Origin of the sequence: Rossellomorea sp. NPDC071047 (assembly GCF_050270195.1) — a bacterium.
Classification (GTDB): Bacteria; Bacillota; Bacilli; order Bacillales; family Bacillaceae_B; genus Rossellomorea.
This window is the reverse complement of record NZ_JBNNJT010000001.1, coordinates 516096-630498: the sequence shown is the minus strand read 5'-3', so window position 1 is coordinate 630498 and position 114403 is coordinate 516096. Positions and strand designations below refer to the sequence as shown.

At 40.1% G+C, this 114403-nt stretch carries 129 protein-coding genes, 1 other RNA gene and 1 riboswitch (2 of these 131 only partly in view); of the genes, 28 read left to right on the top strand and 102 right to left on the bottom strand.

Annotation, left to right across the window (positions count from 1 at the left end):
- Positions 1-478: the 3' end of a hypothetical protein gene (locus tag ACQKFO_RS03280; RefSeq protein ID WP_427596862.1), read on the top strand. 689 nt of this gene lie to the left of the window's left edge; only the last 478 of its 1167 coding nucleotides appear in the window; its start codon lies beyond the left edge, outside the window; the stop codon is at positions 476-478.
- A gap of 51 nt (positions 479-529) precedes the next feature.
- Here the strand turns inward: ACQKFO_RS03280 and ACQKFO_RS03275 are convergent, their stop codons facing one another.
- Both ACQKFO_RS03275 and ACQKFO_RS03270 read right to left on the bottom strand, forming a co-directional pair.
- Entirely contained in the window at positions 530-1198 is a 669-nt protein-coding gene (locus ACQKFO_RS03275) for a phosphatase PAP2 family protein (protein WP_427596861.1), read from the bottom strand.
- 33 nt (positions 1199-1231) lie between these two features.
- On the bottom strand, positions 1232-2062 hold the full coding sequence (locus tag ACQKFO_RS03270) for a Ku protein (protein ID WP_148994084.1): 831 nt from the start codon (positions 2060-2062) through the stop codon (positions 1232-1234).
- Between the two features lie 137 nt (positions 2063-2199).
- On the opposite strand from ACQKFO_RS03270, the gene ACQKFO_RS03265 reads away from it, so the two are divergent.
- Positions 2200-4062, top strand: coding sequence for a DNA ligase D (locus ACQKFO_RS03265; RefSeq protein ID WP_427596860.1), 1863 nt, complete (start codon positions 2200-2202; stop codon positions 4060-4062).
- Positions 4063-4114: 52 nt separating this feature from the next.
- Here the strand turns inward: ACQKFO_RS03265 and dapF are convergent, their stop codons facing one another.
- Complete coding sequence (dapF, locus tag ACQKFO_RS03260) at positions 4115-5110, bottom strand: diaminopimelate epimerase (protein WP_427596859.1); 996 nt, start codon at positions 5108-5110, stop codon at positions 4115-4117.
- Between the two features lie 184 nt (positions 5111-5294).
- On the opposite strand from dapF, the gene ACQKFO_RS03255 reads away from it, so the two are divergent.
- Positions 5295-5591 carry a hypothetical protein gene (locus ACQKFO_RS03255; protein ID WP_427596857.1) on the top strand — a complete coding sequence of 99 codons (297 nt, stop codon included), beginning with the start codon at positions 5295-5297 and terminating at the stop codon, positions 5589-5591.
- Here ACQKFO_RS03255 and ACQKFO_RS03250 read toward each other — a convergent pair whose 3' ends face one another.
- From ACQKFO_RS03250 to ACQKFO_RS03180, 15 genes are all read right to left on the bottom strand, one after another.
- Entirely contained in the window at positions 5592-6839 is a 1248-nt protein-coding gene (locus tag ACQKFO_RS03250) for an EAL and HDOD domain-containing protein (RefSeq protein WP_427596855.1), read from the bottom strand.
- Between the two features lie 202 nt (positions 6840-7041).
- On the bottom strand, positions 7042-8331 hold the full coding sequence (locus ACQKFO_RS03245; RefSeq protein ID WP_427596854.1) for an NCS2 family permease: 1290 nt from the start codon (positions 8329-8331) through the stop codon (positions 7042-7044).
- 353 nt (positions 8332-8684) lie between these two features.
- Entirely contained in the window at positions 8685-9155 is a 471-nt protein-coding gene (gene ribH, locus ACQKFO_RS03240; RefSeq protein WP_427596853.1) for a 6,7-dimethyl-8-ribityllumazine synthase, read from the bottom strand.
- Positions 9156-9167: 12 nt separating this feature from the next.
- On the bottom strand, positions 9168-10361 hold the full coding sequence (locus tag ACQKFO_RS03235; RefSeq protein WP_427596852.1) for a bifunctional 3,4-dihydroxy-2-butanone-4-phosphate synthase/GTP cyclohydrolase II: 1194 nt from the start codon (positions 10359-10361) through the stop codon (positions 9168-9170).
- 17 nt (positions 10362-10378) lie between these two features.
- Complete coding sequence (gene ribE / locus ACQKFO_RS03230) at positions 10379-11035, bottom strand: riboflavin synthase (RefSeq protein WP_427596851.1); 657 nt, start codon at positions 11033-11035, stop codon at positions 10379-10381.
- Positions 11036-11059: 24 nt separating this feature from the next.
- On the bottom strand, positions 11060-12145 hold the full coding sequence (gene ribD, locus ACQKFO_RS03225; protein ID WP_427596850.1) for a bifunctional diaminohydroxyphosphoribosylaminopyrimidine deaminase/5-amino-6-(5-phosphoribosylamino)uracil reductase RibD: 1086 nt from the start codon (positions 12143-12145) through the stop codon (positions 11060-11062).
- Positions 12146-12317: 172 nt separating this feature from the next.
- A riboswitch (FMN riboswitch) is annotated at positions 12318-12461 on the bottom strand.
- A gap of 189 nt (positions 12462-12650) precedes the next feature.
- Positions 12651-12974, bottom strand: a complete 324-nt coding sequence (locus ACQKFO_RS03220) for a four-helix bundle copper-binding protein (RefSeq protein WP_427596849.1) — start codon at positions 12972-12974, stop codon at positions 12651-12653.
- A 53-nt stretch (positions 12975-13027) separates the two neighbouring features.
- Positions 13028-13723 carry a hypothetical protein gene (locus ACQKFO_RS03215; RefSeq protein ID WP_427596847.1) on the bottom strand — a complete coding sequence of 232 codons (696 nt, stop codon included), beginning with the start codon at positions 13721-13723 and terminating at the stop codon, positions 13028-13030.
- Between the two features lie 142 nt (positions 13724-13865).
- Positions 13866-14741: a patatin-like phospholipase family protein gene (locus ACQKFO_RS03210; protein WP_427596845.1), complete on the bottom strand. Its 876-nt coding sequence runs from the start codon at positions 14739-14741 to the stop codon at positions 13866-13868.
- A 153-nt stretch (positions 14742-14894) separates the two neighbouring features.
- On the bottom strand, positions 14895-15773 hold the full coding sequence (locus tag ACQKFO_RS03205; protein WP_427596844.1) for a GNAT family N-acetyltransferase: 879 nt from the start codon (positions 15771-15773) through the stop codon (positions 14895-14897).
- 96 nt (positions 15774-15869) lie between these two features.
- Positions 15870-16646 carry an ABC transporter permease gene (locus ACQKFO_RS03200; protein ID WP_427596843.1) on the bottom strand — a complete coding sequence of 259 codons (777 nt, stop codon included), beginning with the start codon at positions 16644-16646 and terminating at the stop codon, positions 15870-15872.
- Entirely contained in the window at positions 16643-17545 is a 903-nt protein-coding gene (locus tag ACQKFO_RS03195; RefSeq protein ID WP_427596842.1) for an ATP-binding cassette domain-containing protein, read from the bottom strand. The genes ACQKFO_RS03200 and ACQKFO_RS03195 overlap by 4 nt, the downstream gene beginning before the upstream one ends.
- On the bottom strand, positions 17542-17757 hold the full coding sequence (locus ACQKFO_RS03190) for a PLD nuclease N-terminal domain-containing protein (RefSeq protein ID WP_427596841.1): 216 nt from the start codon (positions 17755-17757) through the stop codon (positions 17542-17544). The genes ACQKFO_RS03195 and ACQKFO_RS03190 overlap by 4 nt, the downstream gene beginning before the upstream one ends.
- A 126-nt stretch (positions 17758-17883) precedes the next feature.
- Entirely contained in the window at positions 17884-18876 is a 993-nt protein-coding gene (locus ACQKFO_RS03185; protein WP_427596839.1) for a helix-turn-helix transcriptional regulator, read from the bottom strand.
- A gap of 159 nt (positions 18877-19035) precedes the next feature.
- The gene (locus ACQKFO_RS03180) at positions 19036-19359 is read right to left on the bottom strand and encodes a DUF4870 domain-containing protein (protein WP_148969340.1); all 324 of its coding nucleotides are present in this window, start codon (positions 19357-19359) and stop codon (positions 19036-19038) included.
- 242 nt (positions 19360-19601) lie between these two features.
- Here ACQKFO_RS03180 and ACQKFO_RS03175 point away from each other — a divergent pair, with 242 nt between their 5' ends.
- The 4 genes from ACQKFO_RS03175 to ACQKFO_RS03160 all read left to right on the top strand — a co-directional run bounded on the left by ACQKFO_RS03175 (position 19602) and on the right by ACQKFO_RS03160 (position 23025).
- Complete coding sequence (locus ACQKFO_RS03175; protein WP_427596838.1) at positions 19602-20381, top strand: undecaprenyl-diphosphate phosphatase; 780 nt, start codon at positions 19602-19604, stop codon at positions 20379-20381.
- Between the two features lie 10 nt (positions 20382-20391).
- The gene (locus ACQKFO_RS03170) at positions 20392-20991 is read left to right on the top strand and encodes a DedA family protein (RefSeq protein WP_427596837.1); all 600 of its coding nucleotides are present in this window, start codon (positions 20392-20394) and stop codon (positions 20989-20991) included.
- 63 nt (positions 20992-21054) lie between these two features.
- Positions 21055-22185, top strand: coding sequence for an amidohydrolase (locus ACQKFO_RS03165; protein WP_427596836.1), 1131 nt, complete (start codon positions 21055-21057; stop codon positions 22183-22185).
- Positions 22186-22467: 282 nt separating this feature from the next.
- Positions 22468-23025, top strand: coding sequence for a GNAT family N-acetyltransferase (locus ACQKFO_RS03160; RefSeq protein WP_148969344.1), 558 nt, complete (start codon positions 22468-22470; stop codon positions 23023-23025).
- Positions 23026-23107: 82 nt separating this feature from the next.
- On the opposite strand, the gene ACQKFO_RS03155 is transcribed toward ACQKFO_RS03160, so the two are convergent.
- The 6 genes from ACQKFO_RS03155 to ACQKFO_RS03130 all read right to left on the bottom strand — a co-directional run bounded on the left by ACQKFO_RS03155 (position 23108) and on the right by ACQKFO_RS03130 (position 28631).
- On the bottom strand, positions 23108-23257 hold the full coding sequence (locus ACQKFO_RS03155) for a DUF2639 domain-containing protein (RefSeq protein WP_148969345.1): 150 nt from the start codon (positions 23255-23257) through the stop codon (positions 23108-23110).
- 60 nt (positions 23258-23317) lie between these two features.
- On the bottom strand, positions 23318-24388 hold the full coding sequence (locus ACQKFO_RS03150; protein WP_427596834.1) for an undecaprenyldiphospho-muramoylpentapeptide beta-N-acetylglucosaminyltransferase: 1071 nt from the start codon (positions 24386-24388) through the stop codon (positions 23318-23320).
- A gap of 185 nt (positions 24389-24573) precedes the next feature.
- Entirely contained in the window at positions 24574-26049 is a 1476-nt protein-coding gene (locus ACQKFO_RS03145; protein ID WP_427596833.1) for a phytoene desaturase family protein, read from the bottom strand.
- Positions 26046-27140 carry a glycosyltransferase gene (locus ACQKFO_RS03140; protein WP_427596832.1) on the bottom strand — a complete coding sequence of 365 codons (1095 nt, stop codon included), beginning with the start codon at positions 27138-27140 and terminating at the stop codon, positions 26046-26048. Before ACQKFO_RS03140 ends, ACQKFO_RS03145 begins: the two co-directional genes overlap by 4 nt.
- A gap of 7 nt (positions 27141-27147) precedes the next feature.
- On the bottom strand, positions 27148-27867 hold the full coding sequence (locus ACQKFO_RS03135) for a lysophospholipid acyltransferase family protein (protein WP_427596831.1): 720 nt from the start codon (positions 27865-27867) through the stop codon (positions 27148-27150).
- Complete coding sequence (locus ACQKFO_RS03130) at positions 27864-28631, bottom strand: carotenoid biosynthesis protein (protein ID WP_427596830.1); 768 nt, start codon at positions 28629-28631, stop codon at positions 27864-27866. The genes ACQKFO_RS03135 and ACQKFO_RS03130 overlap by 4 nt, the downstream gene beginning before the upstream one ends.
- A gap of 153 nt (positions 28632-28784) precedes the next feature.
- Here ACQKFO_RS03130 and ACQKFO_RS03125 point away from each other — a divergent pair, with 153 nt between their 5' ends.
- Positions 28785-30152 carry an MATE family efflux transporter gene (locus ACQKFO_RS03125; protein WP_427596829.1) on the top strand — a complete coding sequence of 456 codons (1368 nt, stop codon included), beginning with the start codon at positions 28785-28787 and terminating at the stop codon, positions 30150-30152.
- Positions 30153-30213: 61 nt separating this feature from the next.
- On the opposite strand, the gene ACQKFO_RS03120 is transcribed toward ACQKFO_RS03125, so the two are convergent.
- From ACQKFO_RS03120 to ACQKFO_RS03105, 4 genes are all read right to left on the bottom strand, one after another.
- A complete protein-coding gene (locus ACQKFO_RS03120) occupies positions 30214-30987 on the bottom strand; it encodes an SDR family oxidoreductase (RefSeq protein WP_427596828.1) in 774 nt (257 codons plus the stop codon).
- A gap of 222 nt (positions 30988-31209) precedes the next feature.
- Positions 31210-32016 carry a CAP domain-containing protein gene (locus ACQKFO_RS03115; RefSeq protein WP_427596827.1) on the bottom strand — a complete coding sequence of 269 codons (807 nt, stop codon included), beginning with the start codon at positions 32014-32016 and terminating at the stop codon, positions 31210-31212.
- Between the two features lie 320 nt (positions 32017-32336).
- Positions 32337-32696: a hypothetical protein gene (locus ACQKFO_RS03110; RefSeq protein ID WP_427596826.1), complete on the bottom strand. Its 360-nt coding sequence runs from the start codon at positions 32694-32696 to the stop codon at positions 32337-32339.
- A 166-nt stretch (positions 32697-32862) separates the two neighbouring features.
- Positions 32863-33144 (bottom strand): hypothetical protein, encoded by a 282-nt coding sequence (locus ACQKFO_RS03105; RefSeq protein ID WP_427596825.1) that lies wholly within the window; start codon positions 33142-33144, stop codon positions 32863-32865.
- 72 nt (positions 33145-33216) lie between these two features.
- Between ACQKFO_RS03105 and ACQKFO_RS03100 the strand changes: the two genes are divergently transcribed.
- On the top strand, positions 33217-33462 hold the full coding sequence (locus ACQKFO_RS03100; RefSeq protein ID WP_113970969.1) for a DNA alkylation repair protein: 246 nt from the start codon (positions 33217-33219) through the stop codon (positions 33460-33462).
- Between the two features lie 89 nt (positions 33463-33551).
- Here the strand turns inward: ACQKFO_RS03100 and ACQKFO_RS03095 are convergent, their stop codons facing one another.
- From ACQKFO_RS03095 to ACQKFO_RS03075, 5 genes are all read right to left on the bottom strand, one after another.
- The gene (locus ACQKFO_RS03095) at positions 33552-35171 is read right to left on the bottom strand and encodes an MDR family MFS transporter (RefSeq protein ID WP_427596823.1); all 1620 of its coding nucleotides are present in this window, start codon (positions 35169-35171) and stop codon (positions 33552-33554) included.
- Positions 35172-35285: 114 nt separating this feature from the next.
- A complete protein-coding gene (locus ACQKFO_RS03090; protein ID WP_427596822.1) occupies positions 35286-35696 on the bottom strand; it encodes a MarR family winged helix-turn-helix transcriptional regulator in 411 nt (136 codons plus the stop codon).
- Between the two features lie 104 nt (positions 35697-35800).
- On the bottom strand, positions 35801-36163 hold the full coding sequence (locus ACQKFO_RS03085) for a DUF2085 domain-containing protein (RefSeq protein ID WP_427596821.1): 363 nt from the start codon (positions 36161-36163) through the stop codon (positions 35801-35803).
- 11 nt (positions 36164-36174) lie between these two features.
- On the bottom strand, positions 36175-36468 hold the full coding sequence (locus tag ACQKFO_RS03080; RefSeq protein ID WP_427596819.1) for a hypothetical protein: 294 nt from the start codon (positions 36466-36468) through the stop codon (positions 36175-36177).
- A 23-nt stretch (positions 36469-36491) separates the two neighbouring features.
- Entirely contained in the window at positions 36492-37412 is a 921-nt protein-coding gene (locus ACQKFO_RS03075; RefSeq protein ID WP_427596818.1) for a CobW family GTP-binding protein, read from the bottom strand.
- A gap of 589 nt (positions 37413-38001) precedes the next feature.
- Between ACQKFO_RS03075 and ACQKFO_RS03070 the strand changes: the two genes are divergently transcribed.
- The gene (locus tag ACQKFO_RS03070; RefSeq protein ID WP_427596817.1) at positions 38002-38727 is read left to right on the top strand and encodes an AlbA family DNA-binding domain-containing protein; all 726 of its coding nucleotides are present in this window, start codon (positions 38002-38004) and stop codon (positions 38725-38727) included.
- 1 nt (position 38728) lies between these two features.
- Here ACQKFO_RS03070 and ACQKFO_RS03065 read toward each other — a convergent pair whose 3' ends face one another.
- The 5 genes from ACQKFO_RS03065 to deoD all read right to left on the bottom strand — a co-directional run bounded on the left by ACQKFO_RS03065 (position 38729) and on the right by deoD (position 43815).
- Positions 38729-39664: an LCP family protein gene (locus tag ACQKFO_RS03065; RefSeq protein ID WP_427596816.1), complete on the bottom strand. Its 936-nt coding sequence runs from the start codon at positions 39662-39664 to the stop codon at positions 38729-38731.
- A gap of 115 nt (positions 39665-39779) precedes the next feature.
- Positions 39780-41240, bottom strand: a complete 1461-nt coding sequence (locus ACQKFO_RS03060; protein WP_427596815.1) for a S41 family peptidase — start codon at positions 41238-41240, stop codon at positions 39780-39782.
- Positions 41241-41359: 119 nt separating this feature from the next.
- A complete protein-coding gene (locus tag ACQKFO_RS03055) occupies positions 41360-41947 on the bottom strand; it encodes a YitT family protein (protein ID WP_427596814.1) in 588 nt (195 codons plus the stop codon).
- A gap of 169 nt (positions 41948-42116) precedes the next feature.
- A complete protein-coding gene (locus ACQKFO_RS03050) occupies positions 42117-42962 on the bottom strand; it encodes a M15 family metallopeptidase (protein WP_427596813.1) in 846 nt (281 codons plus the stop codon).
- Positions 42963-43110: 148 nt separating this feature from the next.
- Positions 43111-43815, bottom strand: coding sequence for a purine-nucleoside phosphorylase (gene deoD / locus ACQKFO_RS03045; RefSeq protein WP_427596812.1), 705 nt, complete (start codon positions 43813-43815; stop codon positions 43111-43113).
- Between the two features lie 130 nt (positions 43816-43945).
- Between deoD and ACQKFO_RS03040 the strand changes: the two genes are divergently transcribed.
- Positions 43946-44068 (top strand): hypothetical protein, encoded by a 123-nt coding sequence (locus ACQKFO_RS03040; RefSeq protein ID WP_262371772.1) that lies wholly within the window; start codon positions 43946-43948, stop codon positions 44066-44068.
- A gap of 17 nt (positions 44069-44085) precedes the next feature.
- Complete coding sequence (locus ACQKFO_RS03035) at positions 44086-44229, top strand: hypothetical protein (RefSeq protein ID WP_427596810.1); 144 nt, start codon at positions 44086-44088, stop codon at positions 44227-44229.
- 73 nt (positions 44230-44302) lie between these two features.
- Here ACQKFO_RS03035 and ACQKFO_RS03030 read toward each other — a convergent pair whose 3' ends face one another.
- The 3 genes from ACQKFO_RS03030 to ACQKFO_RS03020 all read right to left on the bottom strand — a co-directional run bounded on the left by ACQKFO_RS03030 (position 44303) and on the right by ACQKFO_RS03020 (position 46310).
- Positions 44303-44623 (bottom strand): YodL domain-containing protein, encoded by a 321-nt coding sequence (locus ACQKFO_RS03030; protein ID WP_427596809.1) that lies wholly within the window; start codon positions 44621-44623, stop codon positions 44303-44305.
- 95 nt (positions 44624-44718) lie between these two features.
- The gene (locus tag ACQKFO_RS03025) at positions 44719-45489 is read right to left on the bottom strand and encodes a sporulation protein (RefSeq protein WP_427596808.1); all 771 of its coding nucleotides are present in this window, start codon (positions 45487-45489) and stop codon (positions 44719-44721) included.
- A gap of 17 nt (positions 45490-45506) precedes the next feature.
- Positions 45507-46310: a serine/threonine protein kinase gene (locus tag ACQKFO_RS03020; RefSeq protein WP_427596807.1), complete on the bottom strand. Its 804-nt coding sequence runs from the start codon at positions 46308-46310 to the stop codon at positions 45507-45509.
- Between the two features lie 291 nt (positions 46311-46601).
- Here ACQKFO_RS03020 and ACQKFO_RS03015 point away from each other — a divergent pair, with 291 nt between their 5' ends.
- Positions 46602-47693 carry a DUF2515 family protein gene (locus ACQKFO_RS03015; RefSeq protein ID WP_427596806.1) on the top strand — a complete coding sequence of 364 codons (1092 nt, stop codon included), beginning with the start codon at positions 46602-46604 and terminating at the stop codon, positions 47691-47693.
- 127 nt (positions 47694-47820) lie between these two features.
- On the opposite strand, the gene ACQKFO_RS03010 is transcribed toward ACQKFO_RS03015, so the two are convergent.
- The gene (locus tag ACQKFO_RS03010) at positions 47821-47997 is read right to left on the bottom strand and encodes a YozD family protein (protein ID WP_148969368.1); all 177 of its coding nucleotides are present in this window, start codon (positions 47995-47997) and stop codon (positions 47821-47823) included.
- A 123-nt stretch (positions 47998-48120) separates the two neighbouring features.
- Here ACQKFO_RS03010 and ACQKFO_RS03005 point away from each other — a divergent pair, with 123 nt between their 5' ends.
- Positions 48121-48291 (top strand): hypothetical protein, encoded by a 171-nt coding sequence (locus ACQKFO_RS03005; RefSeq protein WP_427596805.1) that lies wholly within the window; start codon positions 48121-48123, stop codon positions 48289-48291.
- Here ACQKFO_RS03005 and ACQKFO_RS03000 read toward each other — a convergent pair.
- The 9 genes from ACQKFO_RS03000 to ACQKFO_RS02960 form a co-directional block, all read right to left on the bottom strand.
- Positions 48275-48934: a hypothetical protein gene (locus tag ACQKFO_RS03000; RefSeq protein WP_427596804.1), complete on the bottom strand. Its 660-nt coding sequence runs from the start codon at positions 48932-48934 to the stop codon at positions 48275-48277. The two genes, ACQKFO_RS03005 and ACQKFO_RS03000, sit on opposite strands and share 17 nt — an antisense overlap.
- A gap of 137 nt (positions 48935-49071) precedes the next feature.
- Positions 49072-49296: a YozE family protein gene (locus ACQKFO_RS02995; protein ID WP_148969370.1), complete on the bottom strand. Its 225-nt coding sequence runs from the start codon at positions 49294-49296 to the stop codon at positions 49072-49074.
- 105 nt (positions 49297-49401) lie between these two features.
- Positions 49402-49692, bottom strand: coding sequence for a YokU family protein (locus ACQKFO_RS02990; protein ID WP_427596803.1), 291 nt, complete (start codon positions 49690-49692; stop codon positions 49402-49404).
- Positions 49685-51112 carry a lysine 2,3-aminomutase gene (ablA, locus tag ACQKFO_RS02985; protein ID WP_427596802.1) on the bottom strand — a complete coding sequence of 476 codons (1428 nt, stop codon included), beginning with the start codon at positions 51110-51112 and terminating at the stop codon, positions 49685-49687. Before ablA ends, ACQKFO_RS02990 begins: the two co-directional genes overlap by 8 nt.
- A 92-nt stretch (positions 51113-51204) precedes the next feature.
- The gene (gene ablB / locus ACQKFO_RS02980) at positions 51205-52038 is read right to left on the bottom strand and encodes a putative beta-lysine N-acetyltransferase (RefSeq protein WP_427596801.1); all 834 of its coding nucleotides are present in this window, start codon (positions 52036-52038) and stop codon (positions 51205-51207) included.
- A 202-nt stretch (positions 52039-52240) separates the two neighbouring features.
- Positions 52241-53506 (bottom strand): peptidase, encoded by a 1266-nt coding sequence (locus tag ACQKFO_RS02975; RefSeq protein ID WP_427596800.1) that lies wholly within the window; start codon positions 53504-53506, stop codon positions 52241-52243.
- An 11-nt stretch (positions 53507-53517) separates the two neighbouring features.
- Complete coding sequence (locus ACQKFO_RS02970) at positions 53518-54180, bottom strand: 3-oxoacid CoA-transferase subunit B (RefSeq protein ID WP_427596799.1); 663 nt, start codon at positions 54178-54180, stop codon at positions 53518-53520.
- Entirely contained in the window at positions 54159-54857 is a 699-nt protein-coding gene (locus tag ACQKFO_RS02965) for a 3-oxoacid CoA-transferase subunit A (protein ID WP_427596798.1), read from the bottom strand. The genes ACQKFO_RS02970 and ACQKFO_RS02965 overlap by 22 nt, the downstream gene beginning before the upstream one ends.
- A gap of 2 nt (positions 54858-54859) precedes the next feature.
- On the bottom strand, positions 54860-56167 hold the full coding sequence (locus ACQKFO_RS02960) for an aspartate aminotransferase family protein (protein WP_427596797.1): 1308 nt from the start codon (positions 56165-56167) through the stop codon (positions 54860-54862).
- An 872-nt stretch (positions 56168-57039) separates the two neighbouring features.
- On the opposite strand from ACQKFO_RS02960, the gene ACQKFO_RS02955 reads away from it, so the two are divergent.
- Positions 57040-58836, top strand: coding sequence for a methyl-accepting chemotaxis protein (locus tag ACQKFO_RS02955; RefSeq protein ID WP_427596796.1), 1797 nt, complete (start codon positions 57040-57042; stop codon positions 58834-58836).
- Between the two features lie 64 nt (positions 58837-58900).
- Here ACQKFO_RS02955 and ACQKFO_RS02950 read toward each other — a convergent pair whose 3' ends face one another.
- Positions 58901-59041, bottom strand: a complete 141-nt coding sequence (locus ACQKFO_RS02950; protein WP_113970745.1) for a YjcZ family sporulation protein — start codon at positions 59039-59041, stop codon at positions 58901-58903.
- A gap of 164 nt (positions 59042-59205) precedes the next feature.
- On the opposite strand from ACQKFO_RS02950, the gene ACQKFO_RS02945 reads away from it, so the two are divergent.
- A complete protein-coding gene (locus ACQKFO_RS02945) occupies positions 59206-59787 on the top strand; it encodes a DUF502 domain-containing protein (protein WP_427596794.1) in 582 nt (193 codons plus the stop codon).
- A 151-nt stretch (positions 59788-59938) separates the two neighbouring features.
- On the opposite strand, the gene ACQKFO_RS02940 is transcribed toward ACQKFO_RS02945, so the two are convergent.
- The 4 genes from ACQKFO_RS02940 to rsgA all read right to left on the bottom strand — a co-directional run bounded on the left by ACQKFO_RS02940 (position 59939) and on the right by rsgA (position 62694).
- A complete protein-coding gene (locus ACQKFO_RS02940) occupies positions 59939-60439 on the bottom strand; it encodes a PTS sugar transporter subunit IIA (protein ID WP_427596793.1) in 501 nt (166 codons plus the stop codon).
- 108 nt (positions 60440-60547) lie between these two features.
- On the bottom strand, positions 60548-60970 hold the full coding sequence (msrB, locus tag ACQKFO_RS02935; protein WP_427596792.1) for a peptide-methionine (R)-S-oxide reductase MsrB: 423 nt from the start codon (positions 60968-60970) through the stop codon (positions 60548-60550).
- Positions 60967-61509, bottom strand: coding sequence for a peptide-methionine (S)-S-oxide reductase MsrA (gene msrA / locus ACQKFO_RS02930; protein ID WP_427596791.1), 543 nt, complete (start codon positions 61507-61509; stop codon positions 60967-60969). Before msrA ends, msrB begins: the two co-directional genes overlap by 4 nt.
- Positions 61510-61668: 159 nt before the next feature.
- The gene (gene rsgA, locus ACQKFO_RS02925) at positions 61669-62694 is read right to left on the bottom strand and encodes a ribosome small subunit-dependent GTPase A (protein WP_427596790.1); all 1026 of its coding nucleotides are present in this window, start codon (positions 62692-62694) and stop codon (positions 61669-61671) included.
- Between the two features lie 331 nt (positions 62695-63025).
- On the opposite strand from rsgA, the gene ACQKFO_RS02920 reads away from it, so the two are divergent.
- Complete coding sequence (locus ACQKFO_RS02920) at positions 63026-63766, top strand: DUF4397 domain-containing protein (protein ID WP_427596789.1); 741 nt, start codon at positions 63026-63028, stop codon at positions 63764-63766.
- 77 nt (positions 63767-63843) lie between these two features.
- On the opposite strand, the gene ACQKFO_RS02915 is transcribed toward ACQKFO_RS02920, so the two are convergent.
- The 3 genes from ACQKFO_RS02915 to ACQKFO_RS02905 all read right to left on the bottom strand — a co-directional run bounded on the left by ACQKFO_RS02915 (position 63844) and on the right by ACQKFO_RS02905 (position 66344).
- Complete coding sequence (locus ACQKFO_RS02915; RefSeq protein ID WP_427596788.1) at positions 63844-64431, bottom strand: YpmS family protein; 588 nt, start codon at positions 64429-64431, stop codon at positions 63844-63846.
- Positions 64428-65258 carry an SGNH/GDSL hydrolase family protein gene (locus ACQKFO_RS02910; RefSeq protein ID WP_427596786.1) on the bottom strand — a complete coding sequence of 277 codons (831 nt, stop codon included), beginning with the start codon at positions 65256-65258 and terminating at the stop codon, positions 64428-64430. The genes ACQKFO_RS02915 and ACQKFO_RS02910 overlap by 4 nt, the downstream gene beginning before the upstream one ends.
- 108 nt (positions 65259-65366) lie before the next feature.
- Positions 65367-66344 carry a nucleoside hydrolase gene (locus ACQKFO_RS02905; RefSeq protein WP_427596785.1) on the bottom strand — a complete coding sequence of 326 codons (978 nt, stop codon included), beginning with the start codon at positions 66342-66344 and terminating at the stop codon, positions 65367-65369.
- A gap of 221 nt (positions 66345-66565) precedes the next feature.
- Here ACQKFO_RS02905 and ACQKFO_RS02900 point away from each other — a divergent pair, with 221 nt between their 5' ends.
- Positions 66566-67051, top strand: coding sequence for a PCYCGC motif-containing (lipo)protein (locus tag ACQKFO_RS02900; protein ID WP_427596784.1), 486 nt, complete (start codon positions 66566-66568; stop codon positions 67049-67051).
- Positions 67052-67132: 81 nt separating this feature from the next.
- Here ACQKFO_RS02900 and ACQKFO_RS02895 read toward each other — a convergent pair whose 3' ends face one another.
- The 3 genes from ACQKFO_RS02895 to ACQKFO_RS02885 form a co-directional block, all read right to left on the bottom strand.
- Positions 67133-67975: a DegV family protein gene (locus ACQKFO_RS02895; protein WP_427596783.1), complete on the bottom strand. Its 843-nt coding sequence runs from the start codon at positions 67973-67975 to the stop codon at positions 67133-67135.
- Positions 67976-68168: 193 nt separating this feature from the next.
- Positions 68169-68441, bottom strand: coding sequence for a DUF2535 family protein (locus tag ACQKFO_RS02890; RefSeq protein WP_427596782.1), 273 nt, complete (start codon positions 68439-68441; stop codon positions 68169-68171).
- An 85-nt stretch (positions 68442-68526) separates the two neighbouring features.
- Entirely contained in the window at positions 68527-69180 is a 654-nt protein-coding gene (locus tag ACQKFO_RS02885) for an SOS response-associated peptidase (protein WP_427596781.1), read from the bottom strand.
- A 193-nt stretch (positions 69181-69373) separates the two neighbouring features.
- Between ACQKFO_RS02885 and trhA the strand changes: the two genes are divergently transcribed.
- The gene (gene trhA, locus ACQKFO_RS02880; RefSeq protein WP_427596780.1) at positions 69374-70012 is read left to right on the top strand and encodes a PAQR family membrane homeostasis protein TrhA; all 639 of its coding nucleotides are present in this window, start codon (positions 69374-69376) and stop codon (positions 70010-70012) included.
- A 73-nt stretch (positions 70013-70085) separates the two neighbouring features.
- Here trhA and ACQKFO_RS02875 read toward each other — a convergent pair whose 3' ends face one another.
- From ACQKFO_RS02875 to ACQKFO_RS02865, 3 genes are read right to left on the bottom strand one after another with little or no spacing between them, the layout of a single operon-like run.
- A complete protein-coding gene (locus ACQKFO_RS02875) occupies positions 70086-70571 on the bottom strand; it encodes a dihydrofolate reductase (RefSeq protein WP_427596779.1) in 486 nt (161 codons plus the stop codon).
- Complete coding sequence (locus ACQKFO_RS02870) at positions 70568-71362, bottom strand: thymidylate synthase (protein WP_427596778.1); 795 nt, start codon at positions 71360-71362, stop codon at positions 70568-70570. The genes ACQKFO_RS02875 and ACQKFO_RS02870 overlap by 4 nt, the downstream gene beginning before the upstream one ends.
- A gap of 22 nt (positions 71363-71384) precedes the next feature.
- Complete coding sequence (locus ACQKFO_RS02865) at positions 71385-72074, bottom strand: anthrax toxin lethal factor-related metalloendopeptidase (protein WP_427596777.1); 690 nt, start codon at positions 72072-72074, stop codon at positions 71385-71387.
- Between the two features lie 575 nt (positions 72075-72649).
- Here ACQKFO_RS02865 and ACQKFO_RS02860 point away from each other — a divergent pair.
- Complete coding sequence (locus tag ACQKFO_RS02860) at positions 72650-73321, top strand: permease (RefSeq protein ID WP_427596776.1); 672 nt, start codon at positions 72650-72652, stop codon at positions 73319-73321.
- A gap of 216 nt (positions 73322-73537) precedes the next feature.
- On the opposite strand, the gene ACQKFO_RS02855 is transcribed toward ACQKFO_RS02860, so the two are convergent.
- The 10 genes from ACQKFO_RS02855 to ACQKFO_RS02810 form a co-directional block, all read right to left on the bottom strand.
- Positions 73538-74128, bottom strand: coding sequence for a YpjP family protein (locus tag ACQKFO_RS02855; protein WP_427596775.1), 591 nt, complete (start codon positions 74126-74128; stop codon positions 73538-73540).
- A gap of 287 nt (positions 74129-74415) precedes the next feature.
- Positions 74416-75201, bottom strand: a complete 786-nt coding sequence (locus ACQKFO_RS02850) for a class I SAM-dependent methyltransferase (RefSeq protein ID WP_427596774.1) — start codon at positions 75199-75201, stop codon at positions 74416-74418.
- 101 nt (positions 75202-75302) lie between these two features.
- Positions 75303-75737, bottom strand: a complete 435-nt coding sequence (locus ACQKFO_RS02845) for a BrxA/BrxB family bacilliredoxin (protein ID WP_427596773.1) — start codon at positions 75735-75737, stop codon at positions 75303-75305.
- Positions 75738-75760: 23 nt separating this feature from the next.
- Complete coding sequence (locus tag ACQKFO_RS02840) at positions 75761-76888, bottom strand: conserved virulence factor C family protein (protein ID WP_427596772.1); 1128 nt, start codon at positions 76886-76888, stop codon at positions 75761-75763.
- 78 nt (positions 76889-76966) lie between these two features.
- A complete protein-coding gene (locus ACQKFO_RS02835; RefSeq protein ID WP_427596770.1) occupies positions 76967-78853 on the bottom strand; it encodes an ABC-F family ATP-binding cassette domain-containing protein in 1887 nt (628 codons plus the stop codon).
- Positions 78850-79494 carry an HD domain-containing protein gene (locus ACQKFO_RS02830; RefSeq protein ID WP_427596769.1) on the bottom strand — a complete coding sequence of 215 codons (645 nt, stop codon included), beginning with the start codon at positions 79492-79494 and terminating at the stop codon, positions 78850-78852. Before ACQKFO_RS02830 ends, ACQKFO_RS02835 begins: the two co-directional genes overlap by 4 nt.
- A gap of 91 nt (positions 79495-79585) precedes the next feature.
- The gene (locus ACQKFO_RS02825; protein ID WP_427596767.1) at positions 79586-80449 is read right to left on the bottom strand and encodes a DegV family protein; all 864 of its coding nucleotides are present in this window, start codon (positions 80447-80449) and stop codon (positions 79586-79588) included.
- A 184-nt stretch (positions 80450-80633) separates the two neighbouring features.
- Complete coding sequence (locus ACQKFO_RS02820) at positions 80634-80987, bottom strand: hypothetical protein (protein WP_427597820.1); 354 nt, start codon at positions 80985-80987, stop codon at positions 80634-80636.
- A 28-nt stretch (positions 80988-81015) separates the two neighbouring features.
- The gene (locus ACQKFO_RS02815) at positions 81016-82707 is read right to left on the bottom strand and encodes a formate--tetrahydrofolate ligase (RefSeq protein WP_427596766.1); all 1692 of its coding nucleotides are present in this window, start codon (positions 82705-82707) and stop codon (positions 81016-81018) included.
- Positions 82708-83484: 777 nt separating this feature from the next.
- Positions 83485-84159: a class I SAM-dependent methyltransferase gene (locus ACQKFO_RS02810; RefSeq protein WP_427596765.1), complete on the bottom strand. Its 675-nt coding sequence runs from the start codon at positions 84157-84159 to the stop codon at positions 83485-83487.
- A 210-nt stretch (positions 84160-84369) separates the two neighbouring features.
- Here ACQKFO_RS02810 and ACQKFO_RS02805 point away from each other — a divergent pair, with 210 nt between their 5' ends.
- Complete coding sequence (locus tag ACQKFO_RS02805) at positions 84370-84588, top strand: DUF3892 domain-containing protein (RefSeq protein ID WP_427596764.1); 219 nt, start codon at positions 84370-84372, stop codon at positions 84586-84588.
- 117 nt (positions 84589-84705) lie between these two features.
- On the opposite strand, the gene mntR is transcribed toward ACQKFO_RS02805, so the two are convergent.
- From mntR to ACQKFO_RS02780, 5 genes are all read right to left on the bottom strand, one after another.
- Positions 84706-85122 (bottom strand): transcriptional regulator MntR, encoded by a 417-nt coding sequence (gene mntR / locus ACQKFO_RS02800; RefSeq protein ID WP_427596763.1) that lies wholly within the window; start codon positions 85120-85122, stop codon positions 84706-84708.
- 82 nt (positions 85123-85204) lie between these two features.
- Positions 85205-86077, bottom strand: a complete 873-nt coding sequence (locus ACQKFO_RS02795; protein ID WP_427596762.1) for a metal ABC transporter permease — start codon at positions 86075-86077, stop codon at positions 85205-85207.
- Positions 86067-87365, bottom strand: a complete 1299-nt coding sequence (locus ACQKFO_RS02790) for a metal ABC transporter permease (RefSeq protein ID WP_427596760.1) — start codon at positions 87363-87365, stop codon at positions 86067-86069. The genes ACQKFO_RS02795 and ACQKFO_RS02790 overlap by 11 nt, the downstream gene beginning before the upstream one ends.
- A 15-nt stretch (positions 87366-87380) precedes the next feature.
- Positions 87381-88127, bottom strand: coding sequence for a metal ABC transporter ATP-binding protein (locus tag ACQKFO_RS02785; RefSeq protein WP_427596759.1), 747 nt, complete (start codon positions 88125-88127; stop codon positions 87381-87383).
- Positions 88128-88145: 18 nt separating this feature from the next.
- Positions 88146-89081 carry a metal ABC transporter solute-binding protein, Zn/Mn family gene (locus ACQKFO_RS02780; protein ID WP_427596758.1) on the bottom strand — a complete coding sequence of 312 codons (936 nt, stop codon included), beginning with the start codon at positions 89079-89081 and terminating at the stop codon, positions 88146-88148.
- Between the two features lie 381 nt (positions 89082-89462).
- On the opposite strand from ACQKFO_RS02780, the gene cspD reads away from it, so the two are divergent.
- Positions 89463-89663 (top strand): cold-shock protein CspD, encoded by a 201-nt coding sequence (cspD, locus tag ACQKFO_RS02775; RefSeq protein WP_034758543.1) that lies wholly within the window; start codon positions 89463-89465, stop codon positions 89661-89663.
- 72 nt (positions 89664-89735) lie between these two features.
- Here cspD and ACQKFO_RS02770 read toward each other — a convergent pair whose 3' ends face one another.
- Positions 89736-89912 carry a zinc-finger domain-containing protein gene (locus ACQKFO_RS02770; protein WP_113970772.1) on the bottom strand — a complete coding sequence of 59 codons (177 nt, stop codon included), beginning with the start codon at positions 89910-89912 and terminating at the stop codon, positions 89736-89738.
- Between the two features lie 72 nt (positions 89913-89984).
- Positions 89985-90641, bottom strand: a complete 657-nt coding sequence (locus ACQKFO_RS02765) for a reverse transcriptase-like protein (protein ID WP_427596757.1) — start codon at positions 90639-90641, stop codon at positions 89985-89987.
- 100 nt (positions 90642-90741) lie between these two features.
- On the opposite strand from ACQKFO_RS02765, the gene ACQKFO_RS02760 reads away from it, so the two are divergent.
- Together ACQKFO_RS02760 and ACQKFO_RS02755 are read left to right on the top strand one after the other, a co-directional pair.
- On the top strand, positions 90742-91419 hold the full coding sequence (locus ACQKFO_RS02760) for a queuosine precursor transporter (protein ID WP_427596756.1): 678 nt from the start codon (positions 90742-90744) through the stop codon (positions 91417-91419).
- Between the two features lie 138 nt (positions 91420-91557).
- Positions 91558-91944, top strand: a complete 387-nt coding sequence (locus tag ACQKFO_RS02755; RefSeq protein ID WP_427596755.1) for a reverse transcriptase-like protein — start codon at positions 91558-91560, stop codon at positions 91942-91944.
- Between the two features lie 273 nt (positions 91945-92217).
- On the opposite strand, the gene ACQKFO_RS02750 is transcribed toward ACQKFO_RS02755, so the two are convergent.
- Together ACQKFO_RS02750 and ACQKFO_RS02745 are read right to left on the bottom strand one after the other, a co-directional pair.
- The gene (locus ACQKFO_RS02750) at positions 92218-92484 is read right to left on the bottom strand and encodes a DUF6123 family protein (protein WP_427596754.1); all 267 of its coding nucleotides are present in this window, start codon (positions 92482-92484) and stop codon (positions 92218-92220) included.
- A 34-nt stretch (positions 92485-92518) separates the two neighbouring features.
- Complete coding sequence (locus tag ACQKFO_RS02745) at positions 92519-93007, bottom strand: divergent PAP2 family protein (protein ID WP_427596753.1); 489 nt, start codon at positions 93005-93007, stop codon at positions 92519-92521.
- Between the two features lie 107 nt (positions 93008-93114).
- Between ACQKFO_RS02745 and sspL the strand changes: the two genes are divergently transcribed.
- Entirely contained in the window at positions 93115-93252 is a 138-nt protein-coding gene (sspL, locus tag ACQKFO_RS02740) for a small, acid-soluble spore protein L (protein WP_427596752.1), read from the top strand.
- A 61-nt stretch (positions 93253-93313) separates the two neighbouring features.
- On the opposite strand, the gene ACQKFO_RS02735 is transcribed toward sspL, so the two are convergent.
- The 6 genes from ACQKFO_RS02735 to ACQKFO_RS02710 form a co-directional block, all read right to left on the bottom strand.
- Complete coding sequence (locus tag ACQKFO_RS02735) at positions 93314-94213, bottom strand: 5'-3' exonuclease (protein ID WP_427596751.1); 900 nt, start codon at positions 94211-94213, stop codon at positions 93314-93316.
- A gap of 114 nt (positions 94214-94327) precedes the next feature.
- Positions 94328-95158 carry a sulfurtransferase gene (locus tag ACQKFO_RS02730; RefSeq protein WP_427596750.1) on the bottom strand — a complete coding sequence of 277 codons (831 nt, stop codon included), beginning with the start codon at positions 95156-95158 and terminating at the stop codon, positions 94328-94330.
- 199 nt (positions 95159-95357) lie between these two features.
- Complete coding sequence (locus ACQKFO_RS02725; protein ID WP_427596748.1) at positions 95358-98975, bottom strand: dynamin family protein; 3618 nt, start codon at positions 98973-98975, stop codon at positions 95358-95360.
- Positions 98976-99156: 181 nt separating this feature from the next.
- Complete coding sequence (locus tag ACQKFO_RS02720; protein WP_427596747.1) at positions 99157-99327, bottom strand: hypothetical protein; 171 nt, start codon at positions 99325-99327, stop codon at positions 99157-99159.
- A 95-nt stretch (positions 99328-99422) separates the two neighbouring features.
- On the bottom strand, positions 99423-99989 hold the full coding sequence (locus ACQKFO_RS02715) for an isoprenylcysteine carboxyl methyltransferase family protein (protein ID WP_427596746.1): 567 nt from the start codon (positions 99987-99989) through the stop codon (positions 99423-99425).
- Positions 99989-101059, bottom strand: a complete 1071-nt coding sequence (locus tag ACQKFO_RS02710) for a type III polyketide synthase (protein WP_427596745.1) — start codon at positions 101057-101059, stop codon at positions 99989-99991. Before ACQKFO_RS02710 ends, ACQKFO_RS02715 begins: the two co-directional genes overlap by 1 nt.
- A gap of 202 nt (positions 101060-101261) precedes the next feature.
- On the opposite strand from ACQKFO_RS02710, the gene ACQKFO_RS02705 reads away from it, so the two are divergent.
- Complete coding sequence (locus ACQKFO_RS02705; protein ID WP_427596744.1) at positions 101262-101711, top strand: chemotaxis protein CheX; 450 nt, start codon at positions 101262-101264, stop codon at positions 101709-101711.
- A 56-nt stretch (positions 101712-101767) separates the two neighbouring features.
- Here ACQKFO_RS02705 and ACQKFO_RS02700 read toward each other — a convergent pair whose 3' ends face one another.
- Both ACQKFO_RS02700 and ACQKFO_RS02695 read right to left on the bottom strand, forming a co-directional pair.
- Complete coding sequence (locus ACQKFO_RS02700; protein WP_427596743.1) at positions 101768-102538, bottom strand: SDR family NAD(P)-dependent oxidoreductase; 771 nt, start codon at positions 102536-102538, stop codon at positions 101768-101770.
- Between the two features lie 67 nt (positions 102539-102605).
- Positions 102606-102740, bottom strand: a complete 135-nt coding sequence (locus ACQKFO_RS02695) for a hypothetical protein (protein ID WP_427596741.1) — start codon at positions 102738-102740, stop codon at positions 102606-102608.
- Between the two features lie 380 nt (positions 102741-103120).
- Here ACQKFO_RS02695 and ACQKFO_RS02690 point away from each other — a divergent pair, with 380 nt between their 5' ends.
- Complete coding sequence (locus ACQKFO_RS02690) at positions 103121-103597, top strand: cytochrome c oxidase subunit II (RefSeq protein WP_427596740.1); 477 nt, start codon at positions 103121-103123, stop codon at positions 103595-103597.
- Position 103598: 1 nt separating this feature from the next.
- A complete protein-coding gene (locus ACQKFO_RS02685; protein ID WP_427596738.1) occupies positions 103599-105245 on the top strand; it encodes a b(o/a)3-type cytochrome-c oxidase subunit 1 in 1647 nt (548 codons plus the stop codon).
- A gap of 32 nt (positions 105246-105277) precedes the next feature.
- Here the strand turns inward: ACQKFO_RS02685 and ACQKFO_RS02680 are convergent, their stop codons facing one another.
- From ACQKFO_RS02680 to ACQKFO_RS02635, 10 genes are all read right to left on the bottom strand, one after another.
- Entirely contained in the window at positions 105278-105745 is a 468-nt protein-coding gene (locus ACQKFO_RS02680) for a GyrI-like domain-containing protein (RefSeq protein WP_427596737.1), read from the bottom strand.
- A gap of 22 nt (positions 105746-105767) precedes the next feature.
- Complete coding sequence (locus ACQKFO_RS02675) at positions 105768-107282, bottom strand: carboxypeptidase M32 (RefSeq protein WP_427596736.1); 1515 nt, start codon at positions 107280-107282, stop codon at positions 105768-105770.
- A gap of 171 nt (positions 107283-107453) precedes the next feature.
- Complete coding sequence (locus ACQKFO_RS02670; protein WP_427596735.1) at positions 107454-109379, bottom strand: ATP-dependent DNA helicase; 1926 nt, start codon at positions 109377-109379, stop codon at positions 107454-107456.
- A gap of 701 nt (positions 109380-110080) precedes the next feature.
- Positions 110081-110254, bottom strand: coding sequence for a hypothetical protein (locus ACQKFO_RS02665; protein WP_187443267.1), 174 nt, complete (start codon positions 110252-110254; stop codon positions 110081-110083).
- Positions 110255-110350: 96 nt separating this feature from the next.
- Positions 110351-111490, bottom strand: coding sequence for a THUMP domain-containing class I SAM-dependent RNA methyltransferase (locus ACQKFO_RS02660; RefSeq protein ID WP_149156889.1), 1140 nt, complete (start codon positions 111488-111490; stop codon positions 110351-110353).
- Positions 111491-111642: 152 nt separating this feature from the next.
- Positions 111643-112028: RNase P RNA component class B (gene rnpB / locus ACQKFO_RS02655), an RNA gene on the bottom strand.
- Positions 112029-112088: 60 nt separating this feature from the next.
- The gene (gene gpsB, locus ACQKFO_RS02650) at positions 112089-112397 is read right to left on the bottom strand and encodes a cell division regulator GpsB (RefSeq protein WP_427596733.1); all 309 of its coding nucleotides are present in this window, start codon (positions 112395-112397) and stop codon (positions 112089-112091) included.
- A gap of 117 nt (positions 112398-112514) precedes the next feature.
- Positions 112515-113072, bottom strand: a complete 558-nt coding sequence (locus tag ACQKFO_RS02645; protein ID WP_427596732.1) for a DUF1273 domain-containing protein — start codon at positions 113070-113072, stop codon at positions 112515-112517.
- Positions 113073-113329: 257 nt separating this feature from the next.
- The gene (locus ACQKFO_RS02640; RefSeq protein WP_427596731.1) at positions 113330-113659 is read right to left on the bottom strand and encodes a CotD family spore coat protein; all 330 of its coding nucleotides are present in this window, start codon (positions 113657-113659) and stop codon (positions 113330-113332) included.
- A gap of 335 nt (positions 113660-113994) precedes the next feature.
- Positions 113995-114403, bottom strand: the end of a protein-coding gene (locus ACQKFO_RS02635; RefSeq protein WP_427596730.1) for a ribonuclease H-like domain-containing protein. Its footprint extends 875 nt past the window's final position; only the last 409 of its 1284 coding nucleotides appear in the window; the start codon falls outside the window, past its right edge — the gene reads right to left on this strand; the stop codon is at positions 113995-113997.

Here is a 114403-nt window from a genome sequence, read left to right as displayed (position 1 = left end):
ACAGGATGCACAGGTTGTCGCCAGTAGCACAGAGTGGTCCAAACGAAGTGTCAAAGAAGCCGTTAACAATTCCATTCTAATGATATTCAGCAGCATAATCACGATTATGGTTTCATTTTATTGGGTACTTCCTTCCCTATTTCTCTTAATTCTGCTTTATATTTTCAAACCAAATATATTTGAGAAGGAAGAGATCAACTGGGTTGAATATGCCTCTATCATTATGTTTTTAGTAATGCCGATAACCTTCATCACTAAAGCCATGGGCGATTACTTCTACTTTGCTGCTCCGGAATACCTGATGTTTTCAGGAAGTGAATATATAGTATTACTCGTTATCAGTGCCATTACTTCACTTATATGGAAATTCGGCAGGGATCCTGACTGGGGTACTTTTGGTGGAGTATTTTATTTCATGGGTATATATATTCTTCTCTATGCCACTTCAATTGGACCGTATATTTTTAACTTATTTTAATCATAAATGGAATAAAGCGCCCGGAAGGATCTCCGGGCGCTTTATTTCCATTTAATTCTCTCTTTCTTTCCAATGTTTTCGTCTATGGAAGTAAGCATAAATGACGATACAGAGCGTCAACCATGCACCTCCCGCAGTGAACCCCCCAAGAATGTCACTTGGATAATGTACCCCTAAATACACTCTGCTAAGACCAATCAATAGCACCAGGAAGCTGACAGCAATGACACTTGCCCACTTATACCGTTTATGATCCAATGCCCGAAATAATATGAATGCAAGGGTCCCGTAGAATATAAAGGAACTCATGGAATGACCACTGGGAAAACTATAACCGCCTTGCTCGATCAGTGCTTCAATATCAGGTCTTTCACGTTTGAAAATCCATTTTAGCAGCCAATTAAATCCTGCTCCTGTTGTGATGGTAATTCCTACAAACAGAGCAAGTGGATACTTCTTGAGAAACAATAGTATGACCACAACACAAATTGCAAAGATTGTGATCCCTTCCACGCCACCCAAAAAGGTAATCGACGTCATAAAGGTCGTTAACCTCGGGGAAATGAACCCTCTTACAATCTCAGAAACACCATTGTCAAATTGTGCAATTTCATTTTCTTTCCACTCCTCGACTATCGTGACGAATCCCCATGTAAATGCTATTAGACAAATGACTGATAGGACAACAAATATTCCTTGTTTTATTTCTTTCTCCTCCAAAACTTGTCCCTCTCTTTATTTACGACTCATGTTTTATTGAGCTTTTTTCTTAGAAGTCGTTTTCTTTTTCGTTTGTTTTTTCGTCTTTTTAGGTTTGGATGAATCTATGGAGGCTTGAAGTGCCGCCATTAAATCTGTCACATTTTCTCTTGGCTCTTTTTCTTTCGTTGTGACTACCTTTTCCCCGGTTTGCTTCGATTCAATCAACTGACTCAAGCGTTCACGATACTGATCTTTATAGTTCTCCGGTTGAAATTCAGTTGTAAGCTGATCAATCAACATCGTTGCTGTTTCCAGCTCTTTGTCCGTTATTTCATCTTCTTCTGGAACATTCGGTACATCACCCGTGCCTCTTACCTCATCTGGATAATGAATGGTTTCCATTACAAGCGTATTCTCATATACCCGAACGATGGAGAGTTGTTCCTTCGAACGCATCGTGATCTTGGCAATCCCAACTTTCCCGGATTCTTGAAGAGCTTTTCGCAATAACGAATATGCTTTTTTTCCTCCATCATTAGGTGAAACGAAATAACTTCGATCAAAGAATATGGGGTCGATTTCCTCCATTTTGATAAAGTCTACTATTTCCACTGCTTTATCCCCGTTTGCTTCCTTCAATTCCTTCAATTCCTCTTCTTCAAGAACGACAAATTTCCCCTTGGTCACTTCATACCCCTTAACGATGTCATCATGTTCGATTTCTTTTTCACAAGCTGGGCATACTTTTTCATATTTAATCGGAGTATGACACTCTTTATGAAGTGAACGAAGCTTTATATCACGATCTTCTGTAGCAGAATGAAGCTTAATGGGGATGTTCACCAGTCCAAAACTGATAGAGCCTTTCCAAATCGTATGCATATATCAATACCCTCCTTCACATAAACTAATCCCTTATCATTATCATTTAGTTGACCGCTACTCTTCATTCCCTTAAACATTTGGAAATAATTAAACCCTCATTGGTCACACTAATACTAAAAATCAGGTGAATAGATATGAAACCGATGCTTCCTACCCTATATGATGAACTCCCTGAAAATGAGGACTGGCTTTATGAAGTGAAATATGATGGATTTCGTGCAGTTCTCCACATTCATTCTAAGAATCAGATAAGCCTTCAAAGTCGAAACGGGAAGGAATTGATTCCTCACTTCCCGGAAATTGAAGAACAGATTAAAACGTTACTCAATAAAAAAAACTTGACTGCACCTATCATTTTGGATGGGGAGATTGCCCTGTTACGTTCTCCCTGCAGCAGTGAATTTTTTGAATTGCAGGTAAGAGGAAGAATGCGCAATAAGCAGAAAATTAATCATGCTGCAGCCGGGAGACCCGTTAAATTTCTGGCTTTCGATTTACTCCAGTTTGGGAAGAAATCATTTGCCCCCGAACCTTACCTTAAAAGAAAAGAAAAATTGAAAGAGGTTTTTACCTTTCTTCAATTGCCGCTAGATCCGTCCCCTTCTCACCCATCTTCCCTTCAAATGGTCCCCTATTTCAAGGATCGGCAGGAAATATGGGAACTTGTAGAAAAAGAGGAAGGTGAGGGTGTTGTCGCCAAGAGGAAGCATAGTAAATGGGAAGCGGGAAAACGAAGTACGAGCTGGGTGAAAACCAAGAATTGGAAACACTGTCACTGTTTCATTACTGCGCTTGATGAAACAAACGATTACTTTCACATTGGCGTTTTCGATGACAAAAAGATTATTCCCATTGGCTTATTTCACTTTGGTCTTTCTCCTGAAGAGAAAAAAACATTAAAAGCAATGATTAAAAAGAATAGTACGAAGAATGAGCAATCCCTTCACTACATAGACCCGGCTATAACTGTGGACATTTCATATTTGAATTGGTATGAGGGTCAACTGAGAGAACCACATTTTCATCGATTTTTATTCTCCATTCCTCCAGAATCCTGCACAATGGAGCAATTCAAGCTGGACGAAGCATCCCTTCCTCCTGGGGTTGAGATCACTCATCCAGATAAGGAATTGTTCCAGAAAGTCTCAATGACTAAGCTTGATTACGTTCGGTATCTTCGGAAGATGTCCGTCGCTATTTTGCCTTTCCTGGAGGATAGGCCATTGACATGTATTCGTTTTCCACACGGGCTCTTTGGTGAATCATTTTATCAAAAAAACACGCCTGATTACGCCCCTTCATTTATTGAAACGTACAAGGAGGACAACATCGACTATACGGTATGCAATAACTTGGAGACATTGATTTGGCTTGGAAATCAGCTTGCATTGGAATTTCACATTCCTTTCCAGAGGACAAAGGATTCGTCTGTCACTGAAGTGGTCTTTGATTTAGATCCACCAGGCAGGGATCAATTCTCCCTGGCGGTTAAAGCTGCTTCCATTATGAAAGAACTATTCGATCGACTCAACCTACATAGTTTTGTGAAAACGTCGGGGAATAAGGGGCTGCAAGTGTATATTCCCATACCACCGGGATACACATGGAAGGACACCGGCTTGTTTACAGAATTCATCGCACATTACCTTGTTACCAATTATCCTGAGGATTTTACGATCGAGCGGTTAAAAAAGAACCGAAAAGGCAGGTTATACGTGGACTACATTCAGCATGGAGAAGGAAAAACCATCATTGCGCCATATTCCTTAAGGGGTAATGAAGATGCTTTAGTAGCGACTCCACTCTGGTGGTATGAAGTAAATGAGGACCTTCATCCAGAACATTTTACTATAGATGTTGTTCTGCAGAGGTTCCAGAAGATGGGATGTCCCTTTACTAAATTCGAATGGGTAAAAGACCTCCAGCCATTTGATAAGGTGATACAATTTTTGAAACAGCAATCCAACAACAAAAAAAAGAGTGTCCCAAAAGCTTAGCTCTTTTGGACACTCTCGTCTGAACTTGCACAAGCCCAGGTTTTTTATTCGTTTAGGCACTCATAAATACTTTACTATCGACAATGGATTTAGCATGATTTTGAAGCAGTTCGTACGTTCCTTCTTCAGTGAAATCCTGTCTGGAGATTTCTCGATAATCCTCAGGATGTGTGATAGACAATTCAAATTGTGCCTGGTAGAGATATGTTGCATTCCCGATCAGCTCCATATTGTATTGCCCTTCACCTAATCGGTTCACCACGACACGTACTTTTCCACCATTATTATATACGTCTATTTCCTTACCAAACTCATTCTGATCGAGTAAGCATGTCACAAGGCTGGAAGCAGACATAGCCGTCCCACAAGCATTTGTAAAGCCTACTCCTCTTTCGAAGGTACGAACATAAATCGCACCTTTCTCTAATGGATGAACAAAACTTACATTGACTCCATCAGGAAAGAGATTATTGGGACCATTTACTGTTTCAGCGATCGTCTTCTGCTCATTCGAAAGAATATGTTCTGTGCTTACAACACTAATCAGATGAGGATTTGGGACAGCCAGTGCAGTAAACGATAATCGATCTGAAATTTCAGGAATCATCTCGTCCACTAACTCCTCACGATCCATATTCATCGGCAATTTATCCAATTCAAATAATACAGGAGAAATTTCAACATTATACGTCGGTATATTTTCATAGATAGCCTCTTGAACTGAAACCCGCAGATCCGCTTTCATCGTCTGAATCACAATCGTCGTTTTGTCGAGAAGCTCACACACATAACGACCAACACAACGAAGTCCATTCCCGCACATGGATGCTTCAGATCCATCTGCATTGAATACTCTCATTTGTGCATCGCAATGTTCACTTGACAGCACAAAAAGGATTCCATCCGCTCCAATTCCCGATTTTCGATCACATAGTGCAAGGGCAAGATTTTGCCTTGCTTCTTCAGTGAATTCGTATCCATTCGTCATTTCATCAATCAGTAAAAAGTCATTACCTGAGCCATGACATTTAATTAGATTCAAGTTCATCGTGAATCCCTCCACGGTAATTTACTAGTAAACTATTCTTAATAGTCTTAGCTTGCCACAAACAAGCTCTTTTCGCAATCATCTCAACCTATATTATTTATGATAATCCTCATGCTGTGACTTGTAGAAAACTTAAAAGTTGAATTTCTTCGGCCATTTAGAGACAATGGGATGGGTGATGATCATGAAGGATGAGTATACATTTCGGTTTCAAGTTCAAGAGGTAGAAGAAGCATGTGACGAGTTCCATTCACGGGATGTGACTGTATTCGCTCACATTCTGAATGACAAAAAAGACCTTTTACATGAAGGTCTCTTTCGTGTGCGTTTCAATCAAATCGGTATTTATCCATTTCCTAAAGATGTAGCCCGACAAATATCTTCTAAGCACCTCCAGCGATTACTTCTAGTTGAATTGAAGAGATATATAAAGCCTCAAAAAAAATATCTGACTCCCGGGGAGTATAAACCTGTTTGGTAACTAACTGATCTCTGCTGTTTCATCTTGTAAGAGGTCTCGTGCCCATTTACACGATGTTTGATAGCATTCCATCACATCTCCTTTGTTTAACTTCAGTTCGTCCACTTTTGTATCGATTGCTGTCCAGTCAGCTTTTTCAAACAAAATAACCAGATCCAGAATGTCTTTGAACTCGTTTGAGGTACCCGTTAGTGCATCACAGATCTCGTCATTCAATGGTAATTCATTCAGGATTACTTCAATTGGCATAGATAATATCGTTTCCATCAATGAAAACATACCCGTAAGGAAATAGCTCGACTTCATTGAACTGCGATTGTGCTTCTCTGCCAGCAGCTCACACATTTTTGCCCTTGTTAAAGATAATGTAATAACTTCGTTTTCTAATTGCTTCCTTTTACCAACCTGCTCCCTAACCGCTAAAACATAAATCCACCGTTTAATTTCAAGAAGACCCAATAGAACAATAGCCTGTCGAATAGAATGAATTTTATGTTTAGGTCGGTAAGAAGGTGAATTGATTAATTTTAAAAGTTTATAGGACAAAGAAAGATCCTGTTCAATCAATCGACTAATCACATCAATGCTAGGTTCCGTCATTTCCAGACTTTGAATAATCGAATAATAGGAATGAAAATAGTTAGGTACGTCATGGGTAGAAATGATTTTCGGTTTACTAAAGAAATACCCTTGAAAGAAATGGTATCCGTTTTTCCTTGCTTCTTCATATTGGTCCACTGTCTCCACTTTTTCTGCCAGGAGCTTGTACCCCAGTAAATTAGCGAAAACTTCAATCGTTCCCCGGTTAGTGTCTGTGGTATGCAGAAAATCAACCTTCACATAATCCGCAATTTTCATCAATTTTAAGTAGTTAGGATCCGATTCATTAAAGACAAAATCGTCTAATGCTATTTTATAACCCAGCTCCTTTAACTCTAAGCAAACCTTCAGGATTTCAGGACTTGGAATCACATTTTCCAGAATCTCCACAACAATTTCCTTGGGATTGAAGTAGGTAGGGACTCTATCCCTTAAAAGATTTTCTGTGAAATTGATGAAGCATGGCTTCCCAGCGGACAAGCTTTCAAGACCAATATTTAAATAGCTGTTAATAATGACATCGGCCGTTGCCTGGTCTTCATCTATATTCGGAAACATATTCAATTCATTGTTTCGGTAAAGAAGCTCATAAGCTACAGTTTCTCCATTTCGATCAAAAATTGGCTGTCTCGCTACAAACACTTCCATTACACTCACCCCCTGCTGATTTCCTGATATATGCATAAAAATAGTTCAAAAGTTTCATTAATTACTATAATAATAACAAGAAATATGTGGAAAGTCCACGGAATTTGAAAGTAGCTGTAAGGACAAAAAAACTCAAGCAGACAGGTCACAACTACGATTTCAATCGTAATGATGAGCAAATCCACTTGAGTTCTTTACCGCTTTAATGAATCGAATGAACAAAAAAGTTCATAAGGAACAATGCAGCAATGATATATAGAGGAATGGATACTTCTCTTGCTTTACCTGTAGCCAATTTTAAAATAGGATACAGAATAAAACCGATGGCAATTCCATCTGCGATACTGTACGTAAATGGAATCATTGCAATGATAAAAATGGCTGGAAATGCCTCTGTTAAATCACGAAGATCCATATGTCGTATATTTTGAATCATCAAGCCGCCAATGATAATGAGGATTGGGGCGATAGCATGATCTGGAATCCACTTTAAATACGGAATAAACAACACAGATCCCAAGAATAATACTCCAGTAGTCAAACTCGTTAATCCCGTACGACCACCTGCTGTCATGGCTGCAGCACTTTCAACAGTAGAAACCGTCGGACTCGTTCCGAAGAATCCTGATGTAAAGGCAGAAAATGCATTCGCCTGGAACGCTTTAGAGTATTTTTGAGGTTGATCGATCATATCCGTATGTCCATGAACGAGACCGATATTTTCAAATACCAGCACCATCGTGACAGAAAAAACCGCAATCCAAAACGGAATCTCCAAAATGGCACTAAAGGATATTTGACCGAAAACCTGACTGTATTCACTTAATTGGAACGAACTGGACTGAATCGACGGTTCGATTCCAAAGATGAATCCCAGCATGGTTCCAAAAGCAATACTCCATAGAAATTGACCTTTTACATTTCGAACAAACAAAAATATCGTCACCAGGAAAGTCAGCACAGTGGCCAACACCTTTAATTCCCCAAAATCACCAATCATGATGATGGCACTCTCTCCTCTTTGGATGAGACCGCCTTTTTCAAGACCGATAAACATTAAAAACATCCCTAACCCTACAGTGATGGCTTCTTTTAATGTTTTGGGTATCGCTTCTGATAATACTTTTGAAAGCTTTGTAAATGCAATGATCATAAAGAGTATTCCTGAAATCACAACGACAGCTAAAGCTTCCTGCCACGTTAAGCCGGATGATTTTACGAGTGTAAACGTAAACATTGCATTAATTCCCATGCCTGGAACCAGAAGTATTGGTGCATTTGCCCAAAAGGCCATCACCAAACACCCAACGAAGGAGGCAAGAATGGTTGCCATAACCGCTCCTTCAAATGGAATTCCAGCTTCAGAAAGAATTAAAGCATTCACAGCGATGATGTACACGATCGTGAAATAACCGATTGCTCCAGCCATCATCTCCTGCTTCATCGTGGTACCGTGATTTTTTAACTGAAAAATACCTCCACGTGCTTTCATATAATAATCTTCCTATAAAACTGCCCTCTCCCTACCCGCTCCTCCCATAATAAGGGGAGCCACAAAATACTATTCTAGCAAAAGGTCTGACGTTTGCCAATATGTATTTTGTTGGGTACAGGCTGCGGGGTTTTTGTCTTTCCATCAGGAATCCGGCCGAAGAGTGAGAAAATCCAGCGGCTTTTGTGATAAATCCAGCCGTTTTCTGGAATTATCCAGCCGAAATCAACAGGAATCCAGCCGTTTTGGAGAATAATTAAGCCGTTTTACAAATTTATCCACACACCCCACAGATCCCTCACTCGAAAAAAGCCAAGCCTCCCTCCATGGAGACTTGGCTTGGTTGAAAATTTTTACTTATCTATCTCACGAATCAAATTGGCCATTTCGATGGCTGATACCGCTGCTTCCCATCCTTTGTTTCCTGCCTTTGTGCCTGCTCTTTCGATGGCCTGCTCGATTGTGTCTGTCGTTAAGACACCAAAGATGACGGGTACCTCTTCCTGCAGGCTTAGATTGGCCACTCCTTTTGCAACCTCTCCGCTTACGTATTCAAAATGAGCGGTTGCTCCGCGAATGACCGTTCCCAGGGTAACAACGGCATCATATTTCCCTGAACGAGCAAGTTTTTTGGCAATCATAGGGATTTCAAATGCACCTGGAACCCAAGTGACAGAAATATTTCCTTCTTCAACGCCGTGGCGCTTCAATGCATCTTCCGCCCCACCCAGAAGCTTTGATGTGATGAACTCATTGAATCGTGAAACGACAATTGCAACCTTTAATCCTGATCCGACTAAATTACCCTCATAAATTGTTTTCATTGTATTTTCCTCCTAAAATTTAAGTAAATGTCCCAGCTTAGCATGCTTCGTTTTTAAATACTTCTCATTTTCGAATTTCGCCGGCATTTGAATCGGCACTCGATCTGCAATTTCTAAACCGTACCCGTTGATTCCGGCAATTTTTCTTGGATTATTGGTCAGTAGACGCATCTTTGTTATGCCTAAATCCCTCAGTATCTGTGCTCCGATTCCATATTCCCTCAAATCCTCACCAAAGCCCAGTTTTTGATTAGCTTCAACGGTGTCATAGCCTTCTTCCTGGAGCTTATAGGCCTTCAATTTGTTGATTAATCCAATCCCACGACCTTCTTGCCTCATATAAAGCAGTACACCTTTTCCATGCTCTTCAATCTGGGTAAGCGCTGTGGCAAGCTGCGGTCCACAATCACAGCGATTTGAACCGAATACATCTCCCGTCAGGCATTCAGAGTGAACACGGACCAGTACATCTTCATCCTCTGACCACTCGCCTTTCACAAGTGCAATATGCTCTTTTCCTGTAAGGTTTTCTGTGTAAGCAACCGCCTTGAAGTTTCCGAATTCGGTTGGGAGTTCAATTTCCACTTCTCTCGTCACAAGCTTTTCTTTTTTACGTCTGTACCTGATCAGATCTTCAATGGAGATGATCTTAAGATCCCATTTATCAGCCAGTTTCATTAATTCAGGTACTCTTGCCATCGTGCCGTCTTCATTCATGATTTCACAAATGACGCCTGATGGTTGTGCCCCTGACAAAACAGCCAAATCGATGGCGGCTTCTGTGTGTCCTGCCCGTTTTAGTACTCCGCCTTTTTTGGCGACAAGGGGAAATACGTGACCGGGTCTTTTAAAGTCCTCGGGCATTGAGACCGGGTTCAATAATTCCTGTATGGTGGTCGATCTCTCAAATGCACTAATTCCAGTAGTTGAGGATTTATGATCGACAGAAATCGTAAAGGCCGTTCCATGTGGATCCGTATTTGACATCGTCATGGGTGCAAGCTTTAGTTTGTGTGCAATCTCCTCTGTTATCGGGGCACAAATCAACCCTCTTCCTTCTTTAGCCATAAAATTAATGACTTCTGGAGTCGCTTTATCTGCAAGTGCAATAAAGTCTCCCTCATTCTCACGGTTTTCATCATCTACTACGATGACGACTTTACCTGCCTGTAAATCTTCAAGAGCTTCTTCGATCTTATTAAACATGGGGCTACCCCTTCCTATTAGTCAGCGAAACCATTTTGACTTAAAAAATCATAGCTGATGCGGCTTGAATTACTCTTAGACTGTTCCTTTGCTTCATAGAAGCGATGAAAATATTTAGCCATTACATCACATTCAATATTGACACGATCCCCTACTTTTTTCTCGCCAAGAACCGTGTCCCCTCTCGTTTGCGGGATCAACGAAATCGTAATGGCATTACTTTTCACACCAAAAACAGTAAGGGAAGTGCCGTCTATTGCGACAGAGCCCTTCATGATAAACAAGTGGCTCTGATTTTCCGGAATGGAAATGTCCATATACCAAGCATTTTCAACTTTCTCTATTCTAACGATCGTTCCTACTCCATCGACATGCCCATTAACGAAATGCCCGCCGAAACGACCGTTAGCAGCCATCGCCCTCTCCAGGTTCACTTTAGAACCATGGGACAGGTTTCTGAGAGTTGTGCCTTCAAAGGTTTCAGGCATCACGTCCACTTGGAATTGCCTGGAAGTGAATGAAGTGACGGTTAAACAGACACCATTCACACTGATGCTATCTCCAATATGAACGTCTTCGAGAACGCGGCCTGCCGTTATCGTCAGTTCCATTGATGAGGAGGATTTTTTCATGCGTTCAATTGAGCCGATTTCTTCAATGATTCCAGTAAACATCATTTCTCCCCCTTTCAAAAAAGGTTAAATCCTAGGTAAAGCAACAATCTTAATGTCCTTTCCTACTCGCTCAAGACTCTTAATCTCCATTTCAAGACCTTCTGCAATGGTCGGGAAACCGTCCCCTCCAAAACTGGTGAAGGCATAGCTTCCGCCTACAAGCTTGGGAGACATGTATATAACCAATTCCTGAAAGGCTTTTTCCTTCATAAAGGAGGAATGAATGGTAGATCCACCTTCTACATAAAGGGATCCGATATTCCGGGCACCCAGTTCTTTTAATACTGTGAGAATTTCCACCCTTTCCTCAGGGAGGGTGATGATTTCACAGCCTGATTCCATATAGGGCTGCTTCTTTTCTTCATTGACAGAACTGCCTGTAAAGATGAGCGTCCTCATGTCCGAGTCTTCCACTACATGAGAGTGGAGAGGTGTTCGCAAGAAGGTATCTAATATGATTCGAATGGGGTTTTTTCCACCTTGGGGCAAACGGGTGGTAAGGTGTGGGTTATCTTGAATAACGGTATTGACTCCTACTAATATCGCGTCATGCCGGTGACGATCATAGTGGACATCTGTGCGTGAAGCTTCTGAGGTAATCCATTTACTATCTCCTGAAGCTGAAGCTGTCTTCCCATCTAATGTAACAGCTGTTTTAAGGGTTACATAAGGCGTGCTGTATTGAATGAAATGGAAAAAATGCTTGTTTAGTTCGAGTGCTTCTTCTCCAAGCTCTCCGACTATTACTTCTATGCCTGCATCCTTCAACTGTTGAATTCCTCTTCCCGCGACTAGGGGATTCGGATCCGTACTTGCAATATGGACCCGCCTCACTCCGCTGGAAATCAGCAGTTGTGAACAGGGAGGTGTTTTCCCATAATGAGAGCATGGTTCCAGCGTCACATAGACGTCACTCCCCTGCGCTTTGTCTCCAGCCATCTTTATGGCATGAACCTCTGCGTGACCTTCTCCTGCTTTGAGGTGAGCACCCATCCCAACGACTTCTCCATTTTTCACCACAACCGCTCCTACTGCAGGATTGGGTGATGTTTGACCTTGGGTGGTCTTGGCCATAGAGAGGGCAAGCTTCATATATTGTGAATCGTCCAATGGTTTTACCTCCCTTCTTTATCACTATTATTCTAAAATAAATAAACCCCAAGTAAGTTTTTACTTGGGGGAAGTTGGCATGACTGAATAAAGCATTTACATGATTACTTTTTTTGGAAAAACAATCCTCAAAAAAAGATAGACTTCTCGCGTCTGCATCAAGTAAATACTGCCGTTCCTTCTCCCATCCAGACTATCACTGTCGGCTTTGGAATTTCACCAAATCCACCGTCTAATTTTCATTAGCCGGGTCACGGACTAAGAGCATGCGCTCATCACCGCCGGTAGGGAATTTCACCCTGCCCCGAAGGAAACCTATTCGATTATCATTATTCTATCATAGTTTCATAAATGAAATCATGTAAGGAGCACTAAAAATTTATTTTTGTACTAATTTTTTGAATATATATTAGAAACCTCTCTCTATTTCTGATTGCAAGTACTAAGAAAATGCTACAAGAATAAAAAAGAATGCCTCTATTAAATAGAAGCACCTCTTCATTTATTATGCTAATAGCTTTCTGCATTCTTCCGCACATTCAAAACAGGCTTTTGCGCAGTCCTTACAATGTTGCTGGTCATGAGAATTACATTCTGTTCCACACGCATCACAGATTTCTTCGCAAAGGACCAGAATTTGTTGAACAAATTTACTGCTTCGCTGCATGGCATTAATGGCATAGGAACAAATATCCGCACATTCCCGGTCCAGCTCAATGCACATCATCATCGCTCTTTCTTCCTTAAGGGATGCATGATAGCATACATTACATGCTTCCAGACATCGTTGTAAAGCCTTTAAACATGGTTTGTAATCAGCATTCATCATCTCACCTCCACAAACGTTCCTTTTTAGCGTACCCAAATGACAAAAAAGGATAACTATGCGGTCAGAAAATAATCACTGTCTACATACCACAGGAAAATAAGAAGCCAATCCAGTTCATCGTTATATGTTTCATAAAAAGAAACATAACTATGGTGATAGTCAAAGAGCTTTTGAACACTTTGAGGAAGATATCCTTTTTGTAAGGATAAATAATTTTTTTGATTATAATTCAAGATCCATCGTTTGTTTCCTTTATAAATGATAATCGTGTCACCATCATCACTGCGCCATTCAATCGCAGTAGAACTCTGGTATTCCAAATGAAAAACCCTTCCTGTTCCTCCCTTATCGATTTTCATGGATCTGCTCCATCTCAAGAATGGCAGCGGGGGCTTATGTTTTCGGTGAAACATATAATGTTTTGGGTTATTGATCAAGGACGTCCTTTGAATAAAGTATTCTGACCATCCATTCGTTTTTAAGTAATAGGAACCTTCCTTCGTCTGAACCCCGACTAATGAATGCCGGGATACAGGTATTGTTTCATAAAATAATCGGTTCGCTTTCTTTAACTCCTTCTTCATAGTAAAACTGAGATATAGATTTGAACACGCAGGTAAAAAGATTAGCAGGGGAAAATAAAATAATTGTTGAGTCACAATCAGCATTCCTACACCTATGAGAAAATACATGATACTGCGATAAAGCAACGTATATTGTTCATTTTTGTAGATTTGATAGAGGTTCATGAAATGCTCGTCCTTTCAAGGAATCTCTATCATATGTATGTGAAAATCCCTTAAATAGACCATTAATATAGATAAAGCCAACGCTTGCAGAAACCTCAAAACAAGAGATGAGTAGACTTTCTGTCATTCGCTGGCTTATATGTTAGGAATGCACTGGAGCGGCTGTGCGATTCCATTCCATTATTTTTTTATCCTTTGCCTCTGCATCATGATAGCCTTGCCAGTACAATTCGTCCAGCTTTTGTGGATTTTTTTCAATACGGCTTACTTTTAGAGAATGTTGAGGTTGAATGATCAGGACATCCCCATTCTTTTCTCTCGTTTCTAATTCCTTGATTGTTTGATTGTAACGCAAGTAACGGTTCATCATCGTTTTATGTAATTCAGGATATTGAGGGTACTTTTTTTTCACAAGAAAAGAAAATCGTGAAGGCTTTTTATAATAGCCCCTGTTTCTAGTTAAAATGACTACATTTTTCTTAAACCCGTCCTGCTCAGCTTTTTCGATGGGAACAGGGTCACTTATTCCTCCATCTAGAAGATGACGGGATTCAAATTGAACGATTGGAGCGACAAATGGCAGGGAACTGGACGCACGAATAATCGTAAGGAGTTCCTCCCCATAGTCCCTTCTAGAGAAATACGACGGTTTCCCTGTATGACAATCTGTGGTGCCTACAATAAATTCCGTTGAATTAGAGTGAAAAGCTTCATAATCAAAAGGGACCAGCTTATTTGGAATTTCATCAAACACGTAATCCATTCCAAATAACTCTCCTGTTTTCCAATAATTTCGCCAAGATAAATATTTCGGATCACGAATAAAATCTACATTCACCTTCTTATTGCGTCCATTTTGCTTAGATAAATAGGATGCTGCATTACATGCACCCGCGGATACTCCGACAACATAAGGAAATTCAATGCCTCTTTCCAGGAAGTATTCCAATGCTCCCGCCGTGTATATCCCTCTCATTCCTCCACCTTCGAGAACGAGGCCAGTATTTTCAATCAACATCTTCTTGTCTACCTCCCTAATGATGCAAGAATTTTCGTCATCGGCATCGAATAAACGAGAATATTTTCCCTCAAAACAGTAAGAATGTGTACTAATTTGCTCACTGATCTAGCCACTTATTGATTTCATTCTTGATGATTCCGACTCGGTCTCTCATTCATCGTTCTCCACAGGAATAAGCTTAGCGCTACACTTTTTTTCATAGAATTCGATGGGTCCTGCTTCTTTTAATACGGCGTACATATATCCTTTCTCTGCCATGCACTGTAATGCATGATAAAGGAGTCCTTTTCCCACTCCTTTATGACGGGTGTGCGGAAGAACCCCCATCGGTCCGTAAATCCCTTTTTTATTTTTATACACATCAAATGCTGCAAATCCAATTAATTCATCTTTTTCTACCGCTTTGATAATCGGGATGAATTCTTCTGATGATTGAAAGGCCAGCAACAATGTTTTTGACCAGGATTCTCCAAAATGCTCCTCTACCCATAACAATAGTTCTTTTTCATCTTCAGCCTGTACAGGGCTAATTCGGAATTCAGGTTCCACTTCATATCTCCAATCCTTGTTCAATAAATAAACCGTCAAATCCCGGGCTGTAGTAACAGATCGGATAATCTTTTCATGAGGTATAGGATTAAGTTCTTTTTGTAGCTGAGGGTATTCTGGCAGATGGGCGTAAAACGCTTTGATAATATGACCTTCGTTTAAAAACGTTTGATTGTATCTTTTCATGACCTCAATCGACGTGTTCCATACCTTTCTTGCGTGCGTTGATAAAGGAATGGAAAAGCGATCAATTCTTTCTTTATCAGAAGGCTCAGTAGGAATGATAGTAGATATGTTTTCTAACTGTTTCATATAGGGTTCCATAAGGTGATACATCTCCCTTAGAGTACCTTCCTTTACGTGAGCTGCTCCTAAATATAGATCCATGCTTTGAATGCTTGTATGATGATTCCTTTCGGCAATCATATGAGCGTTTTGAATCAATTTGTTTACTTTATTTGTGTATTGAAGTTCTATCATGTTGCCCCTCCCCTCTATTACCATTATTCGACATACTACTCGGTAATCCTTTTACTTTTTATTGAGGTCCGTCCCTCAAAAAAGAAGCTGACCTGGTCAGATCAAATCTTTTTTCTTGTAGAGTGGTGGTGCTATGAGCAGGATGACCAGGCAAAGGATGGCAGTGAAGATAATGGTCCCTGTCAGATGATCCGGCCACGTGCTGTACAGGACGATTTCGTTTACATAGTTGGATAGCTGCCCTGGAGACCACTTTAAGGTTTTGGTCATGTATCCTGACACAAAGGTTAATAATACGGCGATACCGATTGTAAAGAACCCTGCCAGACCCGACGTTTTTACTAAACTACTAAAGAAGATGACCAATGTTAAAATAAAGGTAAGCCACAAGCCATACACGAGGAATCCCTGTATGAATGCTGTAAAATCAATCCCGTTAAATAATACATGAATATAATACCAGCTTGATATCATCCCAAGGCCATAAGAGACCCACACCAGAACAAATGCAGCCATCCATTTTGAATAAATATAAGCTGAATACGAGACGGGCTTCACCAATACCATAACAGCATTTCCGCTCTTTCTCTCTCCTGCAATTACACCCATGAATCCTAATACGATGATGAGGACGCCAAAGGTACTAAACTGGCTGATAGTCGATAATAACACTTCTTCAGATGATGGCGTTGGAATGCTGATGACCGTTCCTTCCGGCAGATCTCCTACTGAATTAATAATGTCGGGTAAATAAAATGCCGTCAATGGTTCCGTTAACCCAAATAAAATGAATACGATGGGCATCCAGATCATCTTATAATTTCGTGTTATTTCCAGCATTTCTTTTCTGAATAAAACCCAGACTGTTTTCATTTTCTAATCACCTCCATAAATAGGTCTTCCAGGCTTTGTTCACTTGTTTCAAATCTGGTCACTCCCCAATGGTTTTCTGAGATCAACGAAAAGATTCTCGCTCTATCCCTCTCCAGTTCACTTACTTCGAAAGAGAGTCGATTTCCGTCTGCTATCAGATGATGAACCCAATCTTTTTGCAGCAGATAAGATTCATATTTTTCAACTTCTTCGCTAAAATACATGTTCAATCTTGGTGTCTGGTGCCTTTTTTTCACTTCTACTAGTGGCCCTTCTTCAATCAGCACACCACCGTGCAAGAACAACACGTCCTCACAAACCTGTTCTGCATCATTCAAAATATGTGTAGAAAAAAGGATCGTGGTTTCATTTTTTAACTTTTTTAACAGCTCCAACACTTCTCTTCTTCCGAAAGGATCTAAGGCAGATACAGGTTCATCAAGGATTAAAAGCTTCGGCTGATGAATAAGAGCTTGAGCTATCCCTAATCGTTGTTTCATTCCACCCGAATACTGACCAATTCTTCGATTCTTTCCATCCAGTAAACCGACTAATTCTAAAAGTTCTTCTCCTCGATATTGAGATGTTTTCCTGGTTAATCCAGCGATTTCACCAGAAAAGGTGAGAAATTCTTTTCCTGACATCCATTCAAAAAAGGAAGGATATTGAGGCAGATAGCCTATCAAATGCCGTATATCTTTAGGAGAACCGCTTGTTGAAATTGATCCATTAGTAGGTGTAATTAACCCTGCAAGCATATTTAAAGTAGTCGTTTTCCCTGCTCCATTGGGACCCAGCAGAGCTGTACAGCGACCTTGCTTTAATTGAAAGGAAAGGTTCTTTACGGCAAGCTTTTCCCTATACTTCTTTTCTAAAGACGTTACTTCTAATACGTTCATCCATCTTGTCTCCTTCCAAAAACGAAATACACAACCGGCCCAATAATATTGATGAACAGGATAATGAGAACCCACAGCCATTTAGGTCCATTCGTTGATTTAATCCGGATCAAATCAATCACTGCAACCACCATGAGTATGAATTGAATAAGGATGACAGGTGCAATAATCCCCCAATTTATTGACTTAAATGCTTCTTGTAATTCGTTCATCTCCGATTCCTCCTTTTGTTTTCACATATAAGACGGAGGAGAATGAAAATCGTTCATTTTTCTTTTTAATAAGTTTCTGAAACAATAAAAAGCACTGAGCCCCATGCAATGAGGTTCAGTGCTTCATTATTGAAGATATAAGGAATACAGCTTAGTCACTTCCGTTTTCACGGTGTCCACCAGGGAAGGAGGAGATATGACTCTCGCCTGGCTGCCAAAATTCAGGATCCAGTTCACCAGTCCACTACTGACACGGGCTTTTGTGGTTAGAATAAAATGGTCTTCACCATCTCTTTGAATGTCTATATCCTTTCCGAACATATCTATGATCACATTGATGAGGTGGTTTTGAAACGAAACTTTGATCCATTCTTCATCACCTGCAAACATATGAAAGGTGGATTGTACATACTTAGATACATCAAAGGGTTCGTATGGAAAGGTTTCAGAAAGGGGTTCTACATTCCTTAATCGATCCACACGGTAGTGGCGGATTTCGTCTGCTTCAAAATAATAGGCAATGAGATAGTAGAAATCATTTGCCCATGCAAGGGCATAGGGCTTCACTTTATAAAGCTTTCCCTCGTGACTCAGGTTAAACTGTTTCTTCACGTCGTAACGACCATATTGGAAGGTAATCATTCTACGTTCTGCTATTGCTTCATGTATATCATGAATGGCTAGACGAATATAGGGACTTTCACTTTTAATGGAGGAATCGATTTGAATTTCATTATGCAGCTTTTTCCCTTGATGTAGACTTGTGAGCCTCTTTATTTTCCCAGTCAGCTGCCTCGTTTCCTTCTTTGATATAAATTTGGCCGAAACAACTGCATCAATGAGCATGCGAAGTTCATATAGCTCGAACAGGCGATATTGATGACTATAATATTTAGGCAGCCCTTCTTTTTCCTGGTTTATGGTTACATCGAAATTATTTCTGATGAGATGCTCTAGGTCATCTTTTAATGAATTCTTGTTCAATTTCACGTCAGGACCAAACATCTGCTTAAAACGCAGAATAATATCATCCAAACTCAACTCATGATCCTCATCGGTTTCTTCACTCAAAATACCCATCAGCCTAAGCACTCTTTCTTTATTATCCACCCTCGTCATTTTGAGATGCTCCTTTCGGGGACAGACCTATTTTTCTAAATGGAAAGACATTTTTATAAAACTATCAATATTCCGATATTTTTGTCAACACTTTAATTTTTAAAATGGTTTGAATGCCGCAGAAAAAAGAACCCATGGATGCTCATGGGTTCCCAGCTGCTATTTAAGTAATCGAAAGACCGTTGGAATTCTATAATGCTCACCCTCATAGGCTCTGATCGCTCCCAATATCGTAAAGATCAAGGCCAGGACACCCACGACAGGAGCCAGAACAAATCCAATCAGCACCACCATCAAAATGGTGCTTACCAAACCATAAACGGCATATGAAATAAGAAAGTTGAAGTATTCCTTTCCATGAAAATCCACAAACTCTGATTCATCCTTTTTGATTAGCCAGATGATCAATGGTCCAATGAATGCTGTGAAGAAGCTTAATATATAAATAAGAGCTGCCATCATTCTTTCATCTTTTGTCGGCATATTGAAATTCCTCCTTTTCACTGTTCACCTTAAATTAGAGTAAACAGACAGTTTGATTCTATCCTCCTCTATATTTACGTGCATTCAGCCCGAAAGTTTCATCCAATCACGTATTTTTTTGAGAACCTTTGAAGACAAATTCACCAAACTTCAGGACAGTCCTCATGAAACGTGAAAGGATGGAATATATGTTAAAAAGAGGAGTTTGTCCTTAGTGGACTTGCAGAAAGGTAGTGGTGGATTTGAATAAATTTGAAGCCTTTATTCTGGGAATCATTCAAGGTTTAACAGAGTTTCTTCCCATTTCAAGCACAGGTCATCTTTATCTTGGAAGGCTTAGCTTTGGCTTGGAGGAAGCTGGACTTTTCTTGGATACGATGCTTCATATCGGAACTTTGATCGCTGTTCTCGTTGTGTATCAAAAGGAACTTCTCTACATGCTGAGGCACCCCTTTAGTAAACTATCGTGGATTCTCATAATTGGGACGATCCCGGCTGTAATCGTTGGATTTTTGTTCGAAGATTTCTTCGACTCAATCTCAAAGTCGGGTTCAACCATAGGATGGGAGTTTCTTGCAACGGGATGTATTATGTATTTTGCAGATGGAGTGAAAAATGGCTATAAAAAACTGGATGATCTTTCTTATACAGATGCAGTGGTGATCGGGAGCTTTCAAGCAGCTGCCATATTCCCGGCATTATCAAGGTCAGGCTTAACCATTGCGGCAGGTTTATTCAGAAAACTGGACAGGGAAACCGCGGCATACTTTTCCTTTCTTCTCTCTACCCCTGCCATACTCGGAGGGATCGTGCTTCAAGGAAAGGAAATGATTGGAGGAACTGTTGAAGCCATCTCTTTTTCAAGTTTAGCCTTCGGAACAATAAGTGCCGCAGTATTCGGATACTTTGCTATCCTTACGATGGTTAATTTCTTGAAAAAGCACTCACTTAAAATTTTCTCCTACTATGTGTGGGCTCTGGGGCTCTTGATTCTCTTTCTTCAATACTCTGGGATTATGTAGGAGGAACACGATGAACCATGAAGCGATTATACAAATCCTTACACAATTAACTGATTTGGGTTATGCAGGAATCGCACTTGCACTCATGATAGAAGTGATTCCAAGCGAGCTTGTATTAAGCTATGCAGGATTTATGGTGAATGCCGGTAAACTCTCCTTCATTGGAGCGTTCCTTAGCGGTGTCATCGGGGGCACACTTGCACAACTATTTCTCTATTGGCTTGGGTACTATGGTGGCCGCCCTTTTTTTGAAAAATATGGAAAGTATCTACTTATTCAGCAAAAGCATTTGACGGCTGCTGAAACGTGGTTTGATAAGCATGGCACCATCGTCATTTTCACCGCTCGATTTATTCCGATTGTCCGTCACGCCATCAGTATTCCAGCTGGGATCACCCGGATGCCTCTTTCTACTTTTAGTCTTTATACCTTTGCAGCCATGCTTCCCTGGACATTATTGTTTATGGTCATCGGGATGGAGCTGGGCACTCACTGGGAGCACATAGAAGTAATCGGAGTACGCTATATTAAGCCTTTGAGTTTCATTGCAGTTGTTGGAACATTTCTCTATCTATTTTTTTCCTATTGGAGAACCAAAAGGAAGGATTAACTTCTTTTTTTCCTTGAAATTGTTTAAAATAAGAAGGAAATAAGACCTACGAAAGGATTACCTATGAATTCGATACTTTTAAAGAACGCAACCATATACCCCATCACATCAAAGCCCATACAAAACGGCTCTTTACTCATAAAAGACGGAAAAATCAAGCAGATATACTCACATAGCGTAGAACCATCCCGAGAGGATTCAGTGTATGATTGCCAGGGAAAATTTCTTTTCCCCGGTTTCATCGACTCTCATACCCACCTGGGGTTATACGACGAAGGCACTGGATGGGCAGGTAATGATGCCAATGAAACCATCGAGCCCATGACTCCTCATATCCGTGCATTCGATGGCGTTTATCCATTGGATCCCGGTTTTAAAGATGCCCTGAAGTACGGTGTCACAACGGTGAATGTCATGCCGGGGAGCGCAAATGTCATCGGAGGTACGACTTCTGTGATCAAAACCTATGGCTCAACGATTCGAACGATGCTCATTAAAGAAACCTCGGGATTGAAAATTGCCCTGGGGGAGAACCCGAAGCGCATTCACAGTACCGGCAACAATGATTCCATTACAAGAATGGGCATAATGGGTATGCTTAGAGAAGCATTTTTCTCTGCTAAATATTGCGATCAACCTGAAGATCTCAGGGTTGCACCTTTAGTATCTGCATTAAAACGTGAAATCCCGGTTCGGATACATGCTCACCGTGCAGATGATATCTTGTCTGCCGTCCGGTTTGCCGAGGAATTCAATTTGGATTTTCGTATTGAGCATTGTACAGAAGGACATCTCATTTCCGAGGAATTTCATGGTAAGAATATAAAGGTTTCTGTAGGGCCGACCTTTACGAGAAGATCGAAAGTAGAACTGAAAAACAAAAGCTGGATCACGTATCAAAAACTGACGGAAGCTGGTGTCGAAGTATCGATCACGACAGATCACCCGTACACTCCGATTCAGTACTTAAATATGTGTGCAGCTATCGCGGTTCGTGAAGGATTGCCGGAACAAAAAGCTCTTGAAGGCATCACCATCCTGCCCGCCAGAAACCTTGGTGTATCTGACCGGATCGGTAGTATCGAGGTGAACAAGGATGCCGATTTAGTCCTTTGGAGCCACCATCCATTTCATTTTATGGCAAAGCCCATCATAACGATGGTGAATGGAGAAATCGCTTATCAAAACGTGTAGAAATTTGTTAAAAATTTTCATCAAAATTTAGCATTTTACCTATTTCCTTTTTGTTATATTTCGTATATGATACAAATGGATAATATATTTCCGATTACATTGTTCTAACGAGTTTTATTTTTATATAGAGTGATTGTAATGAAGGGAAGGCAAAAGGTGCGCCACCAGTTTCTTGACTGGTCTTAGTGGGTTCGATTCCCACCCCGAAATTTTTTAGTTACCATTTAAAAATTTCGAGGGTGGAATCGTACGCAAGTAGACTGCCCTCAAGGAGGGTCTACTATGATCAAGAAACGTGAATTACATGAGTGTCATGAGCTCTATGACCTGATGGTGCACCCGGATGTCTTCCCTTTTGTGCGTCAAAAAGCTCAATCCTATGAGGAGCTCCTATTCTTAACGAAACAAACGATTGAAGCCGAGGAACGTGGAGAACTCATATCACGGACGATTCTGGACGAATGGGGCAACCCGATCGGAACGATAAACTTATTTGATATTCAAGAAAATGCGGGATTCCTGGGAACCTGGATCGGCAAGCCCTATCATGGAAAAGGATACAATCAGCCAGCCAAAGATGCATTCTTCGCAGAGCTATTCTTTGAATTGGGTATGGAAACCATCTTCATGAGAATCCGCAAAGTGAATACCCGCTCCCAAAAAGCAGCAGAAAAACTTCCATATGTTTTAAAAGCGAATGAAACAAGGAAATCCCTTTACGAACAATTAAATGCTCAAGAAGAAGTATATGATTTATATGAAATCCCTAAAGACTTATATACACTTTATCTATATCAGCATCAACAATCCCAAGACGAAGAGCAAGCGTTGGAAGCTTAGGATAAAAACCAATATATCATATACTATGATTTTCAGCCTACAAAAAATAGGAGCTGCTCAAATTTAACGGCAGCTCCTATTTTTATTTCTTTTTCGCTACTTTTTCGAAATACAAATTTCTAACGACAAAGGTTTTATAATTCTCCAATTTTCTTTTTTCCAGCGGATGATAATTGATTCCCGCCTTTTTAAGCTCTTGAAGGTACCACCCTTTGGAAAATTGATAAGCCATTTTACCTCTCCCCTTCAACCATTTATATACTATATGCTTAAAGGAGAGTACAATGACTTTTTATCGTGACATAGATGAAAGTTCCTTATACATGTCTTGTATAGTATAAGCTTTTTGACCTTTTTCCATGTTGTGGATATAGGTATCTCGATTTTCTTTTAACTCCTTGACTTTCACGAGAAAGCTCGTTTCGGTCAGCTCTTCTTCTTCCAGCTTTAATGCATATCCATTCTTTACGAAGCTGTTAGCGTTAAGGATCTGATCTCCCCGGCTCGCTTCCCTTGAAAGGGGAATCAGTAACATTGGTTTTTTCAACGCAAGAAATTCAAAGATCGAATTCGATCCCGCACGCGATATCACATAGTCTGTCATCGCTAAATAGTGAGGAAGCTCACCTTTTATAAATTCATATTGTCGATAGCCCTTTTGGGTATAAGTTTCATCGATATTCCCTTTCCCGCATATGTGTATGATTTGAAAATGGGATATCAGGTCATCCAGATTCCCTCTTACCGCTTCGTTAATTTTTCTGGCACCAAGACTCCCACCCATAATCATCAATACAGGCTTATCTTCATAATACCCGGTTAATCGTTTTCCTTCTCGTGCATCTCCTGTAAACAACTCTTCACGAATGATCGCTCCTGCACATAATGATTTATCACTTGGAAGTGATTGAACCGTCTCTGGAAAAGTGGTGAAGATTTTGGTGGCGAATGGAACCGCTAATTTGTTCGCGAGTCCAGGTGTTACATCTGATTCATGAATCGCTACTGGAATCTTCGCAATCTTGGCAGCCATGACGACTGGAACGGAAACAAATCCCCCTTTTGAAAAGATGATGTCTGGTTTCGTCTTTCGAATGACAGCTAATGCATCGAACACACCCTTCATCACCCGGAATGGATCCGAAAAGTTTTTCCATGAAAAATATCGTCTGAGCTTTCCGCTTGAAATACTTTCGTACGGAATATGAGGAAACTGTTCAGTTATGATTTCCTTTTCGATTCCGTCTTCAGATCCAATATACGTTATCTCCCAGCCTTCTTTTTCAAAGTGTGGGATCAGTGCCGTGTTTACCGTAACGTGACCTGCTGATCCACCACCTGTAAATAAAATACGTTTACTCATATGTATAAACTCCTAACTCGATTTTCTAATATCTTTCTCAATCATCATTATACACTTTACCAAAAATGCAGGTGGTATAGAACTACGAAAATTTGACAAAAGGAAAAGGTTCCTCCTGTCATGATCAATAGGAACCCTTTTGAATCTCTAGTGAAGCACCCATAGGAACTTGTCATGAAGGCTTCCTAAAACATTGCTTTATTATCTCGCTTCAGAATGTAGTTCGCTACATTTCTTCCGCTTATTGTGACCATCGGGGAGCCACCACCCGGATGAGTCGTACCTCCGACATAAAAGAGGTGCTCAATGTCCTTGCTGACGTTGGAAGGGCGAAGGAACGCTTCTGTCATCCGGTGGGAAGCAAGGCCATATAGAGAGCCTTTATAGGCGGAGAATTTTTGTTTGATCGTATCCGGGGTGAATACTCTCTCTACTTCCAATGATTCACGTATAGGTAGACCTTTAGCTTCCAGTTTCTGATAGATCTTCTCCTTATACGCATCTGCTTGCTCGTTGGACAGAGGAGCGGCTGGAGCATTCACAAGGATGAACAAATTGCTTCCCTTTGTAATACGGGAATCTGTGGCAGCTGAATGACTGATATAAATTGTAGGATCACTTGGCAGTTCTTTCTTCATGAAAATCTCCGAGAACTCCTTTTGATAATCTTCTGTGAAATATACTTGGTGATGATGAACGGAATCCTGATAGGTCCTTAACCCTGCCAGAATGACAAAGGCGGAAATGGAAGGTTCGTAGGTATCCAATTTCCTATCAGGATGGCTTGGTCTATCTTTCTCTTCAATAAGATTCTTCGTAGCCGTGATAAAATCTCCATTCACAATTACATCATGAGCAGATATCGTATCGCCGTCTTCCGTTACAACACCCACTGCTCTTTTGTCCTTGACCACGATCTCTTTAATTCTTTTTCCCAGGTGGACAGTCCCCCCCAGTTCTTTAAAGAATTGATAGAATCCCTTTGCTATCCTAGTGTTTCCACCATTCGTATAATACACCCCTTCTTTCATCTCAAGATGGCCGATCAACGAAAAGGTCGCAGGACACGCGTACGGTGATGATCCAATATATGTTGCATATCGATTGAACACCTTCAACACATCCTCATCCTGAAAGAACCTTCGATGAAAATGATCCATCTTTTCAAAGGGACGGACCTTCATAAAGCTATAAGATAGCTGAGGGGAGAGATAATCCCGCCATGAACTGAAAACCCGGTAGAAAAACCCCCGCTCGGCTAATGTATATAACTCTTCTACTTCCCTTAAGTACTCTTTGTAATGAGATGCCCCATACGGATCCAGCTTTTCAAGTTCCTCAATCATTTCCTCCGGATCCGCTGATTGATATAGAATTCTCCCATTGTGAAAGACATTTTTCGTATGTTTTACAAGTCTTTCAAACTGAAAATAATGAGAAGACTCTCCTCCGGCATCATTGATCACCGATTGAAATACTTCAGGCATGGTAATGGTATTAGGACCAAAATCAAAGGAATAGCCATCCAGTTCAACAGGCATCATCTTCCCTCCCGGATGAGGGTTCTCTTCTATGATCGTTACATTGTAGCCTTTGCTTTGAAGAGAAATTCCTGCGGACAATCCTCCTAATCCTCCTCCGATAATGACGATATCCTTCATGAATAGGTCCTCCCCTTCCAAGCGTATCCCTGTTTCTTCATCCCTCTCAGCATCGAAGCCCACATAATGATGATAAAGCTTATAGAAGCAACCGGCATGATAAGAAAATGCCATCTGGATTGATTGGAAGCAATATCAATCAAGAGGGTTTGTACCCATATCGCAACCAACGGAACACAATAGCTCCTTTCCCCTGCCACTAATCCATATAGGAACAGAGGAAGGGGCAATATGTAAAATATGAAGTAAAAAAGGGAAAGCAGTATAACGGAAATGGGATTTCTCCCTAATCCTATATAAATATTCTTCAAGAAACCTGCCCATACTTCCCTATTGGTATCATACATATGACATGTCACGTCATACGAATTGTTGACGATTGTTACCTTCCAACCCTTCTCTTTCACTTTCCTTGCAATATGCACATCTTCTATTAAAGATGATTTCACCGCTTCATGACCACCGCACTCTTCATACGCTTCCTTCTTAAAAAACATAAAGGCCCCGTGTGCAGCCGTAAATGCTTTATTCGTCGTATGATTGGCAACTGCAATAGGTAAATGAAAATATACCAGGAAATGTTGAAACGGAACCAGCATCTTACTGAGTAAAGTAGGAATGGGAAATTGCGGAAATCCCGTCACAAGCCCTGCATTGTAGTGGTTCATCTGGAACAATACTTTCTCAATAATCGATGGGGACACCCGTACATCAGCATCAAGGAAAAAATAATACGTTCCGCCTGCATGTCTGCTAAGCTCCTTGCATGCATGGACCTTTCCTACCCAGCCTTTTGGGAGAGGCTTCCCATTGACTACCTTGAAACGGGAATCCCCTGTCGTAAGTTGATTTAGGAGCTCTTTCGTACGATCCGTCGATCCATCATCTAAAATGATAAATTCAACATGTGAATGGGTAATCTTCTTAATATTTGCAATTAATCCCCTCACATTCCTTTCTTCATTTCTCATCGGCACCAGTATAGAAACAAGCTCATTAGAAGATAACTTACTGGATAGCTTCGGCAAAAAGAGGAGATTGATGAATGTGACCAGAACAAATATGAGTGTGATGAGGATATAATAATTCATTGTCTATTCACCTCTGATTCCTTCTTTTCCAGAAACTCAACCATTCACTATTCGTAGGGAATCCTTTGAGTAATAATTGAAAACTTGACAGGTCTTCCTGAATGATATCGGTTCTTAGTGAATCTAGCCTCATTTCCATAATCGTCCTTAAACTGTCTGTAAGCTCTTTTCTTGATTGATTTATATGATCTCCATTCTCTTCACAGATCCGGATAAATAGTTCAGGCCTTTGATCATGACGAAATGTGTAGTAGAACGTGACCATCGTAACCTTTATCCCCGGGTTACGTTCGATTAAAAAGCCAGGTCCACTCATAAATGAAAGTGGTCTCTTCTCAAGATGCTCTTCCTTCCCCTGTGGAAAGATCCAGACGGTTTTTTTTTGTTGCAGGCATTTTTCAGCAAACTTTAAAGAAGAGACTAGGTCTTTGGGTGAATCAGGGTTCACAGAGAATGCTCCGATTTTACGAAAAAAAGAATAGTCCTCCATCCCTTTCTGACTCATCATCGCATAGCTGTCTTCCTTTATAACATAATGATTTAAGTAAAAGACCATCAACCCGTCCCACCAGCTCGAGTGATTCGCGAGTATCAAGTGTCCGGAAGATGATTTCCCTCCCTCCCTCTGGTCATCGATCCATACACGATAAAAATGTTTTTTCAGCTGAAAAGTAAGGTAGTTGGCCAAGATGCGTTGAAATCCCGGACTTTTCTTCGGTTCAATCATGCTACCTTCTCCAATCGTTTTCTAAGTAAGAGAGACACACCGTAAAATGCCAACGTAACCCAAACAGCCAGCCACAGGCCTTCTACGATCGCTGTCACGATAAACATAAAAATCACGAGGAAATACAACCATCTCATCCGCGAGCTCCAATGTGAAGAAACTCCCTCGTGTTTTATCCAATAGTAAAGAAAAAATTGTATGAAGAAAGAAACAAAAAACCAGCCTAAGAAATTTTGAGTTGGAATGTCATAATATATCCCATCCTCATCCCATACCCAATACTCCCGGCCTTTAAAAGCAACCGGATCAATAATCAGGTCCATCGTCACCGCTAAAATGGACGTGATTGTGCTATAGATAAACGCTCCCATTACAGTCTTTCTTTGGTATAACAGAAATTCATAGTGTGCCATACTCGTGAAGATCACCATGACCCAGGCAAAGCCTATGGTGATGGGTACACCAACCAGTTGAAATCCAAAGTCTTTTTCATAATGATAAGAACCAAATATCAGACCATAATGAACGCCTAAAGACTCCGCGAAAATCGTAAGCAGCATAATACCCAACGCGATGATGGCCCCGATTTGTCCCCCGAATTTCTTCATTGCATAAAGAATAGCCAAAAAACCGGCCAAATATAAGAAAACGGCATTCGCCCATTGAAGGGAGGGAGGAAGCCAATCAAGAGAAACGAGGATGATCCCCACTCCGTACCATATAATAAACACAAACCAAATCCAGTCCTGCCATTGTTTAGTCATTCTCTGCCTCCCTGACAACTTAATCTTTCAACGCCCATAATAAGAGTGATCCGATAAAATGCATATTTGACTCTCTATCACTTGAAAATATGATACAGTATGATAGTGAATTTATCATATTTTCAAGTGATATTTAGTAAAGGAGTCCATTCCATGAGAGAAACACACACTCTTAAAGATAAAATAAAACAATTTTCCTTTATTCTCATTCCCATTCTGGTCACCCAGCTTGGTATGTTTGCGATGAATTTCTTTGACACCATCATGTCAGGAAAGTATTCTCCCATCGACTTGGCAGGTGTCGCCATAGGTTCCTCACTTTGGGTACCGGTTTTTACAGGGTTAAGTGGCATCCTTCTCGCGGTTACCCCAATCGTCGCTCAATTAATAGGAGGAGGAAATAAGAAAGATGTTCCTCACACTGTGCTTCAAGGTGTGTATGCTGCCATTTTTCTATCCCTTTTCGTGATGATTGTCGGTGCATTCGTTCTAGATCCAATTCTGAATGGAATGAATATAGAAACACAGGTCCGTTCTGTAGCCAAGGATTACCTTATTGGACTTTCGTTTGGAATGATTCCATTGTTCATCTATAATGTGCTGAGATCGTTTATAGATGCTTTAGGAATGACAAGGGTCACCATGTTTATTACTTTGCTTTCTCTTCCCATCAATGTGGTATTTAATTATATTCTGATTTTCGGAAAACTCGGTTTCCCAGCATTAGGAGGAGTAGGTGCGGGTTATGCATCAGCCATCACCTATTGGGTGATTACTCTCATTGCCTTTTGGGTCGTGCATACGAAAAGTCCTTTTAGCCAATTCTTTGTCTTTAAAACCCTTCATAAGCCAAACCTTCTTAAGTGGAAAGAGCTCTTTCAAATCGGGGTACCCATCGGCTTATCAATTTTCTTTGAAGTAAGCATTTTTTCTGCCGTTACTTTGTTAATGAGCAACTATGACACCGTTGTAATCGCAGCTCATCAAGCAGCGATCAATTTTGCATCATTTCTTTATATGATCCCTCTTAGTATATCCATGGCATTAACCATTGTTGTAGGGTATGAGATCGGGGCGAAAAGGCTCCGGGATGCAAAAATCTACAGCTGGATGGGAGTAAGCTTTGCATTCCTATTGGCTGGCATCTATGGCGTGATCTTGCTCGTGTTCCGTTCAGAAATATCGTACCTTTATTCCGATGATGCATATGTATTGGAATTAACGGCTCATTTCTTATTGTATGCCGTATTCTTTCAGCTATCAGATGCCATTCAGGCTCCGGTACAAGGGGCACTCAGAGGATACAAGGATGTTAATATCACCTTTATGATGGCACTCATATCCTATTGGGTGATTGGATTACCTCTGGGTTATCTCTTGGCAAACTACACTGACTTCGGACCTTACGGATTTTGGCTCGGTCTGACATCCGGATTAACAGCAGGTGCCATAACATTGTCAGCCAGACTATTATTCATACAAAAAAAGTATCGAAAACAATATATCATTAAAAGTGAATAAACCCATAAATGAAATCAATAGACACGGCAGATTCATTTTTCTGCCGTGTCTATACTTTCCTTCACTGACGAAATACCTTACCCAGCACATCCTTGCCCCCTGTAACGGGAATGATGGAGCCGGTAATAAAATCAGATTCCTCTTTACAAAGAAAAGAAATGATCCTCGAAAGGTCTTCCCCTGTTCCTGGGCGGCCTACCGGTGTCCCCGGATCATGATATTGTTTAGCTTTATGAATCTCCTCTTCTTTCCATTCGCCTACGATATCTCCAGGGCAGATCATATTGGCGGTTATACCATTTCGAGCTTCTTCTATTGATATCGTTTTCGTAAATGAGGCGAGTCCCGCTTTTGCTGCCGCAAACGCTGAACGATAGATCCAGCCTGGTGCTGTTTCAACTCGATCATATCCAAATGTAATGATTCTTCCCCAGTTCTTTTCGCGCATTCTTGGAATGATCAGCCTGGATAAATAAAAAACGCTATTTAGATTTCCATTTACTATGTAATTCCATTCTTCCGGGGAATACTCAGCAAATGACTTTCTCTCTTTCACATAAGGACCTGCATTATGAATCAAGATATCAATGCTGTCCACTTCATTCCATATCTCTGTTACCATTCGTTCACATTCTTCCGGTACAGAAATATCACCTTTGATCGCTATTAATTTATTGTTATATTTCTCCTTCAAGTGGGATACAAGGTCATTAACAAATTGATCGTTTTGCCTATAGTTAATAATAACGGTATAGCCTTGTTTCGAGAATTCCTCTACCGTTCGCCGGCCGATTCCCTTCGACCCTCCCGTTATAAGCACAACTTTTTCTTTCATCCAAGCTCACTCCACGTACTCGTTATACTTCAATAGTAAGAATGATTATCTCGAATTGCAAATGTAAGCTCTTAAATAATGCATTCATGTTCGATAAGAGTACTATTTCTTGAATATTTTCATTAGGTGAGAGAAGACTAACCTAAACATGCTTCAACTTTTTTTCACATACAAAAAAAACAACCTCTCCAATAGAGAGGCTGCCTTCATGATTGTGTTATATTATTTACCAATGAACTGTTGAGTCCAGTAGTTACCGTTTTCTACATGTCCTACACCGATATGAGTGTAGTTTGAGCTTAAGATATTTTTACGGTGACCATCACTGTCCATCCATGCTTGTACTACTTCTTCAGGAGTAGGTTGACCCATAGCGATGTTTTCACCGGCAGAGCTGTATTGAATGCCGAACTGCTTCATCATGTCGAATGGTGAACCGTATGTCGGGCTATCATGAGAGAAGTAGTTATTTGCTTGCATATCACGGGACTTTTCACGTGCAACTTTGCTTAGCTCAGTATCTACTTTAAGAGCTGGAAGACCTTGCTTTGCACGCTCTTGATTTGTTAATTCCACTACTTTTTGTTCATATTGGCTTAATTGACCTGTTTCTTCACTAGCCTGTTGTTCTGGTTTTTGCTGCTGTTCGTTTGCTGCAGGAGCTGGTGCTGGAGCTTCAGCTTTTGGTGCTTCTTCTTTAGGAGCTGGTGCTGGAGCTTCAGCTTTTGGTGTTGGAGCTTCAGCTTTTGGTGCTTCCTTAGCAGGCGCTGGTGCTGCCTGAGCTTTAGGAGCTTGTCCATTTAACAGCTCTTGTACATTAATATTCTTACCATCGATTTGGTATTTTGCTAGAGTATCTTGTACAAATTTATTTAAATCTTCTTGATTACCATTATATTTAAATGCGTTCACTTGTTGTGCAACCTTATCTGTCGGACATGGTGCTGCAGCGTCAGCTTTACCTGCCGCGAATGGTGCTGCTAATAAAGTGAATGCTGTTGCAGTTGAAATCATCATTTTCTTGTTCATAAAAATGAATTCCTCCTTAGTGAATGTGTTTTTCTTTGCTGCACATTCATCATACCACCCTGTTTTTGTTACATTTACGGGAGAACTTGGTAACTAGGAATCAATTGTTCTATTTTGAAAGACAATTACTCTATAGGACAATAGTAATCACTGATTCTAGTAGGGAGAAATGTATTTCTGAAATGATTTACTTACATTTCCAGTGATTGAATTATTTAGTCCTGAAGACTAATAATTACCTGTATATCAATATTGACAGCTTTTTAAAGGTCCTATCATTGTAACGGATGTTACAGTAACATTTCACACAACATGCGTTTTTAACCTAAAGATAGGTATTCATTACATTTTTTGTCTGATTCAATGATAATATATCCTTCCACTGGAAAGCCAAGACGTTTTAATTGTCTAACCCCTACATTGCATTCGATAGTATTACTCCCCATCACCACGATAGAACCGTCCGGGATGTCCCGGGAATGCCTTCTTATATATCCACATGGGATTGCTATAATGTTATCGCAATCCTCTTTTGAAGAATCCTGATAATCCCGGACGTCCACCACTACATGTCGGGAGGTTAACTCAAGAGAAGACCATTGATTTGCTCTAACAGGGAAATATCGATAGTACATCATATAAGAAAGTACACTAAATAGAAGTAAGCTTATTACTAGCATACTGGCATCATCCTTTTTAATAATCTCACCATCATTATATACCTATACAGGTATACAAGGAAGGAAAATGCTCAGAATAAGATGATTTGATTATTTTCTGATATTCCATCATGAATGGATACGCAATCTCTGTCCTCAGTTATGTCTGCTAAACATTTAAATGCCTTTATGTATCTCCATTCAATTGTGAAACCATTTCGAGATGTAGCTTTATTAATGTTACTTTCTCTTCACTCGTCAGGTCAGATTCAATGACTCTCTTGGTAGCTGAGAGGTATTTTTCTTCCTTTGATTTACGCACTCTTGGATGACTATTGCCGTCCAATAATTCACGTTTAATGGTTTCCTTCAGGATCACTTCTGAAGAAGTACCCTCACTTATTAATAATCTGTTTTTCCATATCTGTCTGTAGGCCGCTAATAATGCATCGAATGATTCTAATCTCATGTTCAAACAACCCTTACATAAAAAGTTTATTTTTAAAGCATACTAGAAAAAAAACAAAGAAAGGTGATGTACATGACTACACCCTACCGCTGTCCCAGCTGTAAAACGAATCGCACCCGGTTTAATATTATACAACAAGTATCGCAGAGTGTGAAACTCGATCCTGCCTCCGGAGAAGTTGTTCAAAGTTATGAAGAAGGGCAGACTGAGCCTTTTCATCTGGCATACAATGGACCGGATTTAAAAGTACAATGTGCCGCTTGCGGTCTAGTAGAGGATGAGATGACGTTTAAGAAATTTGGAGAAAGTACGATGTAATTCTTCTTAAAAAGGGGTAACTGGTTGGCACTGTGTTTGAATACAGATCCACCCGGTTACCCCTTTTCTTATTTAGAACTGGTAGCCAATCAATGATTGGAAGCTTCTTTTAGCTTTGTTTCTTTCTCTTCTTCAGTTACATCTTTATTCGACATACGTAAAGGGATTTCGTTCATAAAGAACGTTAATACAAAACCAACAAGAAGTATGATAGCACCAATAAAGAAGACATTCGTTAAAGCGAAACTTAACGACTCTCTCACTCCTTCGAGAATGGTTGCGTAAATCCCTTGGAATTCTTCAGGTAATGTTGATTGTAATTCTTTTAATTTCTCACCATTCATTATGTTTTGAGGATCTTGAAGCTGCTTCAACACTCCTGATGTTTCAGGATTTGTAAGTAGAGGTGAGTCTTTCACTTCTGACATTTTCTCAGTCATCTTTGAAGACATGGACGTATTCATCACGGTACCCATGATGGCTACTCCGATCGTACCGCCGATTTGTCTGAATAATTGAGTCGCAGCGGTAGCGACACCAAGGAACTTATGCTGAACAGCGTTCTGTACCGTTAAAGTGAACACAGGAAAACTCAGCCCAAGACCTGTTCCTACTATAATGATATTGATTAGAGCCGTTGTATTGGTTGTGTTCGTATCCATAAAGGATAGAAGAATCATCCCTGCACTCATGACGAACAGACCGATCAGGGCAAGAAATTTATATCTTCCTGTCTTCGTGATGATCTGCCCACCAACTGTACTTGCGATCACCATACTTAATGTCATCGGCATCATCACCAAGCCCGACTTAGTGGCAGATGTCCCCATGACTCCTTGAATAAAGAACGGCATATACATAATGGCTCCAAACATCCCGGCTCCCAGGATAAACCCAATGATATTGGATAAGGTGAAGATTTTATTCTTGAACAATTGAAGTGGAAGAACGGGATTGCTTGCTTTCTTCTCGGTAATGATAAATAAGACAAAAAATAGCACCGTTGCTGACAGTAACCCTATTATCGGAAGGGAAACCCATTCATAATCATTCCCACCCCATGTAAAGGCCAATAGTAAGGGGATAATAGTCAGAGTGAGCATTATGGAACCTAAGTAGTCCACTTTCAATCCTCTGTTTGGTTTCTGTGAAGGAAACATTTTATAAATCATCCCAAAAGCGACGAAACCTACTGGAAGGAAGACCCAGAATACCCAGTGCCAGTCAGCATTATCAACGATCCAGCCTCCTAATGTCGGGCCGAACACACTTGCTAGACCAAATACACTACTCATTAACCCTTGCCATTTCCCTCTTTCCCGAGGCGAAAACAAATCTCCTACAGCCGTAAACGCAGTAGACATGATCATCCCGGCTCCAAAGCCCTGAATCCCCCTAAAGATGATTAACTGCAGGATTGAGGAGGAAAGTCCATTCAGGAATGACCCGATCATAAAGACACCGATACCAAGGAGGATGAATGGCTTTCTTCCATACATATCCGATAATTTCCCTACTAATATGGCAGTTACCGAACTGGTTAACATAAAAATTGTAAATACCCAGCTATAGTAGTCAATGCCGCCGATTTCAGAAATGATTCGTGGTAAGGCAGTTCCCACTATCGTTTGATTCAATGCTGCGAATAACATAGCTGACATGATGGCTATCATGATCATAACCTTTTTTCGATGTTCTAAGTGCTCCATTTTTAAGTCTCCCTTAATATTTATAATAAGAATAATTCACTTACTTAAGTAAATAAGCATAATAGAAGGGATGACCCAATCCGGTCAACCCTTGCTCTCTAACGCTTACACTTATTACTTGCGATTTGATGCTAATAGTTTTTCAAACAGTTCAATCAGGTGGTTTATCTCTTCTTTATCAAATTTCACAAAAAGTTCTTGAAAGTATTGAGTCTTTTTTTCTTCACATTGAGAGAGCATTTCTTCGCCCTGGGGTGTCAGGGCTAACTCTACTACTCTACGATCTTCATTAGACCGCATTCTTGTGATATAGCCTTTTTCTACTAAAGTATCTGTAATGGAAGTAATGTGACTGGCCGATACTTCCATACGTTTGGATATTTCAGAGGATTTCAATGCCCCATTGTCGCTAATGAGCTGAAGTACCCGAAATTCTCCATTGGAAATGAACTCACCAAAGATGGTTCGTATATCTGATTTCATCATTCTAAAAACGGATCTGAATAATCCCTCTAACTCATACATTTCTTTTCCCACTAAAAATCGACCTTTCTCACTTCTTGCACTAAATAAATAGTTCACTAAGTTAACTATTATAGTTTAAACACTTTGATCTGATTTGTCAATGGTTATGAACCGGTCAAGACTATGACGGTTCTGACTCCCATCCTGGAGAATAGAATGATACTGATTGATAGTCCGATCCCACATAGGAACCCGGTCAGCAACCGTAACGTATTCGTACTAGTTCTCCACTTCCACTTCTGGGTATATCCATCTGCCAATAGGGGGAAGATGAGCATCCCCACATAAAGCAAATGAACGAATGATACCAAAGGGAGATACAACCAAACAAATGGGATCCCGATTAGAATGCCCATGAGAATACCCATACAGCGGAAACATACGGGAAATTGTTTCCCCCTGACGACGAGTGAACGTTCTCGTATTCTATGACAGGGCATAAAGGATAATGTAAGGATGCCTTTCACTCTATTCCCTCCTATGGACTGCAGTCCGGAGTACAATCACAGTCAGGTGAATCACAGTCAAACTTCTTTCCCCGTGAAAAAGGAAGACAGTCAGGTGAATATATTGCACAGTCCCAACAATCATAGGTACTTTCCCTTTTATGTTTTTTTCGCTGATAATACACGATCGTTGAAATAAACATGATGACACTTAGTACGATGAGGCCAATAAAGATGATGAACTGCAGAGTCGTCTCATATATACTCAACCCGTAAAGTCCACCGATAAATAAGATTAGTTCTACACTTAACAATAGAAACACCATGAATTGTTTCTCCACCCCTTAGGTTATTCGGTTATATCTATCTCCTGCAATGAACGTATTACTTCTGATTTATGTAAATTTTCTCCAATTATGACGAAATTGGTAGGATATTTCATATCTCCCGGCATAAATAAAGGCATACCATATGAATATTGAAACAAGGTTGGATTTTTTCGCCCCTGAAAAGGGACATACCCCTTCATTCTATAAATGCTGTCAGGTTGATTTTTAACCCATTTTTCAAACTCTTCTCCATTGACTGATCCATTGAATGTATACACGATGGCTTGTAAGGTTAAATGCTCGCCGATGGGTGCTTTCTCATAGGAACCGTTTCGGTTATCCGCTTTTAAAGAAAATAGATCTGTCATAGAGACCTTTGAATAATTCGTTAAGTACACTTTAGCATTTGGGTTGATTTGCTGTAGCTCATACGAGAATGTTCCCTGCTCCATCTCTGTAAGCAAATCCATTTTATTCGCCACGATATATTCCGCATGGCGTATTTGTTCTTTCATCAAATGTAAGACGGCCGGACTGAATTCCCCTCTATTTCGCCATTGTAGTCCATCCACAACAGTAACAATTCCCCTAAATTCGAACTGATTTGCAAACAGTGGGGATAAGATGGAATCGACAACCTCAACGGGATGGGCTGCTCCTGTTGTTTCAATAATCAGTACATCGAAATTTTCGTTAAGCAATAATTCCTGAAGCTGTGACTCCAGCTTTTCTGATATGGTGCAGCATATACATCCATCAAGCAACTCCCTTAAAGCCGTATCTTTTTCAACTTCATCACTATCGATGGATACACTTCCTAATTCATTCATCAATACAGCCGGTTTTTTATCCTGGTCCTTTAAAGCTTGAAGTAAATCTTTTAATAACGTCGTTTTTCCACTTCCAAGGAATCCGGATAGAATATAAACATCTTTCTTCATTTAATCTTCCTCTCTATAGATCCTATACATATTCTATTAGAAAGCGCTTATGAACACAATGAAGGTATTCTCGTAAATCTCTTTTCACAAAGTTTATAGCTATTTTAGAGATGAAAGTAGTAGTGGATGTCCACTACAGGATTCTGGATTTGCATAACTTCCAAGAAAAAGTGAATATATCATGAGTGTTAGTGTGAAAACACGGACCGTTCCTTTCCGCTCCAGTCACTTGCTTTCCGCGGGGAGGAAGTCGAGCCTCCTCGGGCTTTGCCCTGTGGGGTCTCGACCTTTCCTCTATTTCCCGCAGGAGTCAAGTGCCTTCCGCTACAATCCACTCTGAGCTTCTATAGCTGCAAGCACTCACTAATGGACAGAGTCAAAGCAGACCTTATGTTAAAAAACAAACTTTTAGAAAAGAGCGATTGTAAAAAGCGTTTTATTATCTATACACGCATAGAATGAATTAAAGAGGTATTGGGTCATCTAAGATCGTTTATGGATGTTATTTATTTCTTTAATTTATCATTATTGACCGTTCCGTTTCGGCAGGATCAATACACATGTGAGTACTATAAAGGTGGGGTTGTCATTGTACTATGAGAAGATTGTTCCGCTCAAGTTAAGGGACTTTTTGAAGAATCCTTCTCATGAAACATTGAAGGATCTGTTGCTTCATAATACGGGTGAAACGGATTACGTGGATTTCAAATCAGATTGGATTGAATTCACAAAAATGGCGAAGCATATTCTTGCTATCTCCAATACAGGAGGCGGATGCATCATTATCGGAGTTATGCAATATGATGATGGATCGTTAGATTTAAAGGGATTGTCAGATGAGGAATTTTTAGATAAAGCAGATGTTGATAATAAACTACAGCATCTGCTTCCAAAATATTTACGATATCGCACCGAAGATTTCATTTTCCCTAAAGGGATTCACCCTTTGTTGAGCTTAAAAAGGTTCCAGGTTCTCATCATTGACTACGATCCGCGATACGTTCCATATACCTCTATTGTGACAAGAGGTGAATTACGGTATGGGGCCATTTATGCAAGACAAGGGACGAAGACAATCGAAGCCAGCCACGAAAAATTGGTAGACGTCATTCTCCGCAAAGTTCAGTCAGGTGGGTCGGATAGTGATGAGCGTACTTTAAGAGAACATTTGGAACACCTTAAAATTCTGCATTTGGAACATGACCAAGCTGAAGACCTGAAGTACAAAAAATATCTGTATGACTTGATTGTAAGAAAGATGAAGAAGATAGAAACTTTCCTGGACCTGGATTCATCCGAATTTCATTCCTGGTAAATCACTCAACCGTTTTTAGAAACTCACTGATGGCTTCCAGATTTTTCTTTTCATCCATGTCTAATACCTGACCTGCATTCACAGTAGAAAGATCCGTAAAGCTTCCTTCTATCGGTATTCTAAGTGTATCCACACGATCTACGGGATTTAACATTAAAGACATTCCATACTTTATTACTTCACTCATTGGCGTAGAGGTTTCTACGTTTTTCAAACCTTCTCTCATAATGGAAACGACGGTTGTTATTCCTTCGCCGGACTGCATTTGCTCCATTAGACTTTTTTCTGCTAACGCCATGATTTCCTGCTGTCTCTCCACTCGTCCAAAATCGCTTTTGATATCTCCCCTAAACCTTACATATTGTAAGATTTCTTCTCCTTTTAACACTTGCTTCCCGGCATCCTTTGACCATTTCCAATACTTGATCATCGGTTCTGACACTGTAACCCCGACCCCTTCTGGAAAAACGAGATCCATCACGTTTATGAAATCATTAAAATCCACTTTCACGGTATGGTGAACATCTATGTTGAAATTATCTTTTATCGTTTCGACCAGGAGCTCTTCTCCACCCCATGTATAAGCATGATTAATTTTGCTCTTTTCATAACCAGGGATGTTTACAAATGTATCCCTCATGATCGAGACAATCTTGATGGATTTCGATTGTGGAGTATATTGTGCAACCATCAATACATCTGCACGGGCAGGTTCGTTCTTTCGTTGATCTGAACCGATTAGAAGTACATTAACTGGTGATTCTTTATCCTGAAGCACTAAAGGAAAAATCGATTCATCCTTTTCATCTAAGAAATGCTTTTGCGACTGAACTTCTTCATTTGGTGCCGGTTGTTCTCTCTCACCCCAGAATGGCGAACAACTTACAACAATGAATAAAGAAAATAATAAAGTCATGAGTAAAGCTGTTTTTTTCATAAGATCACCTCATATATACTCTCATTGTTGGTACATCTCATATATTCTATACGAGTAAGAAGAATCCAATAGGCAAAAAAAAAGATCTCAGGTACTTTCACCTGAGATCTTCCACTTAATTATTTTTATTTAATTCTTCGATCGCTTTTTTCACTTGCGGATCGTTTTCTTTTAGTTTATCTCGAAGATTGGACATAAGCTTAACCGTCGTCTCAGCATTTAACGTTCCAGTTACCTCTAGTTCATTCTTTTCCTGGAACTGTTTAACAGCTTTTGTCGTATCTTCATCGTAATATCCATCAACGTTACCTGGATTCAAGTCCAGTGCATTGAGCATTTGCTCTGCTGTTTTCACCTGATCCGATAGGTCCGATTCCTTCAGTTCCTTTTCAGGATTGATGTATGGAAGCTGCGCATATTCCGGCATCTTCACTTCGATATCAGGAGCGATCCCCTTTTCATGAATCCAATTGCCATCTGGCGTCAACCATTTAGCGGTTGTAAACTTCATGTTTGATCCATCTTGGAAGGTTTCAGCTGTTTGGACCGTCCCCTTACCAAAGGTTTTCGTTCCAACAAGGGGAATATCGTTGGACTCACTTACAGCAGCTGCTAAGATTTCGGCAGCACTTGCGCTTCCACCATCAACAAGAACAGCAGTTGGCACGTCTATCTTCTCCCCTGATTCGGAAACATACTTCTCCACTTTACCGTTGCTGTCTTCTACTTGGAATAAAACTTCACCTTCAGGAACAAACAAGTTAGAGATTTTTACAGCTTGATCCAGTAATCCACCTGGATTTTGTCTTAAATCAAGTACAAGTTTCTTCATACCTTTATCGTTCATTTCATTTAAAGCTTCCGTTAATTCTTTATACGTATTCTCCGAAAAGCTCGTAATTTGAATTTCAGCTACACCGTTTTCTTTCATTTCTGCATAAACCGTTTCAATTGGAATTTCATCCCTTGTAATGGTTACTTGCATTGGCTTATCCTGACCTGGTCGCTGAATGGTCAATGTAACCTTTGTCCCTTTCTCACCACGAATGAGTAGAACCGCATCGGTGACAGACATTCCTTGAATACTTTTGTCATCCACTTTCGTGATTGTGTCGTTCGGCTGTAATCCGGCTTTCTCTGCCGGAGAACCTTTTATGGGAGAAACGATGGATATGTATCCTTCTTTCTCCTGTATCTCTGCACCAATTCCTTCGAAAGAAGAAGAGATGCTTTCTTGGAACTTTTCAGCTTCTTCTACATTCATATAATCAGAATAAGGATCTCCCACACTATCAAGCATCCCATCAATAGCACCGTTTACTAAGGTGTCCTGATCAAGGTCTTTAAAGTAATTTTCATTCAACTTATCATACGCCTCATAAAGTTTTTGAAACTCTGAACGTTCGTTTACTCCTACATTTACTGCCTTCTCGTCTCCAAATGCCAATGCAAATGTTGTAATTCCTGCAGTTGCAAATACAAGGAAAAACAAGAGCATAACAAATTTAAACTTCTTCATTTTTATAAAACTTGAATGGGTTTCTTGTTGAGACTGATCTGTCTTATCTTGTTCCAAAGCTTCCACCACTTTCGTTGCTATGTATCTTGTGTGAATTTTCCGACTATACTATCACGAAACAGCTATATGAGCAATTTTCCATCTCATAGCTTCTTTATTCTATCAGCTTTTCAATATTAACGAAAGGAAAATCCATTGTCATGATTATGATGTGTCAAAATCGTTGTAAAAAACCCTACAGCACTTACGGCAAATAAAGAATATAGGAAAGATTCCGTACCGATGATCGGCCATCCAACCACCAGCACGATGCTATCGAAAGCAAAAATTAATTTCCCTACGTTCATTTGAAAACTTTTTCCAATCAGTTGAGCCAATAAATCAGACCCTCCCGTGGCAGAGTTTCCTTTTAACATAAGACCGATTCCGATCCCAACAAATGTCCCTCCTAAGAATGCGCTCATAAGCGGGTGAAGAGTGAGAATATTTTTCCACTGATGAAAAAAGTCTATCATTAACGAGGATAACCAGAGACCGTGAATACTATTATAGAAAAGTTTTCTGTCCACAAAAAAAGCCAGCATATATAACGGCACACTCAGTAAGATTATCGTAAGTCCCGGCTTAAAACCAAACCAGTAATGGGCAATTAGGCCAATCCCTATCATACCCCCGTCAAGGAAATGATGCGGCACGAAAAAAAGATTGATGCCGATTCCTACAAACACACTTCCTATAATAATAATGCAGAAAGTCCTAAACATACGTTTCACCCGCTTATCTCAAACTGGGACAGCCCCTATTATTGTTGTATGTGAACTCTTGAGAAAACAGAACAACCCCTTGGCGGATTTAGTAAGAGACGCCATTATCAATCGCAAGTGACAAAGAAAAGGGTCAGAAGCCAAAAGCCCCTCACCCCTTGAAAAATCTTTATATCTTTTTAACATTATTGAAATATTCCTCTAACGACCAATCGTTTTCATGAATGACTTTAGCTGCATCCTTGCCAACATACCTGAAATGCCAGGGCTCATATTGGTATTTTGTAACTGAAACCTTATCTTCAGGATAACGAAGGATGAACCCAAATTTATAGGCGTTTTCAGCAAGCCATTTTCCTTCCTTCGTATCGGCAAATTCAATGTTTACTTGGAAGTTATTACTTTGACTTGAAATATCCATGGCTAATCCGGATTGATGCTCACTTTGTCCTGGAGGCGCCACGGCCATTACGGCTTTTTCTTCTCCGAATTGAGCAATTTCTCTTTCCAGCAGCATTTTTTGATATTCGTATGAACGATAACCTGAAATAGCCGTTAGTAAAATCCCTTGTGATTTGGCATCAGCGAACATTTCCTCCAGTTGCACTGCCGCTTCTTTACGAAGATACGCCTTTTCAAGTTCTTGATTACCAAATACGAACGGAACTTCAGGGCGAACCAAATCAGATGGTTTATATTCATCTAATGCGTATTCCTTATTTACAAGCGCTAAAAGGTTGGAGGGATTTTGAATCACTTGTTTGCCATCCACCACTTTCACATCATTAAAGTATTGAGACTCTAATTGTAGTTCAGGAGGAACCGCTTCTTCTTCTGAAGTGGGAGCCTGTTCTTGTTCCTCTTGTTCCGGTTGATTTCCTGGAGATTGCTGCTTAGGTTCTTCTTTCGTTTCTTGTTGTTTCTGGTCAAATAAATTCTCTGACCAATCTTGTACTTGCGAACAGCCGGATAACATAATCAAGGAAGCAGCGATTACGAAGATGATCTTTTTCATACTTTCACCTAGTTTCTCTATATTGGTTCCATCAAACATCTTATCATGGAATATGATTTCTGTAAGCAGGACATACTTCACAAAATGAAAAACTGCCTATAAACCCGGAAGTGGGAATGTAAGCAGTTTCTTTTGTTCGTAGATGGATCTACTCTTGAGTAGCAGCTTCCAATGCAACTTCAATCATCTCATTAAATGTTGTTTGACGCTCATCTGCTGTCGTTTCTTCACCTGTTAAGATATGATCACTGACTGTAAGTACAGATAGTGCATTGCGTCCATATTTTGAAGCTAATGTATATAGAGCTGACGTTTCCATTTCAATTGCCAGAATGCCGTATTGAGCCCATTTTTCGTGTTCTGCATTGTCATTGTAGAACATGTCTGCAGTGAATACATTTCCGACCTTTAAGTTAAGACCTTTTTCCACGCCGGCATCATAAGCCCGTTTAAGTAGATCAAAGTTAGCCGTCGGTGCATAGTCAATCCCGTTAAAAGTTAATCGGTTCATTTGAGAATCAGTTGATGAAGTCATGGCCAAAATGACGTCACGAACCTTAACATCCTTTTGGATAGCACCACAAGTACCTACACGGATCAGGTTTTGTACATTATAGCTTTGCATCAATTCGTTGATATAGATGGAAATGGATGGTACGCCCATGCCTGTACCTTGAACCGAAATCCTTTTCCCTTTATATGTCCCAGTATATCCAAACATATTACGAACCTCATTATAACATGTTGGGTTTTCCAGAAATGTTTCTGCAATATACTTTGCTCTTAGTGGATCTCCTGGTAATAAAACCGTTTCTGCTATTTCATTTTCTTTTGCATTAATATGTATACTCAATATATTTTTCCTCCTAACAAGTCTGTTGAAACACCATTGTAATCCTTTTTTATTTCTTATGCAACGCTTGAAAATGGAAGGATGGAAAGCAGCGCATGGGGTTAAACTAACGACAGAAGGAGGGATTCACATGGCTAAAGAAAAAATGAGTAAGAAGCTGAAGCAAGCAGTTCAGCATGCAAATGAAACAAACCCTTCTACCCGTACAGGGACACAACCCAACTCTTCAAGAACTGAAAGACTTAAATCATAACGGGGAGGAAGATTTCTATGGGTAAAAAACACCGAAACAGAATCAATGCTCCTAAGAAAAATAACCATATTTCAAAAGAAGCACTGGATGCAGAGCACAATGCACATGCTAAGGAAAATTCAGCTCACAACCGGAAAAACGGTCCGGGTAATCACATATAGATATTGCCAATAATTTAAAAAGGAAAGAATCTTACCTCGATGGGAGATTCTTTCCTTTTTTGATGTTCCAAATTTAATGAATCAAGATCCGGCTCACTCTTTTCCATCCATTTGGCTGAAGGCGATAATAGTAGTGGCCCCTCCGCCCTTCGTCAATGAAGATAATATCACGTGTAGCAATATATCTGCCCTGATAATCTTTGGGAACCAAATCCGGTACGTTAAATGTTCTGAACGTTTTATACAGGGCTTCTTCATGATTATTTGCCTCGACCGAGATTCGATATACTTTTTCATAGCCTTTATCCTCTCCATACTTAGGAGTTTGGAAAATGGTCATGTCATAGGTCGATCTCAAAAGCTTAGGACGAATGATTTTTTCAAGTAAAGGCATGAGCACCCCTCCGTCATTATGTTGTACTCATACTATTACACATAGACCTTGTCGAATCCTTCATGGAAACATAGGAATCTTTGTCGAATCGATCTTTAAGCGAATTTATTTATCACATCTTTCAGTTTAGATGGGAGAAGTGGGATATCCGACGTTCTAATTGTCAGTCTGACCATGGATTCGTCCATTTCAAGAGCTTCTGCTAAAAATCCACCTAAGCCTCTTGCCCTTCGATCCACTTCCAGTAGCAGATCCACTTGTTCTTCCGATTGATTAAGGAACATCACTTCCAGTTCATCTAATTTCCGTTGATATGGACCATTGACGGGTACGAATTCGAATTCCTGTATGAATGGATAGCGGCCTCTGTAGCGGCGTGGTGCCTGTTCACATTCAACCTTACGGATCCTGAAGCCCAGTTCCTGAACTGATGTAAGCACCGCATTCGTCAATTCATTCGGTATGATTTCAATATAATCTTTGTCTTTAGGGTCAACTGCATTTTTAATATCCAAGCCAGTGGCTACCCACACCCTTGTATTTCCATACGTGATCGGGGTTTCAAATGGCAATGTAAAGGTAAAAGGAAACTCTTTCTTTTCATTCTCGCCGATCGTGAAAGGCTCGGATATTTGCACTTTTTGAATAGGTGCATAATCAGTATACTTTTTGTCATCTGATTCACGAATATATGTAGTAAAGAGAGTTAAGTAGATAGAATCGATGTTTTGATCTGCGCTCCCTCCTGTAATTTCTACTATACCCTTTGCTGTTTCCCCTGCTTGATAGCTTGATTTTTCTAACTTTGTATCTACTGTAGCTGCTCCGATTCCTATTGAAGCAAACACTTTGTTGAAAAAAGACATTTGATTTTCCTCCTCGATTATCGTTCTTGTACTATAGCAATCACCCGGGATAATTCCACCAGAAGCTCCTCAGCGTCCCTAAATCCAGAATCAATCTGCAGAAGTCTCCTGATCACCATCCTGGTATCATGATGAATGGTAAGTTCTTCTTCCCAGCTTCTTTCCTTTTTCATCTTCGGTTCATAAGAAGAATACAATAAAAATAACAGAAAGTGCCCGATTGCGTAGAAATCACTCTTTCTCGATTTATCCCTCATATAATCCTTATGTTTTCCCCGTATAGTCTCTGATGTTGCATCCATTTCACAAGCAAGACCAAAATCTATTATTTGAAGCGTTTCATGATCCAGTAAAATATTTGGGATCCTTAAGTCTCGATGAACGTATCCATTTTCATGTATCCATTGAACCAGGATGACCAATTGTACACCTAACTTTAGTGATTCTCCCTCCGAATATGTTTTTCCTTCTTTAAAAATTAACTCCTCAAATGTATGACCGCGCATTTTTTCCATTACGAAATAAGGGGTCTTCCTATACTTACCCGTTGTATAAACGGATGGAAACGCTGGATGGGATAAAGTTTGTAGTGCATTCATTTCATTTTGAACATATTGGGCGTGATTAGAAAATAACTTTTTGTAAGGGCGAATTCTTTTTAATATGGCTTCTTTTCCACTCGAGTGGTCGATGACCGAGTAAGTTGTACCATAGCTTCCTTTTCCAACTAATCGGATGATATGGTAGCCATTGATGTTTTCGCCAGGTCTCCACGTCCGCTCAAAGCCATCGATCAGTCTGCGAAAAAGAGTGTGTAGCATAACCCGTTTCCTCTCATTCCATCAACTGCTAAAAAAGCTGGAAAAAAAACTTTTGCTCTTATGCTTCTTATAATGCTGATGTCCAAAATGTTTATGTTTAGGTGATTTATACTTTCTCCACGCATCACTGGAGCTGTATCGATGGTGTTTCGAACCTAACAGACTTTTGATTATTTTCCTTAACATAAGCAAACCTCCCTAGAATGTTTCTTATCCACTTGTATAACTATATACGTTTCATTTAGAAATTAGTTTCAAACATAAAAAAATTTCTTGGTGGAGTGTGATCCCTTGACCTTTTCACCGTTTCATAAGTTTTTAAACCTGATCAAGCCCGGAAACAATGACCATGCGAGGCCGCTTCTTAATGAGAAATCTATTTGTGGACTTTATTATAGAGCAATCCAAGAGCCTGCTCCGATTGTTTATTTCCCTCAGGATCTTGAATTATATGAACGTATTGTGATGAAAGTAAGGGATGCTAATCTCAATAACATAACAAGAACTGCATGTTACATTGATTTTTTCAAGAAACACCCTGAAATCCAATGGTCGTTTCTTGCTCATATGGTATCCAGGAATGCTGGCTATCATATGACTGACATTCGAAATAATCTGCTTTCACACGTCTTGTCCAAAAAAGAGCAAAAAGCGATTTTCTCATTTCTCGAATTGTGTAACTCAGCCATTTTTCAAGATGTGTATCCTCAACTATTACTATATGAACAGTGGAAAAATACGGGGCATTCTTCTTTTCATCTTCTGAAAAAATTCAACGTTTCCATTTTCATGAATAGTATATGGAATGATTTTCTTACTACGAATAATAAACAAGTTTTAACCATAGGGCTCATCATGAATGAACAACATATGATACAGAAGAGAATATTAACAGATATGAAGAAACCAATTGGAGTGGAAGAATGGCTTTTTCTATTGCAGGATCGTTTAGAATTCGCTTCTATTCTCTTCCCATATGGAAATCAATCTCCCTTCTCTCTTGCTGGGCTTTCTGTATCTCACTTTGAACAGGTTAAGCGCAGAATTCTGTTAGGCAAGAAGTTGTACGGAATTTTATTTCATCACTCTGTGTTTCCATCTGCATACTCATTTGCGATTAACCATTCCCACAGCGGATCTAGAGCAGACTATTGGCCACATATTTATTCCAAAGAAGATAAAATAAATCGTCTATATAGTCCCACTTTATGTTCTGTTTGGGATAACATGCCTTCTTTCACACCCTCTCCGGCTGACTGGTTTACTGACCAGCCGATCGAAGTGATGGCACCTCTTATGACGATGATGATGCCTTATCGTTTTTCTATGACAAGAAAGTGGAAAGCATTGACCTCATTACTTGTGAAACTAAAGAGGGATTAACTCAAAATAAAGTGCCTCCATGTTTTTCCGCAACCCGAAAAACACGGCAGGCACTTAAGAGTTAATCCCCATTATGTGAAAGGACATTCCTTACGATGTGATATCCAATTCGATGGTTGAAAAGATCCTATACATCTTCTTCCCATTCTTCATCAATGATACATTTGGCAATCAGATACTCGAATGTGATATCCGCTATTTCTTCCAGCTCATCTTCTGACGGTACATATCCTCTTTGAACGAGTTCTTTCATGAAGAACTCGGCAATTTCCTCGGTGTCGATAAAGACTTCTATCTCCCGCATGTGATCGCCCCCTTTGATTCTCAATTTATGACAGGATCCTTCCAGTTATGCTATGAGAAAAAAGTTTTCATAAGACTTAAGAGACAAGCATAGACTTTATCATCAAAGATAAGGAGCGATTCGATGTTAAACACATTTACTCAAAAAACGAAAACGATTTTAAAAGATTTAGAAAATGGTGAGGGAATGATTGTTTCAGGTATGCAGTGGATTCTTCGGATTGTATTGCTATCATTTTTAGTCATAAGCGTTCCAGTTTTTCTCTATATCATGTGGCTTATTCCTTCTCTTTAACAATAGATTGTGAGTTTGTATGAGTTCTCAATTGTTCTAACACATAGTCCATCTTATTCTTATATTTAGTATCTTCAAAGAGAAGATACAGTGCTTTGTAATCATTATAATGATCCAGGAGCTGATCAATCCAACTTGGCTTTGGGTGAGCAGCTGAACGAAGTGATTTTATTTTGCCTTCTTTTTTCTGTGGAAATACGAATCCGTATTTCTTAATAAAGGCCTCTGCTTGCTCTTCATCTGCAACTAAGGTGATTTCATCTTCGTCTGCTTCTAACCACTCTCCATCTGTAATTCTCATTAACTCATAAATGACGTCTTCCCAGGCATCGTCCTTATAACGCCATATTTCCGTCCTGAATCCTACCACTTTAAAGAGGTCCTCTTCATACCCCTTAACAATTACAAGATCTCCGAATAGAAATTTATATTCAATATCAATCTGTTCCTGTTCAAAAATGTATCCATCATAAGAATCAAGCAATTCTAGTGCTTTCTCCTTGAAAAGCCCTTCACTTTCGTTTACCTCATATAAAAACTCACCATCGAGTTTTTTAATATCGGTGATTTTTCCAACAGTACCATAGATTGTTACGACTACCGTTTCTCCAACTCTGAATCTAGGCTCTTTTCGTTTCTTCATTCTCCCCTCACCCTTAATCGCCTTTTTTATATGATATGCAACAAGAAGCATATCGGTATACACGAAAAGCCTTTTTAAAAAAGGACCGACATTTGTCTAGTACAAATGTCAGTCCTTTGGCTTTAAGGATAATCAGGTCAAACTTTTTCTTCCAATAAATAGGCGTCCCATGCCATATCGAAAATGGACATATTTTCAAGATAATGACCATTCATTTCAAGGTAAGAACTAATCTCATGGTATTGTTTTGATTGTTTAGGAAAGCTATGGTCATCATAAGCTGAATTTGCGAAATGAGTTAATTCATCCTTGGCAGTAGGCTGCCTATATTTCATTAAATAGTGATAAAAGGATTTTCTCACCTGTTCCACCTACCCTTGTTGTTTCTTTTCTAAAAGGATAGCCGAAGAAGATGAATTCGTAAAGTGTTTGCTTTACGTGAATTCTTTTACCGAAATGATCCACGGTTAATATCGGAAGTAATTTTTCTTTAGTAATCGGGGGAGTTCCATTAAATCTGTGTACGTGATCACTTTATCGATTAAATTGGTGTTGATTAACATAAGCTGGTCTTCTATTTCATTGATGACCGCTTCTTCCTGATACTCCATTCCACAATGACTGCAGCTCATACCGGGGACATTCGAGATTTGAATCGCTCTAGTACCATCGGGGAGCTCCCAATACACGTTCGATTGATCCTCATGAGCTGTCTTACCTTCACACCATTCGCATATTTTTGCCTTATTTTTATCCATTGATAGTTTTTTCCTTATCATCATTTTTATCTTGTTCCATTTTTGATAGCATCGCTTTATGCTTCTTTTCTTTAAGCTGATCTCTCTTACCTCTAAAATCCTTGAGGGAATTGTGATCCGGATTTTCCTGATATTCCTTTCGACGTTCCAAACGCTTAAGTCCGCTCGGGGTGAGTGAAGAATGGGTTTGATTCATCAAGCCGGCAATTCCAATGGTAGGTTCTTTAATCTTTTCATCATGATACACTTCTTTAAAATAATCATCTGCCCTGCCCGCTACGTATTCTTCAGGTTCCGGATAGGTTGAGATGACTCCTTCAAAATTACGGACGACCACTTTAGAAGCACTTTGAGAAATAAGATAATTCGGCTGCAGGGAAATTTTCCCTCCACCACCAGGGGCATCTAACACAAAGGTAGGTACGGCATAGCCGGATGTATGTCCCCTTAAGCCTTCAATAATCTCCAGTCCTTTGGAGACAGGTGCGCGGAAGTGGCCGATTCCTTCTGATAAATCGCATTGATAAATATAGTATGGACGTACCCTGATCTTAACAAGGTCGTGCATAAGCTTTTTCATAATAGGCACACTGTCGTTTATACCGGCGAGAATAACCGCTTGATTCCCTACAGGAACCCCTGCATTTACGAGCATCTCGCACGCTTTCTTGGACTCTTCCGTAATTTCGATCGATGTATTGAAGTGAGTATTCAACCACACGGGATGATATTTCTTCAGGATATTACACAGGTTCTCGGTGATCCGCTGTGGAAACACTACGGGCGCCCTCGTTCCAATTCGGATGATTTCAACATGTGGAATCTCTCTTAAATTCTTTAAGATGTATTCAAGAATCTGGTCATTAATCAGCAGGCCATCCCCACCCGACAGCAGTACATCTCTTACACTGGAAGTATCCCGGATATATTCAATGGCCGCATCAAGTTGCTTCTTTGGTACGCCCATTCCAATTTGTCCCGAAAACCTTCTTCTCGTACAGTAACGGCAGTACATGGAGCATTGATTGGTTACGAGAAATAACACTCTGTCAGGATATCTGTGCGTCAATCCAGGAACAGGGGAATCTTCATCTTCATGTAAAGGATCCTCCAGGTCATACTTCGTTTTATTAATTTCCTGTCCTATCGGAACGGATTGCATCCGGATAGGGCATCGCGCGTCATCCTCGTTCATTAACCATGCATAATAAGGTGTAATATTAAGCGGGATCGTTTTGGTCGAAATCTTTACACCTTCCTCTTCATCCGGTGTCAGGTTTACCACTTTCTTTAGGTCATCAAGGGTCCTGATGGTGTTTGTCAGCTGCCATAACCAATTATTCCATTGTTCATCCGTAACGTCTTTCCAGAGCTCAATATCCTTCCAATCCCTTTTCGGTTTATAGAGATTCATTTCCATCTACTCCACCAACTTTCAAAAAAGTATCTTTCAACCAGGAACAGAACTATACATTAGCCTATGAAATAGAATCCCAATCGGTTTTCATCCTTTTACATGACACTTAAATCTTTTTCCCAAATGTTCATATCTTCCATTTTGTCGAAGATGATGCAATTGTTCGCCAGTCTTCCGCCGTATCGATATCCGAGCTGATGGAATACCGCATTCATACCAAATGAAAGTGCCCTGGCAATCGTATAGGCACAGAAAATGTCGCGGTTAAGTAATTCCCATTCCAACTTTCGGATCAGGTGTTTCATATACCCGCCTTTGCGATAGGAAGAGCGTGTAGCACAATCCGTCAATTCAGCGTTCTTACAGGTTGATGACACTTCGGCGGAAGCAGCACTGATGATACTTCCTTCCTCCTCGATATAAACAAAGATTGTCCCACTTTTCATTGACTCTCTCACATAGTCGGGATTGTGTAATGGTACAGGATATAACTTAAATACTTCCTGATAAAGGTCGGCCAACTGCCCTGCATGCTCTTCGGTCGCGACGGAAATCGGTATAGAACCTTCGCTTTCATGTTTACCGAGCTCCTGGACGGATTGAAGAATGGCATCCTCATCCTTCCAGTACGAGCTATTTCTTCTTTCATCTGTTAAAAACTTACTCATAAAAAAAGCTTTATCCCCATTAAAGTATGCGTTTACTCCCCCCTCCAAGATGAAACCTTTTTCGAAAAAATAGAGAGATTGATCCCTTCTTGCTTTCACAATTACCTTTTCATAAAGATTGGACTGAGCTTCCTTCTTCACATACTCCCACAATAATACCGGGTTGCCTCTAAATTCATCCACCCGCAGCCTTCTGTTATAGCCATCTTTATAAATAGCAGCTTCTATCTTCGGTTTTTTAATATATTCGTATGTCTGCATTCTTATAAGCCCCTTTTTTACCAACATATGAAGTGATAAGGTAAGTTATGAAACAAACCATTATAAAAAGGAACAACCTATGTCTTAAATCATGAGAGTTGTTCCTTCTGGGGATGATATGAAGTTAATAAACATTGAAGCTGACCAACGGTATGTGAAAGGGTAAATATCATTTATTACTCTATACCCATTTACAGGAAAATTATGACTCTTTATTACACCAATCCAAAATAAATAAGGAAAGTATTTCAGCAGTCTGATAGATTTTATTCAATTCGATGTATTCGTTTGCGTCATGGGCCACTTCAGTTGTTCCAGGACCAAATACGACGACCGGAATATTCCCTCCCCTAGATAGGATTCCACCATCCGTTCCCCAGGGAGAGGCTTCGATGATTGGGGTGGTTTGCAATACTTCATTGGCATGATAGCAAAGCTTTTCCACTAATTCATGCTCACAGGAAAGTTCTCCCGGCTGCCATCTTCCACCAAACCATTCGATTTCCACAGGATGATGATCAAACCATGAATCAACCTTATCCATCTTAGAGAGGGCATCTTCTACCTCTTTTTCTACTTGTTGTAAGGACTCCCATGGTGCAACCCCCACCCTCCCCTCAATGATAGCAAGATCAGGAACGGAAGATGGCCACTTCCCGCTTTCAATTTTTCCAATATTGATGGGTATTGGAATGGGAATATTTCTATACAAAGGATCATCCACCCTCTTGTTTCTGGATAATTCAAGTTCTTGAAGAGTTTGAATGACGGTATAGGCTTTATCAATGGCGTTTACCCCTTCATACCTGGTGCCCCCATGTGCCGATTTCCCTTTTACTTTCAGGCGGAACCACATGGATCCCTGTTGCTTCGGAAAGATCTTCATGTTGGTGGGTTCGGGAATAATGGCAGCATCTGCTTTGTACCCTCTCACTAAGGCGGCAAGGGTCCCGGTCCCGCCACTTTCCTCCTCTATCACACTTTGAAAGAGGATATCACCTTTCAGTGGGATGTTTAACTCCTTAACAACTTCCAATGCAAGGAGTAAAGCAACAGATCCCCCCTTCATATCGGTTGACCCTCTTCCGTAAAGCCTTCCATCTTCAAGCACACCACCGTAAGGGTCATAGGTCCAATTCTTCCTGTCACCTTCTGGTACGACATCGATGTGTCCATTTAACAAAAGACTCCTGCCCCCACCTGTTCCTTTTAACACACCCACTACATTTGGATTGCCTTCGAAGTTCTCACGATCACAACGATAAAAAGGATGATCACAGACATCCGATTCTTTCACTTCCCAAATGTCCAACTCCAAGCCAAGCTTCCTGCATTTCTCGATGACAATCGCCTGTGCCTTAGATTCATTGCCCCTTACACTATCTTCCTGCACTAACCTTTGCAGGAGCTTGATTGTGCTTTTCTTTTTTTCTTCTATTATTTCTTTGATGAGACGGTGAGTTTCCAAATCGGTTCCTCCTAGTCTATATACTTGATAGCGGGGCCAAGGGTATATCGAGCTTCTGTTGTCTCTTCAATATCTTGAAGTGTATATGGATTAAATAGTTCTTTTAATATCAATCGACCATCTTCAATTGTAAATACGGCCCTGTCTGTTATAATCATTGAAACACATGATCTCGTGGTTAATGGAAGCGTGCATTCCTGAACGATTTTGCTGCCCCCTTTTTTATCCAAATGGGTCATGAGCACTATGACTCTCTTTGCCTTAGAGGCAAGTTCGGTTGCACCTCCCATCCCCGGTACTTTTTTGCCTGGTATGATCCAATTGGCAAGATCGCCTTTTTCACTGACTTGCAGGGAGCCCAGAATTGTTAAATCGACTTTGCCTCGGCGAATCATGGCAAATGCAATCGAGCTATCTGTATAACACCCTCCTTTCATTAATGAAACAGGGTATCCTCCCGCATTACACAAGTTTTCGTCCTCTTGCCCTTCCCCAGGTGCAGGTCCGATTCCAATAATTCCGTTCTCCGATTGAAAAACAACGGGAACCCCCGTGGGAAGATGATTTGGAACAAGTGATGGTATTCCTATCCCTAAATTTACAATCATATGCTCTTTCACTTCCAAAGCCGCACGCTTAGCTAACTTATCCTTTATTTCGTTTCCCAGGCCCATTTCCAGTCGACTCCTTTAGATAAAACAATATGATCTACAAAAACACCCGATGTGACGATTTCCTCAGGATCCAACTCCCCTGCATTCACGATTTCTTCTGCCTCAACAATCGTGATATCTGCTGCCATAGCCACAAGGGGATTCGTATTTCTGGCACTCTTATCATAAATAAGGTTTCCATATGTGTCGGCTTTTTTGGCATATACTATCCCAACTTCAGCAACCAGCGCTGTTTCATACAAGTAACGTTCCCCATTTACCTCCAGTATCTTTTTCCCTTTATTTAAATAAGGATCTTCCACACCAATTTCTGTCACGATACCCTTCAACCCCACTCCACCAGCCCGGATTCTTTCGGCCAGTATACCTTGTGGTGAGAATTCAACTTCAAGCTTCCCTTCACTCATTAATCGACCTGCTACCGGGTTAGACCCGATATGGGAAGCAATCACCTTCTTTACTCTGTATTGTGCAACCAGTTGTCCGATTCCGATATGAGGAAAGCCTGTATCATTTCCAATAATCGTGATATCCTTCGTTCCCCAATCCAATAAGTGCTTACATATAGTAGGAGGAGAACCCACCCCCCCAAATCCGCCAAACATCAAAGTCATTCCATCATTAAAAAAATGTTTTATATTTTCATAGCTGCTTTTTTTATTATGAAGACGGGACATTTTTAGATCTCCTTCCAATTCTCTTCTACTAGTTGAAAGGTTCTTCTGAGTCTTTTAACCATTTCCTCGAGCTCCCTTTTCGAACTGTTCAATGGAGGAGCAACCATAATGGCGGATCCCTTCCTCCCATCTATCCCCGCCGCTGCGGGATATAATAAAATCCCACATTCAACCCCGGCTTGAACAATATAAGAAGTAAATGGTGCTCCAAGGGGATCAAGCTCTATTCCCAACATCAGTCCTTTTCCTCTCACATCTTGCACAAAGGAAAATTCAGTTTTTATTTTTTCTATTAGATTTTTCAAATATGTTCCTTTATGATCGACACCTTCAATCATCTTTTCTGAATCAATCAGTTTTAGAACAGCAAGTGCTGCTGTTGCCGACATAGGATTTCCACTAAATGTATGACCGCTCATAATGACTCTTGACCCATTCAAAATCGGCTCCATAATGTTCTCGGAAATGAGCGTGGCAGCAATGGGGGCATATCCTGCACTTAGTCCTTTTCCTATCGCTACAATATCGGCTTTCACTTGCCACTGCTCTAAAGCTAAAAAGGTTCCAGTCCGACCACAGCCTGTCATCACTTCATCTGAAATAAACAAAATATCATGTTTCTCACAGATTGACTTTATCCTTTTATAATAACCTTTTGGAGGAGTAATCGCCCCACCTGCTGCACCGATGATCGGTTCTGCCATAAAGGCAGCAATATTATCGGCTCCTATTCTGCTGATCATCGTTTCTAATTGAGAAGCACAGGCAAGATCACATGATGGATGCGTTTTTCCAAAAGGACAGTGAGCACAATAAGGCGGCTCGACGGTCGGCCAGTCACCTAAAAAGGAGTCGAAGCGTTCTCTTCTGGATGGATGTCCGGATGCAGATAATGCACCGAAAGTGATACCATGGTAACTCAGCCATCGGGATAAAATCTTTCTTTTCATCGGTTTTCCTTGTTCCTGCCAATGCTGGATGGCAATTTTGATGGCCGTCTCAACCGCCTCAGAACCACTATTAACGAAGAAACTCCATGGATAGCCTGTCTTATCGTTAAGAAAGGCCGCTAAATCCTCTGCAGGCTGATTACTGAATTGAGAGCGATACACAAATGCCACTTTATTTCCTTGATTCACAATCGATTGAAGAATTTCTTCCATGCCATGTCCTACATTTGCCGTAACCGCTCCGGAACAAGCATCTATATACTCCCGGCCATCAGTATCGTACAAATACACCCCTTTTCCATAATCGATTGTCGGATAGTGTTCACCAATCAACGGCTTTATTAAATGCGAATGAGGCATAATCCCCCTCCTGAAAGAATCAGATTCGTACTCTCTTTCGATTCGCTCATCTGGTTGCATAAAAAGATTTCCCTACCATTATTCATATGTATGAAAAACAGAATCTTTCTTTTCTTTAAGAAAAAAGAATAATACAAATGAATTTTTATTAAAGCTCAAAGCCTCATCAAAAATAACAATTTTTTTCATTAGGCTCTTCTCGTAAAGTTTGTTGCTATTGTAGAGGAGAAAGTAATAGTTGATTTCCGCTCCAGGATGCTCGCTTTCCGCGGGGCTGGCGGTGAGCCTCCTCGGCTGCGCCTCCGGGGTCTCACCTGTCCAGCTATTCCCGCAGGAGTCGAGCATCCTGCAGCGAGAATCAACTTTCTGAGCATGAATCCTTAATGAAAAACATTTAAAACAAGAATTTTAGCAAACAATCCCATTTAAGGTGAGTAGGAATTGTTTTTCCTTTTAACAAAGAAGAAACTTTTATAGTTGCTTTGTTCTCTTGCACACCTTGATGCTCTGTCAAAAAATTTCTGTTAAAGATGGTGAGGGGAACTGCGCAGACTCCGGCGGATTTTGGGCGTGCCGAGACCCCGTTCGGCTAAGCTGAGGAAGCTCGGCCGAACGCTAGCTGCAAGCGGAGCAGTTCCCCTCACCATCCAGCATAAACCTGGTTGACAGAGCCCTGGCAGATTCTATGCTAGAAAACAACAATCTTTGCTAAAAGAGCCTTTCAATAAGAGTTTATTGAGTGAAATGTACTAAGATTCTTAAAAATTCGACAAAAAGTTTACAAAGTGACTAGATAAATTAGGTCGATATGTATAAAATAATGGTAAGTTCATCCTATGATGCTACTTTTTGCTTATCTTCAGGAGGGGGAAATGGTGAAAAAGACTAGAGAAAAATATCTAAAAAAAGCACCAAAAATGAAGAAAAATAAGAAAGAAAAACAAAAAAAGACATTGGGAGCCTTCTCATATTTCCGGACAATCCGGGGAAAAGTGGTTCTGTCTTTCGGTTTATTGACCATTGTCCTTCTAGTCCTTGCCTCAACTTCTTACTTCAATATGATGAAGCTTGAAAAAGAGATCAACACGCTGATTACATATGATATGCAGGTTGATACAAAGGTGAAGGATTTATCGAAGGTATTAAATGAGATTGAAATTGGAGAACAAGGCTTTGTCATTACAGGGGCCACGGGATTTCTTGCCCCCTATCAAAATGGTAAAGGTCAGGTAGAAAGTCACATCGAAGAATTGAATACTCTATTACACGACGATCAGGAGCAGCTTGATAAATTGGATAAGATAGAAGCTCAATATGGATTTTGGATTCAGTTCGTTGATCGGGTAATCGAGACAAGGAAAGATAAAGGGCTTGAGCAAGCAGCAACACTTGTTGAATCTGGTACGGGTAAGAAGTACCTAGACGGAATCCGCTCATATGTAGATATGATTGTTGTCGACCAACAAAAGGATCTGAATAATCGTATTGATTCTCTAAATCAACAGGTTTTCCTGTCCAAAGTCGTTACCATTGGCTTATCGGCATTTGCGGTTTTATTGGCTATCTTCTTCGGCATCATTTTATCTCATACAATTAAGACGAACACCAGGAAAATCAGCCGCTCTATTTTAGAGATAGCAAACGCAGGCGGAGATTTAACAAAACGAATTCATGTGAAATCCAAGGATGAGCTAGCTGACCTGGCATCTGATACAAATCAGCTTATCGCCGGAATCGCCATCCTGGTAAAACAGGTTTCGGAAATGGCCGAAAACGTATCAGCCAGCAGTCAGGAACTTCTTGCTTCAGCCGAAGAAACATCAAGGACGATTACTTCCATTGCAGAAACATCCACTGAAATTGCAGCTGGAAGCGATCAAACAACAAGTCGGATGTCTACCTCATTAGAAAAAATGAACAGTTTGGAAGAAGCCGCCCGTTTTTTATTCAATCAAGCAGAACAAGTACGAGAAACTGCACGTGATATGAGGGTGGTTGCTGAACGAGGCGGCAAAACCGTTCAAGCCTCTTCAACTAAAATGTTGAACATTGAAGAAACCATGTCCAATACAAGTGAAACCGTCGAAGCGTTAGGACAGCGTTCATCACAAATTACGACGATTATAGGTACCATTACTGATATTGCAGAGCAAACCAACCTTCTTGCATTGAATGCTGCCATTGAAGCGGCACGTGCCGGGGAGCATGGAAGAGGCTTTGCCGTTGTGGCAGATGAAGTCAGGAAACTGGCTGAACAATCCCGACAAGCGGCAAAAGGTGTTACAGAAATCGTACACAGCATTCAAGAAGAAGTGAATGTCATTATTAAGCAAAATTCAGATGGAGTAAAAGAGGTTATCGCAGGAGTCGAAATCACAAATGAGACAAACGCCTCCCTTGAAGATATACTAAACCAAACCACAAAAACAACAGTTGTAGTGGATGAGATGGTTGGTCACATTCAGGAAACCCTTAGTCTCAGTCATGATGTAGCAGCTTCATTTGCCCTGGTCAATGAAATTGCTGAAGCTACTGCTTCTAACACAGAAACCACTGCTGCTGCCTCCGAGGAAGGATCAGCTGCGATGGAACAAGTAACGGCAAGCGCTTCAGAGCTTTCACAACAAGCGGAAAAATTGAAAGAACTTGTTTCAAGTTTTAAAATCTAAGACTAAAAAAGAGCCGTCGTGTGACGGCTCTTTTTCATTTCTCATCTAACGATAAAATCTGGAATCACTTCCCGCAGTAGCAAACGGCTCCAATAATAATTAACAGGATGAATAACACAACAATCAACGCAAAATTATTGACACCGGCAACTGGATAAGCATATCCACCTTGATAGCATGGATCACAACCATAACCATAGTTCATACCTATCACTCCTCAAAAAATATTTATTTACATTACACTGTATGTCATTCACCTAGAAATGGTTTGTGTATTTGCCTAATTTATTTAGAGCTGTTCCTTTTCAGTATCATAGCCTTTCTATATAATAGGGATAGATTTTAAGAGAAGACAGGAGAAATGACAGTATGAAATGGTTTTTAAAATCGTTTGTTAACGGTGTTCTAACAATTGTTCCGATTGGATTGGTCACTTATGTAGTTTATAAAATGTTTCTATTCCTCGATGGATTATTAGGAAATGTTTTAAAACCATATCTTGATGAAAATTATATTCCCGGTATTGGACTACTCGCAACCATCGTTCTATTGACCGTGCTCGGTTGGCTTTCCACAAAGTTTTTTACTGGTACGATCATCCGTATAGTTGACATCCTTTTACAAAAAATCCCCTTTGTCAAAACGATTTACTCGGTCATCAAAGATACCATTCACTCTTTCGTAGGAGAAAAGAAGTCTTTTTCCAAAGTGGCACTCGTCAAAATGCCTGGAACAACAATGAAATGCCTGGGCTTTATTACGGCAGAGAACCTTGCAGATTTACATAATGACCTGCAAGATCACCTAGGCGTATACGTACCTCAAACGTTCCAAGTAGCAGGAGTCACCTTTTTGATTCCCAAAAGTGATATTGAAATACTGGACATTAAATCTGAAGAAGCGATGAAGTTTATATTGTCTGGGGGAATGACGACGAAGAAGGAGAAATAGTTATTAAAAAAGACCAGAATTCGAATTATGTCTTTTGGTTTTTTTATGATAAATAATAGGAATGCATGGACAAATTTTATCCATCACTCGCTTCCTGATGGACACCATATAAAAAAAGACCGGCAATCAAGCCGGTCCCTTCCTATTATAGTTATTTAGATGAAATTTCCAATACCTCATCCTGTCCAGCTGACACGGACGTCAACTCTTTTTTCACTAGTTCAGCCATGTCATCACCGTTTGTTAAGATGATTGGTGTGATGGTACTTTTTGCTTTTTCTTTCACAAGGTCTAAGTCATACGTAATTAATGGATCTCCCATATTCACCTTGGACCCTTCTGAAACATGTGCTTCAAAGCCTTCACCGTTCATTGATACTGTTTCAAGACCGATGTGGATAAGAATTTCAGCACCGTTTTTCGCTTTGATCCCAACTGCGTGCTTTGTTGGAAAAAGCTGCATGATTTCTCCGTCTACAGGTGAAACAACTTTACCTACTGTAGGATCAATCGCAATCCCATCTCCCATCATCTTTTGAGAAAATACTGGATCCGGAACCTCTTCAAGTGATTTTAATGTACCCGTTAAAGGCGCAACTGCTTGAACGGTTTTAGGTGCCTCTTCTTTTTTACCGAAAAGCTTTTTTAACATAATCATTCACCTTCCTATATATATTTTATATACACATATGTAGCGCAATGTAAACATCAGAAATCTATTCTAGCACATATGTGAAGAGTTTCACAACGCTTCATTATATTAAAATAATTTTGTATATTGCCCATATCCTTCTTCGTTAAGCTTTTCTGCCGGGATAAATCGGAGAGCGGCTGAATTAATACAGTATCGAAGCTTGGTTGGTCCCGGCCCATCATTAAAAACGTGACCCAGATGAGAATCTGCTTCTTTACTCCTCACTTCCGTCCTGACCATAAAATGACTGCGGTCTTCTTTTTCAGTGACTTCCTTTTCGTCTATCGGCTTTGTAAAACTTGGCCAACCACAGCCGGCATCATATTTATCTTTAGAACTAAAGAGAGGTTTACCTGATACGATATCTACATAGATTCCCTCTTCAAACGTATTCCAATACGCATTACTAAAAGGAGGTTCAGTCCCATTCTTCTGTGTGACATCATATTGTTCAGGAGTTAACGTTTTCTTTAAATCTTCTTTACTCATTTCTCTTCCCCCCAATGATTTTCAATAAATGCAATTCTTCCAGACCCTCGGCTGTATCGATTATAATGACCAGGGTTCTTTTTGTAATAACCCTGATGATACTCCTCAGCAGGATAAAATTCCTTCGCAGGCAGAATTTGAGTAGCAATCGGCTTTTGAAACTTACCTGACTGCCCAAGTTTCTTTTTAGATTGTTCGGCAAGCACCTTTTGCTCTTCATTATGAAAGAAGATAACCGTTTTATACGAATGTCCACGGTCAAAGAATTGCCCGCCTGGATCGGTTGGGTCAATTTGCTGCCAATATACTTCCAGTAATTTTTCATAAGGAAACAGGGATGGATCGTATTCAATTTGAACGGCCTCATAATGACCAGTCGTTTCTGAGCATACTTCTTGATAAGTTGGATTCGGAACGGTTCCTCCCGTGTAACCTGAAATCACACTGCCAATCCCCGGCTGTTCATCAAACGGTTTCACCATGCACCAAAAGCAACCTCCGGCAAATGTAGCTATTTCATAATGCGAAGCTTCCGACATGCTCATCATCCTTTCCATTTCATTCTCTTTCACTATTCCCTTTGTAAGAGATTTTAACGCATTCACGTTAAAAGGGAAAATATTAAGCTTGTTGAATTGGTATACAGGTAACAAAATAAAAATAGACCCTGGAGTCATCCAGGGTCTATCGTACATCTATTACTTAAGTTTTTTCTGCTTACCGATATTCTTCCATTTTTTTCGTTCTAACGACTCCAGTCGCTTATTCCCTTTTCTCTCCATGTAGGCAATTTCCCTTTGCAACTTCAGATAATGCCCGAATCGTTCCTCTGACAAAGTACCCTCTTGTATCGCAGCTCTAACCTTACAACCAGGCTCATCCACATGACGACAATCGGTGAATCTGCATTGAAGTGCCAACTTTTCAATATCGTTATACTGCGTGGATAGTCCTTCTTGTCCCTGCCATAGTTGAATCTCCCTCATACCGGGCGTATCGATGATGGATGCACCACCATCCAATAAGAATAACTCTCTGTGAGTTGTGGTATGGCGGCCCTTATCATCTGATTCCCTGATTTGTTTGGTCTTCTGAACGTCATTTCCTACAAGGATGTTTGTCAGGGTCGATTTCCCCACACCGGAAGAACCGACAAGCGCTACCGTTTTTCCCTTCTCCAAATAGGGATGCAGTTCCTCAATTCCCTCAAGATTTACAGAACTTATGGCTAACACTTTAACCCCGAGCAATTTGCTTTCAACTTCTCTCTTTTTCTCTTCAATATCCTCACATGTATCAGATTTGGTAAGAACGACAACGGGATTTGCCCCGCTTTCCCAACATAGTAGTAAATATCTCTCCATCCGTTTACTGTTTAAATCATCATTTAACGAAGAAAGAATAAATACGGTATCTATATTCGTGGCAATGATTTGCTCCTCCGCTTCTTCTCCTGCTTTTTTTCTTGAAAATTTACTTGTTCTTGGCAGGACCTTTTCAATGATTGCTCCTTCTTCGCTCAAGAGAACCCAATCACCTACCGCTGGAAGATCTTCACGTTTTACCGTTTGGTACCTGAGTTTCCCGGATATTTTACTTAATCGATCTTCTGTTCTGGTCATGACCATGAAGGCACCCTTTTGCTCGGTCACAACTCTTCCTAACATGTACCCTTCTTCTTCAAAGTGTTTCATCATTTCAAATACTTCTTCTCTATTATTCAATTCAGTTCCTCCCAAAATTAAAAAAATCCGTTGCGCAGTTCTACACGCCAACGGATTTTTTTCAAGATTGAAAGAATGAAAAAATCAGATTATCCCGTTTAAAGTGAGTTGACGCATAGAACCATTACGAAGCATATTTAGTTTACTTGTATAACAAATCAATAATAAGTTCATATGTCATCACCCACTTTCTCAATTAGTAATTTTATTATCCATTATTTTCTTCTATAACGCAAGAAATATTTCTGATTTATTCAAAAAATAGGTTCTTTCACCATTTTTTCTCCGATGCATAATCTATTGTGTTAATAAACAAAAGGGAGAGATACGGATGAGCCAACATGATTATTTGAATAAAGCAGCGATGTATGACTTATTATCCGATTATTATAAATACACAGATCCATCCATGCATATTCATTATTATCAAAAACATTTGAAATACATGAGGCTTGCAATGCAAGCTCAGCGCGCTGATATGACTACATCCACACAGCCTTCTTATGTCCGCGTTTTACATGCTGTACCCGATGCACCGAATGTGGACGTTTATGTGAATGGAAGCCGTGTATTACGTGATGTTGCCTTTAAGGATGTCAGTGATTATTTAACCTTACCAGCTGGGAAATATCATATCGATGTTTACCCTGCAGGTACAAGTGTGACCACTGTTATCAGTAAAAAAGTAAAAATTGATCCAGGTAAAATTTATACTCTCGCCGCTGTAGGTACTTTAAATAAACTGCAACTTCTTCCATTCCTTGATGATCCAACGGTTCCCAGCGGAGAAACAAAGGTTAAATTCATACATCTTTCCCCTGACGCCCCTGCAGTGGATATCGCAGTAAAGGGTGGAGACGTCGTATTTCCGAATATATCCTTCAAGCAAGCTACAGACTACCTTGGATTAACCCCGATGACGGTCAATCTGGAAGCCAGAGTGGCAGGAAGCAAAAATACCGTACTGAGTGTTCCGAATGTTAAATTAAGCCCTAATCAAGCTTACACCATCGTAGCTGTCGGGTTAGCCAACGGAACCCCTGAATTAGAAGCCATTCTATTAAAAGGATAATCATGCCTGTGTCCCGGTTTGTGCCTACTTACGCCCGCATACGAAAAAGGTGGCTTCCATCGGGAGGCCACCTTTTCCTATTGAGCACGATCTACCGGGACTAATAACCGGAATGAAATATTATCTTCCTTTAAATTAAATTCGTTCGCCCTTACTTTAATATCACTCTTCAATTTCATGTCCTGTAATGATACGTAGATTAATTCATCGGTAGGTTGTATCTTCACCCATTCCGGAAAGTTATAAGAATCTCTTATTACCTTCAATACGTATGAAACCGGCAGATTCAATTGTCCTACTGATATGGATTTCTGTTTCAGGAGGATGTCTCCATTTTCCAGTGCTTTAGGTTCAAAATCCAACTTAAAGTCTAAGTTTGATGTAAATACCGGAACAGATCCCATTAATTCCACGTCGTCTTTTAACTGAACCTCATAATCAACAGGTCCCTTCATACCTTCTTCTTCAATATAATGTTCAATAATAAGATTTAAGTCCTTTTTGTTTGTTTCCACGTTAAACCCTACTTCTTGATTGGTGTTTTTGTTGTTTTTAGGCAGTGCATCATCTTTAATCGGCATAAAAATCATTGAAACAATGATGGCTAATCCTATTAATACAACTCCTAAAAGAACAAAAAACCCTATCTTCCATTTGTTCTTCATGACGGCTGCTCCTCTTCCTCAACAGGTTTCTTTCTATCTGTTAATGTAGCTAATGTTTCCCCGTTTGTCAGGTTTATAAACATACGATCTGCTATCATTTTGTAGCCTTCATCATTTGGGTGAAAGTAGTCTTCAAACAATAAAGTATCCCCTGCATCAATAAATAAGTCCTCTATCTTAACGAATAAGGTTTTATCATAATCTGAAAGAATCTCCCGGCTGGCATCATTCCAATCATGAATCACCTGGTTGACTTCTTCAATATCAGAAAACCATGTATTGAATGGATTATATAACCCTACAAGAACGATTCCTGCATTAGGGTTATAGCTCCTGATCGTTTCGATGATTTCTTGTAAACGTAATTGGTATTGGCGTTTCTCTTCTTGAAACACTTCTAACTTCAAGTGTGAAAGATTTTCACGAAAGATTTTCATAACGTCGTTTCCGCCAATCGTGATCATCACTAAATCTGATTGTTCGATCGACGTTTTCACGTCTTCTTTTTTCAATCTTTTTAATAATTGGTCTGTACGGTTCCCTCTTACCCCATAGTTATGAAATTGGACGTCCTTTACTCCATCCAATGATTCCAGGTGTTTCTCTAAATAAGGGACATATCCACCCTTTTTCGTACTGTCACCCACACCTTGAGTTAATGAATCTCCCACTGAAACAACTTTTAAGTTCTTCGGTATGAAGGTATCGTTCGGATTATCTTTATCCCACATGGATACTTCCCTTGTAATATGCTCAGCAGCATCTTCTAACGAACACCCTGACAGAAAAAAAACAAAAGCGAGCATGATAATCGGTAGTTTTTTCATATGCGTCACCTCGCTTGCACTTTAGTATTATTATATCACGCTTGTTTCGTCATGAAACCTTTGTAAACAAATCATTAAGAACATGTAAATTTATGTGACTTTGTCAATCTACCGGCTGGGACCAGATTTCAACGTCTCGAATACCTCTGTGATAAACTGCCTATAGTTGAACTGCTTTGCGATCTTATGGACCTGCCAATTTTCTTTTTCCTTTGACTGCCTAAAATCTCCTATGCTTTGACCAAAAGTCCAGCCTGTATTGGTCGCAACCCGGATAGGAACTTCTTCAAACATCATTTTATCGCCATCCGCAAGTGCCCACATGGCCAATAAATCGTGCAGGGGACTTCCTGAAATATCTGGATACGTTTTCTTATAGAACTCATAATAATAATCCACCATCGGTTTGATGATCTGCCCGACTTTGTCATTTGATTTCAAATAAAATTCATGGAGATGATCAATCATTGCAGGTGTTAAAAGAGCATACATGGTTACATCTAAGGGGATGAGATGGATTTGTTTGGGGGCGAGTTGAATCAAGATATTGGCAGCATAAGGATCTCCATAAAAATTCGCTTCAGCCGTAGGAGTCACATTGCCCGGTACATGAAATGCACCTCCCATCACATAAAATTCTTTCACCTTTTTCATTGTTTCCGGGTATAGAACAAAGGCAGTTGCCAAGGAAGTCAATCGACCAGCAGAGTATATATATAACTCACCCGCATACTTATCAATTAGTGAATTGATTTCATAAAAGTTTTCGCTTATTTCTGAGTTGTCGAGTTCTATATTATCAAGTGATATCGGTCCCAGGCCATCAATACCGTGTATATCTGGAAAAAATTGCGGTTGTATGCCCGTCAAAGCAGAGACCGCTCCCCCGATAACAGGTATATCGGTGATTCCGGTAATACTTTGAAGATATTTGACGTTTTTCAATGCACTCGCTTTAGAGACATTTCCATAATCAGAAACAATTCCTACAATTTCAATCGTATCACTATAGTAAGCATATAGTACTGCGACAATATCATCGATCCCAAAGTCTGAAATCACCAATACTTTTTTCTTATCAGTCAAGTCCGGCCACTTCCTTTCATTTGATATCAATATAATAAGAAAGAATCATTTTTTAGCTATTGGAGAGATCAGACCAAACTTCTTACCTATTATACTTCTATGATATGATTGCATTGGTTATGAGGACGCAATAAGATTCATAAAATCATCAAGAAAAGGTACAAACCTGCTTTTTTTAAAGTGGTACAATACATATATAATCGCGTAGGGAAGGAGAACGTATGAAAAAAAATCTCTTATTATATTTCACTGTTGTTATTGGTTTATTAGGCATTCTTGCCGGTTGTTCAAGCAATCAGGATGAGGAAGCTCATCATGATCATACAGCCGCCAATGGGGATCTTAGGGAGGAAACTGCTTCCGTTGATACACTTCCCTCTTTTCTCGATGATAAGGACGACAATATGAAGCTTATCTATTCTTCAGCTGCTAAAAACCCTGAGATGTTACAATATATCCCATGTTATTGCGGGTGCGGTGATTCTGCCGGGCACGAGAGTAATCTGAATTGCTTTGTTTACGAAATAAAAGGGGACAAAGTGGTATGGGATGATCACGGTACCAGATGCCAGGTGTGTTTGGAAATTGCGGCAGAATCCATAGTGATGTACAAGAATGGTGAATCCATCAAGCAAATTAGAAACTTTATCGATGAACAATATAATGAAGGTTACGCTAAGCCTACCCCGACGCCTATGCCTTCATAATTTTTAAAAACAGCAGATGATTCTGCTGTTTTTTAATATAGAAAAAAGCGAAAGGAAAATTCCCTTTCGCCTTTGGTTAGATCAATCAGTGTAATACATAAATCCTATCGCACCAATTCCTGTGTGGGTACTGATGATTGGTGTTGTCGGAACAATATCGATTTGGTCGTAACCTGTTTTTTCGATAATCTTAGCTTTAAGATTTTGAGCCAGCTCCAGGCCATCGGCATGAACAAGCCCTACGCCACGAATTGTCTTTCCTTTTACATCGTCTAAAAATTGCGTGGTCAAGTATTTTACAACTTGTGAATGGCTTCGAACCTTTGCAACTGGAGTGTATTCGCCTCCTTCTAATGAAGCGATTGGTTTAATATTGAGCAAGGAACCGATCATTGCACGTCCCTTCCCGATTCTACCGCCTTTTGCAAGGTTCTCAAGTGTATCTACGACAACGAACAAGTTTGTATTTTGACGGATCGTTTCAACTGCTTTAAGAATTTCTTCCAATGTTTTCCCTTCTTTAGCAAGCTTGGCAGCTTCAATTACCTGAAAGGCCAGTCCTTTAGAAATAAAGCGGGAATCTACAACCGCCACATCTGTTGAAGACATTTCTGCAGCAGACTCAGCTGAGCGCACAGTACCACTCATTCCACCTGTCATATGTATGGATAAAACTTTCGAACCATCTTTTCCTAATTCATCATAAAGTTCTACAAATGTTCCTGCCGGTGGCTGCGAACTTTTTGGTAATTCCTTAGAAGCTTTCATTTTTTCCAGAAAGCTAAGTGGTGAAAGGTCTACTCTATCTAAGTACGTCTCTCCATCGATTGAAATGGATAGAGGGACTACATGAATATCCAGTTCCTTTACGACGTCATCTGATAAATCTACTGTTGAGTCTGTTACAATCTTAATTTTGGTCAATTTTGCCACATCCTATCTCCCATATCATTAGTATTATATCGTTAAATGCCGAGGAATTAAATAGATACGAAGGATTTCCAAACCGGTTGTCTTAATTGATATATAATTTTGAACGTGTCGTGTCCATAATTGTTTCATATAAAAAGGACTGGTCCCACGTAACAATACGCTTAAAGACCAGATCCCAAGAGAATTATGCATTATTCTTTAACTCTTCTGATTGATAAATTTCTTCATACTCTGACCATTTCGTCGTTCTCTTTAAATGTTCTCTAAAGCTGTACATGGTCTTAGGCCCATTCTGTTTGACAACCTTTGAAATGAATTGATGAAGCCTGAGGTTTACCCTTAGATAGAGCGGGCTATCTTCCTTCATGACAGGAACTTCTAAGATTTTGACCTTTCGTCCATCCTTTGATTTGAACTCAATGGTTTTTGTCAGCAAAGTATCAATCCTCTTTTTCACCCGTTTATACTCTTATTATACCCCATTTAATGGTGCATAAAATGTCTAATCGTGCAAAAACACGAATATTTTTTCTCTAAATCGGTTATGAAACTGGCACAATACATTCGGGGGAATCGTGTTTGGATGAATTGACGATATCGGAAACCCGGTACCCTTTCATTTGATCTTTTTGAAGAGGTGTTAAAACCGAAGAAGCTTCTTCAAAAGAGTAATCGTCTGTGTTTAACCATTTCTCAACCGCTTCCTGACTCGTGAGAATAACAGGCATTCGTTCATGCACTGGTTGTACAAGGGCATTTGCCCCAGTTGTAAGGATTGTGGAGGTTGTGAACTCTCCATTGCGATCCCACAATCCCGCAAACACAAATGGCTCTTCTTCTTTTAATTGAAATCTTACAGGCACCTTTTGATCTTTCTCCTTCTTCCATTCATAAAATCCATCGGAAAAAATCACCATTCTTTTCGAATGGACAAGGGAATTGAAGCTCGGTTTATCCAATAAGGTTTCACTTCGGGCATTGATCAACGGTTTCCATTTCTTCCGATCGGCCCAATGAGGCACGAGCCCCCACGTTATCTCTCCCGCTCTGCGCATGCCCTTATGTGAAATAAGGGACAATACTTTTTGAGTTGGAGCAATATTGTATCTTGGCTGCCACTCTTCAAGGAATTCATCAATTAAGTATTGCCTTACTAATTCTTCTAGTGGGGTTGTTAAGGAGAATCTACCGCACACAATTATCACCTCATCTGTTTTCTTTATTTAGGAATATACATCATAATGAGAAGAATTTCTAATCCGAAAGGCGCACTTTAACCCTTTACTATGTTAATGATTGCACAATGACGATAAGAGGATTATCATAAATATATACAATATTGACTCATTGAGCGTTCAATGAGCGGATAATAGAAAGGATGAGACTTCTTTGACATATGATTTCGATTTTTCCAATTGGAAAGAAGAAGTTGCGAACGCCATTACCCACGGAATTGGATTAATTTTGAGCATCCCCGCCTTAGTAATGTTAATCATTTTCGCCGTTCACGAAGGCACTGCATGGCACGTTGTCAGCTTCTCTATCTTCGGTGCTTCAATGATACTTCTATACTTATTTTCAACTCTGTTACACAGCTTTAAGCCTTCAAAGGTAAAAAATCTATTTGCCATTTTAGATCATTCGGCGATATATATCTTGATTGCGGGAACGTATACACCGTTTATGCTAGTCAGTGTGAGAGGCGCACTAGGCTGGACATTGTTTGGGATTGTCTGGGGACTCGCCATTGTAGGGATTGTATTTAAATGTTATTTTGTTCAACGTTTCCAGGTCGTTTCCACTCTCTTTTACCTGGTAATGGGCTGGCTCGTTATCATTGCCATTAAACCTTTGTACGCAAGTCTTACCGGAGCCGGATTCGGGCTGCTTCTGGCAGGTGGGATCATGTATTCCATAGGAGCCATTTTTTATGTGTGGAACAAACTGCCTTACAATCACGCTATCTGGCATCTTTTCGTCCTGGCAGGAAGCAGCTTTATGTATTTCTGTATTTTGTTCTACGTTTAAGTATGGTTATGGTTTTTCAAAAAAAAGGGTACTGAGGGAATATCCCGTCAGTACCCTTTTATTTTCTTCTCATCTATTTACGTACATAAATATTAAATTCATAGTCGTAAGGATTAATCTCATCCTTCAATCCTTTAACAGATGAGATACAAGTGAAATCCTCCCATGGGATGGAAGGCATGGTCGTGTCGCCTTCAAATTCATGATGAATCTCTGTTACATACAACTTATCTACATGAGGGATGAACTGCTTGTACACTTCTCTTCCACCCATAATAAAGGTTTCTGAATCTCTTCCTTCCGCCCAATTTAGGATATCCTCCACAGAATGCAGGACAAGACAGCCTTCCGGTTGAAAGCTTGTATTTCTTGTAAGAATGACATTCTCCCGATTTGGTAACGGTTTACCGATGGAATCAAACGTTTTTCTTCCCATGACGATTCCATGTCCATCCGTCGTTTTCTTAAAAAATTTCAGGTCTTCAGGAAGCCTCCATGGCAATCCATTGTCTTTCCCAATCAATTGATTCTGATCCATTGCCCAAATAAAAGAGATCATACACTCACGGCTCCTTTAATGTGTGGATGCGGATCATATTCTTCAAGGTTAAAATCATCAAACTTAAATCCGAAAATATCTTTCACTTCTGGATTGATAGATAATGAAGGTAATGATCTAGGTTCTCTTGTAAGCTGTAAATTCACTTGATCAAGGTGATTCTGATAGATATGGACATCACCAAAAGTATGAACAAACTCTCCAACTTCCAGATCACATACCTGGGCTACCATCATCGTTAATAGAGCGTATGAAGCTATATTAAAAGGAACGCCGAGGAATACATCAGCGGAACGTTGGTACAGCTGACAGGATAATTTGCCATCGGCTACATAGAATTGGAATAAGCAGTGGCAAGGAGGCAAAGCCATATGATCTACATCTGCAACATTCCACGCACTTACAATCATTCTTCTAGAATCGGGATTGTTTTTAATCGTATCAATGAGGTTCGTAATTTGGTCAATCGTTTCCCCATTTGCTCCAGTCCATGATCTCCATTGGTGACCGTATACTGGGCCTAACTCTCCATTTTCATCGGCCCATTCATTCCAAATCCGGACACCGTTTTCCTGAAGATATTCAATGTTTGTATCTCCTTTTAGAAACCAAAGGAGTTCATGGACAATGGATTTCACATGCAGTTTTTTCGTTGTAAGTAGAGGGAACCCTTCTTTCAGATCAAAACGCATTTGATAACCAAATGTGCTTATCGTGCCTGTACCTGTTCGATCTTCTTTCTTGGTGCCATGTTCAAGGACATGTTTGCACAAGTCTAGATATTGCTTCACAACGACCACACCTTTTATAAGTTTATAGTTCTTTAAAGAATTGATATGTTGCTGGTGCCTTCTTTTTTAGAAGATTTCTAGTTTCAGAGTTTAAATAATACATAGCAAATGTTTCAGCAAAATATTCTTCTTTGTATTGAAGAAAATAGGGTTCGTTCGGGAATACCCGTGGAGCTTCCCTCTTCCAAATAGGCAAAAATTCCAGCTCGTAATTAAGGTCCGTTAAGACGTAACGATCAATACTGTGAGCGAGTTCATGTAATTCCAGATTAGTCGAATTATGCCCCTTCCCTTTCTCACTATGACCGATTTTCACTAATACAAGCTTCGAACCGCCGATCCCGGGAACGTCATCCCATGTAATACTTTTATTAGTGTACCCTCTTGGGGTTACTCCTTTCAAGTGACTTGTGGTAGAAAAATCGGTTAATTTTTTTTCAAACAGCCTTATTTTGATTTCCTGTGAATTCGTAGACTCTAAGAGTGAGGTCGGAATATGATCTAATCTTTCAATCATTTCCATAGCAGCTGTTTTATCATAAGCAGCATGTGGCAACAGGATCATATTTTCTAACTGTTTACTGGATTGAAGTTGTAATTGTGTTTTAAGAGGAGAATGCTTTAAGAGGGTTCCGCTGTAGTTGGCTTTTGAGTTGGTCCACAGAATAACCAGAGTAACCGAAATAGCGAGGATGATGAATATACGCTTCACTTATTGTCCCTCCCTTCTTCTAAGGAAATTATCATGATGTTATTACTATTTTAACATAATGATACAATTGCTTTTAGGAAAGATTGTTTCCAATAACTAAAGCGGAGGCGGCTTGGTCAGAGGCGACAAGCATAAGACGAACCTGCCGGAAAGGCGCTTTTTGCCTTTTTGGCAGGTTTGACTTATGACCTCGAGCCTCTAGCCGCTGGAGCTGGATGATAACTAAAGCGGAGGCGGCTTCTTCTGCAAGGACAAAGGATGAAAAAGTTATATTTACGCTAATTTTAACCCGAAGTACGCACAAATGACGATTATGATTATGATTATGAGAACCTATTACAACTTTTATTTGACCAATAATACAAAGGATTTATGTAATTAAATTTTAAAATAATTGTATGAGTAGTTGCTCTGCTTATTTAACTAGGCAGTTTAGTAAAAAAGGATATTTACATATTAATAACGAATTGTTGATGAACAGAGTAAAAAAGGATAGTGATAAAAATGAAATTACGACCGTGTATAGACTTTAAACACTCAATAGTGACAAATCATTTTTGTAGGGCGATAAGTCGATGATAGGAATAAGTATAGCAACGAAGTGGGAATATGAAGCGACATTGGAATATTTCGGCATAAAAGATAATGAATGTTTAGGTTATCCGTATGGCGAGTATTTCATTAGAACAATTAATGATACCGAACTTGTTTTTTATAGCACAGGTGTAAGAAAAGTAAATGGTGTTGGTGGTAATCAGTATATGATTTCTAAATTTAATTTAACTAAAGTAATCGTTGCTGGAACTTGTGCAGGAATAGATGATAAGTTCAGTAATTTGGATATTTTTGTACCCGATGAAGCCGTTCAATATGATTGCACTGTAAAAGAAATCGAGCCTTTTATTAAACAATCCTTCAAAGTCGATATTGATCTATCAAAATATGGAAATGATTTTCATACAGGAACTATTGGCACTTCTGATAAAGCAGTGGTTATGTGGAAGGACTATTTAGAACTTAAAGAAAACGAAATAACAATAGCCGATACAGAAGCGGGTGCAATTGCTTATATCTGTAAGAAGAATAATGTTGAATGTATTATTATTAAAGGAATATCAGATTTTCCAACAGATGAAAGAAACTCTGATAAATTCGAATCAAACATTGAACAAATTAATGTTTATTTAGAAAACACACCCAAAGTTATGAACAAAATATTTGGCGAATATTTAAAAAGGTTTATATAAATAAATTTAAAGTTAGGGGCTTTAGTTGAAGAACAGGTCATTAGATAATAAAAAACGCAGAGGATGCTAAAACCTCTGCGTTTTTTTGTATTATTTCGTTGTCTAAAATATGCGATTTCCCTTGATATTAGCCTTGTGAATTCAGTTTTTCTACTCAACAACCGAACTACTTACAAAATTCACGCACTTGCTTATAAACTTATATGGACGTTGAATTTAGGAGACACTCATCCATTGTGGCGGAGTGTTTTTATTCCAATATATACTTCCTAAATCATGATGTGCTTGAAATTGATCATGCACTGTATGATAGTGAAAATTAAAGTAATAGCCATCTTTAGGCGGATGATCTTTTCTTACATGAAATCGTATGACATCTTCACCAGAGCGCTGGTCATAAATATGAAAAATCTTTTCTGTTTTTGCATATTGTGGCACTTCTGAAATAGTAAGTGACGTTAAGTCTTCTTCTGGAAATTGATCAGCTGTATCAGCGATCGCCTTTTCGATCTTAGGAAGGATTAAAGACTTGAATTCGTCTTCAATGACAGGCTTGATCTTAGTCCCGAACTTTTCATAAGCGTTTTTCTCTGCTTGAACCATCATATTCACTATGAAATCCTCATGGGAAATGGAAGACTCCTCTTCCAGTACTTCCTCTGGAACAGATTCAACCGACGAAGGCTTTCCATTGCCTTTTGCCATGGTATGATTTTGTTCATTTAGGAAGGCTTGTGAAGGGGAAACAAGTCCAAATGTTAGAATGGATAGCAGGATAAAAAACGACTTCTTGAGCCAGATTGACATAGATAACGTCCTTTCCTATGTATTACGTCTATTATTATACTATTTCTTACGGATAAAAAGTGAAAAAGGTTTCATTTTTTTGTAGGATATAAAAATATTTATGTGGTAGTATATTAAAGAGGATACTTTGTAAGGAGGATAACTAGATGGATACAGGACTTATGATCAATATCGGATACTTACTTCTATTAGGTTATTTCATTGTACTAGGATTTACTGATTAATACTTAGATGATTAGACAGGCTGAAGATGCCTGTCTATTTTATTGTTTAATTTATGACTGCTTTTACACACGCAGGATGCCAAAGTGAAATTTGGCTGATGGCCTTTTGATTACGTGAAATCCCAGTTCTTCGAATAATGGGGACTGATAGTGTTCTTTTAATACTACCCGCTTTTTGGCCACTCTTATTGCTTCTTCTATTCCTTCTTTCGTTAAGCCTGTATAACTCGCCCATTGGCGGATAGGGTTGATTCCATGAGAATCGGTTAAGGCTTCTTCAAACATGGGATCAAGGTAAACGACATCAAATGCATCCTCCGGAATACTCTTTAATACATCCTGAAAATGTCCATTGATGACAGTGATTCGATTCATGGCGCTATTCAGTTCGTGAAGTGGAGATACCCAGTCTTTAAGGCCGTGATGCAGGATATGAGAGATATACTTATTCGCTTCGATTCCAACTACTTTCCCCTTTTCGCCGACGATATGACTGGCGATGATACTATCTGAGGCAAGACCTAGTGTACAGTCCAGAAAACTCATGCCCTCCTTAAGACCAGCAGCTTCTACGAGTGGATCGCTCTCTCCGCGCATGATCCTTTTGATTCGGAAGGAAGCGGAATTAGGGTGGAAAAAGAATGGTTCGCTATTGTCTTCTCTAGTATGAAGTTCTAATCTCTCTTTTCCGATCACTAAACAGTCTTGTTCGTGCAGATTCATATGGTGTAAAATCGATCTCTTTTTTCTGAGGATATAGGGAATATCGAGTATCTTTGCTGTTTTATATGCTTTTTCTTTGACTTCCTGGTTCGCTCTCCCACATGTTGTGACAAACACGATAAACATTCCCTCCTTTGATGGTACCATTTTGCTTATACGAATTTTATAATGTTTATTTATACTACCATAAAAAGAAACGGATGACAGAGTCACCCGTTTTTTGGTCTTTAGCAATTTTCGTTAAAAGCTGTGGATAAATTGGAGATGATAGACGAAATGTCATGATCTTCAATTTCTTCCCTTGGGATGAAATGAACGACTTTTTTCCCTTTAAGTAAAGCCATTGATGGGGAGGAAGGTTCAAACCCTTCGAAGTACTCTCTCATTTTGGCTGTTGCCTCTTTGTCTTGCCCGGCAAAGACAGTAACGAGGTGATCGGGTGTTTTTTCATTATTCATGACTGATTGCGTTGCAGCGGGTCTTGCAAGTCCCGCTGCACACCCACATACTGAGTTAATAACAACCAGGGTTGTTCCATCTGCATTTTCCATATAATTCACTACTTCTTCTTCTGTACCCAACTCTTTGAAGCCTGCTTGTGTAAGTTCTTGTCTCATCGGCTTAACTAACTGCCTCATGTACTCTTCATATGCCATTGACATCTATAATCAACCCTTTCCCACTTTTATTGGTGACGTGCTTCGGTCATCTGTTTCCAAACAGATCCTTTTGCTTCTTCGCCGCCTTCTATTCGTTCGATGGCCATTTTCACTTGAAGCTTCACTTCGAATTCAGGATCATTTTCCGCTTCCCGTAAGCCAGGCAGTGCAGATTCATCCCCTACTTCATATAGGAACATGGCAGCACGCCATCTCACAAGTTTACTCTTATCCTTTAAGGCTAGAATCATTTCCGGAGTGGCTTTTGCAAAACCTAAGTCAGAAAGGCAATCTCCAGCCGTTCTCCTTACTGTGACTGATTTATCACGTAAACCTTTATACAGCAATGGAAGAACCTTTTCATCTTCAATCATTCCCAAGTAGACAATAGACAATCTGCGGATGGATACTTTCTCGTCCTCAAGGGCTTTCTCCAGCAGAGGCAGGTCATCTAAAGTCGGATCCTCCATCGCATCAAGCTTCTGATACCTTGTTTGCCAGTCCGGCGCTTCAAAGTCCGCGACACTCACCTTTTGCTTTTTCTTGTAAATAAGGGGCCCCTTGGAATCGGTTGCTTCCTGTGCTTCTTCGACAAGTGCTGTCAGCCTTTCAGAAGGATGGGCCGCAACTAGTTCTTCCGTCACATTGTTACCAATTTCATCTAAGTCTCCGTACCGGATGCCGTAATCTTTCCACTTTCTGAGAAGGACGACATTATCCCCATCTTTTTGAGCCTGACCGATTGCTTGCAGGAATGGGGCGGGAAGGGAAAATCGCTTCTCTTGTTCCCCGTCTGTCACCTTTACTTGCATCGGAATTCCCTTGAACATCTGCACGCTAACATTCACTTCACCAAAATGTTCTTCCATGGGAGATTCATTTTCCTGGTCCAGAGTATCTTCACCGAATGCTTTTCTAACCTGTGGCAAAAGCTCCTGCCAATCGAATTTCGCATTTCGTTCAACGGCTAAGAAATCGGCAACATGATAGACCCCTTTAATGCCGTCAATGGCAAGGATATCTTTAATGATTAGGGGAGCCCCGTCTGCTTCATCTTTTTTATAATTATTGCTCTTCCCGGCTTTCATTTCCTGATCAAGAAGAACTTTCATCGTATTAGGACTTGGAGTAGGTTCAATCGATACTATCCTCAAGCTTGATACCCCTTTCTATAAACAGTTCTTATACCATCCATTCTAACACAGTATCCATGATGCCTTAAACGAAGAGACTTATTCAGCAAATTCGGAAAGGTATGTCCATCTTTCAATGAGCTCTTCCAATTGCTCGTTAAGATTTTGACTTTCGTTCATTAACTGTTGTGCTTTTTCAAAATCACTGCCGACCTTTTGCAGCTCAGCATCTGCTTCTTCTATCCTCTGCTCGATGTCGGCCATCTTTTCTTCTATTTCGTCCCATTCTCTCTTTTCCATGTAAGAAAGCCTCTTTTTCTCTTTTTCCTTCTCTTCCTTCACGGGAGCAGATTCTTGCTTCTTGACCGGATCCTGCTTCTTACTTTTCACTTCGTTCTTTTCCAAGTACTCAGTATATTCCCCTAAGTAAAAGTCGATTTGTCCCTCTCCATTAAAGACCAGTAATTGCTCTGCTGTTTTATCCAGAAAGTAGCGGTCATGGGAAACGGTTATGACAACACCTGAAAATTCATTTATATAATCCTCCAGAACGGTGAGGGTTTCTGTATCTAAATCATTCGTCGGCTCATCAAGCAAAAGGACATTCGGTTTTGACATCAATAGCTTAAGCAGGAATAGTCTTCGCTTTTCTCCTCCGGAAAGCTTTCGGATCAAAGTACCATGCGTACTCATTGGAAATAGGAATCTTTCCAACATGGAAGTAACTGAGATTTGCTCGCCTTTATCTGTCGTTATATATTCTCCTGCTTCCCTTATATATTCGATCATACGCATATTCTCATCAAGTTCTTCATGACCTTGAGTATAGTAAGCGACCTTTACGGTTTGGCCTTTGAGTAAGTCACCACTTGTAAGCTCATCGGTTCCTGCAAGAAGGTTAAGAAATGTTGATTTTCCGCTCCCGTTTTTACCTACGATTCCGATTCGGTCTTTAGGTTTAATAAGGAAAGAAAACTTATCTAAAATCCGCTTGTCTTCAAACATTTTTGAAGCATCCTTGAACTCAAACACTTGTTTACCCAGACGGTTTCCTCCGATTGCCATGTCAACCTGGCCACCTGAGGGACCTGAGGACATCGTATCCTCTAAATTTTCAAATCGTTGAATTCGAGCCTTTTGTTTAGTGGTTCTGGCTTTTGCGCCCCTTCTCATCCAGGCAAGCTCTCTTCGATAAAGATTTTGTTGTTTTTCGGATAATTGGCGTTCCACTTCTTCCCTGGAAGCCTTCGCCTCAATAAAAGAAGCATAATTTCCTTTGTAGGAGTAAAGGTTTCCTCCATCCAATTCGAAGATTCTGTTCGTTACCTTATCGAGGAAGTATCGATCATGGGTCACGAGCAACACAGATCCGTTATACTTTCCTAGATAATCTTCCAGCCATTTGATGGACTGATAGTCTAAATGGTTGGTCGGTTCGTCCAGGATTAATAAGTCAGGTGTTTCGATAAGGACGCCTGCCAGCGCCACTCTCTTTTTTTGCCCACCTGACAGCTCGTTCATTTTCTTTGAAAAGTCGTCAATTCCCAGTTTTGTTAAAATGGATTTCGCATTTGCACTTGCATCCCAGGCGTGAAGTATATCCATTTGCTTTTGAGCCTCAAATAAATCTTCTTGTATTCGAGGATTTTCTGAGTTGTTCTCCATTTCCATAAGGGCCATTTCATAATTCCGCATAGCCTGAATGATTTTTGCTTCACCTCGAAACACTTGTTGTATCACGGTTAAATCCCCGTCAAAAGCAGGCTCTTGCTGAAGGTAGGCAATATGATAATCGCCCGGCTTAGAAAGCTCTCCGGTATCATATTCTTCCATCCCGGCAATGAGTTTCAACAGGCTTGATTTACCCGTTCCATTCACCCCGATCAGTCCGACTCTTTCTTTCTCGGTAATCGAAAACGATATATCTTTAAATAGAGTTTTCTCTCCATACGTTTTAGAAAGATTCTCAGCTGTTAACATTCTCATTCTTGACCAGTCCATTCTTTATTAAATTGCTCTAAAAACCGCAGCATGAAAGCATGACGTTCTTCTGCCAGTTTCCTTCCGGTTTCAGTACACATTAAGTCTTTCAACTTCAATAACTTTTCATGAAAATGATGGATACTGGAACTATCCCCATTTCTATACTCCTCTACGGTCATTTCCGTCCTGACTTGAAATTCAGGGTTATAAAGCGGCCGACCTTTCTTTCCCCCATATGCAAATGTTCTTGCGATCCCTATGGCACCAATGGCGTCAAGGCGATCGGCATCCCGAACGATTTTCGCTTCTAAAGATGTTAATACTGCTTCGTGACCACCTTTATAAGAAATGGAATAAATAATCGATTTCAATAATTTCGTTTCAGCTTCCGTAAGAGACAGAGTAGATAGGATGTGATCCAGCCTTTTCTTCCCCTCTTCTTCTTCCACGAACTTATCATCCGGAACATCATGTAGCAAAGCAGCCAACTCGATGATATATGTATGGGGTACATTTTCTTCCCTGGCAATGATAATTGCCTGCTTTCGTACACGTTCCAAATGATACCAATCATGTCCAGTTGACTCACCAAGGTACTCACATTTCAAATAGTCGATTATACCGTCCAGCTTTTTCCGTTCCATGGTCACCTTCTCCTCTATTGTACCAAATAATATCCTCTAATCAGAATAAAAAGGAGTGGATGTATGAATCTTCACATCCCTCCTTTCTCTACTAATTCTCTTCGTCATCTCCAAACCAGCTTATACCGATCGTATTAGCGCCAGCATGTACTCCGATGACAGCTCCCAAAGGATACGCCCCGAATTCTATCTCCGGGTACGTTTTTTTCAATTGTTCTATCCACTCTAATGCATCTTCCCGGTTTAATCCGTGTAATACGGATACTTTCTTTATTTTCTTCAAAGATAGAGCTTGATCTAAGCGATCACTCATGCTCGTCAATCCTTTTTTAATACTTCTTACCTTGTCCTTCACTTCAAGTTTCCCATTCTCTATCGCAAGCATAGGCTTTACATTAAGAACACTTCCCAGGAAGAAAGAAAGTCCACTCATTCGCCCACTTTTATGTAATTGTTCCAGGCTGCCCACCATTACATAGGTTTCACAAGAATCGATTCTTTTTTCAATTGCTGTTTTTATTTGAAGTGGGTCTTTCCCTTCATGCAGTAATCTTTGACCGAACAGGATCAATTCTGTCAATGGATTGGAAATGACCTTCGAATCTATACAGATAATGTTCGGCAGGGTATCCTTCAACAGTTCTGCAGCTTGGTGGGCAGATGAATATGTGCCGCTGAAATGAGAAGAAACATGAATTGAAAAGATATAATCATAGTTCATTGATAATTCTTCATACAACGCTTTAAACGTTCCAATCGAAGGTTGTGAGGTTTTCACTTCTACCTTTTCTTCCTTTAATTTCAAGAACAATTCTTCCGGAGATAAGTCTACGCCGTCTTGATATTCCCGCTCCCCAAAGAGTATATTCATTGGAACGATATAGATGTGATTTTCCCTACTACTTGAATGAATTGGAACAAATGCTGTGCTATCTGTTACCCAGGCTATTCTCATTGTAAATTCCCCTCTTTCTAATAATAAACTCTTTTTAGTACTAGAAGTCTATTCGATCAAGTTGTTGTAAAGTATCAACCGAAAATGAGATCATTTCAAGAACATCATCCACCATTTCTTCTGTAATGACTCTATTAAAAGTCAGAACCCCCTCGTAGGCAGTCGGTTGAAGTGAAGATGTAATTTATTTCCATTCCCAATTTTTATCCTTATTCCATGTTTCTTCAAGAAACGACCGGCAATGGTGCAACTTCTCATCTCCCTTATAGACGATGAGGATATCAGCTCCTGCCGTATTCTTTTCTGTCATCATCTTTCTCTCTGCCAGAAAATGACCCATATCAGCTTTTAAATGAAATTCTATCCAAATAGATTTCTTGTAGGGTAAAGAATAGTGAATTTGATAACAACGTTCATAGTGGGCAAAGTCAAATAAATCCTTCCGATCAAGGATTTGGATTTCCCCTGTCAAATCAAGATCATAGACAGCTCCTTCAAAGACTACTTTTAAGTTATCAAAGGCTGTTGGATCAAACATTCTCTCCTCTCCTTTCAAACCTCAATGACTAAAATAGCCCTACAGCCCTGCCGTCATCATCCACATTCATCCCGAATGCTGCCGGATTTTTTGGCAGGCCAGGCATGGTCATGACTTCACCAGTTAATGCAACAATAAATCCGGCTCCGATCTTCGGCTTAAGCTCTCGGATTGTGATCGTAAAATCTTCAGGACGCCCGAGTTTAGATGGATCATCGGATAAGGAATATTGGGTCTTAGCCATACAAACCGGCAGAACGCCCCATCCTTGATCTTCAAACTGCTGGAGCTGCTTTCGGGCTTTCACCGTGTAATCTACTTCTTTCGCTCCGTAAACCTTTTTCGCAATCGTTTCAATTTTTGATTGGAGTGACTCACAAAGTTCATACAGGCGAGAAAATTCTTTCGTGTTCCCTTCTATCTCATGCAAAACCTTTTCGGCTAAGTCTCTTCCACCTTCTCCACCTTTAGCCCATACATCGGCTAATGACACTTTTACTCCCAGGTTTTCGCACCACTCGATAAGGGTCTGGATTTCTTCTTCACTATCCGTCACAAATCGATTAACGGCAATCACATAAGGTACGTTGAAATGATCTAATGTTTCCATGTGCTTCTTCAGATTAGATAATCCTTTTTCCAGAGCCTGAAGATTTTCAGTTTGAAGATCACTTTTCCCTTGACCTCCATGCATCTTCAAAGCACGAATAGTGGCAACAAGCACAATAGCATCCGGCGCTATATCTGCAGCCCGAGATTTGATATTCAGAAACTTCTCGGCTCCTAAATCAGCACCAAACCCAGATTCCGTGACAACATAATCAGCCAGCTTAAGAGCCGTTTTGGTCGCCATGACACTATTACACCCATGGGCAATGTTTGCGAATGGTCCACCATGGATAAGGGCGGGTGAATGTTCGATCGTTTGAACGAGATTAGGTTTTAAGGCATCCTTTAATAATAAGGTCAGCGCACCTTCAACACCTAAATCTTCGACGGTTACCGGCTGCTTTGAAAAGTTGTATGCGACAACCATTCTTCCAAGCCTTCTTCTTAATTCATCAAGATTTTCAGATAAACAGAGAACAGCCATAATCTCAGACGCTACCGTAATATCAAATCCGTCCTCACGGGGAACACCTTGTAGAGGCCCACCTAAACCAACGATGATTTGTCTAAGGGCACGATCATTCATGTCCAGAGCCCGTTTCCATACGACTCTTCTTTGATCAATATTCAATTCATTTCCCTGATGGATATGATTATCTACCAATGCGGCTAAAGCGTTATTCGCAGTAGAAATAGCGTGGATATCACCTGTGAAATGAAGGTTGATATCCTCCATGGGCAGGACTTGTGAATACCCTCCTCCTGTTGCTCCCCCTTTGATTCCCATCGTTGGACCAAGTGATGGTTCCCTCATGGCAATGATGGTGTTTTTATCTAACTGATTTAAAGCATCCCCGAGTCCAACGGTAACCGTTGACTTCCCCTCGCCTGCCGGAGTCGGATTTATCGAGGTTACAAGGATTAATTTCCCATTGGCATGGTCCTTGAGTTTATGTATCACTTCATATGATAATTTCCCTTTATATTTACCATAAAGCTCTAGATCATTTTCAGTGAGACCTATTTTCTTCGCAATGTCCAGTATCGGCTGCATAGTAGATTGTTGAGCAATTTCAATATCCGATTTTATTTTTTTCTTCGTTGTCGTCACTTGAACTCACCTTCTAGTTTCATATTTACAGTTAAGCAGCATGTATATTTTTTTCATTCAATCTTTACATAATAACATGCATTTCCTTAATCTAATTTACAAAGGGTTTGTACTCTGTAACTATAGTATTTCTTTATTTTACACTATAAATCAACCTTATCACTTTTGAATTTTACATCTACACCATTATCGTCTTTCCTAATAAAAACATGACCGTTCCTCACACTTGAGAATCGATCATGTTTCTTTATTTTGGCTCTTTTCGTAAAGTTTATTGCTATTGTAGACACGAGAGTAATAGTTGATTTCCGCTACAGGATGCTCGCTTTCCGCGGGGCTGGCGGTGAGCCTCCTCGGCTGCGCCTGCGGGGTCTCACCTGTCCAGCTATTCCCGCAGGAGTCGATCATCCTTCCGCTCTAATCAACCTTCTGAGCATGAATCCTTAATGGAAAACAATTAAAACAAGAATTTTAGTAAACAATTTCATTTAAGGGTATGTAGAGATTGATTTACCTTTAAAGGAAGAAGAATTATTTTAGTTACTTTGTTTCCTGCACACCTTGAAGCTCTGTCAAGTAAAATTCTGTTAAAGATGGTGATGGGAACTGCGTAGACTCCTGCGGAAGTACGGACGTGCCGAGACCCCGTTCGCTGAGGAGGCTCGGCCGAACGCTAGCTGCAAGCGAAGCAGTCCCCTCACCATCCAGCATAAACCTGGTTGACAGAGCCCTGGCAGATTCTATGCTAGAAAACAACAATCTTTGCGAATAGAGCCTTTATTTTTGGAACATAAACAAGGTCATGAAGGTTAAAGCCTGTTTTAATTCATTTGTGAGATTCTCTGTTAAGGACGACTTCACACCCTTTTTATAGACCCAGTCTTCATCGACCTTCTTCCACCCTTTTTCACCAGCCAGCTTCTCTAATTCCCATGGCATCATCGTATTACATATAGCTTCCTTTCCGTGTAGACGTGGAAAGGCATTATCTCTGGGGTGAGCAGTGGGACCTAATAAACCAATACATATGTACCCATTCGGAGTCACAACCCGTTCGATTTCGTTTAGAGTATGTAAGGGATCTTCAGTCCATTCAACTGAATTTATCGCCATGACGGCATGGAATTGTTCATCTTGAAATGGAAGGGATCGCAAATCACCCTGTAGAAATGATAGTTGGTCCTTTGCTTGCTTCTTCGCTATGTCAACCATTTTCTCAGAAAAATCCATCCCTGTGACCATATACCCCTTCTTATATAACAAGTACGAACCATACCCGTCACCACATCCTAAATCAGCTACACGATTCCCAGTATCAATATGTTTAGTAAAGAATGGGATGATCGCTTTCCTACTTCCACTCGTCCACATTTCCACACTTCGTTCGTGCCAATAATCTGCATTGTCTTCCCAGCGGGTTTTCGCACTTGTATGCCATTCTGAATTTTTCATATGTACACCTCAATAATATTTTATCTTTTTCTCTTTAGTTCTATATTCTCATTCGTTAACCGAAAATCCTTCTTTCCAAGAGTGAAGACTTGGATAACTTGGAATAAATAATAATATTATGTAAACTTAATAGACACATCGAGCAGATTATGTTTTCCATCCTTTTTGTCCATACTAGTCCTATAATCAGAACAAGAAAGGTGATATTGTATGGAAGAAATTTCTAAAGTTCAACGGAACTACCATGGAGACATTATCAGCTTCCAAACTACTTCTGGCCGTATAATCTCCTATCGTAAAGCTGTTTTGGAAGCTTCTGAGGGATTAATTCAAGGAGTGACCTTGAATGAGAATGAATGGGGAGAAACAGAATTATCAAGTATGTCCGTTGATGATGGAAGCTTCAATGACTATCCTTCAATTTTTTAAACGGTATCTTTTCCTGACTTTTTACACTTAGAGTAAAACAGTACTTAAATACAACAAAAAGGACATTCATGCCATGCTGCATGAAGTCCTTTTTTCTTTGTTCCAGTTTTCATGATTCTATTCACTACGATTTTGAATTGTTCGAAGTTCATCTACCCGGTCCTTCTCTTCATCGAAGAATTGGACAAGATCTCCAATACGATCAATGGAATCCCAGCTTAAGTGGTGTTCGATTCCTTCCACGTCTTCATAAATATGCTCTTCTTTCACTCCAATTACACGAAGAAATTGTTCTAATAGTTCATGCCTATATACTAAACGCTTTCCTACTTTGTTTCCTTTTGGAGTCAGAACAAGCCCGCGATATTTCTCGTAAATGAGATAATCGTCCTTATCTAACTTCTGCACCATTTTGGTAACCGAGGAGGGGTGAACAGATAAAGCTTCTGCTATATCTGATACTCTTGCATAACCTTTGTTCTCAATTAACATATAAATCTGTTCTATATAATCTTCCATACTTGGTGTAGGCATTCTGTACCCTCCAAATTTCCATAAATATCATTAAAAGTTTACTATAACTACAGAATGAATACAACCCAAGTACTTTAAATTACTACTCTGTCAAACGTTGATTCAGCACCCTGGATACCAACCCGTATTTCGGTGATAACATCCATACGATGAAGAACACAAGTCCGGCGGCCACTGCCATTGCACCGGAAATGGACACATCGAACATCTTTGCCCCGTAATATCCGATGATGCTATCAAAGACTCCAATGACCCCGCTTAAAAGAAGCATCACTTTATATCGGTCAGTAAGTAAATATGCTGTTGCACCAGGGGCAATGAGCATCGCTACCACGAGAATCGCACCTACGCTATCAAATGCGGATACGGTCGTAACGGATACCAGACCCATTAATATATAATGTACCGCAAGTACCGGAATACCGATTGCCGCTGCCATACTTGGATCAAAAGAGGTCAATTTAAACTCTTTGAACAGAAGGAAAATGATGAGAATATCCAATAGCAATACAGACCCCAGCATCACAACTGATTTAGGGATGTCCCCAAGTATCGGCAATGACAAGGTATTCCAAGGGACGAATGCAATTTCACCCATTAAGGCATGCTCCACATCCAAATGAACATTCTTGGCAAACAATGAAATGAGGATGACCCCTATAGCAAACAGGGAAGTAAACACTACACCTATTGCAGCATCTTCCTGGATCCCGCTGGAATTCAATAACTGAACCATAAAGGTAGTCAACAATCCTGCCACTGCTGCACCGATAAACATATAGAATCCATTCATACTTTGACTTACAATGAAAGCCATAACCAATCCGAGGAGCACGGTATGGCTGATTGCATCTGCTAACATCGACATCTTTCTCAGGATTAAGAAGCATCCTACGATGCCACAGGATAAACCTACTAAACTACCAGTCAGAAGAATCCATAATTCATAACTCATATCCTTGCCCCCCTCTTCTGCTTGACATCTTTACATTTAAGAAAGGATATTGCATATAAATATCGGACATTTTCATTTGCAGCTTTGTGAGTTGTTCTTTTGATAATGCCTCTTTTTCTTCCTTCTCAATCCATTGAATATCAAGTGACCCCAACTCACTTGGGTACATTTCTTTCAGTTCCATGATTTCATCGACAAAGCTGAATTGCTCCGCTTTCATTAGCCCTGATTTTGTAATCGACAATATTCCATCCTCTTGATCCAGATAACCTTTTTTCATTAAATGCTTCACTACCCGGTTAAATCTCAATTTAGAAATATTGCTTCTTTGAAATAATTGATCAATACGTATCGTTTGTTTACCCGATTCATACATTTTTTTCAGTATAAAGCGCACAGCCAGTCGATCATCATTTTTCAATCTTTTCAATATAACCGAGATTAATCCGCGCTTCGGAGAGAACAGCATGGATATGATAAAAATTACTGTTGCCGTCAACACAATAAAAGGGCCGGTCGATAATCCTTTACCAAGGGTACTGATCAGCGTTCCGACTGCCCCTGATAAGCCTCCGACAATTCCAGATATAAACACCATTGTCCGTAAGGAATCCGTCCAGTATCTTGCGGATATGGCAGGAGTGATCAGCATAGCAGCCATCAGGATGACTCCTACGGCCTGAATACCGATGACAACCGTAATAACTAATAAGGAAACAAAAAGAAAATTCAAAAATCCGACAGGAAGCCCGATTCCCCTCGCGAATTGAGGATCAAAGGTACTCACCTTAAATTCTTTGAATAATAGTGAAGTAACAATAATTAAAGCCGCTGCCGTTAAGCCCATAAGCTGAACATCTCTCCCCACCAGGGAAGCAGCCTGCCCAAAGATGAAATCATCCAAGCCGCTTTGGTTACCGGTAGGCATTTGAGCAACTTTTGTTAAAAGGACGATCCCTAATCCAAAGAATACAGACAATACTAAGCAAATAGCCGTGTCTTCCTTGATTCTCGTTGTGTTAGTAATGAGCTGTATCGTGTAAGCAGCAAGTAGACCCGTGGCGGCCGCACCAATCAATAATACAAAGAAATTTTTCTCCCCAATAAACATAAATGCAAAACAGATTCCCGGCAATGCTGCATGGGCGACCGCATCCCCTATTAAGCTTTGTTTCCTCAGTAAAGCAAAGCTGCCTAAAACTCCGCTCGCTATTCCAAGTAATAAGGTACTTAGTAATACCCATTGTGTATTTCCATCCGTTAATATCGATTGCCATAAATGACTCATCATATTCACCTCTTTCTATGGATGAATCAGCATTTTATCCTTTTCGAGGAAAGATAGTTTCCCACCATAGGTTAGTTGTAAATTCTCTACGGTAAACACATCGTTCGTTGGACCATAGGCTATCGTTTTTCTATTCAGTAACAGCGTCCAATCAAAGTACTCTGTAACAGTTTGTAAATCATGATGAACAACCAATACAGTCTTGCCTTGTTCCTTTAATTCATTTAATAAGGAAATGATTGCTTTTTCAGTTGCAGCATCCACGCCAACAAATGGTTCATCCATGAAATAGACTTCCGCCTCCTGAGCCAGTGCCCTGGCAAGGAAAACCCTTTGCTGCTGTCCTCCTGAGAGCTGACTTATTTGTCTTGATGCAAATTGAGTCATTCCTACTTTATCGAGACATTCCATTGCAAATTGAACATCTTTTTTTGATGGTCTCTTAAACCATCCTAAATGACCATATCTCCCCATTAAAACGACATCCAATGCATTTGTAGGGAAATCCCAATCTACAGATCCACGCTGAGGGACGTACCCAACCAATTTGCTTTTAGGGGAATAGGCTTTTTCAAAGATTTTAATATCCCCGGACGAGCGGGGAATCAACCCCAGAATGGCTTTAATTAATGTAGATTTCCCTGCACCATTAGGGCCGACAATGCCGATTAACTTACCCTTAGGAACAGAAAACTCTACGTCCATCAAAACCGGTTTTCTATGATACGCAACGGTTAACCCTTTAATATCAACTGAATTCATGGTATCGCCTCCTAAGACTTACTTTAGTCCCTCTACAATCGTATCAACGTTATGCTTATACATACCGATGTACGTTCCTTCTTCTGTTCCTTCTTTTCCCATAGCATCTGAGAATAATTCCCCGCCTTTTTCGACTTCATGTCCTTTATCCTGTGCCCCTGCTATAACCGCGTTGATCGATTTTTCAGAGATACTTGATTCTACAAACACAGCTTTGATGTTTCTGTCTACCAATGTATTTACAAGAGACTGCACGTCTGCTAAACCATATTCAGCATCTGTACTCAGACCTTGTAATCCCATAACTTGAAGATCGTATTTTGCTCCGAAGTAATTAAATGCATCGTGAGCTGTTACAAGAACTCTTTGTTCTTCTGGAATTTTTGACATTTCTTCCGTAGCATATGCTTTCAGTTCATCTAATTCAGCAAAGTACTTCTCAGTATTTCTAATATAGTCTTCTTTGTTTTCAGGATCTTTCTCGATCAATCCGTCCCGCACTTGCTCCAATGCGATTTTCCATAAATCAATATCGAACCACACATGTGGGTCTGTTGCCGTATTATCTGCCTGATCTTTACGCAGTTTATCTTTAGGTATACTATCAGCAATTGCATAAGTAGGTTTTTCCTTATTCATTTTTTCGAAAATCTCAAGCATTTTCCCTTCTAAATGGAGACCGCTATAGAAAATAATATCTGCTTCCTGAAGTTTACCAATATCCGACTGTTTAGCTTTGTATAGGTGAGGATCCACACCAGGTCCCATTAAACTTTGAACCTCTACATGCTCTCCTCCAATATTTTTAACCGCATCCCCTATTTGCCCTATTGTTGTCGTAACGACTATCTTATCATTTTTAGTACCAGTGGTAGTTGCTCCACAGCCTGATAGGATAAGTCCTGCCGCTAAAATAATAATCATTCCGACAAGTGCCATTAATCTTATTTTCATGTTTGATCTCCTCTCCAACCCATATGTTTTTAATATCTACTACATCTACCTTATTCATGAAACTTATATATGTTCACTTTTTTTTACACAAGCAATTTCTTTTTTATTAGACTACAAAAGTTTCCTTAGTGCAATGAAAGTTTCCTTAGTGCAAATTTTATTTCCTTACTCAATAATTGTCAATACATATTAACCAAATTGTTTAAACATTTCCGCAAAAAAGGAGGGAATGTTGACTCGAAAATCGTCATATTGTATAGTAAAGACATCATTGAAGTGTACGATTTTTATGCTTATTTCCAACGTATGAGAGTCAATCATTTCGTGAAAAATATTTTTCAGAGGCACAATCGTGCTTGAACGATTTAGGAGGATTCGAAAATGCAAAATGGTAAAGTGAAATGGTTCAACAATGAAAAGGGATTTGGATTCATTGAAGTTGAAGGTGGAGACGATGTATTCGTTCACTTCTCAGCGATTCAAGGTGAAGGATTCAAATCATTAGAAGAAGGGCAAGAAGTTTCTTTCGACGTTGTTGAAGGAAATCGTGGACCTCAAGCAGCAAACGTAGTTAAATTATAATCGTTCGAACAATATAGCATGCCAAAGGGCAGTAATTCTTAGGTTCACCTAAGAGTTGCTGCCCTTTATTTTTCAATTCAATTTTTGTCCGTAATTTCGAATTTGTTCTCCTATGGTGCATTTTTCTATACAAAAGCGGTGAGCATAGGTTTTACCATACTCTTTGCGAAAGTGTGCTTTAAGTAAGCAGTCGTTACAGTAGGTGTCTATGAGTTCATCCACTTTATCCACCACTTCTTTTCGATTCATGTGATCACTCCTAAGCTTGTTCAAGGACTTACGGTGTATTGTTATTTATAGAGTATATAATAGGGCACGAAATTATTCTATTCGTTTGTTACTGTGGACTTTTGTCCCTTGTAAGGCTTGATTGGCCAACTTATCCGCTTCTTTATTATCTTTTCTGTTCAGCACGACCCAATTGATTTTCAATCGAAGCTTTTTGATGAGTGCTTCGATACGATCGAGCCACCGACTCAACCCTTCTTCATAACAAGGCCATTCCCCTTCCAACTGTTTTATTACCACCTGGGAATCTCCATTAATCGTACAAGGCACATTCTTCACACCAATTTCATCAAGCAATCCAAGGGCAATATGTAAAGCTGCGTATTCTGCTTCATTATTATTTTCAATTTCCTCGAGAAGTTCATTTTTTCTGATTCTAAATGATTCTCCACCTTTATCGTAATAGATGACAATCCCTGCACCGGCAATGAGCGATTCCTTATCAAACCCTCCGTCGAAATATACAACGATGTTTTCTGGTTCCTTTTCTAACTCCTGATTCAGTTTGATAAATTCCTTTCTTGACCACGAATTCCCCATTTCATCTATGATTTCAAGATCATGGACTCTTCCGGTTTTCATAAGATCATCGATATGAATCATTGTTTCTTTTCTCGGGAAGTAGTTGGATTCAAACCATATACTCGACGCCGTTTTGCTTGCATATTTAAATTTTAGTTTCATTTCCATAATCATTCGCTCCTTTTTCTTCTTACAATTGTTCATTTTTACTTTTATTTGTATAATGAGGACTATTGTTTCATTTACATGTTCATTAGGAGGACTTTATATGTTTAATATATGGTTTGGATTAGTCTTCGTTCTCATTACATTCTCTTTACTTCTGATTATGTATCGAATGTTTGGACGAACTGGACTGTTTGTATGGATTGGGGTATCCACGATACTTGCTAACTTACAGGTCGTTAAAACGATTGAAATTTTCGGGTTGACCGCTACATTAGGGAATGCCATGTACGGAACAGCATTTTTAGTAACGGACATCCTTAACGAAAAATATGGAAAAAAAGAAGCCCAGAAAGCGGTGTGGCTGGGGTTCTTCACTTTAATCGTTATGACTATTATTATGCAGCTCGTGTTAGTATTTCAACCACATCCTGAAGATTTCGCCCAAGAATCTCTGGCAACAATCTTTGGAATCATTCCAAGAATTGCTCTTGGAAGCTTAGTCGCTTACCTCGTGAGTCAATTAACAGACGTGTATATCTTCACGTACTTAAAGAGGAAATTCCCTTCGGATTCACAGTTTTGGATTCGCAATAACGGAAGTACGATGGTGAGTCAGCTTTTAGATACTCTTGTATTTACAAGCATTGCTTTCCTGGGAGAATATACGATGGATGTCTGGTTTGAAATATTCATTACTACCTATCTCCTCAAATGGGTCATCTCCATTATTGATACCCCATTTGGTTATGTGGCAAAACGATTCCCTAAAGATGTGTGATAGTAGGTTGGAGCCTGGGGAACTGGTTTTCCCCAGGCTCTTTTATTAGGGGGATGGATTAAGGATTCGTTCTCCCTGGCTTCTATTTTATATGCTACTATAATATTATTCTGAAGACGTACTATGAGGTGAACACATATGATCGAAGTGAATATTGATGGAGCAAGTGCTGGTAACCCCGGGCCAAGTGGAGCCGGTATATTTATTAAAAGCAACGGTAAAGTGGAAAAACACGCCATTCCTTTAGGGATCATGGATAATCATGAAGCTGAATTCATTGCATGCAGGAAAGCTCTGGAGATCTGTTTAGAAAAACATGCTGATACCGTGTGGTTAAAGAGTGATTCTCAAGCTGTCGTTCATGCGATTGAGAAAGAGTTTGTAAGGAATATTCAATATAAACAGTTGCTCGATGATATATTGGACTTGAGCAGACAAATAGACCTTTTCTTCGTAAAGTGGATACCCAGTAAGGAAAATAAAGCTGCAGATGAGCTGGCCCGAAAAGCTATTCACCTGAACTAAAGAGTGAAATAGGAGGTTGATTGGTGGCTCTCCTATTTTTTATGGGTGGAATTTTAGGGTGGAATGGAATTACTTTTTTTATCGACCGTTATCTGAATTTATCAACCTTATTTTCATTATACCGACCGTTCTACAAAAATCGACAAATCCGAACCAGCAAAACAAAGACCATCAGGAAGCAATCCCTTCCTGATGGTCTCATGTCTTATGATTGTCGGGTCTGACCAAGCCGCCTACTCTTTTCTATTGTCCAGCTTCGGCGCATACGCTTTACTAGGCCAATCCCTGATTCACCATCCATCTCAGCGCTTCTTTTCTGGACGCGATTTGCTGTGAATGAAGTCTTTCTAATATGGACATGTAAAAACTGCTATCGAATTGTTTTTGAGCTTTTAATGTGATTTCAATGGCGCTATTGACCAGTTCATCCGGGGCATCTGTGTATTTTTTGCCAAAATAGATGAAACCAATTGCGTCTTCTTGAAATTTGAAACCTTTGTTTTCAAGATCTATGAGAAATTCTTCGGTAGTCTTTTTCACGTTTCTCCTCACCTTATCGCCACTTTGTCTTCTCTTATCTTACAGAAATTTTTTTCTTTTGCCTATCCTTTTTCGAAAACAGGAAGGCAATGTAGCCCATAAACGAACCGAGTAATGCTCCTCCGACTACTTCTTGAGGTTGATGTCCCAGCATTTCTTTCAGCCGTTTTGGCTTTTTCTCTTCGAATTCTACCGCTTCTTTATCATGAGCTTTGCGAACGAGCTCATCCAGACTATTCACTTTAAGGGTCAGTTCACCTGTTTGTCTTCGTATTCCTTGTGCATCGTACATGACGATTAGACCGAAGATAAATGAAAGAGCAAAGTCAATGGTTCTGACACCCCTCTTTAAAGCAATAAATGTTGTTAACGAAGCAACCCCTGCACTATGAGAACTTGGCATTCCCCCTGTTTGGAAAAACAGCTCAGGTTTCCATTCCTTCTTTTTTAAAAAGTGCAGTGGTATCTTCAGACCCTGTGCGAGAGCTATACTGATAAGTGCTGTTACAATCCCTTTATTCACCCTTACACCTCCCTGTCTTTAGTTTGTCCTAAAATTCTCTGCACATAGGATATTTATTATGAACATAGCCAAAATAATAACGATTACAGAAAAGGAGGGGTTTCGGTATGACAAAAGGAAATAACAAAAACAAAGGTAAAAATGCGAAAAGCGTGAATCCACAAGGAATATCCCAAGATGCAGAATTTGCAATGGAGCCGAAGAGCCAATTGGAAAATGCCGCTAAGAAGTCGAATACAAAGTAAGCATTTTCACATAAAAAGAGTGTCAGGGGCCTAAATACATCCCTGACACTCAATAAATCGGCTAGCTTGTGGCAACCATCACATTAGAACCTACTAAATATCTTCTAAGCACCTTCAACTCTAATTCATCCACAAAGGAAAGCGTTTCATGGGCGACGTTATTCCAACGAGCTTCCTCTACCGAAACTGACAGGGGCACACAGCAGTGAATTTCGGCTAGCTTTCTTGAAACATGAAGCATGTCCAGGTCGGCTTCAATCTTTTTCCGTTGAGATGGGGTTAACTCGTGAAGATTATCGAGAATACCTGAGATATCCTTATATTGTTGGATCAGCTTTAATGCCGTTTTCTCTCCGATCCCTTTTACCCCGGGATATCCATCACTTGTATCACCCATTAATGCTTTCACATCAATAAACTGCTGAGGAGTAATTCCTCTCTCTTCCACAAAAATCTCTTTCGTATAGGTTTGATAGTTACCAAAGCCTTTTTTCAGTAGCATAATGTCAATATTGTCGTCCAAAAGTTGCAGGAGATCCTGGTCACCGCTCAGAACGGATACTTTGCGATCGGTTTGATGAATTCTGGCAAGAGTCCCAATACAATCATCTGCTTCGTAACCAACTACACCGACATTCGAAAGATTGAACCCTTCTGCCACCTCTTTTGCAAGGTCAAATTGAGGGATCAGTTCAATAGGTGGTGCATTCCGATTCGATTTATAGTCATTGAATACTTCATTACGGAATGTCTGACTCCCCATATCCCAGCATACTATGATATGTGTCGGCTTTACATGATCCGCCGCCATCAGTAAATGCTTCATAAACCCCTGAACTCCATTAGTGGGAAGTCCTTTTGAATTCATCATGAATTGACCCGTTACGGCTGTTGCAAAAAAAGATCGAAATAATAGTGCCATTCCATCTATAAGTAATAAATGCTCATTTTTATTATTCAATTCTTACACTCCTTATCGCTCATTCTCGTTTTTATTCACTTAATAAAGTATAACATATACGAATAAATAGCTAATTGGAAAAGTGATGAACCTTTTCCAATTAGCTATTCGTCTTTATTCCTTCTCCACTTTGTGATCCTCGTAGGATACCCAATCACTGTAGCTTCCAACATAAAGTTTCACATGATTGAAACCAGCTTCCTGAAGAGAAATGAAGTTAGGAGTCGCTGTTACACCTGAACCGCAATAGACAATCACTGGATCATCTTTATTAAGATGGGCGAAGCGATCATTCTGCTGGTCTCCTTGAATAAAATATCCATCCTTCACACCCTCGGTCCATGGAAGATTGATGGCTCCTGGAATATGACCCGGTATGCGGTCTATCGGTTCTTCTTTGCCTAAGTATCTTTCCCAGCTTCGGGAATCGATTAAAGGAGTGTCTCGATTCCCATCTGCAATACTCCTCACCTCATCCAGAGAAGCTATGATGGATTCATTAAAGCTTGGACGATAGCTTTTTGATGGGAATACAGGTACGGTCGATTCTGTTTTCCCTCCAGCCTTTTTCCAGGCTGCAAATCCACCATTTAGGATATATACCTTCTCATGACCGATGTATTGGAACAACCACCAGCATCGGCCTGCGAATGCACCTTCCTTTTCATCATAAATGACAACCGTTGTATTATTATCAATACCGACATCCTCAACCTTGCGCAAAAAGTTCTTCATATTCGGAAGGGGATGGCGCCCACCATGCTTTTTCACATATCCTGATAGATCCTTTTCCAAATCGAAAAATACGGCACCTGGAACATGACTCTCTTTGTATCGCTCCCGTCCCTCTGCCGGGTTTCCCAGAGAAAAACGACAATCAATGATTCTTAGATTCTCTTCATGCATTTGACCCTTTAGCCAATCCGTATCGATAATTGCCTTCATGATATTATCCCCCTCTTCTTCATTAATGCCAGTACTTCCTCCTTAGGTTCCCAGCAAGAGAATTGATAAGTGGTTTTAGTTTCATAGCCCAGACGGGAACAGAAATAGGAGGTCTTCTGATCAGTCTTGACTCCTCGAATGTGAATACATGTAGCACAGCAATGATAAGAATTCGCCACGACCTTCCTCCTTTTTTTCTTTAAGCTTGAATCTGTTCGAGCTGCTCCAAATCATACTTAAGCTTGTTCAGGTCCTGGACGGTCTCTAATGCATCTATATTTGAATTGATCTGCTCCATCACCTGAATCAACATTTCTTCTTTAAGCGCGTCAAATTCTCTGTTTAAATACGAAACACCCCAATCTTCGAGCCGTTCCTGCTCTTGTTCTAAATAGCTATCTGCAGGCTCTTGAAGTAATGTTTCCAATCTTTCCTGAACAATCTTTTTTCCGCCTTGTTCAAAGAAATGCTTTGGATTCTTAAATGTAGAAAAGGCTTCTTCGAATAATCGAAGCTCTGTTTGTATAAATGCGTTCTCAAATTCAATGGTACTTTCGTTTTTGTAGTCCTGAGGTGATAATACCAGTTCTTTCTCCACCTGTTGAATCACTTCTTCAAGCACCAGCCACTGCTCACTCAGTAGTTTCTGAATAAACTGCTGAATGCGAAGAGAGGTGGCTCTCATTTCCTGTGCCAGATCAAATCCGACACTTGCAAGAAATTCCTTTAATCCTTCCTTTATCGCTTGAGATTGGTTGGAGTATTGCAGAAACAATCCTGAATGGAAGGCTTCCTTATAAAAATCGGATACCCGGAAAAATACCCTTTGCTTCACATAATAGACAAGTTCCTTCGATTCTTGCTGCATTTCGATTTCAAGTGGGTGAACGGATTTAGTATCGATAAGTGAGCGAACCTCAACCTTTGCATCTTTAAGCTCATGTTTGCGTACTTCCTTATGCGCTTTATCACTTGAAGCCGTAAGAATAAATCGGCTAAATCGTTGCAGGCCTCTATCCCACTCATTGAGAGCGGACTCAATACTCATGCTCACTAACTCATTCTGTATAAATGTTTTGAATTCCTTCTTAAATAGATCCATTCCTGACTTATCAGAATCTGATTCTTTAAGGGCATGGAGAGAAGATACCCCAAATATCCTCGGAAAACGGATTCCATATTGAACCAGCTGCGTCTCCACATAGTCGATCACTTCATTTTTTTCTTCCTCGTCTCTTGCAAGATCGATGGCATTGACGACAAAGAACATTTTATCTAATTCAAACGTGTCCTTCACCCTGCCTAACTGAATGAGGAATTCACGGTCTGCCTTGGCAAATGCATGGTTGTAATAGGTCACAAACAGTATCGCATCGGCATTTTTGATATATTCAAATGCTACTCCCGTATGACGTGCGTTAATTGAATCCGCTCCTGGTGTATCGACTAGTGTGATTCCCTGCCTTGTAATATCACAATCGTAATAGAGATCAATGGACTCCACAAAACAAGCTTGAGCTTCATCCGCTACAAATCCTTTATACTCTTCAAGATTGGCCTTAATGGTCATTCCAAGACTTTCTTTAAAGGCATGATAACCATTATTAAAAGCCTGCAGGAATGAAAGATGTACATTTTCCTTACCGCTGCCTTCACTCGTTAAAGCAGGGACAACCTCCATAGCTTCATCCAGTGTTGAAACACTGCGATTGAAATAGGATAGAGAATGAACAATGTCTTGAAATAGCTGGTCGTATGTCTTGATTTGGACATGAGCGGTCTCATGCTCACCGACTTCTGATACGGGATTGATTCGATTGATGGAGGCCGTTGTCGGATTCGGACTCACCGGGAGTATTTTCTTCCCTAATAGTGCATTGGCAAATGATGATTTCCCCGCACTGAATGCACCGAATAATGCGATGGTAAAGGATTGATTGGACAGTCGCTCTTTCTTTCCTTCTAATAAATCTGCCGTCTTTCCAAAACCTTTGTATCTCCTGAATACGCTGGTCATCGTTTCTAAACGTTCGATAACCTCTTCAATAGAAGCTTGTTGGTCTTGGTGTGGCTTAGGCGAAATCTCTTCCCTTGTTCGAATTGTTTTCTCTTTCTGAGCAGTCTCCATGTCAGGAGCAGTAATATAATCTTCCGCTGTTGCTTTCCAGTTCTCTATCCATTGTTTGATCACAAGATCAGCCTGTCTTTGATCGACCTTAACTCTCATTAACCTTCCTAGTTGGGCGACCTTCTCTTCATTCAATGTGTTCCATTGATAGATGAATGCTGTTTTCTTTTGGAGTTCCTTAAGGTCTTCCTCTAAAGCTGAATTCTCTTCTGAAGAGGCGCTTTCAATTTCATTCAAAGTATCTTCAATCAAATCATTTGTATCTGCCCTGGCTCTCCTCTTTAACTCCTCTGAAAGATCATCACAGTATTGGAGAACGTAATCACTCGTTATTCCTGCACCAGGTTTGATCATATCCATGAGGAATTGTTCATCCACTTCCAGAGATAATTGATCCCACTTCATGCGTTGGTCTGATGAAGGACTGTATTCTTTCAGCATGTTTTTTCCCAATGTCTTAAGATGCCATTCTAATTGTGACTCGATCCGTGTATTTATATCGTCTTTAAACTTCTGGATCCGGACCGCTTTTTCGTCTTCTGTTTTTTGTTTTGAAAATAAAAATCCTACTTTAAAGTCTGATTGTCTGCTTTCCAGAAAATCCTTCGCTAATTCTCTTGTTTCAAACGGCATTAAATACGCATTTTTAAGGATTTCCCTTCTTTCTTCCTCAAAATGCTCTTTTATCGCTTTTACGTTCCCTCTTGTTAATGTTTCAATTAAATTTTTCTCATTCTGAAGAAGGGAGTCTTTGTCATTCCATTCTTCAGGTGTCAGGATGTTTCTTCCTTTTTCCTCGATTTTTCCGAGCTCTTCCTCATACCACTTTTCATGCTCAGACCTCAATTGGGAGATGGCCGATTCTGCAGAAGCTTCAATCAGTTCACTTTTCTTCATCACCTGCTCTTCAATCAAAGATTCTAATTTTTCAAGATCATTATGAGGATGATGTGGAGCTTTTAAACTTGTAAAAAACGTCCCATTGGGTACAACGCCCCAAGATGCAAAGGAATTCCCGACACTTTCTTTAAAGTCGCTGAATGACAATTCTTCTTCCTGGTGCTTATCAATCTGATTTACAATGAGATAAAGCTTGACTCCATGACGGATCATTTCCTTTGTGAACTCGAAGTTCACCTGAGATTGCACATGGTTATAATCCATTACATAAAAGACGGCGTCCGCGAGATGGATGGCCGATTCCGTTGATAATCTGTGAGCATCATCCGTACTGTCTACACCCGGTGTATCTAAAATGGATACACCCTCCGGTATCTCACTTTTACTACGACCTATTTCAACAGAGTATACCTCCTCACCGTTTTTGCAGAAGTCCTTAATGGTGGAAAACTCATACGGTGCCTGAAAGTATAGGTTCTGGGAATGATGATAATGAATTTTTGCGAAATCCGTTGGTGCATGGTGCACCTTTACTAAATTTGCACTGGTAGGGATTGGACTAGACGGGAGGATTTCTTCTCCCATTAAGTGATTGATCATCGTTGACTTCCCTGCAGAGAAATGGCCGCAAAAGGCTAGAATCAATTCATCGTTGTGTAATTTCTCCGCTAATCTTTCTACCTTTGCAGCCCGCTCATCGTCTCCGGATTGAAGGAACCGATCGTGGTAGGCTGTAAGTTGTTGCAATGTATTATGTAATTGTGTGTGTTTATGCTTTATCTGACTCATTGTACTAGTTCCTTTCTGTTTTCAGAAAAATGGTAACGGTTTTATTTTATCGTATTTATCTCAATTTCTCTATGAAATCATATCAAGCAAAGGAAATAATGATAACGGTATCAGTATATGCAGCTGGTTTATTGAGTGAAAAAAATAAAAAAGCCCTCTTCCGGAGAAGAAGGCTATGTATCTATCGAGTTGTTTCGGTTGCAATCAGGTTTGAATGAACAAAAGTTTTTGAGTTTTTCCGGTATGCAGATATTTTCTTATCTTGTGCTGAATCCTTCATCACATTTGATAAAACATACTTCATCATGAAGCCATACACTATTACAGTAAATACGATCAGAAACCATACCATATTTGTCTCCACCCTTTTGTCATTTTATAAATGAGAATAATTTTCATCTTCAATTAGAATCATATCAAAAACGATAATCATTTTCAATAAGAAATTTATTTTTCTTTTTTGAATAGGGGAATCCAGCCTTTAGTATGAAGGTGAACCCTTTCGTAATCGGTTTCAATTCGGAGGGCATTTTCCTCCAGTGGGATCCGGATAGAGAGAATGAATTGATTCATTATTGCAAAGATAAAAAGTGTCCAATAAGCATTAAAGAGCAATGGCACAACTAAGAATTCCAATGTAACGATAAAGTAATTAGGATGTTTCAAATATTTATAAGGGCCTTTCGCCACCACTTCAGCGTTCGGAAGCACAATGATCTTCGTATTCCAATATTTCCCGAGGGAAGTAATCACCCATATTCTTCCCAGCTGAGTCAGGATAAAACCAGTCAACAGGAAAGGCCAATAGGCATTAACTCCTTTATGAAAGATCCCTCCTTCTATTAGTAAAGAAACAAAAAACGCTATATGGATGGCGACCATCATTTTATAATGGGACTGCCCATATTCTTTTGCTCCCAGTTCCTTCATCCACTTTTCATTTGACTTGGCAATGAATAGCTCCACAAGTCTCTGAATCATCAGTACGAAAAAAAACAGAATGAAATAGAGCATCATTCCCACCTCATCAAAAGCAGTTCTGAACTAAACCCCGGCCCTAAAGCAGTACCCAAGCCTATATCTCCACGCTCACAGCCTTTATTCATAAATTCCTTCAGCACATACAAGATAGTTACAGATGACATATTCCCATATTCCTTCAACACCTTCATAGATTCGGAGGTCATACTTTCATCCATCCCTAAAGCTTCCTGGTAGGCTTCAATCACTTTCCTGCCGCCGGGATGAGCTACGAAATGTTTAATGTCCTCAAGCCTAATACCATTAACGTTTATGAACCCCTCCACATTCGGACGTAGCCAGTTCCTTACAAGGGTTGGTATATCCTTTGAAAACACCACATACAGTCCATTATTCTTTACTTCCCACCCCATCACATCAAGGGAATCCCGGAGCAGTGTCGACTGAGTGGCAAAAATGGTTGGCAAAGGATGCGTAATGCCTTTAAGCACTGAACTATCATCACCACATATTACGGCACAAGCCACCCCATCCGCAAATAGAGAGGTACCAATCAGATTGCTCTTTGACCGATCTCCATGCTGAAAGGTGAGAGAACAGAGTTCAATGGAAAGGACGAGAACATTCGCTTTAGGAAATGCTAAACAGTACTCATAAGCACGTGACAATCCACTCGCTCCACCAGCACACCCCAATCCCCAAATTGGTATTCGCTTTACATGAGGTGAGAATGGAAGAAGATTCATGATTCTCGCTTCGAGACTTGGTGTCGCGATACCTGAGGTTGATATCGTAATAATCGTATCAATATCTTCTAATGTAAGTTGATGTCGGGATAAGCTCTTCTTAACAACTTTGCTGCCTAAATCAACTGCATGATGAATAAATTCATCATTCTTTTCTTGAAAGGTATGTTCTTCTGAGAACCAGTCGATATCTTTTACGAAATAACGGCTGTCTATTTCACCATTTTCAAACACGGAGAGAAGACGTCCGATATCTTTAAAACTTTTGGAAAACAACTGTTTCGCAAATTCCGCCGCTTCTTTTTGCGTAATTTTCACAGGGGGAATCTCGGTTTCAACTGAGAGAATTTTGGGCATAATCAAATCACTCCTTACACTTCCATGTAAGGATAGCTTTTCCAATCATTCACAAATCATGTATTGGATTCTTCTTATATTATCAACAAAGGAATTTAGATCCTCCAAAAAATTCATCATTATGAAAATAGTGCTAAATAACACATCTTTAGTACCGGGTATTATGGTATGATTACAGTGACAAAATAGCGGAGGATACGACATGATTTTAACGAGAAGTGTAACAGATATTTTAAATAGTTCAATTGAAGCCATTAAAGGGGTGATTCCCTTATACATTGACGTTCTACAGCCCTCGTTATTGACTGAGCCCTTTAGTCAGCATAAAATCGGTGTACTCATTGGAATTACCGGGGATGTAAGGGGCCGAATGATTATAGATGGTGAAGAAGAGTGCTTTCAATCCCTTGGGGCTTCAATGTTCGGTATGCCATTAGAAGGAGAAATGCTTGAATCTTTTGCAGGTGAATTAGGAAACATGATTGCAGGCAACCTTGCTACTTTATTAGCTCAAGCCGGCCATACCCTGGACATCACTCCCCCTACCGTCATTGTTGGTCAATCAAAAATGTACGGGTTCGAAAAAGCCCTTAAGCTGCCGATAGTCATTGAGAATGTGGGACATTTCTTAGTGATTCTAATGATTGAATAATTGCGCTGAAATAGATAAAAGGCTAACCTCAAGTATATTGGTTAGCCTTTTAGTGTTTAGAAACCTTGAATCGTCATGCCGCCATCTACAAAAATGGTTTGACCGGTAACATAATTCGAAGCATCCGAGGATAGGAAAACAGCCGGTCCCACAAGTTCTTCCAGTTCACCGATTCTTTTTAAAGGTGTTACGGCCAAAATATCGTTTACATATTCTTCATTTTGCAATAATTCTTCCGTTAATGGTGTTTTAAAATACCAAGGCCCGATACTATTCACATTGATATTGTATTTTCCCCATTCCATGGCTAAAACCTTGGTCATTTGAATCATGGCCGCCTTCGTTGAAGCGTACACAACCCCCGTACGTAAGGCAACATGACCAGCAACAGACGCTATGTTAATGATTTTCCCCTGCTTCTTTTCCTTCATATGTTTACCTGTTTCCTGACTCATCATAAAAGCAGATTTCAAATTTGTATCCATGATGGTTTGCCACTCATGATCCGTAACTTCAAGGGCAGTAGAACGGATATTCATTCCTGTGTTATTAATCAAAATATCAATGGAACGTTTTTGATCTTCTATGTAAGCAATCGCTTTTCGAATTTCCTCCCTTGATGTTACATCTGTAGGGATGATATACGCCTTTCTACCCAGCTTTTCTATTTCAATTGCCACATCTTCTAAATCATTCCGCGTTCTAGATAGCAGGACAACATCCGCTCCTGCTTCTGCTAAACCAATACTGAGAGCTCGTCCAATTCCACGGCCTGCTCCGGTGACCACTGCCAATTTATCGTTTAATGAAAATGAAGGTAAATACATCCTCACACCACCTCGCCCATTTTTTGAATCTTCTATATATTAACATAGTCCCTTTATTGAGAAAACTTTAACTTTTTTTCTTATTTCCTTGTCCATTTTGAACATGAATAATGATTTTCCCCTCGACATCGATATGACATTGAGGACAAACCATTTTCTCAGAATAAATCTTGCAGCACTGTTTACAATAATATTTTTCCATCTGATAGCCTCCCATGAGTTGCTCATTCATACACTCTATGCACATTCCTGACACATGTGAACCCATTAATAGACCTATCCCTCCCTGACTTCACATTTATTTCACAACATTTCAAGTAACCTGTGACATTTATCACAGATTCATAGTGGTTTATACCTTTATGATAGTGATAACAAAATCAATCATCCAATAGATGGAAGGAATGAGTGATATGCCGAAACCTGAATTGCATCAAAAAACAGAGGTTAAGGTCGAAGAGTCTACCTCATTAAAAGGTACATTTACTTCGGTCCTGTTTTTAGGTGGATTTTTAGTGCTTACATGGCTAGGGGTCTTCATCCTATTTTTAAATCGTTTTTAATTTTGAAGGAGTGGTTTACATGCACATGCATCGTTATGAAAAATGGTGGTTAACGTTAGGAACAGGGTCTCTTATATTATTTTTAATTATTTTGGGCATCAGTGCTTTTCACCAAGGACATCAACCTCCAAGCGCAAAGGCATACGTCAATCCTGAGCAAGTGGATAAAACCTCGCCTTTTAACGATCCGGGATTGAAGAAAGTAGAAGGAAAGGCTTGGGATTACGAATTAGTGTTTGTCGCATCTGCATTTCTCTACACACCCGGGGAAATTGAAATACCAAAAGGATCTACACTTAAAATCATCGCCACAACAAAAGATGTTGTTCACGGATTTGAAGTCGCAGGGACAAATATTAATATGATGCTTGAACCCGGGTTTGTTAGTGAATATACTACAACCCTTGATAAGACAGGGGAATTTCTAGTTGTTTGTAATGAATATTGTGGTGTAGGTCATCACACAATGAAATCTATGATTAAGGTGGTGGACTAAAATGAAACGATTTGTAAGGATTGATAAAAAAGATGCAACATTGGCGATGGCACATATTTATGTAGGATTTATTGCCCTGGCTCTAGGTGGATTGGCAGGATTATTACAAGTGTTGGTAAGGTCAGGGAAGTTCACATTGCCTGCAGGAATCGGCTACTATCAGGTGTTAACGGTTCACGGAGTATTACTGGGATTGGTATTGACCACTTTCTTCATCTTAGGATTCCAGCATGCTGCCATTTCGCGAACTTCCGGTACCTATTCCGGGAAATCCCGCTTGTTTGGCTGGTTAGGCTTCTGGGTCATGCTTATCGGCACAATCATGGCCGCTATTATGATTCTATTAAATGAAGCAACTGTACTTTATACTTTCTATGCTCCTTTGCAGGCCCACTGGATATTCTACTTAGGGTTGACCTTCGTCGTTGTTGGAAGCTGGTTGGGTGGAGCCGGCATGATCATCAAATATGTAAGCTGGCGAAAAGAAAACCCTGGACAACCAAGCCCTCTGTTAACATTCATGGCCATCATCAATAACGTCTTATGGATTGTAGCCACCATTGGTGTGGCAGGAACGGTTTCATTCCAGCTCCTTCCCTGGTCTCTTGGTCTCGTTGATCGGGTGGATGTACTCGTAAGCAGAACATTATTCTGGTATTTCGGGCATCCCCTTGTATATTTTTGGCTGCTGCCTGCCTATATGGCATGGTATGTCATCATTCCAAAAATCATTGGCGGAAAAATATTTTCAGATTCTTTAGCCAGACTTTCCTTTATATTGTTCCTCTTATTCTCTATTCCTGTAGGTTTTCATCACCAATTAGTGGAACCGGGAATCGACGCGTATTGGAAGTTTTTACAGGTAGTTCTTACCTTTATGGTTGTCATTCCTTCCTTGATGACTGCATTTTCCCTGTTCGCAACCTTTGAAATGTACGGCAGATCCAAAGGAGCTACCGGATTGTTTGGATGGTTTAGAAAGTTACCATGGGGAGATGCCCGCTTTACAGTGCCATTTATCGGCATGGTTGCCTTCATCCCAGCCGGAGCAGGCGGATTAATCAATGCATCGAACCAGATGAACCAGGTTGTTCATAACACCATCTGGGTTACCGGTCACTTTCACTTAACCTTGGCCACTTCTGTTGTCTTGACATTCTTCGGTATTGCCTATTGGCTCGTGCCTCATTTAACAGGACGCGTTTTGACGAAAGCAATGAACAAGCTGGCGATCGTGCAAGCCATTGTTTGGTCTATAGGAATGGGCATCATGTCAGGTGCCATGCATGCTGTCGGATTACTCGGCGCACCAAGAAGATCCTCTTTTTCAACTTATGGGGATGCACCGCAAGCCCTTGAATGGATTCCGTATCAAGTCGCACAGGCCATCGGGGGAACGATTCTTTTTATCGGGATCATTCTGGTTCTATACATCTTTATCAATCTGGCATTCTTCGCCCCTAAAGGAGAGGAAGAATTCCCAGTCGGTGAAAAAACCGAAGCTGCTGAGAAAACACCAATGGCTCTTGAAAACTGGAGGATTTGGTTAACCATCTTAGCAGCCCTCATCCTTGTTGCCTATACCGTTCCGTTCATAGACATGATCCAAAATGCGCCTCCTGCATCCAAGGGTTACCGTTTATGGTAAACGAAAAGAGGCTGCCTCGGGCAGCCTCTATTCTATTTCTCTTTAATTGGAACAAACAACTCTAACTTCCGCTTATCTTCCGTTTCGTTGATCTCTCTATCCTGAGATAGATACTTCTCGACACTCAGTCTGGAGTAGTCTTTTTCATAGCCATTTTCCTTAATCCAATTAAAGATCGAAAAGTAGGCTTGTTCTACTTCCGTTGACAGCCCTTCATAAAGAGCGTGAGCATAGACGCCTGCAGGGAGAGACAGTTCCACTAACCCCGGTGGAAGCTTTTCCACACGATCAACCTCTACGGTACAATAATACGTAAAATCAGTCGCTCTGTCATGGAAAGGAGCGTATATGCATTCATCTCCATTGATGTGGTGAATGGATGGGATCATCTGTAGAAACTTAGTGAATAGTCTCGGGATCTCAGCCCCTTTTCCATATGGACCTGTCCAGCCTATTCCAACAAGCAATTTATCCTCTAGTGATGCAACGTTAATTTCCATGATTTTGCCTCCAATGTATTCGTTAATTCAAGGAATATACCTTTGAATACTTCTCCGTTAAATACTCGGCCAAGTATTGGGCATTTAGCCCTTCTCCAGTAACTTCCCTGATGATTTCCAGCGGTTTTTTCATTTTCCCCCACTGATGGACGTTTGTCGTCAGCCATTCTCTGATGGGGACAAGATTTCCCTCTTCCAACAGCTCTTCATAATGGGGAAGATCTTTCAACATGGCACGCTTAAACTGCGCAGCGTACATATATCCTAATGCATATGACGGAAAGTAACCGAAGCTCCCACCAGCCCAATGAACATCTTGAAGGACACCTTCACCGTTATGGGAAGGGCGAATTCCCAAGTACTCTTCATATTTCTGATTCCAGATTTCAGGAAGATCCTTCACGTCTATCTCATCATTAAATAATCCCTTTTCGATTTCATACCGGATGATAATGTGTAACGCGTACGTTAATTCATCTGCTTCGATTCGAATCAATGATGGCTTCGATTCATTGATTGCCCGGTAGAAATCGTCTTGTTCCACGGAATCGAACTGTCCTGAAGAGTAATCCTTCAGTAACGAATAATTCTTCTTCCAGAAAGAATGATCTCTTCCTACAAAGTTTTCATAGAACAGGGATTGAGATTCATGGATCCCCATAGACGTTCCCGTGCATAGTGGTGTACCAATCAGATCCTTGGAAATGTTCTGCTCATACAGAGCATGACCACCTTCATGGATAGTCCCGAACACGGCTGTTCTCCAATCCTTCTCGTCATATTTAGTTGTTACCCTTACATCACCAGGGTTTAAACCAATCGCAAATGGATGGACCGTCTCATCCAATCTCCCGGAGTTAAAATCATACCCCATTTGCTCCAGGATCTTTAAGCTGAAATCCTTTTGCTTATCCTTTGGGAAGTGTTCAAAGAGGAAATCAGTATGTGGCTTATGTTCCGATTCGGAAATCTTATGTACAAGCGGGACAATTTGATCCCGAAGATCACCAAATACCTTATCTAACACTTCAACCGTTACACCTGGCTCATACATATCCAGTAACGTATTATATTTGTTATCTTCGTAGCCCCAATAATCAATAAAGCGTTTCGTAAATGCCACCAGTTTTTCTAAATAGGGCTGAAACATAGTGAAATCCGCTTTTTCTTTGGCTTCTTCCCATACACCTTCAGCTTTCGATTGTAACACCACGTATTCTCTATATTCAGTAGCGGGAATTTTTTTATTCCGATCATACTCTTTTTGACACTCTTCTAATAGTTTTTGTGTCATGTTGTCCAATTTGTCCATTTCTGGCGACAGTTTAGCCAGGTATGCAGCCATTTCATTGGAGGTCGACATTCCAAAAAGCTCAGATGAAAGCATTCCAATGACTTCAGATCGTTGTTCTACGCCATTTTTCGGAGCACCTGTCCGTAAATCCCAGAACATCAAGCCAAGCGCTTCGTTGTAGGCAGTCATTTTTTTTACATAATCATGGAAACGATCTTTTGTTTCTATTACTGATTCTTTCATTATAAATAAGCCCCCTTTTTTAACATTCAATCTATTTTATCATATTTTTCTGGCAACTTGGGTTGGAATGATTGATAGAGGGACGCTGAGAAACCTAGTATTAGTCCAAGAGGCTATGCCCCTAAAGTAAGGACCAAAAAAACCGCCAATTCAGGCGGCTTTTACAACACTTTATGAATTCAATACTTCAATTCCAACTGGTAATACGGATTCTACCAGCTGTTTATAAGGTGCTTCATGACCATTGACCAAGACATGAATGCTTCCTTGATCCTCGCTCGTCCGAATCAATCGGCCAATTCCCTGTCTCATTCGAAGGAGCATGTAGGGAATATCCACTTCTTCCACTGAATTTTCAGCATGATTTCGTTTCGCATCAAACACAGGATCCATAGGAGGGAATGGGAGTGAATAGATTATGACTTGGGAAAGTGACTCTCCAGGCACGTCCAAACCTTCCCATAAATGATAGGAGCAAAGAACTGTAAAGGTTTCCTGCTGAAACTGCTGTACCGTTTCACTAATCTCTCTGTCTCCTTCATAAATCACATTCCAGTCCTGATTTCCCTGCTGCTTTTGAAATTGCCTAAAGACATTCATTTCTTCCTTAGTAGAGAAGAGAATCAATGACTTCCCTTGATTTTCCTTCAACATCTCAAAGGCATATTGATTCTTAGAATCCCTGCCTTCTTCTAATGAAGGAAGAAAAGCTTTCATCATGTCTTCGTATTCATAAGGAGAATCTACCGAGAACTTTTCATATTTTTCAATCCCCAGGGACTGAGAAACATAAGAGAAGTCTCCATTATAGGATAGAGTGGCAGAAGAAAAGATAAATGGGATATTTTGAGAGAAGACTCGATCTCGCAATATTTCTTCCACCAATCTTGGCATCACAACAAAGGTATGTTCTTCTTCTGACGTTTCCAACCAATAGATTCCTCTTTCATCATCTATGAAGAGTTTCAACGAAAACTGAATCTGCTCAAGGTACTCTTCCACTACCTTTAATAAATAATCATCCATTACATACATTTCAGATTCAAAGACCAGCTCATTTAAAAGATTTTCAATTTTCTCCGTTAGCGCTTTTCCTTGCTGTAATATGGCTTCAGAACGGGAAATGTATTGTCTCTCAGAACCAGTTTCCCCTTTGGATTCTTTCTCCAGGAGCTCGAACCACTTTTCATTATCCAGCATAATATCTTCAATGACATACAACGTTTCTTCCCTCATATCAGACGCTGAAAGCTTCTCCAGTAAGCCTTCCAGGGTCTCCATTCTCATGCGGTAAGTCATCGCTTTTTGAGAAGCAAATTCCAATAAGTGACCTTCGTCAAATACAACAGAGCTCGCTTCCGGCAGAAGTGGCAGTTGCCCTTCACGTTTGCGGGAGTCTTTCGTCCAAATATGTTCCATATAAAAATCATGGGAACAGATGATTAAGTCTGTTGCCCCCCGGTAATGTTCACGATGAAGTGTAAGACCACAGCGATGGCGATAAGAACAAGACATACAGTCCTGAAGAGAATCCCAGCCAACTTGATTCCATTCTTCATCGGATAGGTGGGAATATTCTTTTCTATCCCCATAATGACTGAAGCTTCTCATGGAAGAATTGTCGTGTACAAAACCCGGTAATTCCTCCCATATGTCCTGGTAACCCTCGCTTTGGGGAATTTTTTCCTCAAGTTTTTTTATACATAGATATTGTTCTCTGGACTTTGCCAATCGAACATCTATATCAAGATCCAGTGCATTCTCAAGCTTCTGTATGTCCCCTTCTTTTTTCACAATCTGTTCAATGAGCGTTTCATCAGCACACGCTATGATTGCAGGTTTGCCGGTATATCTGGCAAAAGATAACGCATATAATAGGTAGACAAGGGTTTTCCCCGTACCGACACCTGCTTCTGCAAACATAACCTGCTTATTTTTATAGGCTTGATTAAGCTGAAAGGCCATAAATACCTGTTCATCCCTTAAATCAAATCCCTTTTCAGGCAATAGATCATAAAACACGTCACCGACCCAATCAGATAATGCTTCATAAAATGATTGCTCCTTGGTTAATTCAAATGGTAATTTTCTTCTCATGAGGACCTCCTGCGTTACACAATATTTCTAATTTACTAGAATTCTTTCCTATTGAAAAGGGATAACCGTAATTTATTTAATTGAAGGCTTTAACAATGGCTTTTTTCGCAATAATTGTTGTTTTCAAGAATAGAATCTGCCAGGCCTCTGTCAACCATACTTGATGGTGAGGGGAACTGCTCCGCTTGCAGCTAGCGTTCGGCCGAGCCTCCTCAGCTCAGCCGAACGGGGTCTCGGCACGCCCAAAATCCGCCGGAGTCTGCGCAGTTCCCCTCACCATCTTTAACAGAATTTTCATGGCAGAGCTTCAAGGTGTGCAAGAACACAATGTAACTAGAAAAAATAATTCCTCTTCCTTAAAAGGAAAATCAATTTCTACTTACCTTAAAAGAGATTGTTTGCTAAAATTCTTATTTTAATTGTTTTCCATTAAGGATTCATGCTCAGAAAGTTGATTGGAGCGGAAGGATGATCGACTCCTGCGGGAATAGCTGGACAGGTGAGACCCCGCAGGCGCAGCCGAGGAGGCTCACCGCCAGCCCCGCGGAAAGCGAGCATCCTGGAGCGGAAATCAACTATTACTTTCTCCTCTACAATAGCAACAAACTATACGAAAAGAGCCTAAACAAAAGAAAAGAGACGCTCCATACAAGGGTAGTTCTACCACTTGTATGGATGTCCCCAGTCTCCAAAGAATGCACTCAGTCGTATATTCTCTTTTTCCTTAACAATTCATATTGAAAAGCCTGATCAAGGTTTTTTGTTGCTTCATCCAAGCCTGCTTGGATGGCTGCTCCTTCTTCTCCGGAAATGGAAGAAATTGAGCTTTGTAATGCCTGGTAGATTTTGTGGTAATCGATGAAGGAATGGTCCATCCTCTTTCACTCCTCTAAAAATGATAGAACTATTATACGCAGGAATCGAAAGGGATATTCTGAACTTCTCTTCTTTTTTTCGTGATCTTGAAACGATTACCCTTTTCTCGGCGGACGCGGGCCAAAGTACTGATAATAATCTGTTCGAATAAATCCGTTAAACAATTTACGTTTCTTCGTAGCTTGTTTACCATAGCATTGCTCAAAATTTTCATGGGAAGTCATCATGTAAACAGACCAAGTATCCAGCTTCTCGAAAGCTTTCCCCATTTCCTGATACATTCTCTCCACTTCTTTTCTTTCTCCTAATCGTTCACCATAAGGAGGGTTTCCGACGATGATGCCATATTCCAGTTCTGAAGTGAAGTCCCTCACTTGCATTTGTTTAAATTTCACCAGGTCTCCAAGCCCTGCTTCCATTGCATTCTCTTTGGAAACTTCGATCATTCGGTGATCGATGTCCGTACCCAGTATTTCCAGAGGCTGATCATAGTTAGCCAAATCCTCTGCTTCCAAACGTGTTTTCTCCCAGACCTCAGCAGGCATCATTGGCCAGTTCTCTGACAAAAACTCACGATTGAATCCTGGAGCAATATTTTGCCCGATCAAGGCCGCTTCAATCGGAATGGTTCCAGACCCGCAAAATGGATCTACAAATGGACGGTCAGGGTTCCATGTCGTTAATTGGATCAGGGCCGCTGCCAGTGTTTCTTTTAAAGGAGCCTCACCTTGTCCGATTCGATAACCCCTCTTATGAAGTCCTTGTCCACTCGTATCCAGGGTGATGCTTGCTACATCTTTATGGATCGCCACCTCGATTTTAAATAAGGGACCCGTTTCGTCAAGCCATGATGTACGTTTGTATGCTGTACGTAAACGTTCAACGATTGCTTTTTTAACAATCGCCTGGCAATCAGGGACACTGTATAGCTTTGATTTGACCGATTTCCCTTGAACAGGAAATTCCGCGTCTACTGGAAGGAAGTTTTCCCATGGCAGTTTCTTTGTATTTTCAAATAGTTCATCAAAGGAGTACGCTTTAAAGTCTCCAACGAGTATCTTAATCCTGTCAGCGGTCCTTAGCCACATATTGGCTCGCGCAATAGCCGTTTCATCTCCTTTGAAGATGACTTTTCCGTTATCCACCTGACATTCGTAGCCCAATTCCTTCACTTCTTTTGCGACAATTGCTTCTAAGCCCATCGCGGCCGTTGCAATTAATGTATATGTACTCATATTCGTCACCCCGTTAATAAGTATCTTTATTACAATAGTATAGTCTTGATTCCTTAAATATAAAAAGGACTGATACAAAAGAGCAGTGTATTACCTGCATGTATCAGTCACTTGCATTATTTAATCCATATTGCTCTTATCCCGTAATAGTGTTCTGTAAGCCATGTTTTGTTCCGTTGTACTACAAACGACTCTTCGTCTCGTACTCAGGTGGTAATCATCTATCTACAAAGGAAGCACCTTTGTCCCTCTCTTCGTTCGTTTCCTCTGAGAGGATTCCCCTACCTAATTTTGGGTTTCTCGCTCGTGGGGTTTACCTCGTTCCACTCCTGCCATTTCTAACAGGACTTCGTCACTGTGGCACTTTCAAGGTAGTCACACCATATCCAAAGGACTTAGGTGTTTTCCCTGCCGTCAACTCAAAACTTGAGCTGCCCTAGCTTATGAATTGGCTAGGCACGATCACTACGTGCATCTCAGCACCGTGCGAGCATGGACTTTCCTCTACAACTTAACGTTGCAGCGATTACCCGAACACCATTAAGGATCAGCAATAACTAATTATACTGTAATTCTTCCAAGTATTCAACTGGAAATATCAGTCATACAATTTGTTACCAAATACGTGTTTCTCTAAATTAGACAAGCGCTTAAGAATATCGAAATTCGTTGTGCCTGTCTGTTGAGCCGGAGCAGCGGAGCGTTGCTTACTTGCTCCCTCCAATTGTTTCTTCAATCGCAGGTTCTCTTGTTGCAGATCTTCTATTTCTTGATGGAAGGTTTCATAATCTTTAATAATCAAATCTAAAAATTTATCTACGTCTTCTGGTTTATATCCCCGCATGCCACTTTTGAATTCTTTTTCCAGGATATCCTTTGCGGTTAGTTTCACTTTATCTGAGATCATTATATTCACCTCTATATTTATCACTATCATTTTTTCAAATAACCATCAGTTTGTCAATTATAATTGTTTTCGGGGTTTATACAATTTCCGAAGAGTTAATGAGTGATAAAACATCCTCTACTCATTCTTCCACTGCTCTTCTTCGACGACCCATTGCAGATCATGGAAGTTGATCGCCCTTATTTCAAAGGAAGGATCAGCTTCTTTCTTCTTCTTCGCTTCTTGATAGAAGTACCTGGGTGAGCCTTCTTTCTCTTCATCGTACAGTATCACTAACGCTTGGCTTTTTTGCAAGAATAACTGATTTTTGTTTCGAAATTGCTGTGGACTCTTGTAAGGTTCTTTTGAGATTGACTCGACAAAATCAGCTTGAGAAAGAATGAGCTCATAGTACTCTTTATTGGCGTCGTTCCAATTTTCTTCTTGAGAGAGAAATGGAGTTAATATAGCCAGTTTAAGATCAGGGTAATCTTCCTGAAGCTCAAACACCACTTCTGCTCCCCAAAGCTCAACCCCAAGTTGGCCACTAATGAGTACCCATTCTAAATCTTCTTCCAAAAGAGAAACCAATTCCTTCTTTAAAGCCTGCTTTATGTAGTAAATTGCTTTGTCATCCTGCTTAAAAACTCCCAGTTCAAAGGATTTATATCCGGTTATGCACGCAACATTACTCAAATGCAAAACTCCTTCATTAAACTTTCAGGACAAACAAGTCTCTTTAAAGCTTAGTGTGCCCCAATCCTTTACACTCTATTGTAACATATTTTACGAAGTACGAGGTCAAGATCTCATTCTAACATTTAACATTCACCATCATAAAGAAGAGATGGCTCTAATGGTCATTAGTCACTTTTGCAGAGTGACACAGTGTATCACTCTGCAATTGAAACTAACCTCTTAGAGGCATCCCTCTGAAGTCTTCACTCAGAATATTATCGTCCCATACCATATGGTCCGAATGGTGGTCTTGGGCGCGGTCCAGGTCCGAATCCCGGGCCAAACCCCGGGCCTCCTGGGCCTTGAGGTCCTCCTGGTCCACCCGGTCCACCGCCACAGTTGAAATGTTGGTGTGAAACACTGTCTACTTGTGATTGTGTTTGTGGGAAATAATGTTTATGTTGATACATAACATTATTTACATTTGTTGTGTGTGTAGGGTGAATGTGTGGCACCTCAAAGGTGTTGCATGACTGATTCACACAACATTTCGTCGGGTGCATGACTGCAGGAAGTACTTGATTAGGTCTTGGTCTTTTATACATCGAAACGCTCTCCTTTCATCTCTTAGTTATTACATTAATAGCCTATGAAATGAAGAGGGTACATGTACTAATGCAAATACCTATTTTTAGGAAAACATTTTGCAGGCTTACATAAAGCTATATAAACTTTGTGGATAATTGGTAAAAACAAAAGCTGTTAAACCAATGACGACAAAGAACAAAATTAAGATCGCTCGGTTCATTTTCATCATCCCATCTAAATATTAAATATTTTCAACACAATTAACTATTTTACATCTACTTTTGAAAATTCTCAATATAAAAATAAGGAGTTTGAACCACTTTTTTAGTATTATTTATAAAAATTTGTGTATCTAGGATGGATGGTCTGAATTCTTATTCAATTTTCTTCTTAACCGGCTCTTTCGATGATGAAGTTTACCTATAAAGACCTTGTGCTTTTGACTGTTTGCTTCCTTAGTTTCTATCAGCAGTGATTCGAGTTGGTCACATCTTTCTAATGCTAATTGGAAATTCTTCGTTTTGTGCTCATACAATTTAGCCAGTTCCAACAATACGACTTTTCTAATGGAAATAGGGGCTTCTTTCCACATTCGTTCCCATAACTCTATGGCCTTCCTCTCCTCATTGTCTTTCTTGTATTGAAAAGCGAGGAAATGCATAGCCTCATAATTCGTCCTATCATCCTCTTTAATAATCTCCTGGTAGCGTTCTTTTGCAATCTCTCTATTACCCGTGTATTCAAGCCATCTCCCGACCTCG

Coding starts and splice junctions, on each gene's coding strand:
- ACQKFO_RS03270 (WP_148994084.1), bottom strand. CDS start 2,062: ATGCATACGATTTGGAAAGGCTCTATCAGTTTTGGACTGGTGAACATC.
- ACQKFO_RS03265 (WP_427596860.1), top strand. CDS start 2,200: ATGAAACCGATGCTTCCTACCCTATATGATGAACTCCCTGAAAATGAG.
- dapF (WP_427596859.1), bottom strand. CDS start 5,110: ATGAACTTGAATCTAATTAAATGTCATGGCTCAGGTAATGACTTTTTA.
- ACQKFO_RS03255 (WP_427596857.1), top strand. CDS start 5,295: ATGAAGGATGAGTATACATTTCGGTTTCAAGTTCAAGAGGTAGAAGAA.
- ACQKFO_RS03250 (WP_427596855.1), bottom strand. CDS start 6,839: ATGGAAGTGTTTGTAGCGAGACAGCCAATTTTTGATCGAAATGGAGAA.
- ACQKFO_RS03245 (WP_427596854.1), bottom strand. CDS start 8,331: ATGAAAGCACGTGGAGGTATTTTTCAGTTAAAAAATCACGGTACCACG.
- ribH (WP_427596853.1), bottom strand. CDS start 9,155: ATGAAAACAATTTATGAGGGTAATTTAGTCGGATCAGGATTAAAGGTT.
- ACQKFO_RS03235 (WP_427596852.1), bottom strand. CDS start 10,361: ATGTTTAATAAGATCGAAGAAGCTCTTGAAGATTTACAGGCAGGTAAA.
- ribE (WP_427596851.1), bottom strand. CDS start 11,035: ATGTTTACTGGAATCATTGAAGAAATCGGCTCAATTGAACGCATGAAA.
- ACQKFO_RS03220 (WP_427596849.1), bottom strand. CDS start 12,974: ATGATGAATGCTGATTACAAACCATGTTTAAAGGCTTTACAACGATGT.
- ACQKFO_RS03215 (WP_427596847.1), bottom strand. CDS start 13,723: ATGAACCTCTATCAAATCTACAAAAATGAACAATATACGTTGCTTTAT.
- ACQKFO_RS03210 (WP_427596845.1), bottom strand. CDS start 14,741: ATGTTGATTGAAAATACTGGCCTCGTTCTCGAAGGTGGAGGAATGAGA.
- ACQKFO_RS03205 (WP_427596844.1), bottom strand. CDS start 15,773: ATGATAGAACTTCAATACACAAATAAAGTAAACAAATTGATTCAAAAC.
- ACQKFO_RS03200 (WP_427596843.1), bottom strand. CDS start 16,646: ATGAAAACAGTCTGGGTTTTATTCAGAAAAGAAATGCTGGAAATAACA.
- ACQKFO_RS03195 (WP_427596842.1), bottom strand. CDS start 17,545: ATGAACGTATTAGAAGTAACGTCTTTAGAAAAGAAGTATAGGGAAAAG.
- ACQKFO_RS03190 (WP_427596841.1), bottom strand. CDS start 17,757: ATGAACGAATTACAAGAAGCATTTAAGTCAATAAATTGGGGGATTATT.
- ACQKFO_RS03185 (WP_427596839.1), bottom strand. CDS start 18,876: ATGACGAGGGTGGATAATAAAGAAAGAGTGCTTAGGCTGATGGGTATT.
- ACQKFO_RS03180 (WP_148969340.1), bottom strand. CDS start 19,359: ATGCCGACAAAAGATGAAAGAATGATGGCAGCTCTTATTTATATATTA.
- ACQKFO_RS03170 (WP_427596837.1), top strand. CDS start 20,392: ATGAACCATGAAGCGATTATACAAATCCTTACACAATTAACTGATTTG.
- ACQKFO_RS03165 (WP_427596836.1), top strand. CDS start 21,055: ATGAATTCGATACTTTTAAAGAACGCAACCATATACCCCATCACATCA.
- ACQKFO_RS03160 (WP_148969344.1), top strand. CDS start 22,468: ATGATCAAGAAACGTGAATTACATGAGTGTCATGAGCTCTATGACCTG.
- ACQKFO_RS03155 (WP_148969345.1), bottom strand. CDS start 23,257: ATGGCTTATCAATTTTCCAAAGGGTGGTACCTTCAAGAGCTTAAAAAG.
- ACQKFO_RS03150 (WP_427596834.1), bottom strand. CDS start 24,388: ATGAGTAAACGTATTTTATTTACAGGTGGTGGATCAGCAGGTCACGTT.
- ACQKFO_RS03145 (WP_427596833.1), bottom strand. CDS start 26,049: ATGAAGGATATCGTCATTATCGGAGGAGGATTAGGAGGATTGTCCGCA.
- ACQKFO_RS03140 (WP_427596832.1), bottom strand. CDS start 27,140: ATGAATTATTATATCCTCATCACACTCATATTTGTTCTGGTCACATTC.
- ACQKFO_RS03135 (WP_427596831.1), bottom strand. CDS start 27,867: ATGATTGAACCGAAGAAAAGTCCGGGATTTCAACGCATCTTGGCCAAC.
- ACQKFO_RS03130 (WP_427596830.1), bottom strand. CDS start 28,631: ATGACTAAACAATGGCAGGACTGGATTTGGTTTGTGTTTATTATATGG.
- ACQKFO_RS03125 (WP_427596829.1), top strand. CDS start 28,785: ATGAGAGAAACACACACTCTTAAAGATAAAATAAAACAATTTTCCTTT.
- ACQKFO_RS03120 (WP_427596828.1), bottom strand. CDS start 30,987: ATGAAAGAAAAAGTTGTGCTTATAACGGGAGGGTCGAAGGGAATCGGC.
- ACQKFO_RS03115 (WP_427596827.1), bottom strand. CDS start 32,016: ATGAACAAGAAAATGATGATTTCAACTGCAACAGCATTCACTTTATTA.
- ACQKFO_RS03110 (WP_427596826.1), bottom strand. CDS start 32,696: ATGCTAGTAATAAGCTTACTTCTATTTAGTGTACTTTCTTATATGATG.
- ACQKFO_RS03105 (WP_427596825.1), bottom strand. CDS start 33,144: ATGAGATTAGAATCATTCGATGCATTATTAGCGGCCTACAGACAGATA.
- ACQKFO_RS03100 (WP_113970969.1), top strand. CDS start 33,217: ATGACTACACCCTACCGCTGTCCCAGCTGTAAAACGAATCGCACCCGG.
- ACQKFO_RS03095 (WP_427596823.1), bottom strand. CDS start 35,171: ATGGAGCACTTAGAACATCGAAAAAAGGTTATGATCATGATAGCCATC.
- ACQKFO_RS03090 (WP_427596822.1), bottom strand. CDS start 35,696: ATGTATGAGTTAGAGGGATTATTCAGATCCGTTTTTAGAATGATGAAA.
- ACQKFO_RS03080 (WP_427596819.1), bottom strand. CDS start 36,468: ATGGTGTTTCTATTGTTAAGTGTAGAACTAATCTTATTTATCGGTGGA.
- ACQKFO_RS03075 (WP_427596818.1), bottom strand. CDS start 37,412: ATGAAGAAAGATGTTTATATTCTATCCGGATTCCTTGGAAGTGGAAAA.
- ACQKFO_RS03065 (WP_427596816.1), bottom strand. CDS start 39,664: ATGAAAAAAACAGCTTTACTCATGACTTTATTATTTTCTTTATTCATT.
- ACQKFO_RS03055 (WP_427596814.1), bottom strand. CDS start 41,947: ATGTTTAGGACTTTCTGCATTATTATTATAGGAAGTGTGTTTGTAGGA.
- ACQKFO_RS03050 (WP_427596813.1), bottom strand. CDS start 42,962: ATGAAAAAGATCATCTTCGTAATCGCTGCTTCCTTGATTATGTTATCC.
- ACQKFO_RS03040 (WP_262371772.1), top strand. CDS start 43,946: ATGGCTAAAGAAAAAATGAGTAAGAAGCTGAAGCAAGCAGTTCAGCAT.
- ACQKFO_RS03035 (WP_427596810.1), top strand. CDS start 44,086: ATGGGTAAAAAACACCGAAACAGAATCAATGCTCCTAAGAAAAATAAC.
- ACQKFO_RS03030 (WP_427596809.1), bottom strand. CDS start 44,623: ATGCCTTTACTTGAAAAAATCATTCGTCCTAAGCTTTTGAGATCGACC.
- ACQKFO_RS03025 (WP_427596808.1), bottom strand. CDS start 45,489: ATGTCTTTTTTCAACAAAGTGTTTGCTTCAATAGGAATCGGAGCAGCT.
- ACQKFO_RS03020 (WP_427596807.1), bottom strand. CDS start 46,310: ATGCTACACACTCTTTTTCGCAGACTGATCGATGGCTTTGAGCGGACG.
- ACQKFO_RS03010 (WP_148969368.1), bottom strand. CDS start 47,997: ATGCGGGAGATAGAAGTCTTTATCGACACCGAGGAAATTGCCGAGTTC.
- ACQKFO_RS03005 (WP_427596805.1), top strand. CDS start 48,121: ATGTTAAACACATTTACTCAAAAAACGAAAACGATTTTAAAAGATTTA.
- ACQKFO_RS03000 (WP_427596804.1), bottom strand. CDS start 48,934: ATGAAGAAACGAAAAGAGCCTAGATTCAGAGTTGGAGAAACGGTAGTC.
- ACQKFO_RS02990 (WP_427596803.1), bottom strand. CDS start 49,692: ATGGATAAAAATAAGGCAAAAATATGCGAATGGTGTGAAGGTAAGACA.
- ablA (WP_427596802.1), bottom strand. CDS start 51,112: ATGGAAATGAATCTCTATAAACCGAAAAGGGATTGGAAGGATATTGAG.
- ablB (WP_427596801.1), bottom strand. CDS start 52,038: ATGCAGACATACGAATATATTAAAAAACCGAAGATAGAAGCTGCTATT.
- ACQKFO_RS02970 (WP_427596799.1), bottom strand. CDS start 54,180: ATGGGCCTGGGAAACGAAATAAAGGATAAGTTAGCTAAGCGTGCGGCT.
- ACQKFO_RS02965 (WP_427596798.1), bottom strand. CDS start 54,857: ATGTCCCGTCTTCATAATAAAAAAAGCAGCTATGAAAATATAAAACAT.
- ACQKFO_RS02960 (WP_427596797.1), bottom strand. CDS start 56,167: ATGCCTCATTCGCATTTAATAAAGCCGTTGATTGGTGAACACTATCCG.
- ACQKFO_RS02955 (WP_427596796.1), top strand. CDS start 57,040: ATGGTGAAAAAGACTAGAGAAAAATATCTAAAAAAAGCACCAAAAATG.
- ACQKFO_RS02950 (WP_113970745.1), bottom strand. CDS start 59,041: ATGAACTATGGTTATGGTTGTGATCCATGCTATCAAGGTGGATATGCT.
- ACQKFO_RS02945 (WP_427596794.1), top strand. CDS start 59,206: ATGAAATGGTTTTTAAAATCGTTTGTTAACGGTGTTCTAACAATTGTT.
- ACQKFO_RS02940 (WP_427596793.1), bottom strand. CDS start 60,439: ATGTTAAAAAAGCTTTTCGGTAAAAAAGAAGAGGCACCTAAAACCGTT.
- msrB (WP_427596792.1), bottom strand. CDS start 60,970: ATGAGTAAAGAAGATTTAAAGAAAACGTTAACTCCTGAACAATATGAT.
- msrA (WP_427596791.1), bottom strand. CDS start 61,509: ATGTCGGAAGCTTCGCATTATGAAATAGCTACATTTGCCGGAGGTTGC.
- ACQKFO_RS02920 (WP_427596789.1), top strand. CDS start 63,026: ATGAGCCAACATGATTATTTGAATAAAGCAGCGATGTATGACTTATTA.
- ACQKFO_RS02915 (WP_427596788.1), bottom strand. CDS start 64,431: ATGAAGAACAAATGGAAGATAGGGTTTTTTGTTCTTTTAGGAGTTGTA.
- ACQKFO_RS02910 (WP_427596786.1), bottom strand. CDS start 65,258: ATGAAAAAACTACCGATTATCATGCTCGCTTTTGTTTTTTTTCTGTCA.
- ACQKFO_RS02900 (WP_427596784.1), top strand. CDS start 66,566: ATGAAAAAAAATCTCTTATTATATTTCACTGTTGTTATTGGTTTATTA.
- ACQKFO_RS02875 (WP_427596779.1), bottom strand. CDS start 70,571: ATGATCTCTTTTATTTGGGCAATGGATCAGAATCAATTGATTGGGAAA.
- ACQKFO_RS02860 (WP_427596776.1), top strand. CDS start 72,650: ATGATAGGAATAAGTATAGCAACGAAGTGGGAATATGAAGCGACATTG.
- ACQKFO_RS02855 (WP_427596775.1), bottom strand. CDS start 74,128: ATGTCAATCTGGCTCAAGAAGTCGTTTTTTATCCTGCTATCCATTCTA.
- ACQKFO_RS02850 (WP_427596774.1), bottom strand. CDS start 75,201: ATGTTTATCGTGTTTGTCACAACATGTGGGAGAGCGAACCAGGAAGTC.
- ACQKFO_RS02845 (WP_427596773.1), bottom strand. CDS start 75,737: ATGTCAATGGCATATGAAGAGTACATGAGGCAGTTAGTTAAGCCGATG.
- ACQKFO_RS02835 (WP_427596770.1), bottom strand. CDS start 78,853: ATGAGAATGTTAACAGCTGAGAATCTTTCTAAAACGTATGGAGAGAAA.
- ACQKFO_RS02830 (WP_427596769.1), bottom strand. CDS start 79,494: ATGGAACGGAAAAAGCTGGACGGTATAATCGACTATTTGAAATGTGAG.
- ACQKFO_RS02825 (WP_427596767.1), bottom strand. CDS start 80,449: ATGAGAATAGCCTGGGTAACAGATAGCACAGCATTTGTTCCAATTCAT.
- ACQKFO_RS02820 (WP_427597820.1), bottom strand. CDS start 80,987: ATGTTTGATCCAACAGCCTTTGATAACTTAAAAGTAGTCTTTGAAGGA.
- ACQKFO_RS02810 (WP_427596765.1), bottom strand. CDS start 84,159: ATGAAAAATTCAGAATGGCATACAAGTGCGAAAACCCGCTGGGAAGAC.
- ACQKFO_RS02805 (WP_427596764.1), top strand. CDS start 84,370: ATGGAAGAAATTTCTAAAGTTCAACGGAACTACCATGGAGACATTATC.
- mntR (WP_427596763.1), bottom strand. CDS start 85,122: ATGCCTACACCAAGTATGGAAGATTATATAGAACAGATTTATATGTTA.
- ACQKFO_RS02795 (WP_427596762.1), bottom strand. CDS start 86,077: ATGAGTTATGAATTATGGATTCTTCTGACTGGTAGTTTAGTAGGTTTA.
- ACQKFO_RS02790 (WP_427596760.1), bottom strand. CDS start 87,365: ATGAGTCATTTATGGCAATCGATATTAACGGATGGAAATACACAATGG.
- ACQKFO_RS02785 (WP_427596759.1), bottom strand. CDS start 88,127: ATGAATTCAGTTGATATTAAAGGGTTAACCGTTGCGTATCATAGAAAA.
- ACQKFO_RS02780 (WP_427596758.1), bottom strand. CDS start 89,081: ATGAAAATAAGATTAATGGCACTTGTCGGAATGATTATTATTTTAGCG.
- cspD (WP_034758543.1), top strand. CDS start 89,463: ATGCAAAATGGTAAAGTGAAATGGTTCAACAATGAAAAGGGATTTGGA.
- ACQKFO_RS02770 (WP_113970772.1), bottom strand. CDS start 89,912: ATGAATCGAAAAGAAGTGGTGGATAAAGTGGATGAACTCATAGACACC.
- ACQKFO_RS02765 (WP_427596757.1), bottom strand. CDS start 90,641: ATGGAAATGAAACTAAAATTTAAATATGCAAGCAAAACGGCGTCGAGT.
- ACQKFO_RS02760 (WP_427596756.1), top strand. CDS start 90,742: ATGTTTAATATATGGTTTGGATTAGTCTTCGTTCTCATTACATTCTCT.
- ACQKFO_RS02755 (WP_427596755.1), top strand. CDS start 91,558: ATGATCGAAGTGAATATTGATGGAGCAAGTGCTGGTAACCCCGGGCCA.
- sspL (WP_427596752.1), top strand. CDS start 93,115: ATGACAAAAGGAAATAACAAAAACAAAGGTAAAAATGCGAAAAGCGTG.
- ACQKFO_RS02730 (WP_427596750.1), bottom strand. CDS start 95,158: ATGAAGGCAATTATCGATACGGATTGGCTAAAGGGTCAAATGCATGAA.
- ACQKFO_RS02725 (WP_427596748.1), bottom strand. CDS start 98,975: ATGAGTCAGATAAAGCATAAACACACACAATTACATAATACATTGCAA.
- ACQKFO_RS02720 (WP_427596747.1), bottom strand. CDS start 99,327: ATGGTATGGTTTCTGATCGTATTTACTGTAATAGTGTATGGCTTCATG.
- ACQKFO_RS02715 (WP_427596746.1), bottom strand. CDS start 99,989: ATGCTCTATTTCATTCTGTTTTTTTTCGTACTGATGATTCAGAGACTT.
- ACQKFO_RS02710 (WP_427596745.1), bottom strand. CDS start 101,059: ATGCCCAAAATTCTCTCAGTTGAAACCGAGATTCCCCCTGTGAAAATT.
- ACQKFO_RS02705 (WP_427596744.1), top strand. CDS start 101,262: ATGATTTTAACGAGAAGTGTAACAGATATTTTAAATAGTTCAATTGAA.
- ACQKFO_RS02700 (WP_427596743.1), bottom strand. CDS start 102,538: ATGTATTTACCTTCATTTTCATTAAACGATAAATTGGCAGTGGTCACC.
- ACQKFO_RS02695 (WP_427596741.1), bottom strand. CDS start 102,740: ATGGAAAAATATTATTGTAAACAGTGCTGCAAGATTTATTCTGAGAAA.
- ACQKFO_RS02690 (WP_427596740.1), top strand. CDS start 103,121: ATGCACATGCATCGTTATGAAAAATGGTGGTTAACGTTAGGAACAGGG.
- ACQKFO_RS02685 (WP_427596738.1), top strand. CDS start 103,599: ATGAAACGATTTGTAAGGATTGATAAAAAAGATGCAACATTGGCGATG.
- ACQKFO_RS02680 (WP_427596737.1), bottom strand. CDS start 105,745: ATGGAAATTAACGTTGCATCACTAGAGGATAAATTGCTTGTTGGAATA.
- ACQKFO_RS02675 (WP_427596736.1), bottom strand. CDS start 107,282: ATGAAAGAATCAGTAATAGAAACAAAAGATCGTTTCCATGATTATGTA.
- ACQKFO_RS02670 (WP_427596735.1), bottom strand. CDS start 109,379: ATGAGAAGAAAATTACCATTTGAATTAACCAAGGAGCAATCATTTTAT.
- ACQKFO_RS02665 (WP_187443267.1), bottom strand. CDS start 110,254: ATGGACCATTCCTTCATCGATTACCACAAAATCTACCAGGCATTACAA.
- ACQKFO_RS02660 (WP_149156889.1), bottom strand. CDS start 111,490: ATGAGTACATATACATTAATTGCAACGGCCGCGATGGGCTTAGAAGCA.
- gpsB (WP_427596733.1), bottom strand. CDS start 112,397: ATGATCTCAGATAAAGTGAAACTAACCGCAAAGGATATCCTGGAAAAA.
- ACQKFO_RS02640 (WP_427596731.1), bottom strand. CDS start 113,659: ATGTATAAAAGACCAAGACCTAATCAAGTACTTCCTGCAGTCATGCAC.